This is a genomic window from Chryseobacterium sp. Mn2064 (genome assembly GCF_049319685.1).
In the GTDB taxonomy this organism is placed as follows: domain Bacteria; phylum Bacteroidota; class Bacteroidia; order Flavobacteriales; family Weeksellaceae; genus Chryseobacterium.
On record NZ_JBMOUE010000003.1, the window covers coordinates 115344 to 230686 of the forward strand.

Sequence of the window (115343 nt, forward strand, 5' to 3'; positions counted from 1 at the left end):
AAAGATGATGAGCCGCATGGGAATTGAACCCTCCGAAGATCCAGTTTGCCAATCTGCTGGTTGGATGGTAGTCCAGAGATACCGCAAGCTGATGCTCATAATAGTCGTAAGGTAAATAGCCATTTTCATCTGCTGTTGGAAAATCGGTCTCAAGGCTTAGGTGTGAAATGATCAAAGTCAATACAAAAAATAAAGAAATCGTAAGATGCATGATCAGAAAAGATATCATAATAGTAGTTCCCGGAATATCTGCAAACATACAAGGAAGCACCAACATATAGGCAAAATAAGAAAGCTTCAAAACAACCACTTCCACTACAGATCTCCATGAATGGTTCTGATTTCTCAGATTGGCCAATTCTTTCTTCCTCACATAGATGAAATCTTTAATAAAAATCCAATGCAGCGTGTAGAAACAATACAACAAGGTAGCATATAAGTGCTGATATTGATGTATGTTTCTTCTAGGATGATGAGCAGACAGCCGGATAAAAATATTATCATCGATATCAGCATCACATCCATCTACGTTGGGAAAAACATGATGAGAGGCAATATGTCTTTTTCTCCACAATCTTGCATTCACTCCCTGTAAGTTAAATGTTATATAGTAGATGAGTTGGTTCATTTTTTTATATTTTGAGAATGTATTATGAACGCAATCGTGAGAGCAGTTAAAAGCCAGCAGTATTCCCGTAAGTCCTAATAAAGTATAATTGAGAATGACAGCCCAGGTCTTATCTTTCATATAAGGATTAAAAAGATTACCATACAAAAGCAGAAAAATAACAGCATATGATATAAATTTTATAATAAGCAGTCTGTTAGCTTTTCTCACTATCTTTTCGGTAAGCAACCCTTTCACTTCTTCACGCAGTTCTGCATAAAAAGGTGAGGTTGCTTTTTTAAATTTGATTTTCGGTTTCATGTTTTTTTATTTAATTCTTCTGTACTTTTCTACCGTATTCGCGGTATGCCCCGACCATAGGAACAGGAAAATTCCACCACTGCTGTGATAATAACTTTGGATTAAAAGATTTCCGCCTTTCGTCAACCCGATGCGGGATTGAGACTTCTCGCAACTTCCATATAAATAAGGAATTCCACTGCAACCCGATTTATAATTATCTACCATGAAAAAACCATTTTTAAGACGAACCTGGTGCTTTGCAGAAAATGCAATAGTATCTCCTTTCAAAAATGTAAACTGCAGTTCATAAGCATTTTTGCTATCCAAAGGAATTGACTTTACAGTGAACTTATCATATCCATTACTGCTAAAATTCCGTAAGGTAAAAGAAGTAGTCTTCTCTCCTATTCCGTCATATCCTTTACATTCATAATTTCCATCAATTCTGACAACATTTTCCTTTCCAATCACCGATACATCATGTTTTATCATCCCACCACTAAAGCTGATGCATGAATTGAGCATCAAAACCAGTGTAAAAAGTATCCCAATAAGCTTTTTCATTATATTTTATTTGTTTTTTGTTTCTTGAAATTCCAATTGATCAATGGCAGTTTCCGTTTACCATTCTCATTCCACATACCAATCTGTATTCCCCGGAAATCACCACATTTATTGTACAGCCCAATCTGAATTCCTCTGCACTTCTGCCCTACATTTGCAAAAGGAGCTACAGAAAATCCGTTCATCTCATGATGCAGATTGAAAAAAGGAGAAACAGACATTCCATTGGTTACAGCATACGTGCTGATATTACTTGAAAGACTTACCTCCAAGCCATTCGTTATAGTAGGCTCCATATTGATTAATGATAATTGCAGTCCATTGATTTTATTCATCCTTTGCTTGGGAGCAACAGCATAATTATTACCGAAATCCCAACTTTGTAAGGAAGGCAAACTGAAAAGCATCAGAGGCGGAAGAAAAATCCCCGTCACATTACATCCTATTCCCAAACCATTCACTTTCTTAGGCGTAAAATCTTCTTCCTGATCATAATATTTAAACAGAATACCATTTACGTTTCTGATATTCTTAGAAGGAGAAGCAGCAATCAGCCTAGGTTTTAAAGAATCTACTTTCAAGCTGTCGGATGCATATCCCCAGCTATTCCATAAAAGAACAATTACTAAAAAAATACGTGTTTCCATAGCTCAATGTTTTAAAATTACATTTCAAAATTATCAGCAGAAACCACACTTATGAATGTGAAAAAAAATTAAAAAAAATGCTACATTTGTGAAAATCGCAAAACTATGCACCAGGAAGCTTTATTAAAGGAAATCCGAAGAAAAATTGGTGAAAGGTCTTTAAATGATGAGATTGCCAATATTCTTGATATCAGCTATGATGCCGCCCATCGGAGGACTTCTCTGAAAGCAAAATTCAGTTTTGAAGAAGCGCTGGAACTGGCAAAGTATTATCAGATTTCCCTGGATCAGTTTCTGGGAACAGAAAATCAATTGGTTGTCAAAAGAACACAACCCGTAAAAACGACCGAAGATCTTTTAAACTACTTTGAAAGCTCCTTGAAAATATTAAATGTTTTTCAGAATATCACGCATTCTAAAGTATTCTATTCGGCAAAAGACATCCCATTCTTCTACACTATCTCAGATTCTATGCTGTCGCGTTTCAAGTTTTACGTATGGATGAATCTCCTGAACCAGGATAAATTCTTAAGTCCTTTCCATGAATTCAATTTAGGATATCATTCCATAAAAAATGATATGCTGAAGGATCTGTACGATAAACAGAATGTTACAGAAATATGGAATGACACTACCATTATGAGTGCCTTAAGACAGATTTCTTTTTACCACGAAATGGGTCTTTTGAGAAATAATGACGTTGACCAGATTCTTGAAGATTTAAGAAAACTGCTTGAAGATCTGGAAAATAAAACACTGGAAAAATCCAATTTTCAGATTTATGTGAATGATCTGGTGATTCTCAACAACAGTATTTTGTTTAAAAACGAACTGCAGTGTTCCTTCTTTATTCCTTTCAGTATGTTTGGATATATGATGACCAACGATAAGCTTACCTGTGAAGATTCTTTAAGTTATTTTGAACATCAGATCAAAAACTCAAAATCATTGAACGAATCCGGAAACCGCGAGAGAAAGATTTTCTTTAATAAAATGTATCAACAGATCGACCGCCTAAAACAGGATTTATTATGAAAACGCTACATAACGGTGAATATTTCGGCCAGACCAGTGAAAAGCTTCATTTTGAAGGGTTAACGATCACCGATACGGAGTACACGCATCCTTATGTAGACTGGCATTATCATGAAAATGCCTACTTTACTTTTTTGCTTCAGGGGCATATGACGGAAGGCAATAGAAAAGAAACCTACGAATGTTCTCCCGGAACCTTGCTTTATCATCATTGGGAAGATCCTCATTATAATATTAAGCCTGATATTTTTACCAGAGGTTTTCATATTGAAATCTCACAGGAATGGTTCGATGCTTTTGATTTGCAGAAAAATACAATAGAAGGAAGTTTTACGATTAAAAATCCTTCATTAAAATTATTGTTTTACAAAATATTCAAAGAAACAAAAACCAACGATCTTTCTTTTGAAGCCGCAGTACAAGAACTTCTGCTGCAGTTCTTTTCTCAACTTACCTCTCAGAAAACGTCCTCTGAAAGAAAACCTTTATGGGTTCATCAGGTTGATGAGATTCTTCATGAAAGTTTCACCGAAAAAGTAAGTCTTGTTGACATCTCGAAAGCGGTAAACATTCATCCTGTACATTTAAGCCGGGATTTTCAGAAATATTTTCACTGCAACCTGGGAGAATATATCAGAAAACTGAAAATCAGCAGATCTTTGGAAATCATCAACAAAAATAAAACGTCTTTGGTAGATGTTGCGTTAGAATGTGGTTTTGCCGATCAAAGTCATTTCATCAAATGTTTTAAAGAAAATACAGGAATTACCCCTCTGAAATACAGAAATCTTCTGAAAAACTATTAAAGCCAACTTTCCAAAAACAAATTCACGATTTGGATACGGGATTCCCCGATTCGGCTACTTTTTCCTTTCCATAACTTTCCATCTTTGTACCATCATTTAAACGATAAAATATTTAAAAATGGAAACAAAGAAAGTATGGTTCGTGACAGGAGCTTCAAGAGGATTAGGATTCGAACTGGTAAAAAAATTATTATCTGAAGGATTCCGGGTTGCTGCTACCAGCCGTACCGTTGAATCCCTGATCTCAACTTTGGGAGACACTTCTGAAGACTTCCTTCCCCTTGGAGTTAACATTACAGACAACGATGAGATAAAATCTGCTATTGCTCAAGCGGTTGAGCATTTCGGACAGATCGATGTGGTAGTCAACAATGCAGGATACGGACAAATTGGAACTCTTGAAGAACTTACCGATCAGGAAGCAAGAGAAAATTATGCCGTGAATGTATTTGGAACATTAAATGTGATCAGAAATGTACTGCCTTATCTTCGTGAGCAAAAATCAGGAAACATTTTCAACATTTCTTCTGTTGGCGGATATTCTGCTAATTTTCCGGGATGGGGAATTTACTGCTCAACAAAATTTGCAGTAGCAGGGTTTACGGAAGCATTGGCAGAAGAGGTTAAAGGTTTTGGAATTCATGCTACCGTTGTTTATCCAGGATACTTCCGTACAGATTTTTTAACTAAAGATTCTGTAAAAACACCTGAGAATCCTATTCAGGCCTATGAAGCTGCTAGACATTCTGAACAAGCACATCTTAATGAAATCAATGGAAATCAGCCTAATGATCCTGAAAAAGCAGCAGATGTTCTGATCCAGATCAGTAAAGAAAAAAATCCACCTGTACATTTGTTATTAGGTGTGGGAACAATGGAATACCTGAATAATAAAATTGATGCTTTAAAGAAAGATGCAGCAGAATGGGAAAATCTAACGGTTTCTACTGCAATTTAATCTTACCATAATTTTTTCGGCTCCGTTTGAAATGACTCTCCTACTCGTTTATACTACAATTTGTACTTATAAATTATATACAACCCTTAGAACAGTCATTTTTAACGGAGTTGAAGATTTTACACCACCTAACTTTATCATTTTATAAAAACCACTAACTTCGTGATTATGAAACAGCCCGTTCATTTTAACTCCCTTTCCGATTTTCATGCTTTTTGTGGTCTTCCCAATCCTGAGCATCCATTGATCAGTTTGATAGATTACAGCAAAGTACACTATATCGTGGAAAATAAAGAATTGAGGTGGATTCAAAATTTTTACTCAATTGGACTGAAAAAGAATGTTACTCCCAAGTTTAATTACGGACAACAGCAGTATGATTTTGACTCAGGAGTATTATGTTTCGTTTCTCCTCAACAGTATTTAAGCCTCGAAATGAATCCTGATGTTGAAGTAACACCTACAGGATATCTGTTACTTATACATCCTGATTTTTTATGGAATACATCATTAACCAAAAAAATAAAATCTTACGATTTCTTCAGCTATCGGGTGAAAGAAGCTCTTTTCCTTTCCAATAAAGAAGAGAGAGTTCTTATTGATATTTTTAAAAACATTGAACGTGAATATCAAACCAATACGGACAAATTCACACAAGAACTCATCATCGCCCAAATTGAGTTACTGTTAATTTATTCAGACCGTTTTTACGAGCGACAGTTTTTTACCCGAAAAAAATCGAGTCATGAATTGCTCCATAAATTTGAAGATATTCTTGATGAATATTTTAACAGTGGAAATCTTCTCGAAAACGGAATTCCATCGGTAAAAGCTATTGCCGATCAAATGAACATTTCACCCAATTATCTGGGCACATTGCTTCGCCTTCATACTCAACAGAATACACAGCAACACATTCAGAATAAATTAATTGACTCTGCGAAAGAGCAATTAAGTACGACAAATCTGTCGGTAAGTGAAATTGCCTATGAACTGGGTTTTGAGCATCCACAATCTTTCAGTAAACTTTTTAAGCAGAAAACCAATCAGTCGCCGGGAGCATTCAGGAAGCTGTTCAACTAAGAAATGTAAATGATAAACAACAAATGTTAATTTCGTTCTATTTTTTAAATGAAAAGCGTAGTATTTTTGTTTAAATTCCATTGAAATGAAATCAACACTTATATCTTTCTTTATTTTCAGCTCTCTTTTTCTTTCAGCTCAGAGCAAGGATTTGGTAACTCCAGAGAAAATCGAAAGTTCCATTCAAAAGAAAAATCTGAATACGATCGTTTTCCTCAATCAACAGATTCCGTTGGAAAATTTAAAAGATGTTGATATTCTTAAAAAGATGACATTTCTTGAAGATCAGGATTTTGATATCCGTGTTTTTATGGATAATTCTCTACTCAATTATCTGCATAAACTCGATCCTTCTTTCACAGAAGCAGAACTTCTTCAACGTGGTAATTATCAGTTCTCCTTTTATGTGGATGGAAAACTGATCTACGCAGAAAATCTGAATACAGGAGCAGGAACAGCAGACAGCAAAAAATTCAAAACAACTTTCAGAATTCCCCTGATTAGCACTCGAAATGAAGATTCTTGGGGAAGATATTTATGGATGAGATTTTATCAGTCTCATGACGGAATTGATGCTCTTACGAGTGGTAATCATCTGCTAAAAATTGAAATTCGTCCCTATCTTAGAACTTCAGAAGTAAAAACCGGAAATCTCATCGCTTCTGGAGAAATAAATCTTTTGGTCCCTCAAAAAAACATCAGCCAGGCCCAAATTGCAGTTCAACCTATTCAAAGAAATAGCGGATGGAAAGTTTCCAAGGATAAATTCAATACCGAAAAAATAAAACTTTTAAATAAAAAGATTGCAGAAGAAAGATTCAAAGACCTTACAAGTATCATCGTTGTAAAAAATCAAAAACTTATTCTGGAGGAATATTTTAACCAATCGGGAAGAGATTCTTTACAGGATACCCGATCTGTAGGAAAGTCTTTTGCTTCTGCACTCACGGGAATTGCTATTCAGGAAGGTTATCTTAAAAGCGAAGATCAAAACCTGAAAGCATTTTATAATCTAAAATCTTATCAGCATTACAGTTCCAAAAAAGACAGCGTCACCTTAAAAAGTCTATTGACCATGAGTTCTGGTTTTGAGGGTAACGACCAAGATTCCGACTCTCCGGGAAATGAGGAAAATATGTACCCAACCGACAATTGGGTGAAGTTTACCTTAAATCTTCCTATGACGGAGAATAAAATAGGAAAAACCTGGAATTATTTTACGGCAGGCGTTGTGTTAACAGGAGATATTCTGGATCAATCTGTTCCTAAAGGATTAAAGGATTATGCCGATCGCAAATTGTTTCAACTACTTGGAATCTCAACTTATAAATGGCAGTTTACTCCTCAACAGAAACCTTCTCTGGCTGGTGGATTAAGAATGAAAGCGCTGGATTTTGCCAAATTTGGTCAGCTTTACAAAAACAACGGCGTTTGGAACGGAAAATCGATTATCAATACAGCCTGGATTGATAAATCTTTTAGCAATTATTTTACAGAGAATACAGATTTTGAAGGTTACGGATATCTGTTCTGGAGAAAAGTCTATCAGGTGGGGAATCAGCAGTATGAAACCTACCAGTGCAGTGGAAACGGCGGCAACAAAATTATTGTTTTTAAAGATATACCGGTCGTTATTGTGATTACTGCAAAAGCCTATAATAAGCCTTATGCACATCCACAGGCTGATAAAATAGTACAGGATTATCTATTGCCCGCTATTTTGATGAGCAATCAGAAGTAATAAAGATATTGGAAAATTGATGAAAGACGAAAAAGTGAATTATTCGTCTTTTTTAGATGGAACCAGGAATACGTCCATCAAACCTTCCGGCAGATGCATTTTGATGAATCTTTCTTCTCTGTTCACTTCCAGAATCCAGTCTTTGATTAAAGGAATAACGATTTCTCTTCCTTCAAATCCTAAGATAAAATAATTCTGCGCAGTCTGATCATTTACAGATCGGATCACCCCACAGTCATTATAATGTTCATCAAGGATATTGTATCCGATGATTTCGTGGTAATAGAACTGTTTTCCTGAAAGTTTAGGCAATGTAGCAAGCGGAAGGTAAACACTTTTACCTAAAGCCTGGTCTACCATAGCCTCAGAGGAGTTTTTAAATGCAAGGTTGAGAGCATCTAATTTGCTCCATGATGATTTTTCAATAAAAAATGGAACCAATAATCCGTTGATTTCAACGAATATTGATTCCAGTTTATTGTAAAGCTCGGGTTGGTCGGTATCCAATTTAAGGATAACGTTCCCCGCAAGTCCGTGTCTGCGTGTGATTTTCCCTAAAAAATAGCAATCTTCTTTACGCATAACAGAGTTTGTTCTTAAGCTTCAGTGTTTTCTTCAGTTTCAGCAGCAGGAGCTTCTCCTTCTGTAGCTTCAGCAACAACTTCTTCAGCAGGTGCGTTTGCAGCTTCTTCAGCAGCTTTAGCATCAGCTTCAGCTTGTGCAGCAGCAGCAACTCTAGCTTCGTTTACTTTTACTTCAGCTTCTAAAGCAGCTTTCTTAGCATCAGCTTTAGCAGTAGCTAAACCTTCTACTTTACCTTGTACTTTAGAATCTTTAGCCTCTACCCAAGCGTTGAATCTCTTCTCAGCTTCAGCTTCGTCAAAAGCACCTTTAGCTACACCACCTTGTAAGTGTTTTTTGTAAAGAGCACCTTTGTAAGAAAGGATAGCTCTAGCAGTATCAGTAGGCTGAGCACCGTTGTTTAACCACTGTACAGCAGAATCAACGTTCAATTCGATAGTTGCTGGGTTAGTAATTGGGTTGTAAGTTCCTAGTTTTTCGATGAATCTACCATCTCTTCTAGCTCTAGAATCTGCAACCACGATGTGGAAAAAAGGTTTTCCTTTTTTACCGTGTCTTTGTAATCTGATTTTTACTGACATAATGTTTGAATTTTACGGGAACTCGTCCCAGTTAAATATTTAAGAGTGCAAAGATAAAATAAATTTTTCAATTAGATAATTTGAAAATGATATATTTTTCATTTTTTTATTTTATCAACACAAAAGGCAAGATTGTTGAGAGGATTACGGAAATAAAAACAGCTATAAAAACAATCAGATTATCCCGCGTTTTTCCTGTTATAAATCTGATGATGTAATAGTTAAATATATATACAGGGATTAGTAACAGAAATGAAATTTCCTTGAGTACATCCACCAATCTAAAAAAAAACAAAAAGCCGGTAACTGAAGCAACTAAAATGCCCAAAAGGCTTCTATAAACTGTTTTCGTATCAATCTTAGTATTTTCTTTGTGTAAAGAAAAAGTATAAAATTTCGTTACAATGAAATGCTCCAATTCTTTTGCATCCACGAGGTCTGAGGAAATGGTTTCAAAAATCTCATCTAAATTCTTTCCTTCTTTCACCCTATTATAGATTTCAAACGAGATACGTCCTCTTTCTTTAACCAATGCTCTTTTATGTTCTGCTTTTTTTACAAATTCGTTATAATTAAATTTCTGTCTGATCATTTCCTCCATCTCTTCATTGATCTTTCCTGTATGATCCATGTAGTCAAGATAAGCGATCAGCATCTCTTCTTCGTTATAATCTCTGTAAATATTTTTCATGCTAAACCATTCCCATATAGAACAATCCTAAGCATTTCTGATTTTCTTCAATCGTAAGGGATTCTTTAAGATTATCCACAATTTTAGGAGAACTCCAGTAGCATCCGACATTATTTGCGGTACAGCTTAAATACATATTCTGAACGGCCATTGAAGTCGCAGCAATTTCTTCCCATTCAGGAACCATTCCACTGAAATTAACAACAATGGAAACTACTACATCTGCTTTATTGATCTTAAATCCGATATCGTTATATTTTTTTTCAAGAAAAAGCTGTTCAGGCTGGCTGGCTTTATATATGGCCTGCATTTCTAAGGCCAGTTTTGCTTTTTCTTCTCCTTTGAATATTTTGAAACGCCAAGGTTTTGTACGTTTATGGTTAGGAGCCAGCGTTGCAGAATGTAGAATTTCGTCTACAATTTCCTGAGAAATTGCCTGATCTGTATAATCTTTCGGGAAAATACTTCTTCTCTGCTCTATAATTTCTTTTAAAATGTTTGCTTTATTCATGTCTGCAAATTTACAACAAGAAATTCAATCTATTTCATTTAAAATGTTAAGTATTTACCCTCAGTTTACGATTTTTATACGCCTTATAATTGGTTAATACAAAGGTTAATAAAATAATGACCAGAAACATTTTGGAAAGCCATTTCTCATAAATATTTCCATTCACAGTATCCAACATATATAAAACAATACAACTAAAGGCATATACAACACCCGCAACAATCCAGATGTTGCCTGGATCAGGATATTCTTTCACGCTACTTGGCTTGTTGTAGTTTAAAATCGGACGGAGTTTATGCTGATCCCAAATAATCAGTATAAGTATTGCGATCATCATTAAAGAGGTAATTATCCAGGTTCCCTTGAATGAGAGGCTGATGGTAATGATCCATATATTGCTCAATATCGCAAGAAACATCAGGCTGCCTAATGTGGCAAAGCGCTGGGTCATCAGTAGAATTCCTGCTGTCAGTTGAGCAAGACCTAAAAAATTCCAATACAATCCGGATTGATATAGGGCTTCGAAAAAATAGCCTATAGGATGATCTGTTGAAATCCTGGTAAACCTCTCTCCCATAAGCTTTACCAGCCCCGATGGGAAAAATGCAAATCCAACCAGATAACGAAGATGAATAATCATCCACTGATTCCATCTGTTTGTTCTTAAATTATCGAATTTCATCAGTCGGTTCAAAGTTTATCTTTTAAGTTACTGATTATTAGTTATCCGATTTTCTTTTACGTTACAAGGATTTATATTTTTCTGTCTTATTTTCTCAATTTTTGTTCTATAACACTTCGATGACTTTCTGATGGATTTTGTTTAAAGTAAACTCATCACCGGCTTTCATTCCCATCATCTTTTTAGACATTGGACTTTCCGGAGAAATAGCATAAAAACGGTCTCCCTCAAAAAAGAATTCTCCCAATGAAACGGAAATATAAAAACGGGCCTTGTTGGTAATAACCAATGATCCCAGCTGTACTCTTTCTGTAGACTTATTGAGTACTTTGGCCATATTTCTTTTAAGGTCGTTCAAAGCACCAAGCTGCCTTTGCATCTGATAAATTTCCTCCTGCATTTCTTCCCTCATACTGTCATACTTTGGAGTTTTTTTGATGTCGCGGCTAGCTTCCATGGTAAATTCGATAAAATTTTTAAGCTTTTCAATTTTCTCTGCAATGGTTACTTTTACAAAATCTCTGATAGCACTTTTTTCAAATACAGTCTTCTCCATACAATCGATTCTTTATATAAAGATAATATTTTTAGAATAATAATTTATACTTTCATCGTTTATTACAGTAAACTAATGATCCAATACAACAACTGATGATTTTCAGAATTCATTGATTAACAACATACTGAAAAATTTTCATCATTTCAGGCATTATAAGCATCAATACTACAGTTGTAATCACAAATAGGAAAAATATTTCATTGCTTTTTAAAAATTATTTCTAGATTTGCCATTCTAAAAAACTAAAATCATGTTTAAATCACCATTTTCATTCGATGGGAGAATCAGAAGAACAGAGTATGGATTATCATATCTTATCTATATTGCGTTCTCTCTTCCTTTCAATTTTTATTTCCAAACCAGTGGCGAAGATGTATCAGGAATCGCTTTGATATTTTTCTTCATTTTAATCATTCCATTTCTTTGGTTTATTCTTGCTCAAGGCGCAAAGAGATGTCATGACAGAGGAAATTCCGGTTGGTTTCAAATAATTCCTTTTTATGGATTATGGATGTTATTTGCTGATAGCGATCACGGTCCCAACCAATACGGTCCTAATCCTAAAGGAGAAGGAAACTACAATTCGATTAACGAAATCGGTAAAAAAGAAGCCTAATAAAAAAGCCTTGTGAATTCACAAGGCTTTCGTTTTATTTTTCAGAGAGTTTCTTCAGATCTTCGAGCCCCTGGCCGAACATTTTATCCATATTGCTGTTCATCATAGGCTTCATAATTTTCATCATATTATTCAGTTCATTATCAATAGCCCAGGTTACTTTGGTTCCGTTACCTTCCGGGGTAAGAGTAAATACCACTTTTGCATTTCCTTCAAAAGGCTGAATAAAGCGAAGATTTGTCATCATTTTCTCATTAGGCATCATTCCTGTAATGGTTTGCTCTCCTTCATTATCATCTCCTTTCCAGTGATAGGAATCTCCTATTTTGTCTCCATCTCCGGAGTAAGTAATTGAAATATTTTTTATTTCTTTAGAAAAAGGATCCCACATATTATATCCTTTCAATGAACCTACGTATTGCCATACTTTTTCTTTTGGAGCGTTGATGACAACGGATTTTTCATAATGATACTCTTTGCTGAAGGCCAGAACGGCAACCAAAGCGTATACAACAATCAGCAGAACAATAATACCGATGATTTTTAATAATGTTTTCATAGTCTATATTTTAAAGGTTGTTTATCTCAATAATAATTACTGAATCTGTCCTCAAAATTAAATATTCCGACATTGCTCCCACTTTCCATATGACAAGATTATTAAAGATAATGCATTTTTGTCATACCTGTATATTCAGGCATTATTTTTGACTATTTCAGCAGAGATTCCCCAATGAATCATTACATTTACTTTAATAAAAATCGAAAAATGAATATTTTAACAGAAAAATTCAACACGCCATATCACGCTGCCCCGTTCGGGAATATTAAAAATGAAGAATACCTTCCTGCTTTTAAAGATTTAATTCAAAAATCTGAGGCAGAAATTGATGCTATTGTGAACAATACAGAAGAAGCAACTTTTGAAAATGTTATTGAAGCATTAGCTTATTCCGGAGAACAGCTGGATATTGTATCTAATATATTTTTCAATTTAAATTCTGCTGAAACCAGTGATGAGCTTCAACAGATCGCCCAGGAGGTTTCACCGATCTTAACAGAACACTCTTCAAAAATATCTCAAAACGAGGCCCTTTTCGGAAAAATCAAAAAGGTATACGATGAAAAGGAAAAATATTCCCTTAATGAAGAGCAGGAAATGCTTTTGAATGAAACCTATAAAGGATTTGTAAGAAGCGGCGCTCTTTTGAATGAAGAAGACAAAGAAAAATTAAAGAAAATCAATATGGATCTTTCTTTAAAATCTTTACAGTTCGGGCAAAATGTACTGGCTTCCACCAATGCTTATTTCAAACATATTACTCATAAAGAAGAGCTGGCAGGAATTCCTGAAGCTATTATAGAACAATATGCAGAAGAGGCAAAAGAAAGAAACCTTGAAGGCTGGGTAGTTACGTTACAATATCCAAGCTACATCCCTTTTATGACCTATGCTGAAAACCGTGAACTAAGAAAAGAACTGGCTTTGGCCAATGGCAAAAAATCTTTCGATGGTGGAGAATACGATAATCAAAATCTAATCAAAGAGCTTCTTACGTTAAAACAACAGAAAGCTCAACTTGTAGGCTATAAAGATTATGCAAACTATGTACTGGAAGAAAGAATGGCCAAATCTCCGGTAAAAGTTTTTGATTTTTTACATGAGCTTTTAACGAGGGCTAAACCTTATGCAGACCAAGAAATTGAAGAATTAAAATCTTTAGCAAAAGCAGACGGAATTGAAGATATGCAAAGCTACGACCATACTTTCTATGCTGAAAAACTGCGTAAACAGAAATTTGACCTTAATGATGAAGAACTGAAACCTTATTTCCCACTCAATCAGGTTCAGGATGCTGTTTTTGGATTGGCAGGAAAACTATTCGGTCTTACTTTTGAAGAAAGAAACGACATTCCAAAATATCATGAAGAAGTAAAAGTGTATGAAGTAAAAGAAAACGGAACCTACAAATCTCTTTTATATGTTGATTATTTCCCAAGAAAAGGGAAAAGAGCCGGAGCATGGATGACGAGCTATAAAAACCAGTATAAGCAAAACGGAGAAAACTCACGTCCGCATATTTCCATCGTGTGCAATTTCAGCAAACCGACAAAAGATACTCCAAGTTTACTGACTTTCCAGGAAGTTACTACCCTGTTCCACGAATTTGGACATGCACTTCACGGAATGATGGCTGATACACAATACCCTGGTCTTTCCGGAACTTCTGTGAAATGGGATTTTGTAGAACTTCCATCACAATTCCTTGAAAACTTCTGCTATGAACCCGAATTCCTGAAAACGTTTGCCAAGCATTATAAAACAGGAGAAATTCTTCCTGACGATAAAATTGAAAAAATCGAACAGTCTAAAAACTTTATGGAAGGTTACCAGACTCTAAGACAGTTAGGTTTCGGACTTCTAGATATGAATTACCATACAAAAGTTGGAGAACTGGAAAGTGAAACGGTAAAAGAGTTTGAAGACAAATATACCAAAGCAACTGCGCTTTACCCTGTAAACCAGGAAACAGCAATGAGTCCAAGTTTCTCTCATATTTTTCAAGGTGGATATTCTGCAGGATATTATTCTTACAAATGGGCGGAAGTATTGGATGCAGATGCTTTTCAGTATTTTAAAGAAAACGGTATTTTCAATCCGGAAATTGCAGCAAAATATAAAATTCTTCTTTCTTCCGGAGGCACAAAAAATCCTATGGAACTGTATAAAAACTTTAGAGGTAGTGAACCGAAAGTAGAGAGTTTATTGAAAAGAGCATTTGGATAATCAATAGAAACTGACTCAATAGATCAGGAAAGCACAATAAAAAAGAACAGCAGTAGTTGTTCTTTTTTGTTTTTCAACTTTATATACCCATGAAAATATATCAGAAGATATTTTCTGTCATTTTTCTATTAAATTTGAAGTCTGCTTTATGATCTTATAGTCAAAATAAAAGAATCAATCATTAGTAGTAATCTTGACCAATAGTAAATAATCTAAATTCCACATGACCATCCAAGAACAAATCCAAGACTACATCAACAGCCAACCGGAACCTAAGCGTAATGATATGCAGGAACTTCATCATATCATTCTTGAACTGATGCCGGCATGCCAGCTTTGGTTTCTTGATGGTAAAGACAGTGAAAACAAAACCGTTTCCAATCCTAATATCGGTTATGGATTGTATACGATGCAATATTCGGGTGGAAAAACCAGGGATTTTTATCAGATTGGAATAAGCGCCAATACGACAGGCATCTCTGTTTATATTATGAATATCAATGATAAAACTTACCTAGCCAAAACCTATGGAGAAAAAATTGGTAAAGCTAGTGTTACAGGGTATTGTATTAAGTTTAAAGCTTTGAAAGACATCAATACTGAAATATTGAAATTAGCAATATTGGATGGGCTTAGAGAATAAAAAAAGAATATTTTTTCAACCCCTATTAAAAAACAAACGTATCTGTTCCAAGAAAGCTAAATTTGTACAGAAAACAAAGCAAGCATCCATTCTGTAATTTTAAATAATGAGTAGTATAACATTAAGATTAGAAAACGTAAAAAAACTCCAGGCGAAAAGATGGGAGAATGAAGACCATTGGGATACTTTAAATGATCTTCTAGTTAAAGAATTAGATGAAATTTTGCTTCTCGAACCGGAGAATACGTCTGCATTAATCAATATAGGAGCCATCTATTCTGACATGGGAGAAAATGAGATGGCATTACAATATTTAAAGAAAGCTTTACATTTAGGTTCAGAAGATAAAAATCTCTTTATCAATTTGGCTATTGTTATGATTTACATGGAAAAGCATCAGGCTGAATATTTAGAATATCTCGAAGATGCCGAAGGAAAAGTTGAAAATCCGCTTACTTTTAAAGCATATTTTGATCCACAGTCTCATTAAAACTTTTGGGTCATACTTTTTTTACATCATGACAGGAAAATGAAATAAACAGAAAGCAGCTTTTAATGAATCATTAAAAGCTGTTCTTCACAATATTGATTCTGAAAGGCTGGCAAGCCCAAAAAATTAAAGAATAATTGTAACTTTCAAAATAACAGAAATGAGTACCATTGAGCAACTTTACAAAACCCTGGATCTGCGCCTTCGCCCCGAAGACGTGGCAGAAATGATTGTTGAGTTAATGACATCACAATTAGCAATTCACGAACTTGCCACATTGAGTAAAGCAGCCAACCGTTCTCTGAAAAACAACATCTATGGCTACACTTCGATGCTTGATACTTTTGGAAAGGCAATTGGTGCAGATAAACAAATCAAAAAAGCTATTGAAGTCTTCAAACTTAATGAAAAAGAAAATTCAGGTTTGTATAGTGTAGAAGGAATTGAAACATTTTTAAAAGAAGTTTCCCCATTAATTCATAAAGAAGTTGGAGAGAATGATTTCAAAAGCGACCGTCTCAATAAAGATCTGAGAAAACTGGCCGGACTCGACATTTCAAAGCGAAATTACAACAAGAAATGGAGACTCTTAAAACGAATTGAAATCCGCCTTCAGAAATTCATTCACGAATCCAAAAAAATTGAGCTCCAGAAAATAGCCAAACATGGGCTTTCCCATACCATCAGCTTTGAAGATTTCAGCAAAGATCTTAATTCCGCATGCTTTATTGCATACTTTAACACAAGAAGCAACCTTAGAAGCACATTTACCAATCACAGTCAGGAAAGACCCTTTGATGAGATTTGTGAAATGCTCTTTAACAGATGTATGAAAGATCCAGAAATGACTCGTTGGGAAACCATTTCTTATATTTATACTGATGCTAAAGTTTTAGAACATCTTAATGACGAGCAGAAAGGAAAACTTTTAGGAAAATGGACCGCTATTCTTCAGGAAATTTCCAGTTTTCTCGAAGAACTCTGGAACGAAAACGATATTTACAGAAAAACAATGGCTGTAAAAAAAGGCAATGATTCCACCACCTGGAACAATACCGCCGGAGCCTGGAATAAAGCAAGAGATAACTGGATGAATCTTATCTATGCCTTGGAACTGGATTTTATCCTTGATGATATCTGCTTCGGAAAGGTTATGCGTCTTATGGCTGCAGATGTTATTGCATGGCATTTATCTTCCGGAGGAAAGATTGACCCCAACACAGATGTCTGGAATTTAGTACCTTTGCCATGGGAGGTTTTTCAGGAAAGAATTTTCTGTAACAAGGAAATGATCGTCAATGCCTGTAAAGAAGCAGGTCTCGATCCAGAAAAATCAGGATGGATTGCTCCCCGTACGCACGGAGTAAGTACATTTAAACCTACACCAGAATTGGTACATGGCGTAACTGTTTCCAATCCTTTTCTGGCTAAAGTCCTAAGACAAAACAAGTATTTTTCAGGAAAACTCTGAAAACAAAAATAAAGGATAGGTTAGTTCAGTGGTAGAACTCCTGGCTCTTTAACCGGGTTGACGCAGGTTCGAGCCCTGCACCTATCCTGATTTCTGATATAGCTCAGTGGCAGAGCACCCGGCTCTAGGACCGGGAGGACACAGGTTCGAGCCCTGTTATCAGACCAACAAAAAACATCATTAATCGTGAAGACAATTTATTTCCTCTATACTCTTCCATTCATTGCCTTTGTAAGCTGTAAAGAAGAAAAGAGGACTGCTATTTCTACCCCCGCTCAAGAAACCTTACAGATTAAAAAAACAGATTCCTTGACGACTACAAGAATTGATTCCACTCAGATTCCCAAGCCGTTGGAATATAAAGGAAACTTCAAAGAAGGATTCCGATGGAAGGACAAAACAGGAGAATATATCGTTGTGACTTCTGAAACCGGAATTTACCGGAATGAAAGCTCTTCACGTGAAATTGGTGACAGTTCAGATGCTGAAGTTTTTGCGTCTTGCTATTCCTTAGGAACTCATCAACAAATATGGAAGGTTAATGATTTCGTTAAAGACTGCCCCGTAGATATTGTCGCTGAGTTTACCAAAAATTCTTTAGCAGTAACAGATTTGGATAAAAACGGAACCGCAGAAATATGGATGACCTATAAAACGGTCTGCCATGGTGATGTAAGCCCTTCCAATATGAAAATCATTATGTATGAAGGAACCAACAAATTCGCAATGCGTGGAGAAAGCAGATTGCAATATGGAATAGACGACAACAATAAACCTCTATTTGAAGGCGGAAAATATACTTTTGATAAAGCATTTAAGGAAGGTCCCGATGTTTTCAGAGAATATGCTGAGAAAATGTGGAATAAACATATGAATGAATAATAAGCCAGTTTATACTTCTTTTTTTATCCCTATTTTTATCATTCTAAAGCCAAAATAATAAAAAATTAAAACCATGTTATTAGCTATTTTACTTCCTTTTCTCTCTTTTATAGTCAGAGGAAAAGTACTTACCGGAATTATCTGCCTCATTCTACAAATCACTCTGATCGGATGGCTTCCCGCGGCTATATGGGCCGTTGTTTCTTTAAACAATTCAAGAGCCGAAAAAAGAACAGACCGAATGATCAAAGCAATGCGCGAAAATAGACGCTAATCAATTCATTATATTCTGAAGAACTTTCACAGATCAGATGACGCAGCAAATTAAAGATACCTTAACTTTTGAAGGGAAAACTTATGATCTAAATACAGAAATTGTAGAAAAATTATTCCATCAGTTTCCTGAAAAAAGACCTCAAGAGGAAATCAGCTGTTCTGCTCTTTGGCGCGGCTATATTGCCACTTTTAAAATTAAAAATAACGAGTTAATTGTAAGTGACATTCAATGGCTGAAAAATATAGATTTAGAACTGGAATCTAAGCTCAATACAATTTTTACCACTCCCAAAGCAGATTGGTATTCCGGATTGATTCGAATTGATAACTTTCGGGGAGAGTTTGATCTGGAACCGGAAAACGGTATTTTCGAATATCTGGAAATCGCAAAAGGAAATTTTATCAGAAAATGGACGTTTACTTATCCCGAACTTCAGGCATTTAAAGAAGAACAGTACGAATATTTCATCATTTCCGATGAGGTAGAAAACGTCTATGATTTTTACCGAAGAAATAACGAAAATGGGCTTGTAAATAAAGAATCTGTGAATGAAATTATCAAAAAATATCTCATGGATTATCTTACAGAAGTTTATATTTAAAATAGATATTTACCTCATCGGATTAAGCAACTGTAATTGTCATTCTCCAACAGAAATTGTCAGAAATATGGCAAAAATAACGTTGGATGAATTAAAAACCTCAGCCGATAAGCCTTAAGTATTATCTCTCTAAATTTCTTTTAGGTAAAACATGATCCGGTACCTTATAAATAGCGGCAACCACAACGATTAAACAGAAAATATTAATCAGTACAGCTATTGAAAAGGCATGATGATAATCCTGTACTGATGGTTTCTCCCCAAGACAATAGTAGAAAACACTTCCTATCGCTACAATCCCAATGATTGCCGCAATCTGTTGAAAAGTAGTATACACACCCGATGCATTTCCCACCAATTTTTCAGACATTCCGGAGAGCGCAATATTGGCCAATGAAGGTATAATGGAACCTACTCCTACCCCATGCAGAAAAAGAATCAGGCAAAAAATATAAAAATCAGTCTGCATTCTGAATAAAAACAATTGAAGGAGAAGCACTATAACAATCAAAGTGAGCCCTGAAATCAAGGCATTCTTTCCATATTTTAAAATCAATTTTACAGAGAAAACGGATGAAAAAATAAAACCTGCACCCTGAAATACAATCATTTCACCTGCGTTCAAAGGGTTAATCTTCAACCCATCCTGAAAAAACAGAGATAGAATATAGAAATAAGAATCGAGCATAATAAAAAATAAAGAAACCGCCAGAATTCCCAGGTTAAAATTTTTCGATCTGAAAAGCTCATAATCGATCAAATAAGCTCTGCCTTTCTTTACTTTATCCTTCTGATTTTTAATAAAATACACAATAACACCTACCGAAACTGCGATCATCAATATATTTTGACGATTCATTCCATGCTGTTCCGAAGCTGTAAGAGCATACGTAAAACTGAAAAGTCCCGCCGAAAGCACTATTACGCCCCAAATATCAAATCGCTGAAGGGTCTTTACTTTAGATTCTGCCAACTTTTTAATACTAAGAAAAACGGCAACCAGACAAATAGGAATATTGATCAGGAAAATAAACCGCCATGGTTCGTCCCAACCTTTCAAAGAAGAAAAATATCCTCCCAAATACTGGCCCAAAATTGTTCCCAACCCAATTGTTATCCCGTACCAACCCATCGCTCTCGTTCGTCCTTCATGATCTGGAAATAAAATCTGTATCATCGAAAGTACCTGCGGAGCCATCATCGCAGCACTTATTCCCTGTATAGATCTTGAAACGACAAGCTGTAAAGCTCCCGAAGAAATTCCGCAGGCCGCAGAACTCAACATAAAGAAAAGAAGTCCAATAACAAAGATCTTTTTTCTGCCATACAGATCTCCCAACCGGCCACCTGTGATAAGAAAAGAGGCAAAACCGATAAGATAGGCAGCAATCATAAACTGCATTTCTCCATGACTGGCTCCAAGGTCACGCTGTATAGAAGGAATGGATACATTAATGATGAAAATATCCATAATGATTAATAACTGACCTATCAGTATTACTATTAATTTCAAATTGTTACGTTTCATTTTTATATAGATATATCTATTTTTATTATGGTAAAAAAATTAAGGAATGAGCTCCTCAATCATTTTTTGAATTTGGGCAAAAGAATCATTATTTCTATTAATTGTAGAAGTTACTACAGCACCTTCTATTAGTAGGAAAATAGTATCTGAAATAAATTCGGAAGCCGATTCTTCCCGATTGGGATTGGATTCCTTTACTAAACTGCTGATCAGTTCTTTTTGCTTCTCTTTATGTTTTCTTACAAAATCTGAAATGGCGGCATTCCCCTCTCCTATTTCTGAAACAATTTTAATGAAATGACACCCGGAAAACTTGGAAGAATGCTGCAGTTTTTTTCTGAAATCCACCATAGCCAATAGCTTATCTTTTGGATCTGAGATTTTGGCAATACAATTTTCAAAACCTTGAAACCAAGCAATCTCTTCTTTAATAAGATAAGCCTGAAGAAGATCATTTTTGGAAGGAAAGTGATTGTACAGCGAACCAATTGCAATATCTGCTTCTGCAATAATCTGATTAATGCCCGTTGAATTATAGCCCTGTCTGTAAAACAGATCGGAAGCTACTCTGATAATTCTTTCACGTACTTTCTCTTTTTTCATTTTGAAAAATTTTGACAAAGCTACATAAAAAAATAGATAAGTCTATCTATTTTTAAAATTAATAGAAAATATTTATCTTAGATCAGATCTAATAGCTGTCATTAAAACCTGTGTTGATGAAAATTTTACCTTTCCTTTTATTCTCATATCTCCTAATTACTGTATCTTGTGATACACCCAATAAATCCTCTGTTATCAAAAATATGAATGCATCCAATCCTGTTGTCTACTTTGAAATTCCAGTGAATGATCTCGACCGTGCTGAAAAATTTTATTCTGCTGTATTTAACTTTACATTTGAAAAAGAAATCATAGATCGGTATGAAATGGCATTGTTTCCATTTGAGGAAAAGAATAGTGGAATTACCGGTGCTTTAGCCAAAGGGGACGTTTATAAACCGAGTAAAAATGGGGTTATTATCTATTTTAAGACTAAAAACATCGATGAAACATTGCGTACCGTTCTCCAGAATGGCGGGAAAATTCTTTATCCTAAAAAAATTGATGAAAAGTACGGTTTTGCTGTGGCAGAATTTGAAGATTCTGAAGGAAACAGAATTGCTCTGCATGAAACTGTTTCTGTCTTATAATGGAAGAAAACATGGATATTCCTTATGATATCACAACAAATAGAGGATATTTTTACAATTACAATTCAATACATACTATTTTTTTTAATAAACTTACATCATATTTTGTATCTTTAGTTACCATTATCATCAAAATCATTGGGTAAATCGCTATGGCAGAAGAACTTTTTTTCATCAAAACCAATCCTAATGTTGCCAAAATTAATTTGTACAATAAGCTTTGCCGTGAAGAAGATCATGTTCTCAAATTCTTAGAACCCAATGCCAAAAGTCATCTTGAACTGATAAGAGATAAAGTAAAGGATTCCGTAGAAGAACTTACCGAAGAGGAACTAAAGCATATTTTCTCATGGTTCGCCACGACCTACCCTTCAGATTTCGAAGAAGTAAAAACACAGCTATTCATTAATGGCCTTGATATTTTCTATGAAATCCCGACTGCCAGTCATGCTGAAAACTTTTTACAGATCCTTTCCAATTACGAAAAACTTTCTCAGCAGCATCTTGATTATATTACGGATGCCCAGCGCTTCAATCAGTTTATCATTTACGGACTTTTTCTGACAGAACTTTCCGGCAAAGAACAGGGTAGCCAGAATATACTTTGCGATTACCTGAAATCTGATTACCAGCCCTTATACACATTGGCAGAAAACCAATTCAGCGTAGAAGATTCTGACGGAAAAATTCTTCCTGATCTTCAGCATTATTTTACGGATTTGTATGATTTAACCAAATTTTATAAAGGTTCTATTATCAAACTTGAGCAATAGAAGATTTTCATCATTCTTTTAGAATTTCAGGATTTGTCATAAGATATTGTAAAGCCTCTTTTACCGCCTGTTCAGGATTTTTGGGATTGAAACCCAGCTCGTTTCTTGCTTTGGAAATATCAAAATTTTGCTGTAATCCTGAAAACACAGCAACATCTTTTCTCGTCAATATCGGAGCTTTTCCTTTAAGTTTCGCTGAAAACTCCATGAGAGCTGCAATAGTGAAAAGAATACCTTTGGGAACGGCACGCGGAATTTCCAGTTTCAATTCCGAGAAAAGTGTGTTGGCAAGTTTTGTAGTATCCGTGATCGTCATACATTTTTCATTGGCCAGAATATACCGTTCTCCCGAACGTCCTTTTTCTGCTGCCAGATAACAACCTTCTGCAACATCTTTTACATCAATCCAGTTCAGGGTAATTTTAGTATCTACAGGAATCTTTTTATTCAGAATAAGTTTTAAAACGTTGTAAGAAACATTCAAGGGTAAAAATGCTTCACTGCCAATCATAGCCGATGGCATTACGGAAACCAGCTCTATCCCTAATTTGGAAGCGAGTTCGAAAGCCAGCTTCTCCCCATCATTTTTAGAATTATAATACATATCTCTTCTGTCCGGATTATAACCATTACTTTCTTTGGCAGGAAGTTTTGTATAATCTAAAGCTGCTATTGAACTTACATATACTATTCTTTTTACTCCTGCTTCTGCTGCGGCTTCAATGGTGTTTTGGGTACCATTGATGTTTACATCATAAATTTCTTTCTTAGGATTTTTGGCCCATAATGTAAAGGAAGCTCCTACCGCATAGAATGTTTCTACTCCCTGAAGTGCTTTTACAAAAGATCCCTTGTCTGTAATATCTGCCTGAACAAGCTCACAATTCAGTCCTGCAAAAGGTTTTGTATTATTAGTATTTCTAACGGTCGCCCGTACCGGAATTCCTTTTTTCAATAAAAACCTAACTAAATTATTTCCCAGATGTCCGTTAGCTCCCGAAACGAGGCTCAAATTATTCTTTGTCATTGCATTAATTTTAATGCTACAAAGTTCTTTTACCCGCCATTGGAACCACTTGACATTTGTTAGTTAATTATTTTTTTTCTGATCCTGCTAAGACTTTCCGGTTTCATTCCTAAAAATGAAGCAATATGTTGAATGGGAACATTTTGAATAACCTCAGGATAATCCCTCATCAGTTTTAGGTAGCGCTGTTCTGCGTTCAGGACAGACAATTCTTTGGAACGATTTTCATTATACATGATAGACTGCTGGAAAACGGAAATACTAAAATCTTTCATCGTCTGGCTTTCGCTAATAAGATAATCCAGATTCTGTTTGGAAATTCTCAACAGTTCACAATTGGTAATGCATTCTACATTATTTTCAGAAATAGTTTCATTGATAAACTCAGAATAGGAAGTAAAAAAACCTGGCGGACAGTTGATATGAGTCGTTATTTCATTACCATTCTGATCCGTGTAAAAAAGTCTGAGATATCCCGAAATAATATAATAGAGATATTGAGGTACCTTTCCTTCTTCTTCTATGATGTTATTTTTCGAGAATACTACAGGCTCAAAATATTTCTGAACCAGCTCTAATTCTTTTTGAGAAAAATTGTGACAGGAACATAAAAACTGTAAAAGCTTGTCATACATAGATTTGAGTATTTTACCAGCTACAAAAATATCAAAAGAAAATCTCAGTTTTAACGAAATTCAAAAAGTTTTTTCGCAAACCGATGTAATACGACGCAAGAAATAATTGTCTTGTATAAAAACTAAGTATGAATCGAAAGATTATTTTTCTTTTAAGCCTTATTTCTTCTTCATTCATTTTTGCACAAAGTATAGAAGGAACAGTGACCGATAAAAATAATAAGCCTATATCTGAAACTGAGGTTCTTATTACAAAAAATGATATTAAATTTTCTGCCATTACAGATGAAAACGGATTGTTTAAAATCCCTTTAAAAGAAGATGGAGATTATTTGCTTGAGATTATAAAAGACGGGGTAAAAACCAACAGTGAAAAAATTAAAGTTAGCGGAAATTCTAAAAAAGATATCCAGATCAATGAAGTTCCTGTTCCGGAACAGAAAATAGAAGGAGTAACCGTTACTGCAAAGAAAAAATTATTCGAGAGAAAAGTAGACCGTCTGGTCTTCAATGTAGAGAATTCTGTAGCCTCTCAGGGAATTGACGCTATAGAAGCTCTAGCCAAAACGCCAATGGTAAAAACCAGTGATGATGCGATAACTATTGCCGGAAAAAGTAATGTTGCTGTTATGATCAATGACAGACTTCTGAACCTTAACGGGCAGGAACTTATCAATTATCTGAAGACGCTCCGTTCCGATGATATTCTTAAAATTGAGGTGATCACCACTCCTCCTGCCAAATATGATGCAGAAGGAAAAAGTGGGCTCATCAATATTATTCTTAAGAAAAATGCCAATCTGGGTTGGAACGGATCTCTTCAGACCTCTGGAAATTACTTCTGGGGAAGGCCTACTGTTTCTGCCAGAAGCGGAGCAACGTTTAATTATCAGGGGGAAAAACTATCGTTAAGTACCAATTTATCTGTAGGAGACAATTACTGGTATTATACTACTTACAATTATCTGAAAGGAACCACCAACAATGATTTCTGGAACAGAGATACCCAAAATCTGAACAATTATAAGTACAAAAGCGGCAATATGAAAGCCGAATATAAGATCAATGATAAGAATCTTGCCGGGATCAATTATAATTACTCTCACAGCAATCCTTTAGAGAAAGCGGAAAGCACCTCATCCAGATTCAATGAGAATGGACTGCTGGATATCATGTCCAATTTCAGAAACAGAAACAGCAGAGATGTTCATAACGCTACGGCTTTTTATGAAGCGAAATTAGACAGCACGGGAGGTAAGCTGAATCTTACCGCCAACATGATGATCAATAATTCGAATGCGAGAAACCTTTCCAATACTATCATCCCTTCGGAAACAACAACTACGTTAGCTAATCCTATCAGTAAATACAGAATTTATTCCGGGCAGGCTGATCTGGAAAAAACTTTTAGTAAAGTAAAAACCGAAGGAGGATTAAAGTATACCAAAATTAAAAATGATTCTGAATTCAATTTTTTTGATCTGAAAAACGGACAATATGATCTGAATACCGATAAAACCAATACTTTTTTCTACAATGAAGAAAATTATGCAGCATATGTCTCTACCAATTTTAAAATCAATGAAAAATGGGATGCAAAAGCAGGTCTTCGCTATGAGTACACAACATTGGAGGGAATTTCGATGAATGATAATACTTCAGCAAAAATTAAGTACGGAAAATTTTTCCCAACAGCCTATATCAGCTATAAACCCAACGAAAATAATGCATTCTCCCTGAACTACTCGCGAAGAATTTCACGTCCGTATTTTGGCAATCTGAACCCTTTCAAATATTATACTTCAGATTATGAATACAGTACAGGGAACCCATACCTTCTTCCATCATTCTCAGACAATTTTGAATTTGGATATGTACTGAATAACAATCTTAATATCACCTTCTATTATAACTACAATAAGAATAACTGGGATAGGATTCAGATGGTAGACGGCAATTACAGGTATACGGTTGCTAAAAACTTCTATAACGAAGATCAGGCAGGAATCAATATCAGCTACAACTATAATAAACTGAAGTGGTTGGAATCTACGGTATTTGCTAACGGATACTATACCAAATCCAAATCTTATGATCCGGCTATTCTTACGGCTCCTGCAGGATATAGCGCGAATCTTAATATCGACAACAGCTTCTTTCTGAACAAAGAAAAAACGGTAACACTGATGCTTGGTTTATGGGGCAGTCTTCCGAACCGAAACGGAAATACGTACTATTATACCAATGCATCTCTGTATGCAGGAATGAAGCTGGCTTTCATGGATAAAAAACTTCTCCTTAATCTTTACGTAAATGATATTTTAAATACCAACCGTGAAAAAGGAATCGAATATTACCCATCATATAATATTGATTATCAATTTAAAGGTATCACCAGAAATGTTCACCTTTCGCTTACTTATAAATTCGGAAATAACAATGTGAAAGGTGCTACCAAGCAAGTAAAATTTGAAGAATCCAACAGAGCAGGTGGTGGTAGCTAAAGCTCTTTCTTCAAAACTCTTTTTTTGAATCAGGATAAAAACTATAACGCCGGCCGGCAGCCTCCTTAACGATGTGGAGCTGCCGGCCTTTTTATTTTCTTTATCAGAAATAACTAACGTTCAAGCTTTTTTAGATTTACAATATAATACATCAATCCTCCAGCCAGATAAGCCAATACATCTAAAAAATCTCCTGTAAATCGATCAGAAAGTTGAGGACAAAGTATCTCAAATAAAAAAGAAAGGTAGAGAATAGATGTCAGTACAAATTTCAAATCAGGTTTCCACTGATCATACGATAAAAAATTCATAATATATTCTATCAGATAACAATACATCGGAACTGTAATAAGATCTGTAAAATGATTATTGATAACAGGAATATAAATACCATTCCACCTCAACAGGAGTATCCCTGCCCAGGCGGCTAATCCAAACAAAAAACAATAGGAAATTTTATTTCCCATCACATATGAAGAACTGCCATAATAATTCCGAGTAGTATCTGCAGAACTTTTGATATCACTTCCTGAAAATCTGGTTCCTTTTTTGTCCCGTTTTCTTCCGCAGACTGATAATCAAACTTTTGTTTCCCTTCCATTATGATAAGATTTGATAATACAAATGTAGCGAATTAGAACAATTGTTCTAATTTCGGAAATATGATTTATTCCCATCTTATTATTCCTATCTTTGAATGATGAACACAAAAGAAAAAATCCTTTCCAAAGCCTTGGAGCTGTTTAACGAAAAAGGATACAACAATATCACAACAAGGAGCATTGCTGCTGAACTGAACATCAGTGCGGGGAATCTGCATTATCATTTTAAACATTCGGAAGATATTATCAAGATACTTTTTTCAGAACTTACAATGAAAATGGATGATTTGCTCAATCAAATGAAAAAAAGCGGAAACAAAACGCTGGAAGATCTCTATCAGTTTACTTTTTCAACGTGTGATATATTTTATTCCTATCGTTTTATATTCATCAATTTTGTTGATATCCTGAACAAAATACCAGACATAAAATCACAGTATGAAAGTATTAATTGTAACAGGAAAGAGGAATTTTATCTAATCTTTTCCCATCTTCAGAAAAGTGGTGTTTTTCAGAATAATATACCCGATTTTGTGATCGAATGTCTCACAGAGCAAATTTTCATCATCGCAGATAACTGGCTTAGTCACAATAGATTAATTTTAAAGCTTGATCAAAATACGGCCATACAGCATTATACACTTCTGCAGATGAATCTGTTTTATCCACTTCTCAACAGAGAGCAACAAGTACGTTATGAACAGCAATACATCAAGTAATCAACGCATTACTTTCAGAAAAGGACATGAAAATGACCTGCCGGAAATGCGAAGGTTGTTCACAGAAACAATAGAGACAACCTGTAGAAATGATTATGATGAAAAGCAAAGGATAGCCTGGAAATCAGGCGCTGAAAATGAGGAAAGATGGCTAAAAGTAATTAAAGAACAATATGTTTTGGTAGCAGTATTACACAATAAAATTGTAGGTTTCTGTACTCTTGATCAAAGAAATTATATTGATTTGCTATTTATTCACAAAGACCATCAACAACAAAGAATTGCCTCTACATTATATAAACAGATTGAAGATAAAGCGATCGAGCAAAACTCAATGTCTCTGGCTGCGGATGTAAGCAAAACCGCTAAACCATTTTTTGAAAAAAAGGGATTTCATACTCTAAGAGAACAGTTAGTCTCTGTTAATAATGTTCACCTCACCAATTATAAAATGATAAAAAAACTGATATAACAAACAGCTTCACAATGGAATTATTACCGGAATATAAAGAGTTGAGAATTTCAGTTCCTCAGGAATTTGAAAAAGTATTCACTCACTTCTATTTTGCTGAAAATACTTCCGAAATGTCAGTCACCAAAACATTGCTTCCTACCTATCAAACCATTCTATTATTCTGTTTTGGCGAAAATGCTTCGATGTCTACCCGGAAAAAAACAACCGTTTTTGTTGATAAATGTATTGTTTTCGGACCCGTAAGACAGACTTTTAATTACACATTACCAGCAAAATGTTCAATTCTTGTGGCTAATTTTAAAGATGACTCATTTTTCAGGTTTTTTGGAAAAATCACAACTGAAAATTTGATGAGCCATCCAGATGATCTGCTGATGGAAAACTGCTTCACCCAACTATGGCATCAACTGACAGAAATAACCTCACCAGTAGAAAAGGTCGATTATATTTTAGAATTCTGTAAACCTTATCTTCAGCATCAGGATGCTATCAGTCAGCTTCTCAGTTCTTTTGAAAATAATCTTCTGAATCCTGTTAAAGTGATTGCAGAAAAAACTCATCAGACAGAAAGAAACATTCAGCGTAAGCAAAAAGAGCAGTTCGGTTATTCGTTGAAAGAGCTTACACGATATCACCGTTTTTTGAAAGCTGTAAAAATGATTGAAGAAGAAACCGTAAAGCAGAATAAAATAAAATGGTTTACCATTATTGATGAATGTGGTTACTATGATCAGAGTCAGCTCATTCATGATTTTAAACATTTTCTCAATCTGTCTCCTTCACGTTATCTGAAATTCCAGCAGGAAATATGCAATCCGACATCGAAATAAGCCGTTTCGTTTTCTTACAATTTTTGAAAAGAGGATCCTGCTACTTTTGTCTCATTAATCTTAACAATACAAACAATGAGACATTTAATTATTTATGCCCATCCCAATGAAAACAGTTTAAATCACAGTATTCTAACAACTGTTGCTGATCATCTGAAATCACAGAATAACGAAATTATCATCCGTGATTTATATCAAATCAGATTTGATCCTGTACTCTCTTTAAATGATATGCACGGACAACGTTCCGGGAAAGTTTCTGACGATGTAAAACTGGAACAGGAGCATATTTCCTGGGCAGAGCAGATTACTTTTATTTATCCTATTTGGTGGACAGGTCTTCCGGCCATCATGAAAGGCTATGTAGACCGTGTTTTCAGTTATGGATTCGCTTACCGCTATGATCAAGGAGTACAGAAAGGACTTTTGAAAGGGAAAAAAGCTGTTATCATCAATACCCATGGAAAATCTCATGAAGAATATGAACAAAACGGCATGGACAAAGCCCTTACATTAACTTCAGACAATGGTATTTTCATTTATTCCGGGTTGGAAGTTCTACAACATTTCTTTTTCGACAAAGCAGATAAAGCATCATCAGAAAATCTGGAAATCTGGAAAGAGCAAATCAAAAATATGTATTCGGAGCATATTTTCAACTAGCAGCCTCGCTATATAAAATTCATACTGTAAATCAATATTTTAAATATTTTTCAGCAAAAGCAAACAACTCGATAAAAAAAATAATAAAATACAGTTCTTATTATTTTAGAATTCTCCAATTTATGGCATGAAATTAGCTTCAAAAATGGCAAGTAAAATTGTTTTGAACCTTTATTTTAAACCATTAAGATTCGTAAACGGTTAAGTTTTTTTTAAAACAAATCTTGTTATAACCTTACAACACCTCTTAGTGGTTTAAATATTGGATCTACAGAAAATTCTGCTACATTGGCATTTCAATGAAACATTTAAACAGCATATTACGTCTTCCATTCTTCAGTGAATATTACACTCCGAGCTATCGTTCGGGAAGACCTTCTATATCTGTATTCCATTAAAATAATAATCTAACGTATATATAGAGCCCGGACAGAATTGTCCGGGCTTTTTTATTTCTAAAAATTTATAACATGATACCTACATTAAAAGAAAACGTGGCCATCATTCTTCCTGAAAACGGATTGGAAGAAAAGCTCGCTCAAGCCGACAAAGAAAACAGAAAATTATCCATTAAACTGGGTTTTGATCCTACTGCTCCGGATCTTCACCTTGGCCATGCGGTGGTTCTTAAAAAGCTCAGACAGTTTCAGGAGCTTGGACATCAAATCATCATTGTGGTAGGAAGTTTTACCGCAAGAATTGGTGATCCTACCGGAAAGAATAAGGCCCGAAAGCCATTAAGTACGGAAGAGGTTCAGCATAATGCAGAGACCTATATCAATCAGCTTTCCAAAGTACTTAATATTCAAAAAACGAAAATCGTCTTCAATTCTGAATGGCTTGATTCTCTTGGTTTTTCAGAAGTTATTCAGTTGCTTTCTAAAGTAACAGTCGCCCAGTTGATGCACCGTAATGATTTCAGTAAAAGATTTACAGAAAACATTCCCATTGCCATGCACGAATTGATATACCCTATTCTGCAAGGCTTCGATTCTGTACACATCGAATGTGATATTGAAATGGGTGGCACAGATCAGCTTTTCAACTGTACCATGGGAAGGCAGCTTCAGGAAGTACATCAGAAACCGGGTCAGGTTGTAATCTGTATGCCTTTACTCAAAGGTTTGGATGGAAAAGAAAAGATGAGCAAATCATTGAACAATATTATCGGGCTGACGGACGAACCCAATGAAATGTTTGGAAAAACGATGTCGATTCCGGATAGTCTTATTGAGGAATTCATTGATCTTGCTACAGATTTTCCCAGTAACAAGAAGATGAGTTTAAAAGCAAGAATGGAAAAGGGTGAAAATCCCATGAATATTAAAAAACTTATTGCCAAGAACATCATCAGCCAATACCATCATCAAGATGATGCTGAAAACGCAGAAGAGTTTTTTAATAATCAGTTTCAAAGTAAGAATTTTGAGAGTAAAACTTTTGAACCTGTTGCGATTCAATCATTGAAACTTAATTATAACAGAACAACAGTTCTTGAACTTTGTCATCAGCTTAGAAATGACCTCAGCAAATCGGCTGTGAGAAGACTTATTGAAAGTGGAAGTGTTCAGATCGACACAGTTAAAATAACAGAACCTGATAAGATGATTGAAATTGAAAAGGAAATCAAAATAAAGATGGGGAAACGAAAGTTTTTCAAACTGATATAAAATTCTACAATCAGAAAGTTTCGAGGGAGAACAGAAAGCAAAGTGTTTGAATTGTTTCCATGCACTTTGCTATTTTTATCAAGAGAAAATAATTTTCAATATCTTCGTCTTTATTAAATACGACAATAATGACGCAGGCTGAAATCCTCAATCTGATTGATGAAGAATTGTTCATGAACAATATTAAAACCGAAATGACTGAAGAAGAAATTGTATGGAAAGATAATTTTGAAGCGGAAAACTCGGTATCCGTTGATAAAACTGCCGTCAACTCTCGCGGTATTCTAGCCTGGTGGCAATATAATGAAGTAGGAAAAGAGCAAGTTTACATCAGAATAAATGAAAGAACACTGATTACGTGGAGACCGCCTATCAATAACCCTTACAACAATGCACGCCTGTATTTTTATGAACAGTATCTGATCATCAAATACAAGGATAAGCACAGAGAAAGATTATTTATTTTTAATATCCAAACCCTGAACTGCGAGGAAATCATTCTTAAAAATCTTACCACCCAAATACAGATAACTGGGAATGAGCTTCTTTTAAGAGGATTCTACAGTGATGAAGAATTTATAAAAATCACCATGTATCCTGACCGTATTGAAAAAGAGATTGTTGATGAAAATTATTTCCAGCAGAGAAATATTACCTTTGATTAATAAAAAACACTAGATAAGACCTATTTAAACTCATCTATGGGAAGACATACTTCAATTTATATGTTTAACAAGGCAAAAGCCTCTTCTTTTCTTTATGAGGATCTTCAGCAGAAAACCTTTCATACAAAAACATTCAAAGCATTTTTGGGTGAGAGAAAAAAAGAAATAGGCACCTATAATGTTATCTTTGAAAAAGTGTTAGAAAAGGTCAAAAATGATATTAATACCATAACGGCTGATGAACTGTTTGAGATTGATCTTTTTCTCATTGAGGAAGTGTATTCGCAATGGGAAGGAAGAGATTATTCTATAAGAGAAAAATATCTTGAAGAATTGTATGACCGTTACGGGCTCATCCTTTTGTATGAACTTCCTACCTCAACGGTTTGTACCAGCTATATGTTTCAATATGGAAATTATACTCATTATTTCCCTATTTATGAATTGGAAAATTACGAATCAGGACACAGTGACGGCGGTATTAATATAGATTCAACAGATTTTTTACAATTTAATGATTATATGATTCTACTGATGAAAATGATCTTAGATAAAAAAATGGACGGTTATGATTATGAGTTTACAAAAAGTGAAGAGGATGTCATCCGGCATATCATGGCTGATTATCAAAATAAGCTCATACTGTTTAAAGAAATTGAAAGTGAGTGTGATTTCATAAAAGACTGTTCCGTTGATGAAAAAGGTCCTTATGCACAGACGATCTATTATGCTTATTCGTTTTTTAAACAAGCCATTGAAATGAAGATGAGAATTAATGTTGAAAAAAATCCCAGAATCGTTATCTTAGATTCTTATTAATTTTTTCCAGAATGATTGATCATCTGGCCTGAAATTAGAATTCAAGAAAATATGAATACTTCACTTACCTACAGACAAGCAACCGAAAAAGATCTTGATTTCCTTTTTGATTTGAGAACGAAAACCATGGTTCCTCATTATGAAGTATCAGGGCTTTCTACCGACAAGGAAACAACCCTGAAGAGAGTACTGTATGAGTTTGACAAAGCCCAAATTATTCTCTTAGACAACCAACCCATAGGACTGTTAAAAGTAAACAGAACATTCACCAATATTGATGTGTTGCAGCTTCAGATCGATCCCGCTCAACAGGGCAAAAAGATTTTGACTGATATCCTAGAAGAAGCTTCATTAGCAGGAAAAACAGTGTCATTAAGTGTCTTAAAAACCAATAAAGCGCAACATCTTTATACAAGTCTAGGTTTCAGAATCGTGGATGAAGATCAGAATTCTTATTTTATGGAAACTGAAAAGCAATAGAATTGACGATGATTTAAGTTTTGGCTAAAGCCGTTGAATATGTATCTAATTGAAAACGGGCTAAAGCCCGTTCCTATTGATCTATTTAATAATTATTTACTGATTCGCCATGGTAACATAAATAAGTCTTCCCCCTTCTTCACTGGAGAGTAATATTTTTTTCCCATCCGTTAGCTCTACCATAGACCCCGAAGGAATTTCCTTTTGTTCTGTAATATCTTTCATTCCCTGTAAAGCCTGATTCACCAATACCCATTTCCCTTGATGAAAAGTGAAATATCCTACAGGCATCTTATCCTGCATAGTCAGATTTTCATTTCGGATAACTTTTCTGGAAACGTGCCATTTGAATAAATACTGATTATGATATACCATCAATCTGTGATTTTCCGGTTTCCATACCTCATCATCAAATTTAAAATAAAGATCCAAAACCGGTAATGTACCCTGATGAGGTGCTCCGCAAAACGGACATTTAGGACTGCTCGTATTATCAAAAACATACCATTTTTCTCTACATCCCGTATTATGACAAGGCTGTATAAGATCTACTGTTTTCAGAAGAGCAGCTTCCCACTCATTGGCTGTAGGACGTCTGATAGGATCATGCAGACCTTCAATAAAAGCTTTTCTGAACAGTTCGGAAAGATAAGGCCCCGTTACTGTATAAGAAATCTTCTGAGGATCTCCCCAAAAAGCATCCCATTTCCTAAGATGATCGGCTTTTACATAATTGGAAGGATCTTTAGGATGTTCCACAAACAGGGCTTTTTCACCCATTGAGATGATTTCGTCTTTCTCAGAATCCAGGTCCCATATTTTGCCTCCTCTTAAAGGATGTCTTCTCAGCAGATACATATAAATAAGAACAGCTAGAGCGTGCAAATCTGTTTTTTGGTTGGGAAGATGTCTTTCGGGATCCTGAAGGCTTAAATGCTGAGTTTTTAAAACTTCGGGAGCAATAAAATCTGCGGTTCCAATTACTTCGGGAGGGAATAATTTGGGCACTACCAATCCGTCAATATCAATAATACAGGCAGATTTTGTAACAGGATCCACCAGAATATTATTGTAGGAAAGATCCGAATGGGCAAGTCCCATCTGATGTAATTTCTTTACTCCGCGGCTGATATTAATGGTAATTTGAAAATAGCTCAGCCAGTCACCCAATTCTGATTGATCCAGCCTTAAAGGATATTGTGGATTTCTGAACATAGGAGCCGTAAACCATTTACCCACTTTATCCTGCCCTTGAATATTATCCGAACCGATGTACCCTTTGCTGAAGAAAAACTTCTTATGATACACCGGCACCACAATTCCCGTCAGTTTTCCTTTTTCTACAATATCATGAGGCCATCTGAATATTTCGTTCAGAAAGTATTCTCCGGCGTTTCCATTTTGTATATTTTGCAGATAGGTAGAGACGATTCTCATGATCCTTTCTTTCTGGCCTTCATCCAAAGGATTTCTGTAAAAAGCAACCACATACTCTTTATCCGGAGAGAAATACACATCTTTTACGCCACCTTGAATGGGGCTTTCATCAACGTATTCATAAGATTTGGCCGTATCAAGAACGGAAAATACTTTAATGGTACTTTTCATGGGAATTAATAAATTATTGCTAATGTTCGGTCATCGTGATTCCCTCTGCTCCAGAAATCCGTCCACATCATGAGTTGTTCATCAATTGTAGTATCGTTGGTAAAATCTACTTTGGTACCGTCATCATTATTTCCTGAAAGATCACTGAAAAATGTTTTCCAGCTTTCTCCATTTTCAAGTTTATTTTCTGTAACAAATTTAGGATCATAAATACCGTCTGTCATTAATACGAGATGTGAAAAATCTTCCACTCGGGTAATTTTGAAACGATGAACAGCAGATTCATTATAAATTTCTTTCATGGTAATAAACCTTGTTCCTCCACTGAATTCACCAACATCCATTTGATTCAACAGTTTTACTTCGGAGAAATCTGAATTGATAAGATTAATGGGACAATCTCCTACTCCAAAGGTCAGGATTACATAGCCAAAACTGAACTTTTTAGCCAAAGCAAAAATAAGAGTGGCGTTCAGCTCATTAATCACAAAATTGTTTTCCTCTGCAGTCTTTTCCAACATACTATAAGTGTGCACAACAGCTTTGTACAAATGTTTTATAATATTTTGGCCAGATTCTGTACGAAGATCCTGAGAGAATTCAGATGCATAATAAATACAGACTTCATGTTCGATTTCATCCAGTAATTCTTTTGAACTGAAAAATTTGTTTACAGAAATTGTCGCTAATCTTGAACCTTCTCTGGCGAATTGTGCCGAACCTGCTCCATCCGAAACAGAGATGATATTCCAGCCTGAAGAAAGTTCATTTACAGCAAAATCATCTTCTCTGAATTTACCTTCATGAGCATGAGAACGGCCTCTTTTGGAAGCAACCACGATCTTTTTGTCTAAAAAACTGCCTTTATATGAAGCTTCATCAATTTTATAAAAATCGGTATTGGGATCTGTCGGAATATTTTTCCATAAATCTTTGGGATCTGCATTCACAAAAAGATCCACTTTTTTGATTTCAATATGCTCTGGATCAGCGATGTGATAGAATTCTATATCCAGATGATATATGGTATTAGCAGAAGGTATTCCAGAGATTGTATTATCCTTTAATACAAGTCCGGTTTCTTCAAGATTTCCGATACTTTTAATGATAATGTTCGGAAAGTTTTCCATATCAAAACTGAACTGATACGGTTTGTTGGAAACTGCATTTTTTAATACCCAATGCGCTTCTTTAAATTCTTCTTTTTCTTGAGTAACAACGTTTTTTTCCATGGCTTTTTTAGAACTTCCGAAATAAAATGAAGGTATTTTCATAAAGCAAATCTTACTTTTTAAATTCTTTTTTTATCCTAAAGTTCTGTTGATATCAAATCCTTCGCTGGAAAATTCATAATAATCCGAAGTTCCGCACCAAGGGCATTTGTTGTATCCTTCGCCACTCAGGCAATGAATTCCGCCACAAGAGCAGGTTGCCAATGCAATCGGATTGGCACAATGAGGACATGAAGTTGCTCCCTGAAGTTCTTCTATTGAAATTTTCAAGGAATTCTTTTGAGAAGAAGAAAGTCTGAAATATGCTTTTTCATCTATTTTATAAGCTCCATCCAATCTGTAATATCGGGTAGACATTCCGGGAATGCTTGAGGCTGCAAATGTCTTTTTAAACTTCATCAGATACAGCTTTTGTGTTTCTGAACATTTTCCGTTTAATACTACAAAATTATTATCGGGGAATTTCTGTTCCATTTCCGGATCTACTTTTTCAAGGATCTGAGCATCAATTTTTGAAAGGTTGATTCCTTCTTTTTTGGCTTCAGTAACACTCTGGCTGGTTGTTTTAATAGAATCTGTAACCCATTTGAAGAATTCCTTGTATGAATTTTCATCCGAATTATTAAACAATAAAACATTATCCGCCAAAGAGCCCAGAAGTTTATAATTTGTATTTTCTCCTATGGATACAGCAATGGTATTGGCTTTACCTGTATATTTATTATTCCATCTTTCGATTGCTTTGGTTGCATCATCGGTGGGAACTCCGTCTGTAAAAAGAAAAACTATAGGTTTCCAGTCTCCCTTTCTTTCATAAGTGGTTTTCACAATATCCCGGTCTATACAATCCATCACCTTTATCAATCCCTGAGAAAGTGAAGTTCCGCTTCCTATCGGGATTTTCGGAGGATAAAAACTGATAATATCCTGAAGCGGTGTTATCACTTCAGCTTCTCCCGCAAAACCAATCACAGAAATATAAACGGTTTCTAAAGAATAGGGATCTTTTTTCAATTCCCGGATGATATTGGCAATACCTTCCTGTACCTGTTCTATAGGCTCTCCTACCATAGATTCGGAGACATCTACTAAAAAATAAATCGGCAGTCTTCTCATAGCTGTAAAGACGTTTTAAATGATAATATTAAGCTCTGATGGTGGTGGTGGAAGGGTTATGTTTTCTCCTGTATTCTGAGAATGCCCTCCTTGTGTAATGGAAGAGCTTACCCACCTGAAAAATGAAGAAAGCGTAATCGCATCGGTAGTATCTAACTTCACCACGTGATCTGTAAGTTCTTTCAGGAACTGTTCATCAGCTTTAGGTCCTGCAGCACAGCCTACAATTGCTCCAAATTCAAGACCTCTGATCACCGGGATCATCTGTCTGTATTTTTGGATGTCTGAAGGTTTTCCGTCCGTAAATATAAACAGTAACGGTTGCCAGTCTCCTTTGGAATCAGAAGATTCTTTTACAAGTTCTTTCTGAACCAGATCTGCAACCATTTCCAACGCTGCCCCTGTATGAGTAGGACCGCTGTCCGGACAAGTAATTTCCATAGGGTAAAAACTTGCCAGATCAATCAACGGAATGATATTTCTAACTTCTCTATCGAAAGTGATAACGCTTAAATGCAGACTGTCCATTGCCTGCGGATCTGTACGCAACATACTGATCAAACCGTTAAAACCGTTATTGAGAGCCTGAATAGGTTCCCCGTTCATAGAACCGGAAGTATCTAATAAAAAATAGGCTAATAATCTTCTGGCCATGATAAGACAAATATTAATTCTGAACCCGGCGGAGGAAGTCGAAGACATCCAAGCCGGCTTATATGATGTTCAATAAAAATGTAAAACTTAGTTGGAATAGGAGTACTGCTGTCTCAGAATATCAATAAAGTTATCGGTATGATGTGGCTCTCCTACTGCGCGGAATTTCCAGTCTCCGTTGTGGCGGTATGCTTCTGCAAAAACCATTGCACACATTCCATTCATGCTCGCATCACCAGAAAGGCTGTATTTGGTAATTTCTTTTCCTTTTGCATCTACCGCACGGATAAACGCATTTTCTATCATTCCGAAATGTTGATTATTGGTTCTTCCCTGATAAATCGTAACAACAAATACAATTTTCTGATAGCTCTGATCCAGCTGATCCAGCTTAACAATGATCTGCTCATCATCACCGTCACCTGCACCGGTTCTGTTATCTCCTGTCAACCACACTTTTCCACTTGGATGCTGCATAGAATTGAAAAAAACCACATCTCCCTGGTAAAGTCCCATTTGTCTTCCATCATTTGTCTGTACAGTTTTTCCAAGATTAGCAACTTTTCCGTTTCCGTCTAAAAGAAAGGCAATTGCATCAAGATCATATTCTGCTTCTTTACTGAATAATTTTCCAAAGAAGCCTCCTCCGCCCTGCTTTCTTACGTCCCATCCTAAACCAATAGTTACTTGGGAAAGATCATAAACACTTTCTCCACGGTCATTCTTTCTTAAATCGATCGTTTGCCCTTTCTGTAAATTAATTGCCATAGTTATTGTTTTGTGTATTTGATGTTTTTATTTAATGATTTGCCCTTTATAATATTTTTCAAGGAAGAAACCCAGGTCTGCTCTGTATCCTATTCCCGAAGCTTCAAATTTCCAGCTTCCGTTTCTTTTGTAAAGTCTTCCGAACTCAACTCCCGTTTCAATGGAGAAGTCTTCATCCAGCTCATATTTGGCAATTTCCTGATGGGAATTATTATCTACTACTCTGATATATGAGTTTCTTACCTGGCCAAAGTTCTGTCTTCTTCTTTCAAAATCTTCTATAGTAACCACAAACAGGATTTCTTCAACTCTTGAATCTACTTTTTCAAGATCGATAATAATGGCTTCATCATCATCACCGTCACTGTTTTTACCGTTGGGATCATCTCCCGTATGAGTAAGCGCACCATCCGGCGAATGAAGGTTATTATAAAAAACAAAATATTCTTCGCTTACTAATTTTCTGTCAGAATCAATCATGATTGCAGAAGCATCCAGGTCAAAATCGTAACCGGTTCCTTCATTAGGATCCCAGCCTAGCCCAATCGTCATTTTTGTTAATCCTATCTCGATTTTCTGACCTTTCTGTAGATTAATTGCCATAGTGTTTTATATTATGAATTATTTTTTCCATTAAGATAGAAGTGATTTACGAACTGACCAAATTTATTCATGAAAAAATGATTCAAACTGCTCAAATAAGGACATTTAAGTCACAAAACAACATAAAAAAAGGCTCAATATAAAAATTGAACCTTGTATTGTATAAAAATTGTATAAAAATAGATTATATTAATCTTCAAAACTTTTCTCTGAAACAGCAGCATTTCTTGCTCTTGCCAGCATTGGAATAGAAATCAGTCCCATTACCAACATAATAACAATTTGCAGCGGTAAAGAAATGAAGGAATAGGTAAGTCCCATTTCGCCTCCAAAATCTGCGCTTTTTCCTATTGAAATGAAAAGAGCCATAAAACCATACTTCATCGCAAGGTTATACGCTCCGATTCCTCCGCTGGCCGGAATAATCATTCCCAATGTTCCCACTACAATAATGAAAAACCCGTCTGCAAAAGTAAAATTTGAGGTTTCAGGAAGTGCAAAACACACCAGATATGCGGCAAAATAGTAGCAAATCCAGATTCCCAATGTATAAAGAATGAATTTTCCTTTTTCTTTTAATTTAAAGATGGAGGTTAATCCTTCAAAAATTCCATCAATGAAATTAACAATTTTCCCTAAAAACGGAACATCCACAAGCTTTTTTCTAAAAACAAAAAAGAAAATACTCCCTATCACCACTATCAAAAGTAATATCAGCATTTTAGTAGGAATATTTATTCCTGAATTTTTAAAAAAAGATAGAATTGCTTCATATTTAAACAAGAATGTCAATCCAAGAAATCCAAACATACAAACCAGATCTACAACCCTTTCCAAAATAATGGTTCCAAAAGATTTGTCCACAGGTACTTTTTCTACTCCATATAAAGCTGTCGCTCTTGCTACTTCTCCACTTCTTGGGATAGTAAGGTTCATCAGATATCCAAATGATAGGGACCAAAGTGCATTGGAATTTGAAATCCTGTGCCCCATGGGTTCTAACATCAGATTCCAACGAATCGCCCTGAACCAGTAGGCCAAAAGACCAAATACGGATGCAAACAGCACCCAAAGATAATTTGCTTTTGCCAGAGACTTCTTAATCACTTTAAAATCCAGATCTCTTAAAGCAAGCCATAAAAAAAAGCCTGCAAAAGCAAGCGATATTACTATTGTAAGAATTGATTTTAATGGACTTTTTGACGTTTTCTCCATGTATTAGGTAAGAAGATTTGTTTTTTCATCCGGGAAAACTATTTTCGGCTGGAAGTCTTTTGCTTCTTCTGGTGTCATCTGAGCATAGGCAATAATGATAATGATATCATCCCTTTGCACCTTTCTTGCTGCAGGACCGTTCAGGCATACTTCTCCCGATTTCCTTTTTCCTTTAATAACGTAGGTATCGAAACGTTCTCCGTTATTTACATTCACGATATAGACTCTCTCTCCTACTACCAAACCGGCAGCTTCAATAAGATCTTCATCGATCGTTATACTCCCTATATAATTAAGGTCAGAGGCTGTTACTCTTACCCTATGGATCTTAGACTTGAAAACTTCTATTAACATGATGCAAATTTATTAATAAAAATTAATAAAACAGGCCTTTAGTATCATTTTAAAACTCCCACAAACACAGGGGTTTAATTTTATAAAACACAAGGATTTTGAAATTTGCTTATAAAATCAGTAATCATATGCTCAAAAATATTAATTGTTCATACTCAATTTAGGATTTAATAAATACAGGAAATAATATTAACTTTTTGCTAAAGTCAATAAACATAAGCATTTGGCATGATTTTAGTAACCTGTAACGTAGGTTTTTCGTGAAAACACGAATTATCATATTTTAACTATTTTCAGTGAAAAATAAAAAAATTGTATAAGTTTTAATAAAAAAATTGCACAATTAGAAAATAGTATTATATTTGCTATAATTACGAACTAACTTTAATATTAAAAATTATGAACAAGTCTGAATTAATCGACGCAATCGCAAAAGATGCAGGTATTACTAAAGTTGCAGCAAAGGCTGCTTTAGAGTCTTTCATTGGTAATGTAACTACTACTTTAAAGAAAAAAGACGGAAAAGTTTCTTTAGTAGGTTTCGGTACTTTCTCAGTAGCTGAGAGAGCGGCTAGACAAGGTATCAACCCTGCAACTAAAAAACCAATCAAAATTGCGGCTAAAAAAGTTGCTAAATTTAAGGCTGGAGCTGATTTATCTAATGCAGTTTCTGGTGCTAAGAAAAAATAATCATTCAGATTACAAAAAATTCAAAGGCTGTTTCTAAGAAACAGCCTTTTTTTATGATATTATTTTAATTACAGAGGAAATTTAAGACCCATTAACGATAATATCATTATTCAATTGAGCATTTGGATATATAAAAAAATAAAACGGGCTAAAACCCGCTTATTTTGATTTTTTACATTCACATGAATATGTATTGCTGAAAATGATTTAAAAATTAAGGTGCTAATCTTGAAATCTTCCAGTCGAGTTCATCAAGCTGATAGATGATTCTGTCATGAAGACGATTCGGTCTGCCCTGCCAGAATTCTATTTCATAGGGTTTAGCAAGATATCCTCCCCAATTTTCAGGTCTTGGGATCTCACTATTTTCGTATTCCTTTTCCAGTTCTTTTAATTTTTCTTCCAGAAACTCTCTGTTGGGTATTTCCTGGCTTTGCGGAGAAACAGCAGCTCCAAGCTGACTTCCTTTCGGTCTTGAATGAAAATATCCGTCACTTAAATTTTCTGCCACTTTTTCCAGATCTGCTTTGATGATGATTTGTCTTTCAAGATTGGGCCAGAAAAAGTGCAGACAGGCTTTGTGACTGCGTTCTATCGCTTTTCCCTTCTTGCTGTCATAGTTGGTATAAAAAATAAATCCTTCATGAGTATATGCCTTCAACAATACCATCCTCGTACGCGGGCATCCATCTTCTTCTACCGTAGAAACCGCCATAGCATTAGATTCTGAGATCATCGGGCTCTCACTTGCTTCCAAAAACCAGTCTCTGAATTGTTCGATTGGATTTTGTTTTATCTCACTTTCAATAAGTTGGGATTTCTCGTACACTTTTCTTTTGTCGTGCAGGTTTTCCATAAATATTTTTTATTAAATTTGAGTATGAATCACTCATACAAAGGTAAAATATTAATCTCGACCCCTGACATTTCCGGCGATATTTTTTCCCGATCGGTAGTATTGGTAATTGAACATAATGAAAGTGGTGCATTTGGTTTAATCCTGAATAAAAAGAACAGCCAGATGACCAGTAAGTTCAATGATTTTTTCGATTTTAAAATTGAAGTGTATGATGGAGGACCTGTAGAAAATGACAAGGTATTTTTTATTGTAAAAGGGCCAAAAGTTACGGAAGTATATACAGAAATCACTGATGAATACTACCTTACAGAAGACATTGAGCGAATCATCAGTGCGGTGTTGGGTAATGAACTGGATATTCATAATATTAAGATCTTTTCGGGATATTCGGGATGGTCGCCTAACCAGCTTGACACTGAGGTTCAGAGAAAGCTATGGACGGTGGTAGATGTTTATAATTTAGATTATACGCTTCCCAATGATCAGACGCTATGGAAATCTATCATGCAGAACTTAGGTGGTGAGTTTCTTCTTTGGGCCAATTCTCCTGAGGATATTTCCCTGAATTAGAAAATATCAGTAGACAAAGACACAATTAACAAACTTTAAGATTTCATTAACCAATTTTAAAAAAAGTTTTTACGTTCTTTGGAAAACCAAAAACTACTGATATGAAAGCTATTAGACTTTTTACACTTTCTATTTTTTCCACTGCATTTTTATCATTTACACCCATTAGTAAAAAATATATTATCATAGATGCCGGCCATGGCGGAAATGATAAAGGGATGGTTATTGATAATATTAAAGAAAAAGATATTTCCCTGAGTATTGCTAAAGAGATACAAAAACTTAATAAAAGTCAGGATAAGTATGAAATTGTATTAACAAGGGAAACAGACAGCTATCCAAGTCTTTCTGAAAGAACAGAGCAGATCAATAAATTAAACCCTGAGATGGTTATTTCACTTCACGTTAACGGATCTCCTCAAAAAGAAACCAGCAACAATGGAACTGAAATTTATATTCAAAATTCGGAGGTTTCAAAAAAACTGGCAGAAAAAATTGCACAAAAGTTCAACACCAGTAAAGTTGAAGAACGTAATCTTCATATTTTAAGAGAATCTAAGGCTCCGGCTGTTTTAGTAGAAATGGGATATCTTAATAATACAAAAGACAGAGAATTGCTTACCAGTGAAAAGGGGCAAAAAGAAATTGCACAAAAATTCATTGATGTCATCAATGAGTACTAAATAGAGTAAAGAAACAATTTCTGATTTATTCAGAATAAAACCCGGTAAAGGACTTCTGGAACTTTGTTGTTTACCGGGTTTGTCAAATAAATCTTTATTGATGAAAACTGTTTTTCCAACTTTCCACCAATTCCAGGAAGCGGCTGTTTTCAAAAGTTTTATTTCTTATTTTCCCAATTGAGAAGATTCCCTTCTCTTCAGAAATCATCAAAATTTCTTCTGCTTTCTGAGATTCAAAAGCAATAATTTCATGCTCCTGAATATCGGCAAGATTATTTTTGTGCAAGAAGGTTACAAAATTCTCCATAAAAGGCGAAATATAAGCTCCTTCGGTCTGTTTTGGTACTTTGATCACATTACCTTCCAGAAAAAGAAGATTTCCGCTGGTAGTACGTGCTATTCTTTTATTAGGATTTAAGAGAATCACATCATCAAGATCATTTTCCTGTGCATAAATGGCTCCGTAAATATTTTCCGGGCAGTGTACTCTAATATTGCTCAGCAGATTACTATTAACGTTGATTTCTTTAATAAGATCAAGCTCCTGCGGTCTTTGATGAACCGCCAGCACATCATCCATTTCCGTCACTTCATAAAAGTAAGAGACAGAAGACTTCGATAATGTTATTCCATCGTTATTTCTAAATACCTGGAAATTGATAATCCCATTCTTCACTCCTTTGCCATCGATAATATCCTGCTGGAATAATGACTGGAAAAACTCCAATGTGTAGGTAAGAGGAATGTTCATTCTCATCTTTCTCATGGAAGCCATCAGGAAGAAATAGCATTCTTCATCCATGATCAATCCACCGTTTCTTACAAAGAAAGAAACCTTCACTGAGTCTCCAAAAAGAAAGGCTCTATTCTTTACACTTAAATCGTTTGATGTAAAATATTGATTTTCCAATTTTTGATGTGATTTATTTATAAAAAAATAATGAACGATAAATCGTTCATCAGTTTTATCATTTAATACAGTACGGCATTATGCAGCACCTAATTTTATTCTGAGATTTTCAATAAGATTTTCCCAATACATCGCGTTTTCGTCTTCGTCTCCGTCTTCACAGAAATCTGTAATATTCAGGGCTAAATCTTCAGTAATATCATCAATTGTGATTGTCATCTCAAAGAAATTCTTAGTTCCCTCATCTTCTTCCCATCTAAAACGTACGAAACCTTCAGGCTTATATCTGATCAAAGTGGCCTTTTCAGCAGGACCTCCACCCCAGCTAAAAAAGAAATCATCGCCTTTCTCTGTTACCTCATCCGCAAACCATTCAGACAACCCCTCTGCAGTAGCCAGATATTCGTATAAAATCTCTGATAAACAGTGCATTGGAAATTCGTAATGGACTTTATGTTTCGCCATATAATCTTTGTTTTATCGTCCCGCAATATATAAATTAATTTTTTTATTACGCAAAAAAACAATTACTTTTTTAAGAGATCTGTATGATATTTATCACCGGATCGAAATCTATATTTAAGGGTCTCTGAATGTTTAGAAAAGCCATGCAAAACATAAAAAAACCTCTCCGTTTTGGAGAGATTCTGTATTTAATTTTCGTTAAGAACATCAAGGATTATCTGGCATCCTTCTCTTATTTCGTCTAAGGATAATGTAAGAGGAGGTGAGATTCTCAGGTACTCATTTCTGTACAACTGCCAGAAAACGATAAGTCCTTTTTCCATACATTTTTTAGCAACGTCTAACGTATATTCTGGTGTTCCCAGATTCACGGCAAGCATTAATCCTTTACCGTTTATATTTTTAATTTTAGGATGAACCAACAGTTCTCTGAAGAGTTTTTCTTTTTCTTCAACTTCGTTCATTAAACCGCTTTCCAAAACTTCTTTTAAGGTAGCATGGCTGGCTGCTGCAATAAGCGGATTTCCTCCAAAAGTGGTAATATGACCAAGTTTAGGAGAATGTGAAAGGCTTTCCATAATTTCTACAGAACTCATAAAGGCTCCTACCGGTACTCCACCACCCATTCCTTTTCCCATCACTAAGATGTCTGGAACGATACCAAAATGTTCGAATGAGAACAATTTTCCTGTTCTTCCGAATCCTGGCTGGATTTCGTCTAAAATTAAAAGAGCACCTACTTCTTCGCACCTTTTTTTCAGTTTGATCAGATAGTCATGATCCGGCACAAGGAATCCCGCTGCTCCCTGAATGGTTTCCAGGATGACACAGGCTGTTTTTTCCGTGATCTTATCAAAATCCTTTTCATTGTTGAATTCGATGAAAGAAACCATCGGTAAAAGGGGACGAAATTCTCTTTTATGGCTTTCGTTTCCGGAAACACTTAACGCTCCATGGGTATTTCCGTGATAAGAGTTTTTAAAGGAAACAATTTCTTCTCTTCCTGTATATCTTTTAGCCAATTTTAAGCTTCCGTCAATGGCTTCTGCTCCACTGTTGACAAGATAAGTAACTTCCAAAGGTTCGGGGGTAGCTTCTGCAAGCAGTTTACATAATGCTACAGGTTTTTCCTGTGCATATTCTCCATATACCATTACGTGAAGGTATTTGTCCGTCTGCTCCTTGATCGCATTTACAATCTTTGGATGTGAATGTCCCAAAGTATTGGCAGAAACTCCTGCAACGAAGTCCAGATATTTCTTTCCGTCTTTTCCGTAAATGTAGCTACCTTCTGCTTTTTCAACTTCAAAACCAGCCGCAAATTTGGTGGTTTGAGCCTGATATATAAAAAAATCTTTATGCATTTCCATTGTCTCCAAAAATTTCAGCAAAGCTATAAAAGATTCATTAAACGCTAAAATTAATCCACAAAAAAAGACCAGTCTTCACTGGTCTTTTATATTATTTTCTTGTTCTTTTTGGTTTTTTAGCCTCTTCTTTTGCTCTTTCGTCATCTATTGCTTTTTGAGCTTTATCAAACAGCTCATTATCTGCAGAATATTTAACTTCCTCATAATTCGGAGTATCTACCAGAATATCCTGCCATTTCCTGATACGGTCTTTGGTGTTCCAATTGAAATCCAGGAATTTTCTTCTCACAGGTTCTATCTTGCTCATCGGATAAGTGTCAGAAGTAGCACCAATACTACATGAAATAATCTGTAAAGCTCTTTCTTCGAATAATGCACCTATAATTCCGCAGGCAGAAAGTGTGATTCCTATTCTTTCCGGTTTTTTGGTTTCCTGATCGGTATCATCTACATATACTATGGATTGGGCATTTCCAACTACTCTGGCTTCTTTAATATCATTCTTTTCATAGTACACCGTCATAAATTTCCCTTTTACCTGGTTGAATTCATCTTTCAGGTTTAAAGAATCTACTTTACTTATCGCAAAGGCGTTACCGATTACTTTCAGAGAGTCTATATTTTCACTTTTGGTATTAAAGTAAGCTTCTATTTTATCTCCTGTCACCTGTTTTTCTCCACTCCAAAGGATGGGTTTAGTATACATATGCATTACTCCATCCGTTTCGTTAAACGCAATAGAATCTGCTCTTCCCTGTGCATTGGATTTGTAAATACGGGCTTTTTTATAAGCTCTTAAATAGCTTTTCTTTACTTTGATATCTAATGAATCTGGTCTTTGGTAGGAGATAATTTTTTCTGCTGCAAAATACACAGAATCCTTTTCCATTATTTTGACAGCGTATGGATTTTTGGTCATCATCGAAGAGTCTTTTTTCTCAAAAATCTCTCCATAGCCGCCTTTTATATATCTTCTTTCTTTAGGATCATCAAGGGTTACATTTCCCGTTGCTTTTCCGAAACCTGTCAACTGGTTGTAATACATATCGTCTCCTGTCAGGATCTTATCATTATAGAAAATCTTAGGATTTTTTGTTAGATAAGCCTCCTTGGATTCCATTTTATAGGTTCCTTTTTCGGTGTAAACCCTATTTTTAGGATTAGATCGGTTGGTAATGGTTGAAGGGCCCGAAAAATCTACAATTTTTGTATTCTGATTCTGCTTAATATTGGGGCCTTCTATAATATACTGTGGAGTATCTATCTTTACATTTCCTGTAAGATCTACCACTCTTGTATTAAGAAAGTAAGTTCCTACTTTAGCATATGTTACGTTTTGGCCATCAGAAATGGTTCCTCCTGTATTAAAGTATGCCTGACTTGCAAGTCTGTCGTAGTAAAGGATATCTGTTTTTATGGTTTGTTTTGGATCGGTAAGAACAACGTTCTTCCTCGCCACACCTTTCTGGGTATTGGCATCATATTCCATTTCTCCTGCGGTAATAACAGATCCGTCGGCGTTTTGAAGTCTGGTATTCCCTATTGCTTTTACAAAGTTTTCTTCATTATAAAGAACCACTTCATCGGCCGTAAGAATAGATCCTTGGTGCTCAATCTGCACATTACCTGTAAAATACTGATTACCATCATATTTTGACTGATCTTGGATAATTTTATCCGCATGGACAATTTTTATTTTGTCTTCAGGTTTCAGCTGTTGCTGGGTTTTTACGGGTGAAGCAGGCTTTAAATAAGGATCTCTCTTCACAGGAGGTTTATCCTGCGCAAAACTCAACGCAGAGATAAGGATAAACAGAAAAAGGATTTTTCTCATTAATTAGTCATTCTTAGTGCCATAGAAATATAGCGAATGAGAATCAATTTTTACGCCAAATGCTTCTTCAATGGCTTCTTTGATTCCTTGGATTCTTGGGTCGCAGAATTCAATAATTTCTTCAATTTCTTTGTCAGAGTCTTTTTTGTAGATCACCAGGTGGTCATGTTGTTTGTCAAAATAAGACTTTTCGTAAGATGAAGAGGTCAATGTTTTTTCTCCGAACTGATGCTTACGGATCAAACCTGCATCGAGGAAAATTTCAATAGTGTTGTAAATAGTCGCTTTAGAAACATGATACTTTTTCTGCATCATCAGAAGATACAGATCATCTACATTAAAGTGATGATCCATATTATAAATTTCTTCTAATATTGTATATCTTTCAGGGGTGTTTCTGAAACCTTTTTCTAATAAGTAGTTTCTCAACACGTCCTTGATCAAAGCTATATTTTTTTCTTTTTGTACTGTATCCATTAAAAAAATTATCTACAAATTTATTGATTTTTATTTAAATAGACAGTATGCTTAAGCAGTCTGTAACTTAAGAGTTGTGACGGAAGTACCCTGACTGCTCTATTTTATTATCGTATACAGTAAGTTCGGTGATCGGTGCAGATTCTACTTCAACATTGTGAGAAGATACTCCCCAAGCCTTAAAGTCATCACTTCCGATATACTTCACAAAGTTGTAAATATTAAGGATAATCTTCTGTTTAACAGTTAAAAGGATATCGTTGATATAGGTGTTATCTATGATCACATATTTCAAATCCGGAGGTATCTCGTGAGATCTTAAAGAAGGATGACTGCTTCTTGAAGGAATGGTACCATCAGCCATTAAGTCCTTCAATACCATGTTGAAATAATCATTAATTCTTCGGTCTACCTTGAAACCTAAAAGGAAATTGATTTTATAAACGGTTCCCGGAAGAATTTCGTCTACTGTATATTTGAAAGTATATGGATCTTCCTGGTTTACAATACTTAATATAAAGTAATGATCTGCTCTTTTCGGCTGTTTTTTGATGATGGAATAGATAATTTTGGATTCTACTTCATCATTTCTTTTGGCTCTGCTCAAATAAGCAAGATTGGTTGCGTATTTTGGAATGGTTTCATCCAGCTTCATATCTTTAAGAATAGAAACATATTTTTCAATTTTCACAAACTGGATAAATCGTGTCTTGATCAATCGCCCGTTATACCAAGCATACATAGAAACCCCGATAGAACCTGCCAATACGACAGTAATCCAACCACCTTCCATGAATTTAATAATATTGGCACTGAAGAAACCTAATTCAATAGCCATATATACCATTGCGAAAAACAGGATCAGTACTTTGCTTACTCTGTGTTTTAACAGCCAGAAAACCAATAATACGGTGGTCATCAACATGGTGACTGTAATGGAAAGACCATAAGCTGCTTCCATTTTTCCAGACTCTCTGAAATGTAGCACTACAATAATACAAAGAATTAAAAGCCCCCAGTTGATTCTCGGAATATACATCTGTCCTTTAACTCCGGAAGGATAATCAATTTTTTGATTAGGCCAAAGATTAAGAGACATAGCTTCAGAGAAGATGGTAAAAGAACCCGTAATCAATGCCTGACTCGCAATAATTGCTGCTGCCGTCGCTAAGATTACCCCTGGAATGATCATCCATTCTTCCATAATTCCAAAGAAAGGGTTTACTACGGAGAAACCAGGTTTGCTATAATTAGTCAGAAGCCACGCTCCCTGTCCAAGATAATTTAAGATAAGCATTACCTTAACAAATCCCCAGCTTACTCGTATGTTTTTGGCTCCGCAATGTCCTAAATCGGAATACAAAGCTTCGGCTCCTGTTGTACAAAGAAAAACAGCTCCCAAAATAACAATCGCACTTGGAGAATTTGCAATAAGTTTATATGCATAATAAGGGTTGAAAGATCGTAGGATCTCAAAATTCTCACTCAAATGCATTACTCCCAAACCTCCCAATACAAGGAACCAAACCACCATTACAGGTCCGAAAAACTTACCAATAAAGCTGGTTCCGAACTGCTGCACCACAAAAATGGCTATCAGAATTCCAATGGTAATAGGGACAACAGGGGTATGAGGGTTATAAATTTCAAGACCTTCAATAGCTGACATTACTGTAAGGGATGGAGTAATCACTCCGTCTGCGATCAATGCAGCTGCTCCTATAATGGCGATGAGATACAACCATCCTTTTTTAAGATTTCTAACGAGTGAAAAGAGTGCTAAAATTCCTCCTTCTCCTTTGTTGTCTGCTCTTAAAGCAATGATCACATATTTGATTGTGGTTTGAAGAGTGAGGGTCCAAATAATACAGGAAAGTGCCCCTTCGATGTACTCGTTGAAAGGCATATTACTGCCTTGAGATCTTGCATTCACGATTGCCTTCATTACGTAAAGCGGTGAGGTACCAATGTCCCCAAAAACAATTCCCAAAGACACTAAAACTCCAATAAAAGAAAGTTTCTTTATGTCAAAATGATAACCATCTTCTGTAACTTCTGCCATAACAGATTATTTATTTTAAAGGCGCAAATTTATACTAATTTTATGACCTCATGAATTATTCTTCATGAATATAATAAATGAAAAAACTTCCTTTCGGAAGTTTTTCTCTATAATTATTTTACGTACATCGCTTTTTTGATTTCCTCTTTCACTTTTTCAAGTTTAGGGAACCATTCTGCAAACAATGCTGCAGAGTAAGGTGCAGGTGCATCAGGAGTAGTAATTCTCTTGATTGGAGCATCTAAATAATCAAATGCTTTCTGCTGTACCATATAAGTAATTTCTGAAGATACAGAACCAAATGGCCAAGCTTCTTCTAAAATAACCAATCTGTTTGTTTTCTTTACAGATGCTAAAATGGTATCAAAATCAAGAGGACGAACTGTTCTAAGGTCGATAACTTCTACAGAAATTCCTTCTTTAGCCATATCTTCAGCTGCCTGAATAGCCAATTTCATGATTTTTCCGAAAGAAACCAAAGTAACGTCTGTACCTTCTCTCTTGATATCTGCTTTTCCTATTGGTAAGTAGTATTCTTCTTCAGGAATTTCCATTTTGTCTCCATACATCTGCTCAGATTCCATGAAGATTACCGGATCGTTATCCTGAATTGCTGTTTTTAATAATCCTTTTGCGTCATAAGGGTTTGAAGGTACAACCACTTTAAGCCCAGGACAGTTTGCAAACCATCCTTCAAACGCCTGAGAGTGAGTAGCTCCCAATTGTCCTGCAGAAGCAGTAGGACCACGGAAAACGATAGGACAGTTCCACTGCCCACCACTCATCTGACGGATTTTGGCTGCGTTATTGATAATCTGGTCAATTCCTACTAATGAGAAATTGAATGTCATAAATTCTACGATTGGTCTGTTACCATTCATTGCTGCTCCTACAGAAATCCCTGTAAATCCAAGTTCTGCAATCGGTGTATCGATTATTCTTTTTGGACCAAATTCATCCAGCATTCCTTTTGAAGCTTTATATGCACCATTATATTCTGCAACTTCCTCCCCCATCAGGTAGATGGATTCGTCTTTACGCATTTCCTCGCTCATTGCCTGTGCAATTACCTCACGAAAAGTATATTCTGCCATATTTTCTTGAAAAATTTAGACTACAAAAGTAGTGTTTTTTTATGATACACATCATAAAAAGGCGTTTCATTTGAAGGAGAAGCTTCAATATTAATAATAATTCAAACAGAAAGATTTTGTGAAAGAGAAAGCCTGAAGCCGAAAATAACCACCAGAAACAATTTTTATTAAATAATTAGTTTTTTTCCTGTCTATTCAACTCTTTATAATTTTTCCTGAGATCCTGTAAAATTTTTCCGTAGGTCTTTTTATAGATCAGATACAGAAGGAACATTCCTGTTACGAGAAAAACTCCAAAGGTGATATAATTTCCTATGACAGGATGGAGTTTATCAGGATCGGTAAGTTCTGCATTCATATGATGTTTTGTATTCCATCCATCATTAAATCCAGCCATAAAATCTCTGGTATTATGATCAAAATGGATGATACCGTCTGCCACCACCAAAATTAAAGAAACGACTGCATATCCTAAGATAAGCGTTCTCAGATTAAGAATATTTTTCATAAGATGAATACTCTCCTGCCCGGTTTTTATTCTACGGAATAAGGTGATAATGATTCCTGTAAAAACTAAAAACATTCCCGTTCTGATGTAAGGAAACTCTTTGTTCAGATATCCGTATAAAGTCCATAAAATGACTTCAACAAGTCCGATCAGCAATAAAATTTTTGTGATGGAAACCGATTTATGTTTTATCATGGTATAAATTTCTTTTTCGGAATATTCTTTGAAATCATCAGATTCCTTATTCCAGTCTTTTTTCAATAATTCTAATTCTTCCATATTATTTTGTGCTTATTTTGCCTTTTAAATTATTTTTTGCTCTGTTCATCTTCACTCTTGCATTTCCTTCTGTGATTCCCAGAATCTCCCCTATTTCTCGGTAAGGTTTATCTTCCAGATACATCATAATGAGCGCTTTTTCTATATCAGACAGTTCATAGATGGCTTGGTACATCTTTTTAAGTTTATGTTCATCATCTTCATACGCCTCATATTCTATGGAAAGGGAAGACATATCAACTTCGGCTTCCTGCATCATTTTTCTTCTGGGATTTCTGAATAATGTAATAGCCGTATTCAATGCTACGCGATACATCCAGGTAGAAAATTTGGAATCTCCTTTAAATCCCGGAAAAGATTTCCAAAGCTGAATCGTGATCTCCTGAAAAAGGTCTTCATGATCTTCAGCATTGTTGGTATATATTTTACATATTTTGTGAATAAGCCTTTGATTGGGCTTAAAAAAATTCACAAATGTTTTCTCCTGTTCTGTGCTCATATTATATAAGTGGGGAGATTTTTTTTTCGTTACATCATTTTCAAAAAAAAAACGACATTTCATTTCTGAAATGCCGTCTTAAAATTCTATTTAAACTTAGCTTAAGTTACACTTTTTCCCAAGTTTGGGTTTTTCCGATCAAAGATATACCAATGTATCCTTTCACCGTCAGCTTATCTCCTTTTCTGATGATAAAACACTTGTAGGTTTTACCGTTTTTCGGATTGGTAATAGTACCTCCGTTGAACTCATCTCCGTCTTTTGAAAGACCTCTGATAACTTCCATTCCTAAAATAGGTTTGTTTTTTCTGTCATCTTTACAGTCAACGCAGTTAGGGTTTTCCGGAGTGATCAGCAACTGAACAACTTTCCCGTAATACTTTCCGTCAGCTTTTTTGAAAATTTCTACAATAGATTTCGGTTTTCCCGTTTCATCATCTATCGTTCTCCACTTTCCTTCGATCTGTGCAAACGTCAGTACGCTGAACAGAGAAAGCGCGAATGTTAACAATAATTTTTTCATATTTCTTATAGTTTTAATTTTAATACAATATTCTTATCTCCGTATTGATAAAAATATAAATTAATTTTCAACAAACAAAAACTTTTATTATACAAAGCATAAAGAGAATAAAAGTAGTGATTGCTGGGGAACAAATGTCAATTGATTCGCTTACCCTTTTCGCCTTTAATTCAGTTTTCGGTTGATTACTCTATCCATATAATCCTGATACCAAGCTTTTGCTGTCTTTTTCCCCTGTTCTACTTCAGGATTTTTCAATTCGTTGATCAGATTTTTTTCAAGACTAAGATCTGATTGATTATATACACCAATGATTTCTTTTCCATCAAAACGGTAAATGTAATTTCCAATCATAAACTGTTCTGTACTTCCGTCTGAATTCACAACAATGAAAGGATATTTTTTATCGCTTACCAAACTTCTTCCCCAGCTTCTGATAGGTTTATTATATCCGATCAAATCTGCCAGTGTAGGATAAATATCTGCCTGCTGAGCGATTTCAGGATTTCCCCCTTTAAGCTGATAGGCAGGGTTGGGAGAGTAAAAGACCAGTGGAACGGCATATCTGTTCATTGCTCTTTCATATTCAGGATAATATACCTGATTGGTATGATCCCCTGTGAATACAAAGATTGTATTGTTGTACCAAGGTTGTTTCTTAGCGGTTTCGAAATACTTTTTGATTGCGTAATCTGTATATTGAATAGGCTCATGCATTTCTATTTTTCCTTTTTTAAATTTCCCGTTATATTTTTCAGGAATTTTAAAAGGGTGATGAGATGAAGCTGTAAATACTGTAGTCATAAAAGGTTGTTTCTTTCCTACATTTTTAGCAAAATACTGAAGAAAAGGCTCATCCCAGATCGCCCACATTCCATCAAAATCTTCATCATGGTTGTATTCGGTCTTACCGAAATAATGTTTAAACCCTAAGATATTTCCAAATCCCAGAAATCCCATAGAGCCATTTGGTGCTCCGTGGTAAAAAGAAGTATCATATCCAAGATCATTACATATAGAAACAAGAGACTGAATTTTCTGGTTGGAATACGGAGATCCCGTAAAAGCATCGGTAAGACTTGGAATTCCAGCCAATACACTACTCATTCCATGAATAGACTGTCTTCCGTTCGCAAAAGTATTAGGGAAAATTAAACTCTGTGTTGCAAGACTGTCCATAAACGGAGTATAGGAAACATAGTCTTTAATGTTTTTATCTTTATTGAAAGCTCCGGAATATTCTCTTCCAAAAGATTCTACAATAAAAATAACAATATTGGGACGGTTTTCTACTTTTCGATCGTATACTTTATAAGGATGTACATTTTCTTCAATATATTTTTCATCTACAAAATGAACTTCCTTAAAGTTATTGGTATTTAAGGTACGGAAAAAGGAGAATGTGCTGTTGAGAACAATATTTCCCTGAAGAGGATTGGTAACAAAACGAGTCGCATCTACCATATTGATAGGCCTTGTGCTGTGCTTAAAGTCTCCACGAATTCCTCCAACTACCAATACCGTCGTTATACATAATGTAAGAATGGAATAAATAAAATAAGGAATCAGTTTTACCGGCTTTGCTTCTTCTATTCTGACTTTTTTGTAGAGGAAAACCCATGCTGCCATTAAAACTATAAACCAAATCAACACAAAAGGATGCTGCCCCACCGAAATCATCAGCGTTTGAGAGACATTAGACTCATGCTCTGCTACCTGGAATACGGCAGAGGTAAGTCTTGCCTGTGCAAATTTATAGTAAATAAAATCACCAAAGTTCATGGCATACGCTAATCCGTTGGTAACAAAATAGATCCAGAAAAGATTTTTTTGATAGATATTCTTTGTATTCACCACCAAAGGCAAAAGACTGAGAAGAATAAACAGCGAATTGACGTATAAAATTGCGGTGGTATCGAAAGCCGTCCCGTGATAAGCAAGCTTCAGATAGTCTGTAACCGAATCAACTTTGATCAATTCTTTATTAAAATACCAGAATAAAAGCCTAGCAATCTGATAAAAAACATAGGCTAAGAAAATTCTGTACAGCATTACCAGAACTTCCTGTTTTCTAAATCCTTTTAAAAACTTCATGAGACAAATTTACATCAAAATCGTTTCAATCCATTTTTTAGTACAGATTATTTCCACTTAGAATTTTTAAAAACTGTAATTTTGTGGTTATGGATTTTATAAAAAATAATCTGGCCAATGCCTTGACCCTTGCTAATTTATTTGCAGGATGTGTGGGTGCAATACACCTTATTTTAGGAGATTATCAAACAACGGCAATCTGCCTTATTCTCTCTTCAATCTTCGACTTTTTTGACGGCTTTGTAGCCAGAGCTATAAAATCCAACTCCAATCTGGGGCTTCAGCTGGACTCTCTTGCTGATATGGTAAGCTTTGGACTGATTCCAGGATTGACCCTATATAAAGCTCTTGAACCTTTTGGTACTGAACTTCTAGGGCTTCATCTTCCGTTTGAAATCAAATATTTCGGACTGCTGGTCACCGTATTTTCCTGCTTAAGACTTGCTATTTTCAATCTTGATGAAGAGCAGCGTTATTATTTTAAAGGATTGAATACCCCTACCAATACTGTTCTTCTGTTCGGATTATATTATGCCTTTAAAGAAACCGGATCTTTCGGTTTTTTATTCAACAATGAACTATTGCTTGTTGTATTGACCATTATCACATCCTGGCTTCTGATCAGCCCAATCAAAATGATGGCCATGAAATTCAAATCCAAACAGTTGAAAGACAATTATCCTAAAGTAGTACTGCTGGTTGGCGGTATTGCTATTCTCGCTATATTTCAGATCGTAGGAATCCCAATGCTGGTGATCTACTATATATTGGTATCCCTGATTTTTCAAGCGCAGCTGAAATAAAAGTCGGAACAAATTTAAATTTAACACATTTTCAATTTATTAATTATCAACATGAACTTAAAGCTCCATAAACCTCTTTGTATTTTTGACCTGGAAACAACAGGAACAAACATCGGAAAAGACAAAATTGTAGAGATCTGTATCTTAAAAGTAAATCCTGATGCTTCCAGAGAAAGCAAAACATGGCGTGTCAACCCGGAAATGCCTATTCCCAGAGAAAGCAGTGAAATCCACGGAATCTATGATGAAGATGTAAAAGATGCCCCTACTTTCAGAGACATTGCTCCTAAAGTAATGGAAATGATCTCAGGAACTGACCTTGGAGGTTTTAACTCTAACAGGTTTGATGTTCCTCTTTTAGCTGAGGAATTACTAAGAGTCGGAATGGATTTTGATTTGAATAAATTCAGATTGGTGGATGCACAGACAATTTTCCATAAGAAAGAACCTAGGAATTTAGGAGCTGCGTATCAGTTCTACTGTGGAAAAACATTGGAAAATGCCCATTCTGCCGAAGCTGATGTAATGGCTACTTTTGAAGTATTGGATGCACAGGTTGGAAAATATGATGATATTCCTAACGAAATTGCGCCATTAAGTGAGTTCACTTTCCATAATAAAAATGCTGACCTTGCCGGATTTATCGGATATAATGATAAAATGGAAGAGGTTTTCAACTTTGGAAAGTATAAAGGCCAGGGAGTAAAAGCAGTATTCCAAAAAGATTTGGGCTATTATGGATGGCTTCAAAATGCTGATTTCCCTTTGTATACGAAGAAAGTATTTACAAAAATTCAATTGACAGGTAAATTTTAAGATATGTCTGAACTGGTTCGTTTTAAGTTTTATGAAACTGCCCTGGAAGCCAACAGGGATAAACAAATCTTGGCCGAAAGCGGCATCAACAGTTTTATTGCGAATGAGCAGCTCATCCAATCAGACTGGTTGCTTTCACAGGCAGTAGGAGGCATTCAGCTTCAGGTTTTTGATAACGATCTGGAAAAAGCCCATCAGGTGCTGCAGGATTATAAAGAAAATGAACAGTATTCTCTCGAGGTAGAACATACTATTGAAGATCCTGAATTTGATTTTGTTTGTCCAAAATGTGGCTCCAATCATATTTACAGAGATGATAAGGCAACCAGTTTTTTTGGAATTTCATTTCTTACCAGTCACAAATTTATATGCTATTATTGTGGAAATGAATTTATCCACGAAAAATAAGAATTTAAATCTCTAATAAAAAATCTGCACCATTACGCATAATGTTGTATGACAAATAAAATATAGGAATTATGAAGATCATCTGCATCGGAAGAAATTACAGCGAACACGCAAAAGAATTGGGAAATGAAGTTCCTGAAAATCCTGTTATTTTCATGAAACCGGATACGGCCGTTTTAAAAGGAAATGATTTTTATATTCCTGAGTTTTCAAACGATGTTCATTATGAGCTTGAAGTCGTTTTGAAGATTTCAAAAGGAGGAAAATACATTCAAAAGGAGACCGCACACAAACATTATGAGGAGCTCAGTCTTGGAATAGACTTCACGGCAAGAGATCTTCAGAGTGAACTAAAATCGAAAGGATTACCTTGGGAACTTGCCAAAGGTTTTGATGGTTCTGCAGTGGTTGGAAACTTCTTTAAAAAAGAAAACTACAGTCTAGATAACCTTTCATTCTCATTATTAAAGAACAAAGTAAAGGTGCAGGATGGCAATACGAAAGATATGCTCTTCCATTTTGATGATATTATAGCCTTTGCTTCTCAGTACTTTACTCTAAGAGTAGGCGACCTTATCTTCACAGGAACTCCAAAAGGGGTTGGAAAGGTGGATGAAAATGATATTCTTGAAGCGTATCTTGAGGAGGAAAAAATCCTTGATATCCGAATATTATAAGTAATTAACATCTAAGTCTGGCAAATTTTTCCTATCTTTAGGTAACAAAATTAAAGGTTATGATCAATATTGTATTGCCCGTAGATTTTGGGGATAAGACAGACCAATTGGTGGAAGGCGCTATAAAATTTGCCAAACAGCTCAATGGAAGAATTTATCTGATCCATGTAGCACCATCAGACATCGGTTTTGCGATCGGTGATATGGGATTTCAATATTTTCCGGAAGTGGAGGCCAACGAAATCAGAGAGGAGCTGGTTCAGCTGAATAAAATTGAACAAAGAATTATCGCTCATGATATAGACTGTGAGCATCTGCTGAAACAAGGTATTGCGAAAGATATTATTCTGGAGCATGCTGCAGACAAAAACGCAGACTACATCGTTATGGGATCCCATGGCAGAAGCGGAATCTATGATGTATTTGTAGGAAGCCTTACAAAAGGAATTACAAAAAGCTCTAAAGTTCCCGTGCTGGTACTTCCCATCCACGAATAAACAAAGAAAATTTTAATCGTTAGTAATAAAAAAACCGATCAAATAAATTATTTGATCGGTTTTTTACTATATAACCAATTAATTAACCTTCTTTTTTGTAGATATTCGGGTCGTAGTAAGGGTTCTTACCTTCCGTTGGAGAATAATAGTCTTTATCTTTATCGCCACCTAGTGTAACCACCAGTACATAGCACCAATAAGTGAACATTACACAGCAAACGATAAATAGTATCCAGTTTAACACATTTCCGAAAGCATCAAAGAAACCGAAAGTCCATTTGAAAACTTTACTTAAGAATAGAAAGAAAGACGTCATTATTTTCCTTTTTTAAATTAACTTTGTACAAATTTATAAAAAATGTTTAAATTACTTTCAAAAGAAAGCAATATTTTTTCAATTCCTGTTTATATTGGTTTTCTTCTTTTAGTAGTCATAATATTTAACATACTGAATTTCAATACATATGAAGCTATTGTTGCCGGAATTACTTTCCTGGGAATTGCTTTGGGATATTTTTGTTTTCACAGTATTGCTCTTAATTATCAGACCCACTTACCTTTATTTTTATATACTTTTTTTATTTTCGGTTTATACCCCGGAAATCTAGACATAGGAATCGCTGTTTCACTGCTTACCAATTCCTTTCTTATTCTTCTTCTGACGAGTGCCGATGAAGATATCCGAAAGAAATCTTATGTCCTCGTAGGGGCAATTGTGGCGCTGAACTTTATCTTCCTTCCTACTACATGGCCCATGGCTGTTTTTGTGATCATCCACGTGATTGCCACTTCTGCCAAAATAGGACTGAATCTTTTCAGATTTCTGTTAGGAATGATTCTGATTACATTCAGTTATTTTTCTGTCATGTACTTCGTTCAGTTCACTTCGTGGAATATAGATTACTTCCCGTTTGGAAAGATAAAGCCGGTAAAGGATTATGTGGAATTGCTTCCTCTGATCCCGGTAGTTCTGATGCTGATCTATGCCGTATACGATCATTTTAACAATTATAATAAGAAAAGCCCTATAAGCAGATATAAATATACTTTTCTGCTGGTTTTTTCTTTAGCACAGCTTGTTACCATTATTCTGTATATGAATGAAACTTATGAATATTTGCTGCTTCTGGCATTTCCTTCAAGTATTATTCTGAGCAGAATGATGAGATTTTTACCCAAATATTGGATGCAGGAGGCCAGCTTATGGCTTATTATTATTAGTTTACTGGCCTTTAAAGCAGGTACAGTTTTTGATTTATTTTAAAAAATTATGATTCAGATAGACGATAAATTGATTTCCGAGGATATTTTTTCCGAAGAATTTGTTTGCAACCTTACCAAGTGTAAGGGTGCTTGTTGTGTGGAAGGAGATGTAGGAGCTCCATTGGATAAAAGCGAGCTTGAAATATTAGACAGTATTTTTGATAAAGTAAAACCTTATCTTACTCAGGAAGGCATCAAGGCCCTTGAAGAGCAAGGGACATGGACTACTGATCCACAAGACGGAATGTACGTTACCCCAATGGTAGAAGACCGTGAATGTGCTTATGTAACATTCGATGAAAGAGGAATTACCAAATGTGGTATTGAAAAAGCCTATGAAGATGGTGCTGTAGACTGGCAGAAACCTATTTCTTGTCACCTCTACCCCATCCGTGTAACAGAATATTCGGCATTCACCGCTCTGAATTATCATGAATGGAATGTATGCAGCGATGCCTGCGCTTTAGGAAAAGAGCTTCAGGTTCCTGTTTATAAATTCCTAAAAACTCCGCTGACAAGAAAGTATGGAGAAGAATTCTATAATGTTCTGAGTGAAGTCGCTGATGAATGGAAAAAAGAATATGGTTCTTAATCCATCTCCAATGTTAACTTAAATAACAAAAACCGCAGAAATATATCTGCGGTTTTTATTTTGTATTAATAAAAAAGTGAGTTAATTTCCTTTCCCAACTTTTACAGTAGTTACTTCTTCTTTTTGCCCTCTTCTTTTTTAGCCTTTTGCCAGCCGTCCTCAGGCATTAAAATCGCTATTTTCCTTTCTTTTGTAAGGTATTTTTTAGCAACATCCTGAAGATCCTTTACGGTAAGTGCTTTTACTTTATCCGGGTAATTCAAAATGTCATATTTATCACTTCCGTCTAACTGATTTTTAGAAATCCACTGTAACCAGAATCCATTATCTTTAAGGCCTGTATTATATTCGTTGTACTCTCCTTCTTTGTATTTATCAAGGTCTTTTTGCTCTGGCCCTTTATCTATAAATTTTTGTAATTCTGCGATTGCACTTTTCGTAAGCTTATCCACATTTTCAGGGCCACAAGGGAAATTAACAGTAAAATCGTACGCACCATATGGAATTTTACTCAACACTCCACTGGCGTCACCGCCATAAATGCCACTTTCTTCTTCTCTCAATTTTTCAAGAACTTTAATCGTTGCCACTTCTCCCAGCGCTGAAAGTGCCATCGCTTCTTTCTCGTTGTAGGGAGCTTCTCCGTTATAAGAAATGGTTACAAGACTCTTCGGCTCTTTTCCTTTTTTATACATCTTTGTATATTCACCGGTCATAGCTCTGTACCCTGTGTCTTTAAAAGTTACTGACTTACCTGTTGTAGGAAGTGCTGCAATATACTGTAGTACTTCAGTTTTAAGCTGTTCTTCATCTATGTTTCCTACAAAATAGAAGTGGAAATTGCCTGCATTTGCAAATTTCTGCTTGTAGAGATCATATGCTTTTTTATAATCCGTATTTCCCCAGTCTTTTTCGGTAGGTTCAAGATTCGTAAATCTCGGATTTTTCTGATTGATAAATTTTGAATACTCGTTCGAAAAATAATACTGTGGATCTGAATCAACATTTGCTAACACGGCAGATTTCTTGGTTCTATATGCATTGAATGAGTCTGGATCGTAATTTAAGGCTGTAAAACAAGCATAGATAAGTTCCATAGCTGTTTTTAAATCCTTTTTGGAACTTGTCCCGGAAATGCCTTCTGTAAGATCTCCGACATAAGACCCAACGCTGGTTTGTTTTATGGCAAGGTAACGGGCAAGATCTGTCTTGGAAAGCCCGGCTAATCCAGCTTCCAGCAAAGCATCCAAAGCAAATTTAGTCTGGTTATAATCAGTATCTGAAATGAGTGAAACTCCTCCCAGACTTATTGCTGAAAAAATAATTTCATCATCTTTAAAATCTGTTTTTTTGAAGGTTACTTTTGCACCATTACTCAAAGTCCATGTAGTTGTTCCTAATTTGGAATCAGCTTCTGTTGTAATAATTTTGCCTTCGGATTTGAAAGGTTGTATTAAATTTTCTGCTTTAGCTTTTTCTTCATAAGGTTTAAGATCAGCTAATTTCACAGCATCAAATGTAGTCAGAACCGTTGCTTCTGTTGGCATTTTAATCGTATCTTTCTGAGGGCCTGTAATCACAATTACTCTGCTGTCATCTTTTACAAACTTTGTAATAACTTCATTGGTTTGCTTTAAAGTGAAGGTTGGAAGAACTTTTTTAATGTGCTCATATCCCCAGGTAATTCCAGGAATTGGATCTTTTTTCAGAAAATTACTGATATATTCATTGCTCAGATCACCACTTTGAGTCTTATCTCTGTTATTGTAGGCCCATTCATAAGATGAAAGCATTTGATCTTTAGCTCTGTCCAATTCGGATTGGGTAAAACCAAATCTTTTTGCTCTTTCTACTTCTTCCAAAAGGATCTTCAGGGCATTGAGCTGATCTCCGTCTTTGGTAACCGCTGCCCCCTGAAAAGCTTCCTTACTTCTTGCATAAGTTCCTCCATGATATACCGAACCATAAGTAAAGGGAGGATTGGTAGAATTAACAAGCTCTTCCAATCTATTATTCAGCATCATATTCACAAGACCTTCCGTAAGACTTTGATCATACTGCTGAACGGTTACATCCGGTTGGTAAGCCTCAGAATCTTTAATGATAAACTGTACGGTAGAATTTGTAGCATCTGCATCTGTTTCAATAGCTACAAGCGTTTCTTTATGATTGGGAAGATCAAAGGATTTTCTTTCTTTAGGATTTGAAGGGTTCTTATACTTACTGAAGTTATCTCTGATCTTTTTCTCAATTTCATTCACATTGATATCTCCTACCACAACAACTGCCATCAGATCCGGTCTGTACCAATCATGGTGAAATTTTCGGAGAAGATCCGGTTTAAAGTTCTCCAGAATGTCTTTTTTTCCAATCGGAAGCCTTTCTGCATATTGAGATTTATACAAAAGCTTCGGCAAATATTTATCTTGCATTCTCTTATCCGGTCCAAGCCCTAATCTAAGTTCTTCCAAAACTACTCCTCTTTCTTTATTGATCTGCTCATCAGAAAGTGTGGCATTAAATGCCCAGTCTTCTATGACCTTCAGCCCAGCATCCAGGTTTCCGGGTTTATCTAATGGTACAGGCAGCATATAAATGGTTTCATCAAAGCTGGTTGCCGCGTTAAGATGCTGTCCAAATTTCACTCCGATAGATTGTAAAAAATCTACCAATTTATTATTTGGGAAATTTTTGGTTCCGTTGAAGTTCATGTGTTCCATAAAATGGGCTAAACCTCTTTGATTGTCATCTTCAAGAATAGATCCGACATTGATTACCAAACGTAAATCTACTTTTTTTTCAGGGAGTGTGTTTTTTTTAATGTAATATTTCATTCCGTTGGAAAGGGTTCCGATTCTTACGGAGGGATCCAAAGGAATATTCTGCCCAAAGGCATTCATAGATATCAAAAAGATCATCGAAAATGAGGATAATATTTTTTTCATGTATTGATTTTAACCATGCAAAAGTATAGATTATCAAAAACAGTGAATATCTATCATTTGGTTAAATCCTTGTTAAAAAGAGACATGCATTACAAAAAGAATATAAAGAGTTAATTTTATTTCAACAATCTATATCACCCAGTTAAAAACATTCATAAATCACTCCACAGAAATGAATACCAGATTATTTTTTTTCTTGATTCCTCTAAAAAATAGAGGCTATTTCTCTCTTTTTATACTTTTTTAACATTTGTTTACTAAAAAAACCGCAGATTACTCTGCGGTTTTTGATATCAGTAAAAAAGTGAATTAATTTCCTGCTCCTACTTTTACAGCTGCTGTTTCTACTTTTTTAGTTTCATCTTTTTTGGCATTTTCCCAACCGTCTTCCGGCATCAGGGTAGCTACAATTCTTCCTTTTGTCAGGTATTTTTTAGCAACATCCTGAAGATCTTTTACAGTAAGTGCTTTTACTTTATCCTGATAATTCAGAATCTCGTATTTATCGCTTCCGTCCAATTGATTTTTGGCAAGAGCATTCATCCAGAACATATTATCTTTCAGTTCGGTTTTATTATCATTATATTCTCCTTCTTTGTATTTGTCAAGGTCTTTTTGCTCTGGACCTTTCTCTACAAGTTTCTGAAGTTCGTTAATTGCGCTTTTTGTAAGCTTATCCACATTTTCCGGTCCGCATGGGAAGCTGATACTGAAGTTATACGTACTGTAAGGTATTTTATTCATTCCTCCTCTTGCTCCTCCTCCATAGATACCGCTTTCATCCTCTCTCAGCTTTTCAATGACTTTGATGGTTGCTACTTCTCCCAGAGCAGACAATGCCAATGCTTCTTTTTCATTGTAAGGAGCTTCACCACTGTAAGTAATAGAAACCATACTCTTAGGATCTTTTCCTTTCTTGTATACTTTCGCATAATCTCCGGTCATAGATCTGTATCCTGTATCTTTGAACATTGCTGCTTTTCCTGATGATGGTAAACTTGCGATGTATTGAAGTACTTCATCTTTAAATTTAGCTTCATCAATATTTCCTACGAAATAGAACTGAAAGTTCCCTGCATTAGCAAATTTCTCTTTATAAATATCGTACGCCTTTTTGTAGTCTGTATTCGCCCAGTCTTTTTCCATTGGGAACAATCCGATAAATCTAGGATTTTTCTGATTCATGAATTTTGCATGTTCATTAGAGAAGTATGCCTGTGGATTTGACAAGAGGTTATTCAGCATCGCTGATTGTTTTTCTTTGAAAGCGTTGAATGATGCCGGGTTATAATTTAAACTTGTAAAATAGGAATACATAAGTTCCAAAGCTGTTCCTAAATCTTTCTGAGTGGTTTTCCCTGAAACGCCTTCAAAAAGAGAAGTAATCATAGGGTTTACACTAGCCTGTTTTCCTGCAAGATAATTGGTAAGATCGGCTTTAGAAAATCCTCCTACTCCAGCTTCCGTTAAAGCATTGAAGGCAAACTGAGTTTTATTATAGTCAGCATCTGGAATAATAGAATTTCCCCCTAAGCTTCTTGCAGTAAACACGATTTCATCATCTTTAAAATCTGTTTTTTTGAAAGTCACTTTTGCGCCGTTGCTCAACGTCCAGGTGGTTGTTCCTAATTTTGCATCAGTCTCTGTTTTAGCAATTTTACCTTCAGATTTGAAAGGCTTTACCAAGTTTTTAATCGTGGCTTTTTCTTCATAAGGTTTAAGATCTGCCATCTTTACAGCGTCAAAAGTATTCAGAACCATTGCTTCTGTTGGCATTGTTACCCCTTCTTTCTTAGGACCTGTAATTACGATAACACGACTGTCATCCTTCACCATTTTCTTGATCACCTCGTTGGTTTGTGCAAGAGTAACACTTGGAAGGAATGATTTTGTATCTTCATATTCCCAGGCAATTCCAGGCATAGGTTCCTGCTCCAGGAAGTTTCTTACATATTCATCCACCAGCATATTGCTTTCTGTCTTATCTCTGTTGTTGTAAGATTTTTCAAGGTTGGAAAGCACCTGAGATTTTGCTCTGTCCAGTTCAGATTGAGTAAACCCAAATCTCTTTGCTCTTTCTACTTCTTCAAGCATCACCTTTAAACCATTCAGCTGATTTCCTTCTTTCACCATGGCAAATCCCTGAAATGCTTCTTTGCTTCTCGCATATGTTCCACCATGATACACCGATCCAAAAGTGAAAGGAGGGTTAGTAGAATTGATCAATTCACGAAGTCTGTTATTAAGCATCGTTGTAGAAATATTCTCTACAAGGCTCTGATTGTATTGTTCAATAGTAACATCCGGCTTATAGGCATCAGCATCTTTCATGATAAACTGTACCATGGAGCTGGTAGCATCCGGATCTGTTTCGATGGCTACTAAAGTTTCTTTATGATTAGGTAGGTCAAATGATTTTCTTTCTCTAGGTTTTGCCGGGTTTTTATATTTACTGAAGTTTTCTTTAATCTTCTTTTCAACATCATCTACATTGATGTCTCCTACAACTACAATAGCCATAAGATCCGGTCTGTACCAATCCTGATGGAATTTTCTGATCACATCCGGTTTAAAGTTTTCAAGGACATCTTTTTTCCCGATCGGAAGTCTTTCTGCATATTGAGATTTGTATAAAAGCTTCGGTAAATATTTATCCGCCATCCTTTTATCTGCTCCCAAACCAAGTCTCAACTCTTCAAGAACTACTCCTCTTTCTTTGTTGATCTGCTCATCGGAAAGGGTAGCGTTGAACGCCCAGTCTTCCATTACTTTCAATCCTGCATCAAGATTTCCGGGTTTGTCTAAAGGTACAGGAAGCATATACACCGTTTCATCAAAGCTTGTGTAGGCATTAAGGTGCTGACCGAATTTTACACCGATGGATTGTAAAAAGTCTACGAGTTTATTGTCAGGGAAATTTTTAGTTCCATTGAAGTTCATGTGTTCCATGAAATGGGCTAATCCTCTTTGATTTTCATCTTCAAGAATAGATCCGGCATTGATAGCCAGACGGAAATCGACTTTTTTTTCAGGTAATGTGTTTTTTTTAATGTAATATTTCATCCCGTTGGACAGTGTTCCGATTCTAACGGATTGATCTACAGGAATATTTTGCCCAAAGGCGTTTGAGGACATCAAAAAGATGACCGCAAATGAAGATAATACTTTTCTCATGGTATTTGATTTTATTTACGCATTAAAAGTATCAATTATTCACTATGTACAGAAATGTTAAGACGATGATTTTGAGTTAAATTTGAGTTAAAATTGTTTATATATCAAAAAACCGGGAAAATCCCGGTTTTTTTATCATAAAAGAATGATTCTTATTTAAAATCTGCATCAGTAACGCCAGAATTGATAACAATTTTTGTCGTTTTAATATTCATTTTCTGCCCTGCACCTTCTGCATCTACTTCTGCCGGGAACTGAATTCCGTCAACAGTCATATAACTTTTAATAGTAGCACTTCCTTCTGCCGCTGCAGTTTTATATAAAAGTCCTGTTGACTTATCAAAATAGAACTTTCCTTTGTCGGAAGTCAAAACGTTATAATCTTTACCGTCAATTTTTTCTACTGTAACCGTTTGAAAGTTGGAAGGATCGAAAGCTAAAGCGTCAAGAGGTTTTCCTTTTTTAAGCTCAGCAATTTTATCTGCAGGAATATCTGTTTTATTTCCCATTTGGTCAAAATATCCTTTTTCACCATCAAAAAGCTGGATCATTTCTTTGCCCATAAGAGACTGTACAGATTTGAACTTATTCCCCAGTTTTTTGGTAGTCATTTTAATCTCCATTCCCTGTACAACTACTGTATTATCGGTAATGATAGACTTTACGCTCTCCAATTTCTCTTTTCCACCGGATGCTTTGAAATAATTATCAAGAATATCTTTTGGCGTTTCTTTTGATGCTACAGCTTCTTTTTTTGCAGATACAGCTTCTTTTTTCTGAGCTACCGCAGGAACTGAGAATAAAACAGCACAGAAAAACGGAATGATGATCTTTTTCATATGTAATAAATTTTAAGTGGTAAATATAGGAATATTGACGGAAATATATCGTTATTCATCGATAGATAATAATTGATGAATGTCTGGTTTATAAAAAATAAAAAAACCGTCAAAAACTGACGGTTTTCAAATATTTATATCGGTATATAATTATTTCTTAAGTTCTTCTAAAAATTCGTCGTGAGAAATTTTAGTTTCTTTTTTGCTAGCTTTTTCAAGAATTACATCTTTTAGTTTAGCCATAGCAACTTCAGAAGAGATCTGTCTTACTTGCTCCTGATCTTTTAACATTTCAACAGCATATTTTTGGATCTCCTCATCTCCTAAGTGGTGGATACCGTAGATCGCCAATTGGTTTTTCACCAACTGCTCAGCCTGTGCCAATACATCAGCATAGTCAAGGTTGATTTCGTTATCAGTCATCAATTTACCTTCGATGATCTGGTATCTCAACTGGCTTTTCTCAGCTTCAAGGATTTCTTTAGCCTGCTCTTCAGACTGGATGTTCTGGTTAGAGAATAATAACCATTTTACAAGGAATGATTCAGGAAGTTTTACCTCTTCTTTCTCCGTTACTTGCTCTAATACTTTGTTTACAAAGTGAACATCAGCATTTTGTTGGAAGTACTCGTCTAATTCAGCTTTTACTTTTTCTTTAAGTTCTTCTTCAGACTTAATGTTTCCTTCTCCGTATACTTTGTCGAATAACTCCTGGTTAAGTTCAGCTAAGTTTAATGAATAGAAGTCTTTTACTTTTACTTCCACTTCATTGTGGTGTAGGTGCTCTACTTCAGCAGCACTGAATCCTAATTCTTTTGCCAATTCTTCGTCACCTGCAAGAGTTTCTTTCGTTACTTTTACAGACCCATCCATTTTTAACCCTTTTACCAATTTGAAAGCTTCTTTGTTTTCAGCTGTCACGGTAACATTTTTCGAGTGGTGGTGGTGCTCTCCTTCAGCATCTTCTTCTACCACTTGAGAAACTTCTAAAGCGATGTAAGAATCTTTAGTGATTTTATCTTGAGGAACCTGCTCAGCGAAACGCTTCTGCATGTTTTCAATGCTCTTTCCGATTTCTTTATCAGAAGCTTCTACTTTGTAGTGAGGCGCTTCATATGTAGTTAAATCTATAGTGAATGCAGGCTCATATCCTACTTCAAAAGCAACTTCTAACTGATCAGCATTGTAATCTAATTCATTTACTGGCTGAGGAACAGGCTGACCAACTAATCTTAGTTTGTTTTCGTTAACGTAGTTGTTCAAAGCATCAGAAACCTGTCTGTTGATTTCTTCAAAAGCAATACCTGCTTCATATTGTTTTTTAACCATACTCAAAGGCACTTTCCCTTTTCTGAATCCAGGAACTTGCGCATTTTTAGCATAATTAATCAATTGCTTCTCTACTTTTTCTTTATAGTCAGATTTTTCCAATGTTACTGTAAGCAATGCACTTACATCATCATGGTTTTGTGCGGTAACCTTCATTATTGATTAAAATTTTAGGTTGCAAAAATATGAATTTTTTATGAAAATCACCCATTTAAAATCAACTTATAAAGCCAAATATTGTTAAAAAGACTAGGATATAATTTAAACTCATGGATATAAGGATAAGAATCGTGCTTGAAAAACATCATTTCATGATCAATACACTATCTACAATTTCAAAATATATGTTCATCAGCTATAAAAATAGCGTTACCTTAATAAAGGTTTTTAAAAAGATTTTCTAATTCTATCCTTTTATATAGTAGGTCTACAAAAAAACCACCGGAAAATTCCGGTGGCCCCAAACAAGATTAAAGAATATATTAGTTTATAATATTATAGTTTGCCTGTGCATCTGTTTCTCCTCCGGTGTGTGTTCCATACACAACTCCGTTTCCACTTACTGCAGATGCTTCAGATACCGTTACCGGCTGGTGGAAAAGTGTAAGAACTAACTGACTTGTTGCTGCAGTATTTTTTACCGCAGTATTAACAACCCATCTCGTCTTCAATCCTACATGAGCCCCATCTTTTCTTGTAGAAGATGGATCATCAGTACGTGTTAATGTGATATCAGAATTGGGAAAGTTATATACCAAAAAGTGCTCATCTTTTGCATCTCTGATTTCCTGGGTAGCATTTTCATTTCCATTTTTGAAAATAACTTCTACATCATAGGTATGCCCATTCACCAGTTTAACATTTGGATTAGTCGTACTATTCACCTGATAATCATATACAACAGGAGTTCCGGTTGCCTGATCTGTTACTTTCAACAAAACATCTGAAAGTTCCTCTTGAGGAAGGTCATCTGATTCATCATCACTTCTGTGACAAGAAGTTAAGCTTAAAGAAGTTGCTAAAAAAAGTCCTAAAATAAGAGTTGTATTTTTAAAAATATTTTTCATTTTTTTGATTTTAAATAATTAAAATTGATACTTAAGAGTTAAAATAAAGTTTCTTCCCATTTCGTTGGAAAAGAAACGCAGTCTGTTCAGATAATCTCTGTAAGACGTGTTAAATACATTTCGAACTGAAAAATCAATTCCGAAGTTTTTAGACAGATTCACCCCTGTCTGAAGGTTCCAAAGCGAATATCCGTTTGGAGGGGTAGAAATATCTACGTCTTTATTGTAAGCATTCCCTTCTGAATCGAATAATCTGATCGGAACATTATAGATTGGAAATCTCGTTTGCTTCAAATAAGTATTATTACTTACTGAAAAATAAAAATTCTTCCATTCTTTTTTATTGAATTCCAAAGAATTATTAAAATTAGGAGGCATCATTAAAATAAGAGGTACATTATTGGTAAGATCCTGCCCATAAACATAGGATCCGCTTCCTTTATATGACAGATTATCAGTAATCTTAAGCTGAACATCCAGATCCAATCCATACATTTTTGCATTAATCTGTTGATAGCTATAGATTATGAAAGCTCCACCCCATTGTGTATTCTGATATCCTGTAGGAATCTGATTGATAAAATTCTGGGTATAGAAAAAATACGGGTTTACGGAAACATTCAATCCTTTCAAAACATTTGCTTTTACATCAGCCACTAGATTAAACTGATTTCCAGTTTCACTCTTTATTCTCATATCTCCTCTTTCAATAATAGCTGCTGAGTGATGAAGTCCATCTGCAAAAAGCTCTGCTATATTCGGAGATCTTGAAACTCTGGCATAGTTGAATTTCAGATCAAAATAAGCTGATGGATGATAAACAATACCTGCGTTTGCCGAAATATTATTATAACTTAGAGAAGGTCTTGTAAGAATTCTGTTTTGGTTTATCCTTACTGCAAAATTTGAATAATCTGCTGCATAGGTTTTATTCCAGTCGCTCAAATCATACCATTTTGTCACATCATAATGATCAAAGTCGTATCTTCCTCCTACTTCAAGTTCCAATTTAGGGTCTATTTTATATTTTAATACGGAATAAATTCCCCCGTAATATCTGTCATAGTTAGGAACAAGGCGTCTTGCCTCCGTCTGAGTATTGGAATAGTTATTCTGATACCCTGCGTTGATACCGGTTTCGAGATTCCATTTTCCTCTCTCTATCAGGTGATTCACATTCAGGTCGTTCGTTATCAGCTCGAGATCCAATGCTGGCTTCTTACTGAGTTCATCCGTACGTCTGATATCATATTCTTTTCTGTGATTATACTGAAAACTATATGTAGCCGTGATCTTTCCAAAGTTTTCAAACCTTTTATAGGCAGAAAATTTAGCAATATGATGTTCAATTTCCTGTTTAGGATTATCGATATCATAACTGAAACTTCTTTGATAAATTGGTTCCGGTGCTGTAAGAGCAGCAAGCAGATCTTCAGAATTTCCCACATGAGAACTTCTAAGAATCCCTACTGAACTTTTCGTCAGATAATAATCAAAGGAAAAGCCTTTTTCAAAAGTCATCTTCTGAACCCCAAAGTTAAAGCCAGAGCTTTCAACTCCTGTGTTCATTAATCCATAAGTTGGAGATTCGAGATCACCAAGCTTTTTATAGCTTCCGTTTGTTTTAACTGCCCAGCCATTTTCCCATGTTTTTGCAGCCTTCACATTAAGGCTAGCTCCTCTTCCATTAGATATTCCGGAAAGGGAAATGCTTCCCATAATGGTATCTTTTTTAGGCAAAACCTGAGGTTCTAAAACAACAACTCCTCCAACGGCTCCAGCACCATATTTTAAGGCTGATGCGCCTTTAACGACATCAATATGTTCAAAATTATTGACATCAACGTTGGGTGCGTGTTCTACTCCCCATTCCTGTTCTGCTAATTTTACCCCATCATTCAAAATGGAAACTCTACTTCCGTAAAGGCCATGAATGATTGGTTTTGTGATATTGTTTCCTGTCTTAAGAGCGTTAACTCCCGATATATTTGTTAACAGGTTTCCTAAGTTTTCGGTAGTATTTCTTGAAATCATCGATTTATCAATGACTTTTACAACCATACTTCCATTATTCTTATGGCTTCCGTGAACAGTAACAGTTTCAATATCCTTGATATGATGCTCTAGGGTAATTACCACATGAACATCCTGGTCAACTCCTATATTTTCAGTATAATCATTGCAATCAGGATGTTGGGCAATGAGTGTATACTTTCCTGCAGGAATTTTATCAAAAGAAAATTTACCTTTCTTATCTGTTTTGGTTGTAAAGGTTCCAATTTTAATCACCGCATTTTCCAACGCTGTCTTATCATGAAAATCCTGAACGGTTCCCTGTACAGTATAATTTTTTTGTGCACTTGTAAACACTGATCCACAAAAGATCAGCATCAGGCAATATATCAATTTCATTGTATATAGATTGATTGCGTACCCTTTCAAAAGGTACATTTTTCGTTAAAAATTGTAGAATGGGTCCGTTTTATTGTACACAGTAAAATGCACAAATGATAAAAGGTCAAAGTTTAGGGTTGAGAAGCAATGGATATCTATTTTATGGGCAGAATAGCCGATTACAGATACATCTACATCTTATCTTCCAACAACTTTAAACGTTAAACATCCAATATTGAGCTTTAAAGCACAATATGGTAAACCCAATAAGAATCTATTGATTATGCAATGGTCGGGGGGCCCCGAAGTTGAAACGTGAATTTGGTCTGAGACCAGATTTTCTCCTGGATCGTAATGATCTGCTTTACTTCCTGAGTGTAGTGTTCAAAAGTAAAGCTGAAATCCTCAGGAGCTAAGGTGTGTCCGGTTACCAAAAAGTGGCAGGCCAGACAGTCGCCAGCTTTCTCTTTAGTAGCAGCTTTCGTCATCGTATTTTCTGTTTTCTTAAGGTTAAAGCCTTTAAAAAGGTCTACAGAATCATGATGGTGAAAGCTTTGAGAAAGCAGCGCAAGAAAGTATATCCCAAACAACAGCTTGGAGATAAAACTTTTTAAATTTCTGCTTTCTTTAAAAATCATGGGTCAAAATTATGAAAATAATTTAATTGTTTCCTTAAAGTTTTATTAAATTACTTTTATTATTATAAACAATAAGTTGAAATGAATTATTTTTTGTTACAAAAAAGCTTCATAATTTCTGGATTATGAAGCTTTTATATTATTTGTTTAGTCAAGTTGAGTTCCTAGATATTCCCACTCCTGCAGAGCCGAATCCAGGTCTTCTTTTGTCTTATTATACTTTTCAAGTGTTTCATCAGAAGGGTTTTCTTTAGCAAAAGAGGTTTCCATTTCCTCTACTTTCGCTTCAAGTTCAGAAATTCTTTCTTCTACTTTTTTAATTTTATTCTGAATATTCTTCTGTTCTTTACTTACAATATTGGAAGCCTGACTTGTAGTTACAACCGGTTTTTCTTCTGCCTTTTTAGGTTCCGGTTTTACTTCTTCACTGTGAAGTTTAGCTTTCTCAGCAGAAATCTCTCTAATCGTTTCCTTTTGTCTGTACTCAAGATATTCGTTGATATCACCAAGGAATTCTTTCATTTTTCCATCACGGAATTCATAGATCTTATCACAAAGCCCCTGTAGGAATTCTCTGTCGTGAGAAATTACAATTAAAGTTCCTTCAAAGTTCTGCAATGCCAGCTTGATGATCTCTTTAGACTGGATATCCAAGTGGTTGGTAGGTTCGTCCATGATCAGGGTGTTGAAAGGACGAAGTAACAGTTTACAAAGCGCCAGACGGTTTCTTTCTCCTCCGGAAAGCACTTTTGTCTTTTTGGAAACGGCTTCTCCCTGGAAAAGGAAAGATCCTAACAAATCTCTTACTCTTGGTCTTGTCTCTTCTGTTGCAGCATCTTCAGCTTCTTCAAGAACGGTTTTATTCGGTGTTAAAACTTCTTCCTGATTTTGGGCAAAATATCCGATATTAACATTATGACCAAGATTCCAAGATCCTGAATAGTCTTTAATATCTCCGGCAAGAATTTTGGCAAGTGTCGTTTTCCCTTGTCCGTTCTGACCTAATAGAGCAATTCTGTCTCCTCTCTGAACGATAAAGTCTACATCATCAAAAATCTGTTTCTGACCATATGCTTTACCTAGGTTCTCAGCTTCGAAAATCACTTTTCCTGGAACCATAGACTGAACGAAACGGATATTGAATTTTGAAACGTCTTCGTTATCGACTTCAATACGCTCTATTTTGTCTAATTTTTTGATCAACGACTGTGCGAAAGATGCTTTGGTAGCACTAGCACGGAATTTGTTGATATTATCTTCCATCTGTTTGATCTCCGCATCCTGATTTTTCTTAGCCTGAATCAGTTTTTCACGGCGATCTTCACGCATGATCAAATATTTGGTATAATTGGCCTTATAATCGTCAACTTTTCTATTATTGATATCAAAAGTACGGTTACAAACGGCTGTCATAAACTGCTTATCGTGACTTACCAGGACGATTGCTCCCGGATAGTCTTTCAAGAAGTTTTCCAGCCAGATGATAGATTCCATATCAAGGTGGTTGGTAGGCTCATCGAGAAGCATAATGTCATTCTTCTGAAGAAGCAGTTTGGCCAACTCGATTCTCATTCTCCATCCTCCTGAAAATTCATCGGTAATTTTTTGGAAATCATCGGCTTTAAATCCTAAACCAAATAATACTTTCTCCATATCACCTTCAAGATTGTAGGCGTCATGGTTCATCAAAAGGTCATTCAGTTCAGTCATTTTATTGATCAGATCAATATAAGAATCGCTTTCGTAGTCGGTTCTTGTAGCCATCTGATGATTAACTTCCTCCAATTCATTTTTCCATGCATTGATCTGCTCAAAGGCCTGCATTGTTTCGTTCCAAACAGTTCTTCCTTTTACAAAATCAAGATCCTGCTTCAGGAAACCGATTGTAACACTTCCTTCTGTCACAACGTCTCCTTCGTAGAAATTAATTTCCCCGGAAAGCATTTTTAATAAAGTGGATTTCCCCGCTCCATTTTTTCCTACGAGACCTACTTTATCATCCTTTTTAATGGTGAAATTGACGTTTTGAAATAAATAATTTCCCGAATGGTGTAATCCTAAACCTTGAACCGAAAGCATTTTTTAAATTGATTGTTTAATAATGAGTAATGAATTTTCGGGTGCAAAAATACGGAAAAAGAAATGAATACTGTAGAAATTAAAAAACTACCAAAAGAAAGCTGTTTTAAGCGCCAGTAAAACCGTTACTGAAAATGATTATCTCAAGAGCCCAATAAAAAGGCCATCTCACCTTTGAGACAGCCTCTAACCTAAATTTAAAACTGAGAAGTACTAACACTAATCGTTAATTTCATTGACCCGCGCTGGTGCCGGGCTCTTCAAAATGGTACGAATCCAGATATCATTATTCGGAACACTGGTTCCGTAAAGGAAATCTGCAACAAAGCTATCTTCAGGAAGATGAAGTTCCACAGATAATCTTGCCTGCCCATCCTGTTTTACAGTCGTACTGCTGGAAACATTCAATCCATTGTTAATCAGTTCTGCATTAATCTCATGTTCGGATCTGCTGTCAAAATCTCCGCTATATAATCCAAAACTGGCTGAAATATGGATATAATCATTTAGCCTGCCGAAATTATAGAGCGGTTTCATAGGAGCTGATATGTCTTTTGCGTATTCATTCAGCTCTTTACTAAAACCTTCCAGAAAGAAATGTTTGTTATAATTTATTTTAAAATAAGCATCATCCGATGAATCAAAAACACAGGATATTCTGTTCGTTTCTGCCATCATCAGCTTGCCATATACTTTTGAAAGATCGTTGTAAACAATATCCCGGCTTACATAAGCCTGCGAAAGATTTTCTCCTTTTTCTATCTGATATCCGGCAAGTAATGCATTCCATATTTCAGTTCCTTCGGTATTGGTTTTTGCATTTCTGATGTCGGACACGTAATCTCTTAAATCATCAATATTCACAAAATCTGTCGATATATATACCGACTGTGGACCTTCCAGATAGCCTCCTCCTATGTCTGCATGGGCCCCGGGTACGAAAATCTCTTTCCAGGAATATGAATAGTCTCCAACTTTCTGATCTCTCATCATTTTCGAATCTTCAAAGAAACCTGTAAGCGGAAAGAAAAACCTCGATTCGTTCACCGCACAGATATGAAATGCATTTTCTATCTGATGATGAAGGTTTAAATTATATTTATTAAAAGGTTTGGATTCCACCGTATCAAAGGCTCCCAAAAACTTTATTTTGCAGTTTTTCAGGGCGTAATACGAAAGGAGTTGGTTGCAAAATGTCCTGGCTAACATTCCGCCTCTTCCAAATCCATAGATATAGAAGTGATATTCTTTATTTTCTTCACTCATCATTTCCTCCACAAAACAATCTGCTTTCTGAAGCTTGTCATCAGAAGAATATCCTGTTCCATAAGGTGGATTGGCACAGGTCGCCATCGCAAAATTACTGTCTTCACATCCTATTGCCGTTCCTATTCCTTCTATGTATATTTTTTTATTTCCATTGAATAAGCTGTATAATTTATAAATGTTGGTTAATGTTCCAAAATAACTTTCATTATTATTCAACGGTTTTTCCGCGGAAAGGGCATTTACGCCATTATTTCCTGTACCATCAAAGAAAATTCCGACGGAAATCACTCTGTTGTCATTCATGCTTTTATTTGTTTTATGGCAGACGTTATCTGCATTCTATTTTTTCCATCTCACATCTCGGTAAGAGACATTTCAAAATAACAGAAGAAAAACAATTTAAGCTAGAGTGAAAAATACCAAATAAAAAATTCCGTATTTCTACGGAATGATATCAAATTTTTTCTAATGAATGTATGTTATGAATAATAGCATAAATGACTATTCCTACCGTATTTTTAGCGCCTATTTTTTCAAGAATACGCTGTCTGTGGCTTTCTACCGTTCTTGGGCTGATGAAGAGTTTTTCACCAATTTCATTGTTGGTAAATTCCTGACAGATCAGCTTCACTACATCTTTTTCTCTTTCGGACAGCTCATCTTCCGTTTCAAAAAGTGAATTTTTCTTAGCAGTACTATTCATATAGCTAAAGAGCATCTGATGGTCTTCTGCTGTAAAGAACACTCCGTTTTTATCCACCATCGTTATGGCATCAATAAATGTTTTTTTGTTTGAGTTCTTTGGAAGAAACGCGGAAACTCCCAATTTCACCATATATCCGAGAATAGAGGTTTTGTAATGGGAAGAGAGGATGATAATTTTAAGATCTGGATATTTTTCTTTAAGAATTTCTACCAGCTCAAAGCCATTCATAGGTTTCATCTGTACATCTACAAGAGCCAGATCAGGAAATTCATTTTCTGGAAGTGTTCCCAGGCTTTCTATAAAATCGGGTCCATTGTCAGAGGTAAGACATACCGAGATATTCTTTTCATTGGACAGCAGCATTTTTACCCCTTCCAGGATCAGCTGTTCATCATCAATCAGGGCTATTTTGATTTGGGAGCTCATTATTTTTTGGAATTTTAATAATTAAACGACTTCCTTTATTTAAAAAAGTTTTTTTCCATTTGTGGGAGGCATTCATTGATTTGATACGGGATTCAATATTTTTGATTCCCATTCCTTTTTTTACCTGTTCATAATCAAATCCTTCTCCATTGTCTGAAATGATCACAGCCATATTTTCAGGATAATCTTTGATATAGATCCAAAGATCTGTTGCTGTAGAATGCTTGATAACATTGGTGGTAAATTCCTGAATAATTCTGTAGAGCTGTACTTCTACAAAAAGATCTTTCTGTATATATCCGGGCATTACCTGTAAGGAAATATTAATTTTATGAGAAAGATTGGTAATCAATTCTTCCACATACAACACCAACCCTACAGATTCCAGATTAACAGGATATAATGAATGCGAAATACTTCTGGCAGCGTCTATCAGGGAAGACATCTGACTATAAATATTTGTTTTAATCAGCTCATCTCCTTTGGTATCGAGATTATTGAGCCACAGAGAAAGGATATTAAGCCTGTTTCCGATATCATCATGAATCATTACGGCAATTCTTTTTCTTTCTTCTTCCTGAGCTTTAATATTTTCCAGCACCAGTTTTTTCTGATGCAGTACTTCCGCCTCATGCTGTACGCTTTTTTCTTTGATAATTCTGGTTATAAAAGCTCTGTAAGCAAGAAGAATAAAAGATACTATAATTGCTAGGGTAACAATTATGAGAATCAACAGGTTAATATTTAATGTTACTTCTTTAATCTGATAAATGTGTATAAAAATGAACAGTATAAAATACTTGAAAGTATATTATTGGCACTGAAAATCGTATAATAATCGTTCTCCGACAGATTGGCGATCTGATGCTGAAGGATAAAAATGAATACTGAAACGGAGTAATAAAAAAAGATACTGGCATCCACCCACAGAAAACGTTCCTGAGTAGAAGCATTTTTGATCTCTCTGATAAGGGTATATCCTGAAAGGCAAATAATTATAATATTCGAAATTCCTTTTGCAAGATCAGCATTTTCCGGCCAGTTAAAACCATACTTCATGATCATGAATCCTGCAGCGAGTACTGCTGAAATCACCTGAATATAAGATGGCCAGTTTAATTTTCTTATGAATAAACTTGTTAGCAGAAAAAATTCTCCTGCGATATAGAAAGGATATAGAAAAGAAGTATCATTTAGCCTTAAAACATAAGGTAAAACGAAGTTAATCAGTTCTATAAAAAAAAGAAAAGCAATACAATGAAAATATCGCTTTTCTTTAGAGTTAAGTATGCGGTACTTAGCTGCTCCCAACAATATAACTGATAGAAGCAGTCCGTAGTTTAGGAATAAAATTGCTTTATAAAGATCAGCCATTCCTTTGTATGTCGTTTAAAATTCACAACCTACTCCATCATCTGGAAGACGACAGATAGGAGGACATGGTTTTGCCCAGTCGTATGTATTTGAAATAGTCTCTGCACGGCCAGAATTCTGAAGGTTCTCGCGGAAAGAGATAAAGATCAGTGTAACAAGAAGTTTTTCGTAAATGTCGTTATATTTTAACCCGAAAGAACACGTAATACCTTCTAAGCTGTCATCAGAAAGACAAAGATCTTCCGTAGAAACATAGAATTTTCTGAAAATTCCTGCTCCTTTATCGATGTTGCATTCTCTGTAGAACCAGTCCATCCCTTCAAGTCTCCATTTTTCGATGGCATCCAATGCAGTATCCTGCTCAAGAATAGGCTTGTCTGAAATAGGGAAAGCCATATCTGAATTTCTTTCTACCGGCAAAAGACCTTTAGAAAGAACGGCATTTTTAACAACGGTGTATTCCTGAATTTCCTGAAGTTTTATATCCATGGTAAGCTCAGAAAGAGACGTACACGGATATTCTTTAGATTCTATTCTTTTCCCGGAGTCATCCAAAGGATATAGGATAAGAGTTACTTTATCTTCAAACAGACCAACACCTGCACAGAATACCTGTGATTTTCCCCCTACATTTCTCATCCAGTCAAGCTGCTCTCTGGATAAATTAAAAATATAGTTGGTAGGAAGTTTTTTCTGAATGTCGAAAAAAGAAGAACGGCAGTCTGCCCATTTCCCCATTGCGATTTTGCAATCCTCATAAGAAAGCATTGATGTTTGCATGTTTAATGTTGTCATATATACATGGTTTTTAGAGCCATAAAATTAGACAAACTAATCATCCTATGCAAGTGGAATTTTATTAATAATTTTTCACTGTAATATGATAACAGCTCTGTTGTTTTTCTTTTATATAATATATTCTTCCGGCATCTGCATAGTGCTTTAACACTTTTTCCAATGCGATTTCCATTTTAGGATTATACTTGAGGACGTTATTGAATCTTATATACGAAATATCGAAAGAGTTACCATAGTTGTGAGAACTTATCCCTAATGAAGCATTAGAATTCACTCTTCTCAATCTGCATTGATCCTCAAGTGTTCTTGTGATGGATGAAACGGTGAACGTACCTCCTTTGGTATCCTTACTGAATTTAGAGCCTATCTTTTCCAATGTAGCTTTTGCTTTTGAAACCATGTATGCTCTGCTGTAATCCAATCTTTGCACCTGATATCCTTTTCCTGACTTTTTTATTTTATGAAATTTTCCGTTGTTGATGTACTTCTGTACCATTTTGGAATCTTTCAGCAACTGTACGCCAAAACTTTTGGAAGCATCAAGATGAGGCTTATAAAGTACCGTAGGCTCTACCTTCAAAACAGTCGTAAGATCATAGCACGGAAAAGTCTTTTTTGCCGTTTGCGAATAATGTAAACTATAAAAAAAAGGTACGAAGACCACACAAAGAAACTTTTTCATTAACCATCCTTTTAAATTTCCAACGAAAGATAAATCGTTTATATTATTTTCAGTACTGTCCATAATATCATCTGATTAAATGCCAAACAAACATTAAACCAAATTGTTGAATTTATGATTTTTTGTTCCCATATTCTTGAAATATTTTTTAAAAATTATCTTTTTACTTTAAGATATAAATTTTACATTTGAGATACATTTTTAAAATAAACAACATGATAAAAAAACTTTTTGCTGAATTTTTCGGCACATTTTGGCTTGTTTTCGGTGGGTGCGGAAGTGCTGTTTTCGCAGCCGGAGTACCTAACATTGGTATCGGACTTTTAGGGGTTGCTTTAGCCTTTGGTCTTACTGTTCTCACGATGGCGTATGCTGTGGGGCACATCTCAGGAGGACACTTCAATCCGGCGGTTTCTTTCGGGCTTCTGGCTGGAGGAAGATTTCCTGCAAAGGATCTTATCCCCTATGTTGTAGCACAATGCCTGGGAGCTATTGTTGCAGCAGGATGCCTGTATACCATTCTTAATGGTGCGGGCGCTGTGGATTTCTCAAAACCGGGGGATTTTGCAACCAACTTTTATGGAGAAGCCGTTTACAACGGAAAAGCATTCAGTATGGGTGCCGCATTTCTTGCTGAGTTCCTGTTAACTGCTTTTTTCCTGATTGTGATTATGGGAGCAACAGATAAATGGGCGAACGGTAAGTTTGCAGGTATTGCAATTGGTCTTGCCCTTACTTTGATCCATTTAATCTCTATTCCTATCACCAATACTTCCGTGAATCCTGCGAGATCTCTTTCTCAGGCAGTATTTGCTGGCGGACTTGCCATGTCTCAGCTTTGGCTGTTCTGGGTAGCTCCTATCTTGGGTGGAATAGTTGGTGGACTAATCTACAAATTCTTACTCCAGAGAGATACAGCAGAAATAACAGATTAATTTTCCCTCTTCAATACACAAAAACCTGTCGGCTGACAGGTTTTTTTATGCTCTATTTTTTATTTTATCTTTTTAATATCGAAAGGATTCTTGAAAATAAGTTCTTCCTGTTTGCCCTTGATTTCCATTTTACGCTGAAGCAAGTTCACAGCCATTTTTCTGATAAAAAGATCTTTATCATTCAGTTTCCAATAAAGATCTTCGTGAAGTTTTCTGGGTTTTCGGATGAGATAGAACTCGGTTTCCCAGGTGTCTGCATTATGGTAAAATTCAATAATACCACAATGTTCCGGAATAATTGCCGCTTCTACCATTCCCATAGGCAGCAGAAAACTAAAAGCATTACACACATAATCTCCACAGGAGATTTTATCATGTTTCAGAAACTTTTCACCGGTATCTTTATTGATATATGATTTTTTGAAATCGTTTTTAAAATCACTTTTTGAAAGTTTAATTTCAATTTCATGACTGAAACCTTCAGCATCAATGGTCAGAATATCAGCTTCCCAGTCAGCCTGAAAATAATTCGTCAGTACAATCTCTTTTTCGAAATCGCAATGAGAATGGATGTATGCATGAACGAGTTCTTCTATTTTGAGCATTGTTCTTTAATCATAAAAAATTGATGAGGATTGAATTTTCAGTATCTTACGATTTACTTTTAACTTACCAAAAGGCTACATCCTCTAATATCAGAATGATCAATTCTTCCCAGAACCTGAAATCTTTTTCCTGTTATTTTTCCTAAATCCTGAGTGGCAATAAAAGAACAGGAATGAGTATTGGCAAGATCGATAATATTGATTGCCCCCGTTCTCCCCTCTTTTTCATACGTCAGCGGATCTTCCACATTTCTTACCTTAATTCTCATCCAGTTCGGGCATTCATACTCATTGTTGCCAAGAGAATAAGCCTGAGACAACAATTCGGTCATAGAATATTCTGAATAAATCTTGTCTGTTTTAAAACCATTCTGCAGAATAGCAAGAAGCTCATCTTTCGTCATTTCTTCTTTTCTGCCTTTCATTCCACCTGTCTCAATGACTATTAAATTGTCCAGAATGCCTAAAGACTCTTCGCTTCGTACGGAATGACAGTAATCTAAAAAGTCCAAAAGAGCGAAGGAAACCCCAAAAAGAATTACTTTTTTATCCTTTAATTGGTTCAAAAGATCAAAAAGCTCGGAATGATTATACAAGAAATATCCATTCTCCGATTTATTGGATTTTTTCATCAGATAATCTACCATATAAATCAGGGATGAATTCTGCTTTTCAAGATAACTTGGCAGCAATCCCAGAAAGACAAAATCTTCAGGCTTTCCTATAAACTGTTCAAAACTTTTATAAATACTTTCTTCGTATAAATCAGAATCCGCAATGAAGTGCTTGGAAAGATTCATTTGAGTCGTTCCTGAACTCTGAAAGAAAAGATCCGTGGTGACATTTTTGTCAAGAATCTGATGATTTTTGAACATTTCTATGGGCAAAAAAGGAATTCTGTCCAACTGATCCACCTCTTCAGGATTGACTTTCAAAAAATCGACAAACTTCCTGTATATTTCAACATTTTCATATTGATAACGAAATGTTTTCAATGAGGCATTCAGGAAATCTTCTTCGGTCTGTATGTTGAATATATTCTTCAGTTCCATATTTTTCAATCTTATATTGCCTCATTATAAAGCAATTATATAGATAAGGTCAACTTATTTAATATTTTTTTAATATAAAGGCGATACTTTGGTAAACTTCTTGCAATCTTTTACCCGGAATATGGATTAAAAACAAGAATGGATTTTCCGTCCATTCGAAGGTTACCTCTTTTTAGGGGTAATTTTTTTGTTTTATTTCTCAAAAGTTTTGAGTTCAAAATCTTTTTCAAAAACCCCGTAGGTGTAATAAGAAATCCAGTCTCCCAGATTGATATATTTTGCATTTTTTTCCAGATCCAATACCATAGGAAGATGCCTGTGACCGTAAATAAAATAGTCGATCTGCTGCGTTTTCAGCTTTTCTTTGGAATAAATAATAAGGAATTCTTTATCTTCTCCAAGAAATGCTTTGTCTTCTTCACCTGAGATCATTTTATTCTTTTGGGAAAGATATAATGCGATCTTCATAGCGATATCAGGGTGAAGCCATTTAAAAAACCATTGTGCTATTGGATTGGTAAAAAGCTTTTTCATTCTTTTATAGCCTTTATCACCAGGGCCCAATCCGTCACCATGGGCTAACAAAAATTGTTTGCCTCCCATTTCAAAATATTGTTTCTTATAAAAAACGGTACATCCAATTTCTTCTTCAAGATAATCTTTCATCCAGAGATCGTGATTACCCACAAAGAAATAGATTTGAATTCCCCTGTCTTTCAGTTCTGCAATTTTACCAAGAACACGCACATATCCTTTGGGAACAACGTGCTTCCATTCATGCCAGAAATCAAAAAGATCTCCCATTAAAAACACAACCTGAGCATCTTCTTTGATCTCATCCATCCAACGTATAAATTTTTCTTCACGCACCTTGCTTTCGCCTGGTGTAGGCGCACCAAAATGCTGATCTGAAGCAAAATATACTTTTTTCCCAGGTTCTAAATTGATTGTTGTTTTTAACACCTTCTGAGTTTTGTTGGATAATTATTGATTGTCTTCTGCAAACCATTCTCCATAAGAGTTTTCTGTCTCGTGGAGTTTCAGATATGCTAAAGAAATACCTTCGGGAAGTCTTGATTTTATTTTGGAAGCAATGGCATAGAGCATATTTTCGCAGGTTGGCTGGAAGCTGCAGTAGATCACTTTATGGCCTTTCTGCTCCAGATCATCCCCAAGCTCTTTGTGTGGAGACAAAGCGTTAACGAGAACCGCATGGTCCCAAACGTCTACGATTTCAGATTTTACGATACTTTTGATATCTCCGAAATCAACTACCATCCCATTTTTAGGGTTTTCAATATCATTAATCGGTTTTCCTTTCACTGTTACAAACAGTTTATAGGAATGTCCATGCATATTTTTACACTTCCCGTCGTAGTTATACAACACGTGAGCAGTTTCGAATGTAAAAATTTTTGTAATACGTATCATACTCAATGAATAAGCTTTAAGGTATTGATATACATTATTCTGTTAATAAAATCTAGGATTAAGATTTAAAACAAATATGCAATCAATGAAAAACCGTAAAATTAAAGTTCAAAGTTAAGATAAAAAGCGCAAGAAAGAAAATGCTCTTAAAAGTTAGCTGAATTTTTGGGAGTAATTGGGTATTTTCAGATCATCGGTTTCAAAGCCCAACTCTTCCAGATAGGTAAGCCCGTTTTGTATTTCAAAGGTTTTAATTCCTGTCCAGGCACTTTTTTGTCCGTGTACAATAAGTCGTTTTATGTATCCGGGTTCATTAAGATTCACAACTTCTTCAGAATTTGTCATTTTATTCTTTAGAATTATCCCAAATTTCAGAGGCTGTCCTACATAATAATTATTAAGAGTAAGAAAATCAATGATCAAAGGTGTTTTTTTATACCCGTTTAGAAAAACTTTCAATCTCAAAGTACTGGTATCTGTTCCAGAGTGGTACTGAATTTTGATGCAGTATACATATTCCTGTTCATCAATAATGATCTTCCTTAATTTCTTTTTCATTTTTTTGTAGTTTGCCAATCTATAATAGTTTTCGGCATTCGTTTTAGAAAGAAAACTTCTTCTCTACTCAAAACTTATCAAGCCAATCTTTCTCCAATCTTTTAATTTTTTTGGTGAACGGATCAAACAACACCCATAATGTACTTGAATCTACTAATAGCTGATCATTACAGTAAAACTCAACTTTTCTGGGCTGTTTTGCTCCTTCAGGTGATTGAGGATACGTTTTCACCGTAATGATATCCCCCAAATACGCCTGTTTTTTATACTGTATATGATGATCAAGAAGCATCCAGGCATCATTTACATATTCCGTTTTCTGTTTCAAAAGATCCCAGTGTTCCGCAGCCACTTCTTCAACCCAATGAACATACTGAACATTATTGACATGATTATTTTGGTCAATATGCTCTTCTGTTACCTTGATCTGCTTTTCATACATTAAATTCATTCTTCTGAAAGTTTACTCAAATGTAATAAAACTTTCTCTGCTTCATTGCCCAATCGCCTATTTATAAACAAAAACGGAACCTGATTTGATCAGATTCCGCTGTTATCTATTTAATATTGAATAGATTATTTTTTTGCAGCTGGCTTAGATGCCGTTGCTGAAGCTCCTAATTTTGTTTTTACCTGAGCTGTAATATCTTCACTACCATCTGTGTAGATCAGATTGTTGCTATCCGGAGAAGAAACATCAAAAACGAAGTTTAAGTTTCTTTCTTTAGCTACTGCAGAGATAGCCGCTTTTACTTTTTGCTGTAGAGGGCTGAATAATTCATTTTGCTTTGCTGAAATATCTTTAGCAGCCTGAGTTCTTGTATCTTCAATTTTCTTACCAAGAGCCTGCAGTTCTGTTTGCGCTGCGATAAGTTCTTTCGTTACCGCTTCTTTATTAGCTTCACTCAGTGTTTTTTCTTTATCCTGTGCTGCTTTCAGTTTAGTCTGATAATCGCTGATCAGTTTTTCAATCTCAGTCTGTCTTGTTTTAGTCAGATTATCAATGGTAGCGCCTACTGTTTTTACTTCAGATAAATTGGCAAAAATATCATCAGAGTTTACACTTCCGATTTTCTGTTGCGCATTTGCAGCGTGCGCCGTTAATGTTAATCCTGCTGCAATAAAAAGTCCTTTAATTAGCTTCATTTTTAATATAGTTTTTTCAAAAACCGTTGTTTTTTTTCGTTGCCAAATATAAAACAAATTTTCGTTAGTTATGATCGATCTTGTTTAAGCTCTGTTAAAATAGAGATTCCATTCAAAAACGACTTGAATTCTCTAAAAAAATCAGCTCATTTTTTTATGAAATAAAACCTTCCTCAAAAAGCAGAGAAAGGCTTTACATCAAAAAAATATGGAAAAATGACTAATGGAACTGTGCTGTTTCTGTAGAATCTTTCATCGCAACGGTAGCTGAGGAACCATTTGTAACAATATTCTGAACTTCATCAAAATATCCGGTTCCAACAAAAGACTGGTGTTTCACGGCTCTGAAACCTTTTTCCTGCAAAGCAAACTCACGCTCCTGCAGTTCAGAATACCCAGCCATTCCTCTTTCTTTATAAGCCAGAGCCAACTCAAACATTGCTGTATTTAAAGCATGGAACCCTGCCAATGTAATAAACTGGAACTTGTATCCCATTTTGGCCAATTCTTCGCGGAAGATAGACATTTCTTCAACGCTCAGTCTTGCAGCCCAGTTAAATGACGGCGAGCAGTTGTAGGCAAGCATTTTTCCTGGGAATTTAGCATGAATACCTTCTGCAAAACGTTTTGCCTGTTTAAGATCCGGGTTTGAAGTTTCCATCCAGATGAGATCTGCGTAAGGAGCATAAGATAATCCTCTATCGATTCCCTGCTCTACCCCATTTTTTACTACATAAAAACCTTCCGAAGTTCTTTCTCCTGTTATAAATTTTTTATCTCTGTCGTCGATATCTGATGTAAGTAAGTCAGCCGCATCGGCATCTGTTCTTGCTATAATCAGACTTGGAACGTTCAATACGTCAGCAGCCAAACGGGCAGCAATGAGTTTATTAATAGCTTCCTGCGTGGGAACCAAAACTTTTCCACCTAAATGCCCACATTTTTTAGCTGAAGAAAGCTGATCTTCAAAATGTACAGCTGCTGCTCCCGCCTCAATCATTTGCTTCATCAGTTCGAAAGCGTTTAAATTACCTCCAAAACCTGCTTCAGCATCCGCAATAATAGGAACAAGATACTCCCGATCTCCGGTTCCGCTTACTGATTGCACCTGATCTGCTCTTAATAAAGCATTATTGATTTTCTTCACCACAGAAGGCACTGAATTCGCAGGATACAATGACTGATCGGGATACATTTCACCTGATAGGTTAGCATCTGCAGCCACCTGCCAGCCTGAAAGATAAATCGCTTCCAGACCTGCGTCTACTTCCTGAACGGCCTGATTACCGGTAAGAGCACCAAGTCCTGCCACATAATCCTGAGCATTGAGCTTATTCCAGAATTTTTTGGACATCTCTGTAGCGATAGTATATTCTATTGTATATGAACCGCGAAGTTTTAAAACGTCTTCCGCAGTATAAGGTCTTTTTATGCCGTTCCAACGTGGATTGGTCAGCCAATCTTTCTCCAGATCCTGGATTTGTTCTTGTCTTGTTTTCATAATATTTGGATTTTGTTTGATTATAGAATACTGAATTGTATTTAGTAAAGGTTATTTCCTTTTAAATAAAGGGATAAGCTTTAAGGGTTAGAAATTCTTCAAAGTTTTCGCAGAAGATCAATTCATTGAAAAGTTCTTTTGCCAAATTGAACTTTCCATTTCTGAATCTCGTTTCTCCCACATACTTTTCAATATAATCCATCTCTTCAGCTTCCCATTGAAGAATCATATTTCTGGTAAGTGTTCTGTCATCACTTAAAATAGCTTCATTTCTCAACCATTGCCAGATCTGAGTTCTTGAAATCTCGGCTGTAGCAGCGTCTTCCATGAGATTATAAATAGCAGCAGCACCTGTTCCCATCAGCCAGCTTTCAAGGTAGAGTATTCCTACATTAATGTTTTTTCGGACTCCTTTTTCTGTAATATTTCCTTTTGGAATTTCCAGCAGATCACTTTCTTTTATATGGTATTCAAATTTTTTATCGATCTGATTTTTTGAGGGCATATATTGATCAAAAATATTTTTTGCTACCGAAACCAATGCCGGATGTGCTACCCAGGTTCCGTCATGACCATTTTTCACTTCCCTTTCTTTGTCATTTTTTACTTTTTCAAAAGCTATATTATTGGCTTCTTCATCATCTTTTACCGGAATTTGTGCTGCCATTCCGCCAATAGCATGAACATTTCGTTGGTGACATATCTCGATAACCCTTTTTGAATAAGCACTCATAAACGGAGAAGTCATACTCACCTGATCTCTGTCCGGCACAATAAATTCGGGAAGGTTTCTGAATTTTTTAATAAACGAAAAAATATAATCCCATCTTCCACAATTCAATCCTGCGCTGTGATCTTTTAATTCAAATAAAATTTCATCAATCTGAAATGAAGCAGTGATGGTTTCTATTAAAACAGTCGCTTTTATAGTTCCTTTTTCTATATCAAGGTAATTTTGAGCAAAAACGAAAACATCATTCCACCATCGGGCTTCTTCATAATGTTCTAATTTGGGAAGATAAAAGTAAGGACCACTTCCATTTTCCAACAGTTGTTTTACATTTCTGAAAAAATACATCCCAAAGTCTATCAGAGATCCTGAGGTTTCTTCACCATTAATCTCAATATGTTTTTCGGGAAGGTGCAATCCTCTTGGGCGAACTAACAAAACTGCTGTTTTTTCGTTGAGAGTATAAGCTTTACCTTTTTCATTCACAAAATCAATCGTTCTGTTGACTGCATCGGAGAGGTTAATCTGACCTTCCATACAGTTTTCCCATGTAGGCGAGCTACTGTCTTCCAAATCTGCCATAAAAGTAGATGCGCCGGAATTCAAAGCATTGATAATCATTTTTCGGTCAACAGGGCCAGTAATTTCCACTCTTCGGTCTAATAAGTCTTCCGGAAGCTTTGCACAAACCCAATTTCGATTTCTAATCTCTTCCTTTTCTTTTAAAAACCTCGGAAGTATTCCCTGATCAAACTCCTCCTGCTTTTTTCTTCTTTCTTTTAAAAGGTCAAGTCTTTTATGATTAAAATTCTCATGAAGTGCAATGAGAAATTCTATCAAATCAGGAGTAAATATTTCTTCAAAATGCTTTTGAGCCTTTATCCTTAGCTGAATTTTGGTTTCCATAACTTGTTGATTTTGTGAATTTACATTACAAACATAAATAAAAATTTTCACAAATAGCGAACGTTCGCTAAATTTATTTAAAAATTATTATGCGAATAATCGCATCTAAATTTTTATATTTGAGCAATGAATTCAGAAAGCGACTTTATCAAAACGGTTTTCGGACTGAAGCTGAAACAACAGAGGCAAAAGAAAAACTGGTCTTTGCAGGATCTTGCTGTAAAAACCGGATTATCAAAATCTTACCTCAATGAAATTGAAAACGGAAAAAAATACCCGAAACATGATAAAATCATCCAACTTTCAGAAGCTCTGAATTGTACTTTTGACGATTTGGTTTCTACAAAACTTGATAAAAGTCTGGCTCCTTTTAATGAAATTTTACAATCAGATTTTTTCAAGGAAATCCCTTTAGAACTGTTTGGAATTAACAAAAATAATCTCATCAGTATTATCAGTGATGCCCCGAAAAAGGTAACTGCTTTTATCAATGCACTGATTGAAATTTCCCAGAATTATAATCTTGGAAAAGAAAGATTTTACTTTGCGGTACTGCGGTCATTTCAAGAGTTATATGACAATTACTTTCCTGAAATTGAAGAAAAAGTAACCCTGTTTATTCAAGAAAATGAATTGCAGGTTGACAAAAATTTAAAATCTGATATTCTTGAAAAAATTTTAACAGAGAAGTTCAGCTACACCATTCAATCGGAAGATTTTGAAAAGTATGGAACACTGGACCATCTACGATCTCTTTTTATTCCAGAAAAAAATCTATTGCTTCTGAATAAAAAACTGGAAAAAGATCAGAAAACTTTTATTTTAGCCAAGGAAATAGGGTTTAATGTTTTAGAGTTAAAAAACCGGCCCAATACCTATTCATGGCTTGATTTTGAAAGTTTTGAAGAAATTCTGAATAATTTTTACGCCTCTTATTTTGCCGGAGCATTACTCATTTCTAAGGAACCCGTTATTGAAAACACTTCAGAATTTTTCCGCCAAAATCAATGGGAGCCTAAAAATTTTGAAAGCTTAATCAATAGTTTCACTCATTCGCCTGAAACGTTTTATTACCGCCTCACTAATATTCTTTCTGCCGAAATGGGTATTAAGGATCTGTTTTATTTATGTTTAGTAAAAAAGAAAGACTCGGATAAAATACAGATTTTAAAAGAATTACACCTCAATCATCAGCAAGCTCCTCATGCCAATGCGATGAACGAACATTATTGCAGAAGATGGATTGCTGTAAGGAACCTTCATCATTTAAAGGAAAATGAAACGCTGACGGATGCTCAGATTTCCCATTACAAGGATCAGGGAGTGAGTTATCTGGTGATTTCTACCTCTCAAAAAAATCCTTTTTCTGATGGAAGTAACAGAAGCTACTGTCTTGGGATTTTACTGAATACGCAGACGATAAAAAAGATCAGTTTCATCAAATCTCCATCTTTAAAAACCATTAATGTAGGAGTAACTTGTGAATCCTGCAGTATTGCTGACTGTGAAGTAAGACAAGCATCACCTGTACGTCTGGAAAAAGAACATTTCAACCTGAGCATGAAGAGTTCGATTGAAAAAATCAGAAAAGAGATTGGAAATTGAGTATAATCAATACAATTGTTGATTATTAAGTTGAGATCCAGTGAAATCAGACATCAAAAATGCTCAGTTTTCAATTTTTATCTTTTGATTAAAGAAAGGATTTCATAACTTAGTAAAAAACACATCAATGATATTAGATTTATTGTTTCCCAACCGGTGCATTCATTGCAACAGGATTATAGATTCTGAACTTCTTGTCTGTGATATTTGTTTTAGCCAGATTCGTTTTACCCATTATCATTATTCTGAAAATAACCCAGTAAAAGAAAAATGCAATCTGCTTTTTCCCGTTGAAAATGCTTTTTCTTTATTTCAGTTTGAAAAAGAAAGTCTGACCAGAAAAATCATCCACGAACTGAAATACAAAAGCCGTGAAAAAACCGGGAAAATTTTAGCTAACTGGACAACAGAACGATTGGACTTTAAAGATGAAAAGCCAGATCTTATGGTAAGCGTCCCTCTACATCCTAAGAAACTTAAAGAGAGAGGATACAATCAGCTTCATTTATTCACAGAAACTTTAGCTTCTTTTTATAAAATTCCCTTTAATCATAACCTCATCAAAAGAAATCATTATTCGAAAGCCCAGGCATTGAAAGATAAAAAACATCGTGCTGAGACTGAGAATCCATTTTCGGTCACAGAAAGTATTTCGGGTAAAAATATTTTACTTATTGATGATGTTTTCACAACAGGAAACACCGTTTCTTCTATTGCATGGGAACTTTTGAATGCAGGAGATAATAGAGTCAGCATACTTGTAATGGCTGTAGATGCTTAAAAATAGTGACTTTCTTGACATTTTACTCTTTCACCATTCAATTCTTTTTGCTAATTTTCCAAAAACGAAATACCATATGCCAAATCTGATCTTATTACATGGAGCTTTAGGTCACAGTGACATTTTCAATCCCTATTTAGGAACACTATCACAGTACTTTACAGTACACACTCCCTTATTTTCAGGACATGGTGAGACGGAGATTCCGGCAGAAGGTATTAATACAGAAAAATATACTGAAGAGCTTACTTTATACTGCAAGGAGAATAATTTAACGGATGTTTTTCTTTTCGGTCACAGCATGGGTGGCTACGTAGCTCTTTGCTATGCTATGAAAAATCCGGAAAATATAAATTCCATCATCACTCTGGGAACAAAATTTGACTGGACTGAGGAGCAAGCCTTGAAGGAAAGCAAAATGCTGAACCCTGATGCCATTCTTGAAAAAGTTCCAAAGTATGCTCAGCTTTTAGAATCTCAGCATGGACAAAAATGGAAACAACTTCTTCCCGCTATTGCCGATCTTATGGTTGACTTAGGTAAAAACCCACCTTTAAAAAATAATTTAACGGAGATTCAGATCCCGGTTCAGATCATGGTGGGAGATCAGGATAATATGGTGACCATTGAAGAAAGTATGGATGTTTATAGAAACCTTCCTAATGCAAAATTGGCCGTACTCCCAAATACAAAGCATCCGATGGATAAAGTACGACCAAGTTTATTATTAGATGTAATGAAAGATTTCTGGAATCTCTCTTAAAATTATCGTTGAAGTTTTTCTCCGTAGCTTAAATCTCCGGCATCTCCCAATCCTGGAGTAATATATCCTTTCGAGGTAAGATCTTCATCTATAGCTCCTACCCAGATATAAGCATCAGGATAAGCATTCTGAACAGTCTCTACCCCTTGTCTTGAAGCAATAGCTGCTACAATATGAAGCTGAGTTGGATTTCCGTTCGTCAACAAGTCTTTAATTGCTTCAATTAAAGAAGCTCCTGTCGCCAACATTGGATCTGCTACGATCAAAGGTCTTCCTTCAATACTTGGACAAGTAAGATAGTCCTGCTTAATAGAGAAGTAATCATTGGCATCGTGTTTTCTATAGGCAGCAACAAAACCACAGTCGGCTCTGTCCAGATAATTCAGAATCCCTTCAAATAAAGGAACTCCAGCTCTCAAAATAGTGGTAATAACCGGCTGTACTGCAATTTCTCTGCTTTGGATGGTATCTAATGGAGTTTGAATTTCCACCTCTCTATACTCCAGTCCTTTACTGATTTCAAAAGCAGCAATCTCTCCGATTCTTTCCATATTTCTTCTGAATCTCATTCGGTCATGCTGGACATTAACGTTTCGAAGTTCGTTGATCCATTCATTAACAAGAGAGAAGTTTTGCGATAAAATAGTAAGCATGAAAATTTTATTTTTTTTTAATTTCAGTTAATTGATATTAATTCCTGCAAAATTACAACTAAAAAACGAAATGAAAGATTGGCCATGAAGAGAAATAAAGTATATTTATAAAGTTTTCCCTAACCTACATTTTAACTATTTAACGTGATGAAAAGCCTGATTTTAGGAAAAGTCAGTCCAGAGCTGATAAAAAATGAAACTCTGCCTGAATTATTAGTTCCCATTTTTGAAAAATATAAAGATAAAACAGCTTTTATATTTAAAGATAAAAAGATTTCCTATGCTGAACTCGACAGCTGGAGCAATGCCATTGCCTTAGAACTCCAAAACCAGGGTGTACAGCCTGGAGACCGTGTAGGAGTATGGTATCCCAGAAGCCTCGAGCTTCCTGTTGCCATACTTGGAATTTTAAAAGCTGGGGCAGCCTACATTCCTCTGGATCGTGAAATGCCCGAAGACAGAATAAAAAAAGTTTTTACAGACATCCAAGTAAAAACCTATTTTTCTGACACGGATGCGCACATCCATTGTCAACCCATAGAAATACCTTCTCAGCCACAAGATAGCGTTTCTCTTCCTGCATTCCCTTCCAACCCTGATGATTGGGCGTACGTATTATTTACTTCAGGAAGTACGGGAAATCCTAAGGGCATCCCTATTTCCCACAGAAATATCTGCCATTTGATTCGTTCTGAACAGGATTTTATAGGAATACGAGATACGGACACTGTCTATCAGGGGTTTTCGGTATCATTTGATATGTGGTGTGAGGAAGTTTGGATCAGCTTGTTTGCCGGAGCCACTATTTGGATTGCAGATGCTACTACGGTAAAAGCAATAGATGAGTTGAGTGAAGTTTTAACACACAACAAAATTACCGTTCTTCATGCTGTACCAAGTATTTTAGCTATTATTGACGAAGTTCCTGCAATCAGGTTCATCAATACAGGAGGGGAAGCCTGCACCAAACAAGTTCAGGAAAAATGGGCAAAATCCTACAGAACATTTATTAACAGCTACGGACCTACAGAAACTACAGTATCTTCCAATATGGCAATTTTAACCAGCCAGGATGAGCTGACTATTGGGCCGCCACTTCCTAATTATCATATTGCGATTGTTGATGAAAACATGAGTATTGTTCCACGGGGAGAAAGAGGTGAAATGATCATCTCCGGCCCTGGTGTAAGCCATGGGTATTTTAATCTTCCCCAGCTTACAGAACAGAAGTTCCTTCCCAATCCTTTTGAAGAAATGCCGGGCGATACGATTTATAAAACCGGTGATGCCGTTATTATACGGGAGGATGGATTTATTGAATTTCAGGGAAGAATAGACGACCAAATTAAACTCCGTGGATACAGAATAGAGCTTGGCGAAATAGAAACCCGGCTGAACCAGCTTCAGGATGTTTCTTCTGCTGCGGTTGCAGTAAAGGAAGATTCTAACGAACAGGGACAGTTGGTAGGATATGTTGTAATGAGCAATGATTCCTCATTCAATGAAAATGAAATGCGAAAAGAGCTCGCTAAATTTCTGGCGCCTTACATGGTTCCCATTTCGATTGTTCAAATGAAGGAAATGCCGAGAATGCCAAGTGGTAAGATCGACAGAAAGAGACTTCCATTACCGGAAAGCTTCACCATTCATGAGAAAAATGAAGAAATACATATAGATCCCAATGCGCCAACCGAGGAAAAACTCATTCAAACTTTAAAATGGGTATTTCCCGGAAAAGAAATCAATCTTACCCAGGACTTCTTTACAGATCTGGGAGGGCATTCATTATTAGCCGCTACATTGGTTTCACATCTTCGTCAAAAAGCAGGAATTCCGACAGCTTCATTGAAAGAAATCTATGAAAACCGCCCTTTATCGGCTTATTCTGAATGTTTAAAAAATAAAAACACTCAGCAAACATCACATCAGGAACCTTTTCAACGGGTTTCTACGTTGCAGTACATCGCATGTAATATTGCCCAAACGATAAGTCTTCTTGTTGTTTTTGGCTTATTGAGTATTCAGATATTTTTTCCTTATCTGAGCTATTATTATTTTCAGCTTAATGGATATGGGCTGCATTATGCACTATTAAGTGCCTTCTTATTGTATACATTGATTCCTCCAGTATATTCTACGATTATTCTGTTGACCAAATGGCTGGTTATCGGAAAAATAAAAGAGGGAGATTACCCACTTTGGGGATGGTATTATTTCAGATGGTGGCTATGGAAAACGATTAAAAGATTAATGCCTTCTGAGTTTATTGTAGAAACCCCTTTATATCCAAAATATCTAAAACTTCTGGGAGTAAAAGTACATCCAAGCGCCCAATTAAGTTTACTTCCTATTGCTGCTGAAGATCTGGTAACAATTGATGAAAATGTGAATACCAGTTCCGGTTGCAGTATCGATAATGCCTCTGTGGAAAATGGTGTTTTAAGAATCAGAAAGGTACATATTAAGGCTCACGCTTATTTAGGGTCTTCTGTTATCGTATGCGGAGATACGGTTATTGAAAAATTTGGAGAACTTCAGGATCTAAGCTGCCTTAATGAAGGAAAAAGAATAGGTTTTGGAGAAGTATGGAATGGCAGCCCCGCTGAAAAAGTAAGAGTGAAATCCGGAGAAGAACTTAAGGTTCCTCAATTGGCTTCTGCGGCTAAAAGAAACAGGTTTGCCTTTTTGTACGCATGTTCGTTATTTTTCTTTCCTCTTCTTATTGTTTTACCTTTAGCGCCAACCCTTTATACGCTTTACTATCTGGATGACCGTTCAGCAGATTATAATTTTTATTATTTGTGGCAAGCTCCCATACTTTCTACGGTTTACATCTTATTGTTTATAGGAGTTGTGAGTGTATTGACCAGAATTTTACAATACAATATGAAGCCGGGAATCTACCCTGTCTACAGTTTTACGTATTATAAAAAATGGATAAAGGATCAGATTTTCAATCTGTCACTTATTATTGTACATCCGCTTTTTGCCTCTATCTACATCAGTAAATTCTACAGAATGATGGGTGCCAAAGTAGGTAAAAACTCAGAGATCTCTACTGCCAGCGACGTTTCTCACCATCTTTTAGAGATCGGGGAAGGATCTTTCATTGCAGACGCGGTGATTCTTGGTGAACACGATGTAAGAAATGAAAAGTTGATTTTATCCAAAACTACCATAGGAAGCAACAGCTTTGTAGGAAACAGCGGCCTTATTCCGCAAGGTTATGAATTGGGAGATAATATGCTGATCGGAGTATTAAGTAAAGCTCCATCTGAAGAACAACTCAGCCATTCATCGGAAAAGGACTGGTTTGGCTCCCCTCCTATTGGACTGCCATCCAGACAAAAATCTGATTCATTCAAAGATAGTCTTACCTACAATCCGTCTTTCCGTCTCAAACTGGCCAGAGCCATTGTGGAGGGAATCAGAATTATTCTACCTCAAACGGTAGTTATTATCTGTAGCGTTTTGTTCATTGCTTATACAAGTCCTTATCTTGAGGGCAGACTTCATTATCTTGTACTTTTAGCTCCGCTTTATTATTTAGGAATAGTTGCGCTTCCTTCTTTCTTTTTCACAGTTATTTTAAAATGGGTATTTGTCGGAAAATATAAAAAAACAGAAATGCCTATGTACAGTATGAAAGTATGGCTAAGTGAAGGGATTACCACGATCTACGAAGCTCTTCCCGTACAATTTTTCCTTGATTTTCTTCGGGGAACATTCTGGCTGCCGTTCTTTATGAGGTTCCTTGGAGTAAAAATCGGGAAAAGAGTATGGTTAAACACGACCGATATTACTGAATTCGATATGGTATCTATTGGAGATGAGACTATGCTGAATGAAGACTGTGGCCCTCAGACTCACCTTTTTGAAGACAGAATCATGAAAGTAGGAAGTGTCACCATTGGAAGTCAAACTACGATCAATTCAAGAACCATTATTCTCTACGACAGTGAGATTGGAAATAACGTTAATATCAATGCTCTTTCCCTTGTCATGAAAGGAGAAGTTTTATCCGATAACACGTCCTGGTACGGAAGCCCGTTGAGAGGGAAATAATGAAAAACAGAAAACTACAATTCTCAATCCTTTAAATAAAAATATGATGAGTTATTCCATCAAAAAAATAAAAATTTCAGACCATCTTCCTATTGTGGATAAATTGGTAGGTGAACTTCACGTCTCTGAAAAGGAAATGAATGATAGAACTGCTGACTGGAGCCAAATCCGGGAAAACTATTTAAACTTTATGGCAGAATGTGAAGAAGAAAATGAAGGTTCATTTTTAATTGCCGAAATTGACGGAAAAGCCATTGGTTTTCTCTTCGGATATATCGATGAAAGGGATGACAGCAATTTTGAACTTGGAGAGGGGAATGATCTATATGTATCGGAAGGATATGTAAAGAAGGAGTTCAGAAAGCAGGGAATTTACTCCGCGCTCAACAAAGCTTTTGAAGAAATGTATTCTCATCAGAATATCAGAAAAATTTATCGCTTTACCCTTTGCAATAATGATACAATGCAACGCTGGCTCGCATCACAAGGATACAGACCGGTAAGAATGGTTTATGAAAAATGGCTGTAGCGATTAAAAGAAGTATCTAAAAATAGCCCCACAAAAGTTTCATCAAGATCATAAACAAAAAAGCTGTTTCATTTTAGAAACAGCTTTTTTTCGAATAGTCAATATTCAATTATTTTTGTCTGAAGTAAACCTCGATAGGAACTCCGGTAAATCCGAATTCTTTTCTCAACTGGTTTTCAGTAAATCTCTTATAAGGTTCTTTCACATACTGTGGCAGATTACAGAAGAATACAAATTGTGGTGATGGCGTAGGAAGCTGAACACAATACTTAATTTTGATATATTTTCCTTTCAATGCCGGCGGTGGTGTATTTTCAAAGATCGGAAGCATTACCTCATTCAGTTTTGAGGTTTTAATCTTTTTCTTACGGTCTTCATAAACCTCCATAGCCACTTCTACAGCTTTCAGGATTCTCTGTTTTGTTAACGCTGAAACGAATAAGATTGGAATATCCTGGAACTGACCGATTTTATCTTTAATAGATTTTTCGAAATCACGTATCGTGTTTGTCTGCTTATCTTCGATCAAATCCCACTTATTAACAAGGATTACAATTCCTTTTCTGTTTTTCTGTGCCAGTCCGAAAATGTTCATATCCTGAGACTCCCATCCCTGTGTAGCATCCACCATGATGATTACCACATCAGAATATTCAATAGAACGGATCGATCTCATTACGGAATAGAATTCCAAGTCTTCATTTACTTTAGACTTTCTTCTCATTCCCGCAGTATCTACCAATACAAACTCGTGTCCGAACTTGTTATACAAAGTCTGAATACTGTCTCTTGTTGTTCCAGCAATATCTGTTACGATATTTCTTTCTACATCCAATAAAGCATTTGTCATTGTAGATTTTCCTACATTAGGACGACCTGCAATGGTAATTTTAGGCAATCCTTCAAAAGGATCTTTATACTCTGTAGTAGGGAAATCTTTAACGATATCATCCAACAAATCTCCAGTTCCTGAACCTGTTGCAGAAGAAAGAGTGTAATATTTATCAATACCTAACTGGTAGAATTCTGTTGCAGGAAGTTCTTCTTTTGCAGAATCTACTTTATTGATAACGATATAAATAGGCTTGTTGGATCTTCTTAAAAGTCTGTAAATTTCATAATCTGTATCGGTAAGTCCCTCTTCTACGTTCATCATGAAGATAATAGAAGTTGCTTCATCCACTGCTAACTGTACCTGCTTACGAATTTCTTCTTCGAAGATATCATCTGTACCTACGTCGTACCCTCCGGTATCAATTACGGTAAAGTCTACTCCGTTCCAGTCAGATTTTCCATAGTGACGGTCTCTGGTAACACCGGCTGTAGAATCTACAATAGCTTCTCTTCTTTCTAACAAACGGTTAAAAAGCGTGGATTTTCCTACGTTGGGACGTCCAACGATTGCGACAATATTTGACATAAAAAATGTTTAATAATCCTTTTGCTGTGCTCAGGATATGTTATTAATGGGTTACTCCAACTTTTGGAGCCCAATTTTTTGCAAAGATAAGGTTTTATTATTTAACTATAGGGGCAATCAAAAGTACCGATAAAAGAAGGCTAAAAGTTACTATTCATCGGATTTTATGCAGTCGTTCTGTCTCTCAAAATAAAAGAAAAAATCCTTTCAACCCTCCGATTTTGGGGAACAAATAGTTTTTTTTGAAAAAAAAATTAAAAAATAATTATTTGGATATCAATCAGTAAAGCGATTATCTCAACAATTATGTTAATTAATCTTTAATTTTGATTTTCATATTTAAAATAATTTATATAATTTCGCAGCATCAAAACAGACCCATGGTGTAGCGGTAACACTACTGATTTTGGTTCAGTCATCTGGGGTTCGAATCCCTGTGGGTCTACAACCAAACAAAAGCAACTCGCTAATTTACAGCAAGTTGCTTTTTTATTTTGGTCACTTTCGGTCACTTGGTCACGATTTTGGTCACTGTTTTTCTAAAAAACACTTGGAGTGAACCCGATTGAATCTATTTGAATCTGATTGTATTTTAGCTACGGAAATAATGCCCGTTTGACTCAAAATAATCATACATAATGTTTCTTGCAGTGGCTTCCCAATCAATAACGACAAAGCTAGGCAGATTAAACGGTATATCATTTTCATATAGATATTCCACGAACTCAATATCATTTGCAAACTCACCGCAGTAAAAATTATTTGCATACTCATAAGCACTTTGAAAATCAATTTTACCCAGATTATCCAAAACCGCTTCGTAAACGTCTAGGTCATGACCTGAATCGTTGATTTGTTCTATTATTTCGTAAATATCTTTAGATATGTGACATTCACTTAACAATCCCATTTTTTCAAGAAAAGGACATTCGTAATCCTGAAACATAAATTCAGGGTCGGATTCGTCACTGTGTAAATCATACATTGCAGTGAGCAGTGAATCATAGTCGGAATAATCCGAAAGGTTTAGCCATTTCCCAAATAATGAGCCGTTGTTGTACTTTGCGTACGTTCCTACATAGATACTTGCCGTATCAAGACAATTTGTTAACTTTGTCATAGTCGATAATTTTAAGTTCGGTTTAAAATTTATTGATGTCGCCTAGTTGTGTTCCCGCACTTCTAGGCATTTTTTATGTATATATTGAGATATATTTTAGTAGTAAGTCGCTCACAAAAGCAGTATAAATATACAACAAAACTCCCATAAACACAAGCACTTACGACACTTTTTAACCAAAATATCAACCGTTGTTAAAATCTTTTTAACCACTCCGTGCGCAGGAAAAATAAAAAAAGTTTGAGAAAAACAAAATCCAAGCATAGGGGACACCACGAAAAAACTACTACAACCCACACCCAAACCGTTATAGTAGGTACACACCCGATACATATTCAAAATTTTGAGATTTGGTATAGGGGGTGCATTTTTACATGAAAATTTGATACGGTGGGGTAAATAGGTCGGTATATATAATGTTGCCTGACAATAGCTCCACAGCTAAGAAAAATAAAAGTACTCATAACATTCATTGACTATACCATTGTGGAACGTAGCAATTAATCATTTTGGGGTAAATAGTAGTACAATGTATTGACAAAATCGTACTTGTTTCAAGCCAATGATTTTTTGCCCCCGACAAAACATAGAGATTGCTTACCACACCTAAAACCAAGATAAAATCTTTAATACTGAAAAAAATTTCACAGGTTTTTGAAGCGAAGACGAAAGATTAGTAAAATTTCATATTTTTGTAGTTAGAATTTTAACGAAAAATATAAAGCGTTAGCTATTATTTGAGTGTCTCAAAATCGCCAAAATTAAGATACACACCTCAAATGAATAATAGGTTAATGCCTACGCTATGGCGTGGGCTAAACTTATTTTGGGGTGGGGCGTTTGGCGATGCCTGAGACCAATAAGGCTTAGTCCCACGCTTTCTGCATTAATAACCTTTCACTTTGGGACTGAGTGATGCAATAAATCACTATGAAAAAAGTCTTTATTTCTCTCCTGCTGTTCACAAGCATAACAGTATTCTCACAGGAAAAATTTGATTGCAACAATCTTTCTAAAACAGATTATCTCAACAAGTACCGTGAACTCAAAGGTTACGGACTAGACAAAATCACACTCAAAGATGGCAGAGAGGTATTGCCATTGGTTATATCTCAAGTATATGACGAAAACAGCCTGAGACAAGTTTGTATAAACGCAGCTTATGCCGACCATAAATATGGTACAGAAAGCCATTATGAGATGTATCGTAAGAATATTTACAACGGTATGTCCCGAGAAACTTTTATGAAAAATTCGGATTACTTTGAAATGTTTTTAGAAATGATTGCAAACCTAAAAAACCAATAGTCTGATGGAAAAGAAAACTATTCAGGTTGACAGCAATATACCTAAATCGTTGCTGATAGGTTTTGCACTAGCATTTATAACTGTCTTTGCAGTCCAACATTTTAGCACATTTTCATACATCCCGAATCTTAGCAATCCTACAATAGATTACGGACACAAGATTGTTATTAGCGGAACATACGACACCCGCACAACGCCTGTTGGTGCATTGTATCAGACTACGCCATTCGGAACAAAGATAGACTTACCTACAAACGGAATGATGTGCAGTGAGCTACTGTATGATTCTGAGTTTAAGAGCTACTCCAACAAAGGCATATTGTATGCAAAATCTGTATTTAGTGATTACAAATATCTCCTGTTGTTTTGGCTAGCATACACACTCATCGCACTGTTTTTTAAAAGATACCGTCTAAAGGTTTGGATTCTTATACTCCCAATTCTAGGAATGAGTTGTGACAAGACTAAACAAGAGCCAATTACAGCCTCTAAAACAGCCATAGACACCGCAAAAACGACCTTAAACAACCTCAATACACCAATCCTTCAAAATACGCCCGAAACAACCGTAAAGCATTCGTTTGTAGTCTTCAAGGTAAAAGATAAATACTTCGGGAAAGAATCTGTAATTGTAACAGGAATCTTTAACACACCTTATACCATTAGCACGGATGAAGAGTACATGATTTTAGATGATACACAGGCTAAATGCAACGCCTATCTGTTTAACAAAAACATTCTTGAAAGATACATGATGAGATTTGACAGCTATGCGGAAGCAAGTCAGGAAAAGGAACGAATCTCTAAAATCCGTAACACCACAGTATCTAATAATCAAACATCTACTCCAAAAACCTTGACCAAACAAGAACAGGAACAGATTATCAGAGAATGGAAAAGCATTACCCCCGAAGAACACGAACAAGCCCGACAGCTACAAATGGAGCATGAAATGTGGGTTGAGGAACAGAAAAAAAACAATCAAAACTATAATTAACATCAAAATTTCAATTATGAAAAAACAATTATTTCTAGCATTATCGCTAACAGCTACGCTATTAATTACAAATTGCTCGGGCAAAAATGACGATGAAAACACCCCAACCAATCAACAACCTGCAACAACACAGTATTTTCATCCGCCAACATGGATTCAGGGTGCTTGGGGAGTAACTAATGGAACAACCTCAAATAAGCTATACAAGTTTACAGCAGATGATTTTATACTACTTGTAACAGGTGTAAGCGAACAGAGCATGACAGGAACAATAAAATCAAGTCCAAATGGTGGAAGTGTTGACGAGACAGCTAACAACGGTACGCAATATAATTTCACCGTAAAATACAACATCACAACCACAACACAGAGTTTTGAGTTCAGGAAAGTATCAGCAACTCAGATTCAGTGGAAAAGTAACGGGACTTGGGTTGACTTGGTAAAAATGTAATAAAAAAACAGAGCCTTGACCTTATAGGTTGGGGCTTACTTTTTATTCTACAAACACCTATGAAAAGAGGGGCAGCAAAGAATCTGCAAGATAGTACCAATACATACTCTTAATTTATCTCATAATTTAATCATTATCAAACCAATTCAACACTCTTAATCGAGAAAAAATTTGAAGAAAAAAAATACGTCAAGTTTTGTCGCCCCACCGATATAGATTTGTAAAAAGAAAGATATTAATTCAAAATATAGGGAAAATACCTATAAGATTTTAAACAATTTTAATTATAATTGCAACCATAAAACACCTATGCAATGCGAAAAATTTATTTTACCGCAATTTCATTATGTATTTCCCTATTAGGATTTACACAAATTCCTAACTTACCGACTGTTTCCGTCCCGCAGGCAAGCGGTTTAGGTAATTATTCAGGTAATAATTTTGGAAGTTCAGGCAGAAGTTCAAGGAACTATACCCCGACTGTCAACACCTATCAGAACCGTTCAACTCCCACACAACAAAATGATTATGCACAGTCAAGGTCACAGAACAACACTGTCATGCAGGATATAGAGCGAGATATGGCAGAAGTTCGGGAAATACAATTCCGTGAGTGGGTAGAAAACGGCAGAAATATGCCGTATGACCTACCGTCATTATCAGGGAAAGCAGGAACACAATCTTATTATGATGCTTTTAGTACACTTTCTGCAATGAATTCCGAAAACTATTCATTAGCAGATGCCAATTTCACCGTAGAAAATGCTTTTTACGACAACAAAAGAGATTTAAAAGGCTTCAAATCTGGAATCCAGAAAACCGCTAAACAACTTTTGCAGAAAATGAAAGAACGCAAACAGGACACAGAAAGCAATGTTTCTAAAAACCTGATGCTGTTTGAATATTTCTCTAAAGACATGAATCTCAGAGGAACAACCCATAAAGCATTTGAATATGACTTCAAAGATTATATGGGTGAAAAAGATTACTCGAAGATGTTCGTTTCCAAATTGTTAAAAACAGGTTCAGGACAATGCCACTCTATGCCGTTACTATACTTGATTATCGCAGAAGCAATGGGAACGGAAGCGCATTTATCATTAGCTCCCAATCATTCTTATGTTCGGTTTATGGATGATGAAGGACAGTACAGAAATGTTGAGCTTACCAACGGTATGTTTTCAACCGACACCTCATTGCTTGAATCAGGTTACATCAAATCAGAAGCTTTACAGAATAAAATCTATATGGAAAATCTATCCAAAAAGGAACTTTTAGGAATGGCATATTTTGATTTAGCGAGAGGGTATGTCAAAAAATTCGGATATGATGAGTTCGTAGGAAAAGTTATTGAAAAAGCATTAGAGCTTTATCCAAATGGACTTGCTCCGAACATGGAAAAAGCAAATGTGAGCCAAGCACGATTTGCCCACGTGATGAAAAACTTAGGAATCAACCCCGAAAACAGACAGGATTTACAGAGAATCGGATATTTCCCAAAGGCTGTTGAACAACTAAATGACGTTAATCAGCAGTTTAACAAGATTGATGAACTCGGTTACACAGAAATGCCTGCATCTGCTTACGAATCATGGTTGGCAAGTCTGAAAACAGAGAAGAATAAACAGGAAAGCGAAGCACTCGCACAAAAAATATATCTGTACCAACTTCAAAAACAAAAGGATAAGCAACAGCAGGAAGCCGTGAAAAAAGTACAGGAACAGAAGAAAAAAGACGAAAAACCTAAATACTTCCCAATTGACCCGAATAAATTATGATGAAAAGATTTTTACTAAACAGAACTTTGTTCCTTTCAGCTTTATTAATAGCATTGTTGAGTTCAGGAACAGTTAAAGCACAAAACAATCAGTTTTACAATGATTCCTACCAAGCTATTGATAATATGCTGAACGACAAACAGTCATACAGCTTCAAAGAAGCTGTTTTTAGCGTGGAAAACGCATATTATCAGGGTAAATTAGACATTGATAAATTAAACGGAGAAATCGACTTTTTAAAGCATTTCGCAAACTCCATTTTGAAAAGCAGAGATTTGACCTACAAAGAATCTGACAAAGACAAGGTTAGCAAATACGCTACCGTATATTCCATAATGTGCCAAACCTTACCTGTCGCTTATAAAGATACCGTGATACAGTACAAACCATTTACCTATGATTTTACAGATGTATTCGGACATAGTGATATTAGCAACCTGTTTGTATCAAAATTATTGGCGACTAAAAAAGGGAATTGCAACTCAATGCCGTATTTGTACAAAATTTTGGCAGAGGAAATTGGAGCGGATGCAAACCTAGCATTAGCACCGAATCACGTCTACATCAAGCATAACATCAAAGCAGGTGGTTGGTTTAATACAGAACTTACAAGCGGGATTTTTCCAATTGATGCATGGTTGACAGCTTCGGGGTACATTCATTTGGATGCCATTAAAAATGGAGTGTTTATGAAAGCATTGAATAACAAGGAAAGTTTAGCATTATGCTTATTTGATTTAGCACAGGCTTATAACAGAAGTTTCCCGAATAATGACGGAGAATTTGTTTTGAAAACGGTCAACAGAGCATTAGAAATTTACCCGAATTTTGCTAAAGCACTGATATTAAGAGCCGAGACTCACAAAGAACAGTTTACAAGATTGATGGATAGACACAACTTGAAAACAGATAATGCTGAAAACATGAAACTTGTACAACAGCAAGACCCAAAAGCCAAAGAATTGTTTGAATTGATGAATAAGGAGTACGGACACATTTATGAGATTGGCTACCGACAAATGCCCGAAGAAATGTATTTGGATTGGTTGGTGTCACTGAAAACCGAAAGAGAAAAATTTGAGAACAAAAAATTATTAGATAACTTCACAAAATAACCAAATGAAAAAAATTTTATTAATCGTCTTTGCCATATTAGCAGGATTTTTTCAGGCACAGACAAAGAAGCAGACCACCACAAAGCAGAAAACGGAAAAGAAATGGGTAAATCCTGTTAAACTTACCAAAGAAGAGCGTAACCGTCCGTATATGGATGAAGTTTTGAAAACCCGAGATTCATTAACACCGCAAGAAGCAGAAAGGCGTAGAAAGAACATTGCTGTCGGAAATCCTTTTGCGAAGTATGGAGTTTATCCCAAAATTGCAACATTAAGCAAAGGAAAGTATTTGGAATTTCACGACATGGATAGTGTTGTAAGTATTGGTTCTGTACGATTCAACAGGAAAACTAAATCTATTACAGAATTTAGAGAGATTGATTTGAGCGACCCCGATGCACAACCGTATTTAGATACAGCAGGACGTTGGATTAGTCCCGACCCATTGAGTGAAGAGTTCACGAGTTGGTCGCCGTACAATATTAGTTATAACAATCCTATAAGCAATATTGACCCTGATGGTAGAGCAGCTTTTGATTGGGTACACAACAGAGAAACAAATAGTATTTATTGGAATAATAATGCCACTAGTCAGGCAACAGCAGGAACTAATGAAACTTATCTAGGTAAATCGGGAACATACACAACTGTAAATGGGTCTACAACAGCCTTAAATGCAAATGGGTCTTATACCAATAATTCTTTAATAGGAGGTTTGGGAATAACCCCTAATTTAGACCCTTTGATTCATGCGGGTGATTCTGCACCAGCAATGAGTGTAGCAACTTTTGGAACTCCTAGTGATGGTTCTTATATAAGAGAAACACCCTCACTAAATACTCAAGAAGGTGCTTTTGCTAATCCTTCATCACAATTGGCATCAACCATGCTAACAGCAATGCAAGAAGCACCTTTAGCAGTTGTATCGGAGATTGCTGTTTTAAAAATTGGAAATTATCTTAATACCACTAAAACCATAGAACAGGTTGCAGTACATGGAAATTCTTTAAATAGTACAAAGCCAACTTGGGGTTATAAATTGTTTTCAGAAGATGGAAATTTCTTAAAAAATGGAATAACTTCGCAAGCGAAAGCAGAATCTCGATATACAAAAAAGTTTATGGCAGATAAATATATGGAAAAGCAACTATTCCCAAATAGAAGAACTGCCTATGAGTGGGAGGCTCAACAAAATAAAATATTGAAAGGACCTTTAAATAAAAATAATCACTAGCTATGAATGATAATAATATTTTTGGATGTTTTGTATCTGTTACACTTCCATATCCAAATGAAAAACAAGAAACTCAAGATTTAGGAAAAAGACAAGGCGACTTATTTCGTTCATATATTTTCGGTGAAAAAGGAATTAGTAAAATTATAAAGACTCTTGAAAATAATAATTATGGAAATGATTTTAAAATTATTTTATTCCAATTTTATGTTAATCCACTTCCAATTGAACAACAAAATTTGAAAGAAATAGAATCATATCGGAAAAATGAAAAATCAATTGGAATACCAATAATAATAAATGATGATAACTTCTTCAGTAAATCAGAACGAGAACGATATACTTTTCTGAGTGAAACTCTCGTTGGTAAAATGGATTTATTGTTGGAAGTAATTAAAAAGAAAAAATTAGACACTAATTTAGAAAAACTGAAATTAGATTTACAGAAAATTTTAAATCAAAATGACAAATAAAATTTTATGAAAAAATTATTATTTCTAGTAATACTAACCTTATGCATTGGATTTAGTCTGAGCCTTACTCTAGGAGGAGACAAACCACAACTCGATGATTTTAAACTCGTTACTTATGATATTAATAATAATGGTATTGAGATATCTTCATATTCGACAGTAGATAAAAATGGAATGCTAAAAGTATGCTTAAAAAGATATACGGATACAGCTTTTTATAATTATCAGCTTAGTAAGGACGAAATTGAAAAGATAAATAAACTAACTTCCAATAAATTACAAAATTTTGTCATAAAAAAACAGTTAGATAAAAATTACGGTTATGCAGGGAGCAGAAATTATTTAAACTTCAAAGTTAAAAATAGGGATGAAAGACTTTGTTTTATTCAGCCTTTCATGAATCCTGAATTTAACGAAGTTATAAATTTACTTACTGACAAAATCTACAAACAAGATGAAACAGCGTTAACCTCTAACTTTAAAATAGATTTTAGAAAAATTAAAGGTGAAATACTAAAGCAAAATGAAATTGATAATTATTTACCTCAAAAGCAATTACCTCCTCCTCCAATGAGAAAAATCAAGTAATCTCAAAAGGAAAATTTAAGATGATTCAAATAAAGGAAGTGCAAAGGATAAAATAGCAAAATGTAATAAATTTTGTTAGGACAATCCAAAAATGGAGATTGGAAAATCCTAAACCTTGTTGAATAATTAATATTTTCAAACATAAAAATTGTTAACCTTGACCAAACAGTCAGGGTTATTTTTTTACAGTACAAATTACTCTTAATATATAGTCCGATTTTGTCCTTTTTCACCTCCCCCTAAACTTCCAAACCCAAACCTACCTACTCCCTACTACCCCCAATCAAACTTTGAAACTTAGCTACAAGCAAATCCCGTAACTCTAATTTTATGGTATCTAGGTTATACTTTCTTAGTAGGTTATTATACTTTGCTCTTAGGTCATAATAGTAGCTAGATGATTTACTGCTTTTTATTTCCCGCCAATAATGGGGACTTTTGCCTAATTCTAAAACTGTTTTTTCTTCCCCGCGGATTTCCTGAGTGGCGAGACTATCTATAATATTTACCTCGTCAAAACACTCTAACAAGAAGTTAAACATCAATTCCAGTTTATTTTTATCGTAAATATCACGAACCGTATGGATTCCAAAACGTTTTTTCAGTAATTTACTGTCTGTAACCTTAATTTCCACACGCAACAGGTTATAATCTAGCTTATATTGTAGACCTTTATCATAAATTTTGACGTAATACTCACTGCGATTATACTGTTTATACATTCCTTTGCCCTTAAAAGTATCTTTTTGGTTAAATTCATCAAAGTTGTACATCAGGATATTATTATCCAACATATATTTAGGCTTTAATGAGGTCTGTATATTCAATCCGAACTCCAGATTGGTAACATTGTAATCCGAAATATCTTCGTCCAGGTCGGCTTGAAGCTGCTCAAACGAGGTAATAATATCGGGGTAATAAAAATCTGTGTAATTATTATCACCAAAGCCATTTTTAAGGTTAAAGTATTTGTGCATTGAGTTTCGGACAAATCCTGAAACATTTGTAATCCGTACTTCAATATTTTCAAAATATCTCCTACATGGATATACTATTTCACCTGTACCAAAGTCAAGGTTACATATTGTCTCGCTATCTTCATAGCTTTTTATCTTACTTTCTAAAGATTCTTTTGTTTTTGTATATGTTTTAATAAAATCTATCATAATATTTACTGTTTGTTAATTTAAGACATACCAATAGCTCCCCTATGTAATTGTACTAAGGTTAGTCTCGTTAAAAATTGATTTAAGGGGTATTTAAGAGGTTTTTACAACCCAGACACGGAAACCTATCACCTAAACTGTAAAACAGAGAATTTAAGCCGTTTGCAGAGTTTTGTGTGGCATAATAATAAAAAGATGTTTTTTACCCGCTCGCAATGTCTGTGCGGAGTAATAGAAAGTAGATTAATTGATTTTTAGCCTTGCTTTGACTTCATCTTTAGAGTAATATACTTTTGCTCCCATCTTAATAGGTATCAAAATTCCTTTTTTCTTCCAGTTATGGAGTGTTGAGTGGCTTACATTTAAATACTCAGCTGCTTCATCACGTGTATAAGTTTCTTTTTCATCTTTTGAGATTTGCTGAACCTGCATTTGGCTAACGATTTTACGAACTATCTGCTCAAAATCCTGCATTAGCTCATCTTTTGTCATTTGGACTAGTAATGTGTTGTTATTACTCATAATGTATATTTTTTATATTGTTATTAAATTCAATTACCTGACATACAGGCATAAAAAAAGGAAACCCCTTTCGAGATTTCCTGTTAATGTTTAGACATAAAAAAAGACCCAACTTATAAAGTTGAGTCTGTATATTTTTTTGTTAATAGTTGTTAAAATTTTGTTGCTTGGACATAATTATTTACCGATAATGTGCGGAGTACGTTTTTTATAAGGTGTAGCCCCTTGTTACGGCTGTGTGACCGTCTCTGACTTATTTTAAGGACATAATTATTCCTAGACATAGCGCAGAACACGTTTTTTATAAGGTGCGACCCCTTTTGCAGTCTGTGCGAACTGCTTCCGACTTATTATTAGGATATAACTATCCTTTAGATATGCGCAGGACACGTTTTTTATAAGGTGCGACCCCTTTTCATGATTTTTTACGACCATTCCCGACTTCTTGCTAAATTATTTAGCTTCGTTTAAAATTGTTGATTATTTCATGACTAGGTATAATTTCTCCATTGAAAAATACAACTTCGCCTCTTATTTTAGTTCGGAGTGATTCCCGCAACCTTCAAAAACTGTATTATATAATTTTTGGCGTAATTATTATAGCTTTCTATGTAAGGTTCGGACATAATTATCCCCCTGAATAAATCCTGCTCCCCCAAAATTTAGCATTATGCTCGGCATGGTCGCTCCAATGAAGACTTTTTGTTAGTATTATTTGTTAAAAAAACACACTTATCTACATGAAACAAACGTTTCTGCCTTCCTCCCCACTGTTTAGTTACAAACTTGGCGTGGTCGTTCCGTGAGTTGGACTTGTTTTGATAATTATATTTCTAAATATCACATAAAAAATAATTACTTGAAATAATCTTAAAGAACTTTTTCGCTCGTTTCGCATCTTACTTACACATTAATCACTACCATGTGATATATCTTATTTTCAGAATAAAAACTTTCAAACCAAATTCAAATATTGTGCCAAAATTTTAATTCTCGGACATTAAGAAACATTTTTGTTAATATTGATGACTTCGGCTAACTGTTCAGTGCTTCCACTCTCAATAATTTCTTGCATTTTCTGTATTTGGGCTTTCAATTCTTCAATCTCTTTAGTCTGTAAATCAGCCTTTTGAAGTTTTTCGTTTCTTGCTTTGATGCTCTCCTGTCTTACTTGTTCATGTTCAAAGGTCGGTTTGAAATAGGTTTTGAAAACAGATTCGTCAGTATGACCTGTGTACTGCCATATCTCCAATAAGTCCCACCCCTCAATATATCGGTTAGTACAGAAACTCCTGCGGGAATCGTGAAACGCTACTTTATCCGCAAAATTGATTGTTTCAAATACAACTCCCTCGTTGGTTGGTCGCTCACGGGTGATTACCTTTTCTTTGAAGTACGGAATTTCTCTAAACAACTCTTTCAGATACTCATTCGTGTTTTGGTTAGATATAGCAATACTTTTAATATTGTTGTCATATTTGCTCAAAACCTCTCCCGCATATCCAAAAATTGGAAAATTCACCGTTTTATATTTATCAATCCGAGAACCTTTATTTAACAATATACTGATAGTTCCTGAGCTAATGTCAATATGTCCGTTTTCAATTCGTGTAATATCTCCAAACCTGAGTGAGCAATGACAGCCGAGAACAAACAAATCTCGAACTCTTTCTAATCTCGGAGAATTAGAAAAATCATGCTCATACAATATTTTAATTTCGGGTTCAGTCAGCACCGTATGGAAACTCGGAGGAACTTTAACGCTAAATTCGTCCTGTAAATAACTTCTGTTTTGTGTGTAGCCCTTTTCAAATGCACGTTTTAGAACTTGCGACAATCTTTTGATTCGTGTTCTTAGTGTACTGAGTTCTTTCACTCTCTCCGTAGCAATAAGCCAATTTTGGAACTCCAAACACTGCGTTTCATCAAATTTATCAATATCTAAAAAGATACTGTTATCAGTAGCAAAATCTTTTAAATCTTTATACATCACGTTAAACGATGATATGTAGGTTTTGTGCATTGGCTTTTGTCCAGACGCAATAGCACGGGTATTTTTTAGCTCAATCAATTTTGTAAAATCTTGGAAAACATCATCAAAAGATTTCTTGTTCTTTTGCACGGTGTTAAGTTCTTTTCCCTCTACTGCATTATCAACAATCGTTTTTAGTTCCTCTTTTGTCGGCACACGGTTGTAATGTTCGTTGAAATTTTTGTGAGCGTCTACTATGGACGTTTTGAACTTGCTAAGTTTTTGGTTAATTTCTCTTTTATCCGTTCCCGAAGTAACCGTTTTCGTTTCACTATCCCAACTGCTCGGAGCAACTTTTAAACCCGTCGAAAAATCCGCCTGTAAACCTTTGAAAGAATATCTTCCCATTATTCGGGAGATTTCCGCTTTTGGTTCTTTCAGCCTGAAATTTACGCTTCCTGTTTCGTTGTTGTACTGTGCCATAAATAAAAAATATTCGCATAACAAATATACGAATATTTTAATTTTGGTCACTATTTTGGTCACTGTAAATTTTGAATGTATTTGAATTTATTTACATTCAATAAAATACAAACACCTATTAATCAATATCACAAGCAATCAAATTCATTCAGTAAGAAATAAACAAATACAAGACGTTATATCCTGTGGGTCTACAAGCCATCCTTTTTTAAGGATGGCTTTTGTTTTTGGCTTACACTATTTTTCTGCTTTATTCAAATAAGACTAAAAATTAAGATTCTACTTAAACACCTTACGATTACAAAGCTTTTGTAAAAGACACTAAAAAGTGACAAAATTCATATTAATCCCCTACCATAAAAGATTACAAAGCTTTTAAAAATATTAAATTTGTAGAATAATATCAACTAATAATACTAAACTCAAATTAAGCGGAATGAGAAAACTTTATCTCAGTGCATGTACTTTATGTACAATATTCGGTGTGTCTGCCCAAGAGGTGATATGGCAGAAAGATATCAAATCCTCTACCCAGGATTTCCTAAGCCACATTATCACAACCATTGATCAACAATATCTTATCACCGGAAGCTCTATTCAGACTAATAGTAAGCAACAAGCAGCAAATAACCAAAAACAGAACAACGGATATGACTTTCACCTGGTGAAATTAAACCAATCAGGAGAAGGAGTTTGGGAAAAATATTTCTCCGGATCAAACCATGATTATTTATCAGCAACCGTCACCACTCAGGATGGTGGATTTCTTTTAGCCGGGACTTCTTATTCCGGAAAAGGACTGGATAAAAAAGAAGACTCGAAAGGTGGGTCAGATATCTGGTTGATCAGAATCAATGAATTCGGAGATGAATTATGGCAGAAAACACTCGGAAGCCCTTCAGATGAAGAAGCCAGAGCGGTTATCCAGACTACAGATTTGGGATTCTTTGTAGCCGGAAGCATTCAATCTTCCTCAAAAGGCTATGGTTCCAAAGATGTATGGGTTACCAGATTGGATAAAAACGGAAAAGAACTCTCTCAAATCATTTTAGGAGGAAAAGGTCTTGATGAAGTCGAAAAAATGATCCCAACAAAAGACGGAGGTGCCTTATTGGGGATTTATTCAAGAAGTGGAGCTTTTGAAATGAGTAATAAGCAATCGGTAAAGGGTAATCCAAATTCAGGAGAGAAATCTACAACTTCAATACCTATTAATCAAATCCCAAAAGCCAGCAACAACTTCGGTGAAGGCGATTATTGGATCGTAAAAATTGACAAGAACGGAAAAGTAGAATGGGAAAAAAACTTTGGTGGAAAAGGAGATGATCATATAAGAACATTGTCACTAACGTCCAATGGTTACATTATTGGTGGGGAATCCATATCAGAAAGATCGGGAAACAAAACAACGGGAATTGAAGAAGGTACAGATCTTTGGCTGATTGCTTTGAACGAAAGAGGAGATGAACAGTGGCAAAAATCTTATAATTTCAAAAACAGAGATATTTTGATGAGTATGAGTGTTCTTCATTCAGCAGATGATAAGTCTTCAAAAGGGATCCTTTTAGGAGGTTATACCCAAGCTGAAGGAAGAGCTGAGAAAGATGATGAAACGTTCTGGATGTTATATCTGGATCAGAGTGGCAATGAACAGTGGAGAAAATATGTAACTGGAGAATCCCGACAAAAAGAAGAAAGGCTGTCAGATTTAAAACTGAACAGAGATGGCTCTATTATTCTTGCCGGAACCAGTGCTACAGAACTAGGAAAAGAGAACTGGAAAATTGTGAAACTTGGTGATAAACAAGTGAATCAGCTGATTGAGAAATACGATATCAAAATCTACCCGAATCCTGTATCAGATTATGCATATGTAGAAATCGGCTTTGATTTTAAAGAGGCTGATATTCTGCTGTACGATATGAGCGGAAGACAAATCCAAAGTCTAAAAACAAGAAACAAAGTGACCAAAATTAATACTCAAGCTTTGATACAAGGAGCTTATCTAGTCACTATAAAAACGGATACGAATAAAATGGCTAACGCCAAACTGATCAAAAAATAATAACTAATAATGACTAAATTTAGATTTTATTTGACAGGTATCTTTTTGATATTATGTCAAATAATACATGCACAGGGCAAAACCTTAGAAGATTACAGCCTGGGTAAAAAGGTAAATGTTTCAAACAATTATAACGTAGGAAAACTTAATCTTTCTATTCCCTTATACAATATTGATCTGGGTAATATATCCCTTAAAGGAAGTGTAGATTACCTTCAAGAAATTCCTAAAACAGAACCAGGAATGGTGGGTTTTAATTGGAATTACAATATGTTTGGTAAGATCACCATAGCTTATAAAAAGCCAGGCGTTCTTCATGAACCAAGATTTTTAGGAGCCAATATGAGTTCCGGATTTTATCCAACATCTAGAAATAACTGTCTTGTTACAGGCCCCGGAACTGTAACAAAAAAGCAACTTCTTACCAATCCAAACACCAATACATCA

General features: G+C 35.5%; 116 protein-coding genes and 2 tRNA genes (2 of these 118 cut by a window edge). 52 read left to right on the top strand and 66 right to left on the bottom strand.

The window, feature by feature from the left end:
- The 3 genes in view from ACL9RH_RS13015 to ACL9RH_RS13025 are tightly spaced (at most 6 nt apart) and all read right to left on the bottom strand, a layout consistent with a single transcriptional unit that may run on beyond the window.
- Window positions 1–928, bottom strand: the 5' portion of a protein-coding gene (locus ACL9RH_RS13015; protein ID WP_422693802.1) for a fatty acid desaturase family protein. It extends 146 nt beyond the left edge of the window; the window shows 928 of its 1074 coding nt (coding positions 1–928); it begins with the start codon at window positions 926–928; its stop codon lies beyond the left edge, outside the window.
- 6 nt (window positions 929–934) lie between these two features.
- A complete protein-coding gene (locus ACL9RH_RS13020) occupies window positions 935–1474 on the bottom strand; it encodes a hypothetical protein (RefSeq protein ID WP_422693803.1) in 540 nt (179 codons plus the stop codon).
- Complete coding sequence (locus tag ACL9RH_RS13025; protein ID WP_422693804.1) at window positions 1474–2121, bottom strand: LA_2272 family surface repeat-containing protein; 648 nt, start codon at window positions 2119–2121, stop codon at window positions 1474–1476. Before ACL9RH_RS13025 ends, ACL9RH_RS13020 begins: the two co-directional genes overlap by 1 nt.
- A 105-nt stretch (window positions 2122–2226) precedes the next feature.
- Between ACL9RH_RS13025 and ACL9RH_RS13030 the strand changes: the two genes are divergently transcribed.
- From ACL9RH_RS13030 to ACL9RH_RS13050, 5 genes are all read left to right on the top strand, one after another.
- Window positions 2227–3156, top strand: a complete 930-nt coding sequence (locus tag ACL9RH_RS13030) for a helix-turn-helix domain-containing protein (protein WP_422693805.1) — start codon at window positions 2227–2229, stop codon at window positions 3154–3156.
- On the top strand, window positions 3153–3962 hold the full coding sequence (locus ACL9RH_RS13035; protein WP_422693806.1) for a helix-turn-helix domain-containing protein: 810 nt from the start codon (window positions 3153–3155) through the stop codon (window positions 3960–3962). The genes ACL9RH_RS13030 and ACL9RH_RS13035 overlap by 4 nt, the downstream gene beginning before the upstream one ends.
- 118 nt (window positions 3963–4080) lie before the next feature.
- A complete protein-coding gene (locus ACL9RH_RS13040; RefSeq protein WP_422693807.1) occupies window positions 4081–4920 on the top strand; it encodes an SDR family NAD(P)-dependent oxidoreductase in 840 nt (279 codons plus the stop codon).
- 168 nt (window positions 4921–5088) lie between these two features.
- Window positions 5089–6003 carry a helix-turn-helix domain-containing protein gene (locus ACL9RH_RS13045; protein ID WP_422693808.1) on the top strand — a complete coding sequence of 305 codons (915 nt, stop codon included), beginning with the start codon at window positions 5089–5091 and terminating at the stop codon, window positions 6001–6003.
- A gap of 85 nt (window positions 6004–6088) precedes the next feature.
- A complete protein-coding gene (locus tag ACL9RH_RS13050; RefSeq protein ID WP_422693809.1) occupies window positions 6089–7744 on the top strand; it encodes a serine hydrolase domain-containing protein in 1656 nt (551 codons plus the stop codon).
- A 39-nt stretch (window positions 7745–7783) separates the two neighbouring features.
- On the opposite strand, the gene rimM is transcribed toward ACL9RH_RS13050, so the two are convergent.
- From rimM to ACL9RH_RS13080, 6 genes are all read right to left on the bottom strand, one after another.
- A complete protein-coding gene (gene rimM / locus ACL9RH_RS13055) occupies window positions 7784–8326 on the bottom strand; it encodes a ribosome maturation factor RimM (protein WP_422693810.1) in 543 nt (180 codons plus the stop codon).
- A 14-nt stretch (window positions 8327–8340) separates the two neighbouring features.
- A complete protein-coding gene (locus tag ACL9RH_RS13060; RefSeq protein WP_034698991.1) occupies window positions 8341–8907 on the bottom strand; it encodes a 30S ribosomal protein S16 in 567 nt (188 codons plus the stop codon).
- A 106-nt stretch (window positions 8908–9013) separates the two neighbouring features.
- Window positions 9014–9598 (bottom strand): hypothetical protein, encoded by a 585-nt coding sequence (locus tag ACL9RH_RS13065; protein ID WP_422693811.1) that lies wholly within the window; start codon window positions 9596–9598, stop codon window positions 9014–9016.
- A 1-nt stretch (window position 9599) separates the two neighbouring features.
- Window positions 9600–10109: a nitroreductase family protein gene (locus tag ACL9RH_RS13070; protein WP_422693812.1), complete on the bottom strand. Its 510-nt coding sequence runs from the start codon at window positions 10107–10109 to the stop codon at window positions 9600–9602.
- Between the two features lie 46 nt (window positions 10110–10155).
- The gene (locus tag ACL9RH_RS13075) at window positions 10156–10791 is read right to left on the bottom strand and encodes a DoxX family protein (RefSeq protein ID WP_422693813.1); all 636 of its coding nucleotides are present in this window, start codon (window positions 10789–10791) and stop codon (window positions 10156–10158) included.
- A gap of 106 nt (window positions 10792–10897) precedes the next feature.
- A complete protein-coding gene (locus ACL9RH_RS13080) occupies window positions 10898–11347 on the bottom strand; it encodes a hypothetical protein (RefSeq protein WP_422693814.1) in 450 nt (149 codons plus the stop codon).
- Window positions 11348–11600: 253 nt separating this feature from the next.
- On the opposite strand from ACL9RH_RS13080, the gene ACL9RH_RS13085 reads away from it, so the two are divergent.
- The gene (locus tag ACL9RH_RS13085; protein WP_422693815.1) at window positions 11601–11966 is read left to right on the top strand and encodes a DUF805 domain-containing protein; all 366 of its coding nucleotides are present in this window, start codon (window positions 11601–11603) and stop codon (window positions 11964–11966) included.
- 34 nt (window positions 11967–12000) lie between these two features.
- Here the strand turns inward: ACL9RH_RS13085 and ACL9RH_RS13090 are convergent, their stop codons facing one another.
- On the bottom strand, window positions 12001–12525 hold the full coding sequence (locus ACL9RH_RS13090; protein WP_422693816.1) for an SRPBCC family protein: 525 nt from the start codon (window positions 12523–12525) through the stop codon (window positions 12001–12003).
- A gap of 210 nt (window positions 12526–12735) precedes the next feature.
- On the opposite strand from ACL9RH_RS13090, the gene ACL9RH_RS13095 reads away from it, so the two are divergent.
- From ACL9RH_RS13095 to ACL9RH_RS13130, 8 genes are all read left to right on the top strand, one after another.
- Window positions 12736–14754: a M3 family metallopeptidase gene (locus tag ACL9RH_RS13095; RefSeq protein WP_422693817.1), complete on the top strand. Its 2019-nt coding sequence runs from the start codon at window positions 12736–12738 to the stop codon at window positions 14752–14754.
- Window positions 14755–14977: 223 nt separating this feature from the next.
- The gene (locus ACL9RH_RS13100) at window positions 14978–15397 is read left to right on the top strand and encodes a DUF1801 domain-containing protein (RefSeq protein ID WP_422693818.1); all 420 of its coding nucleotides are present in this window, start codon (window positions 14978–14980) and stop codon (window positions 15395–15397) included.
- Window positions 15398–15503: 106 nt separating this feature from the next.
- Complete coding sequence (locus ACL9RH_RS13105; protein WP_422693819.1) at window positions 15504–15887, top strand: hypothetical protein; 384 nt, start codon at window positions 15504–15506, stop codon at window positions 15885–15887.
- 160 nt (window positions 15888–16047) lie between these two features.
- Window positions 16048–17358, top strand: coding sequence for a hypothetical protein (locus ACL9RH_RS13110; RefSeq protein ID WP_422693820.1), 1311 nt, complete (start codon window positions 16048–16050; stop codon window positions 17356–17358).
- Between the two features lie 13 nt (window positions 17359–17371).
- Window positions 17372–17446: transfer RNA gene (locus tag ACL9RH_RS13115), tRNA-Lys, on the top strand.
- A gap of 98 nt (window positions 17447–17544) precedes the next feature.
- Window positions 17545–18240, top strand: a complete 696-nt coding sequence (locus ACL9RH_RS13120; RefSeq protein WP_422693821.1) for a M949_RS01915 family surface polysaccharide biosynthesis protein — start codon at window positions 17545–17547, stop codon at window positions 18238–18240.
- 73 nt (window positions 18241–18313) lie between these two features.
- Window positions 18314–18514: a YqaE/Pmp3 family membrane protein gene (locus ACL9RH_RS13125; protein ID WP_422693822.1), complete on the top strand. Its 201-nt coding sequence runs from the start codon at window positions 18314–18316 to the stop codon at window positions 18512–18514.
- 37 nt (window positions 18515–18551) lie between these two features.
- Window positions 18552–19118, top strand: a complete 567-nt coding sequence (locus ACL9RH_RS13130; protein WP_422693823.1) for a hypothetical protein — start codon at window positions 18552–18554, stop codon at window positions 19116–19118.
- Between the two features lie 121 nt (window positions 19119–19239).
- Here the strand turns inward: ACL9RH_RS13130 and ACL9RH_RS13135 are convergent, their stop codons facing one another.
- Window positions 19240–20646, bottom strand: coding sequence for an MFS transporter (locus tag ACL9RH_RS13135; protein ID WP_422693824.1), 1407 nt, complete (start codon window positions 20644–20646; stop codon window positions 19240–19242).
- Window positions 20647–20685: 39 nt separating this feature from the next.
- Complete coding sequence (locus ACL9RH_RS13140; RefSeq protein WP_422693825.1) at window positions 20686–21249, bottom strand: TetR/AcrR family transcriptional regulator; 564 nt, start codon at window positions 21247–21249, stop codon at window positions 20686–20688.
- Window positions 21250–21365: 116 nt separating this feature from the next.
- On the opposite strand from ACL9RH_RS13140, the gene ACL9RH_RS13145 reads away from it, so the two are divergent.
- Entirely contained in the window at window positions 21366–21839 is a 474-nt protein-coding gene (locus ACL9RH_RS13145; RefSeq protein ID WP_422693826.1) for a VOC family protein, read from the top strand.
- Window positions 21840–21991: 152 nt separating this feature from the next.
- Window positions 21992–22612: a hypothetical protein gene (locus ACL9RH_RS13150; protein WP_422693827.1), complete on the top strand. Its 621-nt coding sequence runs from the start codon at window positions 21992–21994 to the stop codon at window positions 22610–22612.
- Between the two features lie 10 nt (window positions 22613–22622).
- Here the strand turns inward: ACL9RH_RS13150 and ACL9RH_RS13155 are convergent, their stop codons facing one another.
- Window positions 22623–23639 (bottom strand): NAD-dependent epimerase/dehydratase family protein, encoded by a 1017-nt coding sequence (locus tag ACL9RH_RS13155; RefSeq protein ID WP_422693828.1) that lies wholly within the window; start codon window positions 23637–23639, stop codon window positions 22623–22625.
- A gap of 59 nt (window positions 23640–23698) precedes the next feature.
- A complete protein-coding gene (locus ACL9RH_RS13160) occupies window positions 23699–24274 on the bottom strand; it encodes a Crp/Fnr family transcriptional regulator (protein WP_422693829.1) in 576 nt (191 codons plus the stop codon).
- A 128-nt stretch (window positions 24275–24402) separates the two neighbouring features.
- Here ACL9RH_RS13160 and ACL9RH_RS13165 point away from each other — a divergent pair, with 128 nt between their 5' ends.
- Window positions 24403–26778 (top strand): TonB-dependent receptor domain-containing protein, encoded by a 2376-nt coding sequence (locus ACL9RH_RS13165; RefSeq protein ID WP_422693830.1) that lies wholly within the window; start codon window positions 24403–24405, stop codon window positions 26776–26778.
- A gap of 113 nt (window positions 26779–26891) precedes the next feature.
- Here ACL9RH_RS13165 and ACL9RH_RS13170 read toward each other — a convergent pair whose 3' ends face one another.
- Together ACL9RH_RS13170 and ACL9RH_RS13175 are read right to left on the bottom strand one after the other, a co-directional pair.
- Complete coding sequence (locus tag ACL9RH_RS13170) at window positions 26892–27245, bottom strand: hypothetical protein (RefSeq protein WP_422693831.1); 354 nt, start codon at window positions 27243–27245, stop codon at window positions 26892–26894.
- Entirely contained in the window at window positions 27245–27379 is a 135-nt protein-coding gene (locus ACL9RH_RS13175; protein WP_422693832.1) for a hypothetical protein, read from the bottom strand. Before ACL9RH_RS13175 ends, ACL9RH_RS13170 begins: the two co-directional genes overlap by 1 nt.
- A gap of 99 nt (window positions 27380–27478) precedes the next feature.
- On the opposite strand from ACL9RH_RS13175, the gene ACL9RH_RS13180 reads away from it, so the two are divergent.
- The 8 genes from ACL9RH_RS13180 (at window position 27479) to ACL9RH_RS13215 (ending at window position 33701) form a co-directional block, all read left to right on the top strand.
- Window positions 27479–28099 (top strand): TetR/AcrR family transcriptional regulator, encoded by a 621-nt coding sequence (locus tag ACL9RH_RS13180; protein WP_422693833.1) that lies wholly within the window; start codon window positions 27479–27481, stop codon window positions 28097–28099.
- The gene (locus ACL9RH_RS13185; protein WP_422693834.1) at window positions 28077–28571 is read left to right on the top strand and encodes a GNAT family N-acetyltransferase; all 495 of its coding nucleotides are present in this window, start codon (window positions 28077–28079) and stop codon (window positions 28569–28571) included. The genes ACL9RH_RS13180 and ACL9RH_RS13185 overlap by 23 nt, the downstream gene beginning before the upstream one ends.
- Before the next feature lie 14 nt (window positions 28572–28585).
- Entirely contained in the window at window positions 28586–29404 is an 819-nt protein-coding gene (locus tag ACL9RH_RS13190) for a helix-turn-helix domain-containing protein (protein WP_422693835.1), read from the top strand.
- Between the two features lie 75 nt (window positions 29405–29479).
- Complete coding sequence (locus ACL9RH_RS13195; RefSeq protein ID WP_422693836.1) at window positions 29480–30067, top strand: NAD(P)H-dependent oxidoreductase; 588 nt, start codon at window positions 29480–29482, stop codon at window positions 30065–30067.
- Between the two features lie 470 nt (window positions 30068–30537).
- Window positions 30538–31737 (top strand): tyrosine--tRNA ligase, encoded by a 1200-nt coding sequence (gene tyrS, locus ACL9RH_RS13200; protein ID WP_422693837.1) that lies wholly within the window; start codon window positions 30538–30540, stop codon window positions 31735–31737.
- A 128-nt stretch (window positions 31738–31865) separates the two neighbouring features.
- Window positions 31866–32402, top strand: a complete 537-nt coding sequence (locus ACL9RH_RS13205; RefSeq protein ID WP_422693838.1) for a hypothetical protein — start codon at window positions 31866–31868, stop codon at window positions 32400–32402.
- A 36-nt stretch (window positions 32403–32438) separates the two neighbouring features.
- Complete coding sequence (locus ACL9RH_RS13210) at window positions 32439–33221, top strand: hypothetical protein (RefSeq protein WP_422693839.1); 783 nt, start codon at window positions 32439–32441, stop codon at window positions 33219–33221.
- A 51-nt stretch (window positions 33222–33272) separates the two neighbouring features.
- A complete protein-coding gene (locus ACL9RH_RS13215) occupies window positions 33273–33701 on the top strand; it encodes a GNAT family N-acetyltransferase (protein ID WP_422693840.1) in 429 nt (142 codons plus the stop codon).
- 96 nt (window positions 33702–33797) lie between these two features.
- Here ACL9RH_RS13215 and ACL9RH_RS13220 read toward each other — a convergent pair whose 3' ends face one another.
- The 8 genes from ACL9RH_RS13220 to panD form a co-directional block, all read right to left on the bottom strand.
- Window positions 33798–35309 carry a helix-hairpin-helix domain-containing protein gene (locus ACL9RH_RS13220; protein WP_422693841.1) on the bottom strand — a complete coding sequence of 504 codons (1512 nt, stop codon included), beginning with the start codon at window positions 35307–35309 and terminating at the stop codon, window positions 33798–33800.
- Between the two features lie 5 nt (window positions 35310–35314).
- Window positions 35315–36583 carry a PP2C family serine/threonine-protein phosphatase gene (locus tag ACL9RH_RS13225; RefSeq protein ID WP_422693842.1) on the bottom strand — a complete coding sequence of 423 codons (1269 nt, stop codon included), beginning with the start codon at window positions 36581–36583 and terminating at the stop codon, window positions 35315–35317.
- A gap of 30 nt (window positions 36584–36613) precedes the next feature.
- On the bottom strand, window positions 36614–37657 hold the full coding sequence (locus ACL9RH_RS13230; protein ID WP_422693843.1) for a TerY-C metal binding domain-containing protein: 1044 nt from the start codon (window positions 37655–37657) through the stop codon (window positions 36614–36616).
- Between the two features lie 15 nt (window positions 37658–37672).
- Window positions 37673–38311 carry a vWA domain-containing protein gene (locus ACL9RH_RS13235; RefSeq protein WP_422693844.1) on the bottom strand — a complete coding sequence of 213 codons (639 nt, stop codon included), beginning with the start codon at window positions 38309–38311 and terminating at the stop codon, window positions 37673–37675.
- Between the two features lie 87 nt (window positions 38312–38398).
- Window positions 38399–39079, bottom strand: a complete 681-nt coding sequence (locus ACL9RH_RS13240) for a TerD family protein (protein ID WP_422693845.1) — start codon at window positions 39077–39079, stop codon at window positions 38399–38401.
- 27 nt (window positions 39080–39106) lie between these two features.
- Window positions 39107–39682 (bottom strand): TerD family protein, encoded by a 576-nt coding sequence (locus ACL9RH_RS13245; protein WP_422693846.1) that lies wholly within the window; start codon window positions 39680–39682, stop codon window positions 39107–39109.
- A 189-nt stretch (window positions 39683–39871) separates the two neighbouring features.
- Entirely contained in the window at window positions 39872–40897 is a 1026-nt protein-coding gene (locus tag ACL9RH_RS13250; RefSeq protein ID WP_422693847.1) for a lysylphosphatidylglycerol synthase transmembrane domain-containing protein, read from the bottom strand.
- Between the two features lie 3 nt (window positions 40898–40900).
- Window positions 40901–41251, bottom strand: coding sequence for an aspartate 1-decarboxylase (panD, locus tag ACL9RH_RS13255; RefSeq protein WP_029294648.1), 351 nt, complete (start codon window positions 41249–41251; stop codon window positions 40901–40903).
- 399 nt (window positions 41252–41650) lie between these two features.
- On the opposite strand from panD, the gene ACL9RH_RS13260 reads away from it, so the two are divergent.
- Window positions 41651–41941 (top strand): HU family DNA-binding protein, encoded by a 291-nt coding sequence (locus tag ACL9RH_RS13260; RefSeq protein WP_002976900.1) that lies wholly within the window; start codon window positions 41651–41653, stop codon window positions 41939–41941.
- A 214-nt stretch (window positions 41942–42155) separates the two neighbouring features.
- Here the strand turns inward: ACL9RH_RS13260 and pdxH are convergent, their stop codons facing one another.
- Complete coding sequence (gene pdxH, locus ACL9RH_RS13265; protein ID WP_422693848.1) at window positions 42156–42797, bottom strand: pyridoxamine 5'-phosphate oxidase; 642 nt, start codon at window positions 42795–42797, stop codon at window positions 42156–42158.
- A gap of 24 nt (window positions 42798–42821) precedes the next feature.
- Here pdxH and ACL9RH_RS13270 point away from each other — a divergent pair, with 24 nt between their 5' ends.
- Entirely contained in the window at window positions 42822–43370 is a 549-nt protein-coding gene (locus ACL9RH_RS13270) for a YqgE/AlgH family protein (protein WP_422693849.1), read from the top strand.
- Window positions 43371–43471: 101 nt separating this feature from the next.
- Window positions 43472–44053 carry an N-acetylmuramoyl-L-alanine amidase family protein gene (locus ACL9RH_RS13275; RefSeq protein WP_422693850.1) on the top strand — a complete coding sequence of 194 codons (582 nt, stop codon included), beginning with the start codon at window positions 43472–43474 and terminating at the stop codon, window positions 44051–44053.
- 94 nt (window positions 44054–44147) lie between these two features.
- Here ACL9RH_RS13275 and ACL9RH_RS13280 read toward each other — a convergent pair whose 3' ends face one another.
- The 11 genes from ACL9RH_RS13280 to ACL9RH_RS13330 all read right to left on the bottom strand — a co-directional run bounded on the left by ACL9RH_RS13280 (window position 44148) and on the right by ACL9RH_RS13330 (window position 56168).
- Window positions 44148–44963, bottom strand: coding sequence for an aminotransferase class IV (locus ACL9RH_RS13280; RefSeq protein WP_422693851.1), 816 nt, complete (start codon window positions 44961–44963; stop codon window positions 44148–44150).
- A 78-nt stretch (window positions 44964–45041) separates the two neighbouring features.
- Entirely contained in the window at window positions 45042–45428 is a 387-nt protein-coding gene (locus ACL9RH_RS13285; protein WP_422693852.1) for an START-like domain-containing protein, read from the bottom strand.
- Between the two features lie 188 nt (window positions 45429–45616).
- Window positions 45617–46792: an aspartate aminotransferase family protein gene (locus ACL9RH_RS13290; RefSeq protein WP_422693853.1), complete on the bottom strand. Its 1176-nt coding sequence runs from the start codon at window positions 46790–46792 to the stop codon at window positions 45617–45619.
- A 97-nt stretch (window positions 46793–46889) separates the two neighbouring features.
- Window positions 46890–48632, bottom strand: a complete 1743-nt coding sequence (locus tag ACL9RH_RS13295) for an OstA-like protein (RefSeq protein WP_422693854.1) — start codon at window positions 48630–48632, stop codon at window positions 46890–46892.
- A gap of 3 nt (window positions 48633–48635) precedes the next feature.
- Window positions 48636–49109 (bottom strand): Fur family transcriptional regulator, encoded by a 474-nt coding sequence (locus tag ACL9RH_RS13300; RefSeq protein WP_027374694.1) that lies wholly within the window; start codon window positions 49107–49109, stop codon window positions 48636–48638.
- A gap of 67 nt (window positions 49110–49176) precedes the next feature.
- Window positions 49177–51171 (bottom strand): KUP/HAK/KT family potassium transporter, encoded by a 1995-nt coding sequence (locus ACL9RH_RS13305; RefSeq protein ID WP_422693855.1) that lies wholly within the window; start codon window positions 51169–51171, stop codon window positions 49177–49179.
- 113 nt (window positions 51172–51284) lie between these two features.
- A complete protein-coding gene (locus tag ACL9RH_RS13310) occupies window positions 51285–52265 on the bottom strand; it encodes a pyruvate dehydrogenase complex E1 component subunit beta (RefSeq protein ID WP_422693856.1) in 981 nt (326 codons plus the stop codon).
- 175 nt (window positions 52266–52440) lie between these two features.
- Window positions 52441–53052 (bottom strand): hypothetical protein, encoded by a 612-nt coding sequence (locus ACL9RH_RS13315; protein ID WP_422693857.1) that lies wholly within the window; start codon window positions 53050–53052, stop codon window positions 52441–52443.
- A 1-nt stretch (window position 53053) separates the two neighbouring features.
- Entirely contained in the window at window positions 53054–53551 is a 498-nt protein-coding gene (locus ACL9RH_RS13320) for an RNA polymerase sigma factor (protein WP_422693858.1), read from the bottom strand.
- Window positions 53552–53657: 106 nt separating this feature from the next.
- On the bottom strand, window positions 53658–54074 hold the full coding sequence (locus ACL9RH_RS13325) for a DUF2147 domain-containing protein (RefSeq protein ID WP_422693859.1): 417 nt from the start codon (window positions 54072–54074) through the stop codon (window positions 53658–53660).
- Window positions 54075–54239: 165 nt separating this feature from the next.
- A complete protein-coding gene (locus ACL9RH_RS13330) occupies window positions 54240–56168 on the bottom strand; it encodes an LTA synthase family protein (RefSeq protein WP_422693860.1) in 1929 nt (642 codons plus the stop codon).
- Between the two features lie 89 nt (window positions 56169–56257).
- On the opposite strand from ACL9RH_RS13330, the gene ACL9RH_RS13335 reads away from it, so the two are divergent.
- The 5 genes from ACL9RH_RS13335 (at window position 56258) to ACL9RH_RS13355 (ending at window position 59369) form a co-directional block, all read left to right on the top strand.
- Window positions 56258–56971 carry a CDP-alcohol phosphatidyltransferase family protein gene (locus tag ACL9RH_RS13335; RefSeq protein ID WP_422693861.1) on the top strand — a complete coding sequence of 238 codons (714 nt, stop codon included), beginning with the start codon at window positions 56258–56260 and terminating at the stop codon, window positions 56969–56971.
- Between the two features lie 51 nt (window positions 56972–57022).
- The gene (locus ACL9RH_RS13340) at window positions 57023–57787 is read left to right on the top strand and encodes an exonuclease domain-containing protein (protein ID WP_422693862.1); all 765 of its coding nucleotides are present in this window, start codon (window positions 57023–57025) and stop codon (window positions 57785–57787) included.
- Window positions 57788–57790: 3 nt separating this feature from the next.
- A complete protein-coding gene (locus ACL9RH_RS13345) occupies window positions 57791–58195 on the top strand; it encodes a hypothetical protein (protein WP_422693863.1) in 405 nt (134 codons plus the stop codon).
- A 71-nt stretch (window positions 58196–58266) separates the two neighbouring features.
- On the top strand, window positions 58267–58872 hold the full coding sequence (locus ACL9RH_RS13350; protein ID WP_422693864.1) for a fumarylacetoacetate hydrolase family protein: 606 nt from the start codon (window positions 58267–58269) through the stop codon (window positions 58870–58872).
- 59 nt (window positions 58873–58931) lie between these two features.
- On the top strand, window positions 58932–59369 hold the full coding sequence (locus ACL9RH_RS13355; protein ID WP_422693865.1) for a universal stress protein: 438 nt from the start codon (window positions 58932–58934) through the stop codon (window positions 59367–59369).
- Window positions 59370–59451: 82 nt separating this feature from the next.
- Here ACL9RH_RS13355 and ACL9RH_RS13360 read toward each other — a convergent pair whose 3' ends face one another.
- A complete protein-coding gene (locus tag ACL9RH_RS13360; RefSeq protein ID WP_422693866.1) occupies window positions 59452–59685 on the bottom strand; it encodes a DUF6341 family protein in 234 nt (77 codons plus the stop codon).
- Between the two features lie 42 nt (window positions 59686–59727).
- Here ACL9RH_RS13360 and ACL9RH_RS13365 point away from each other — a divergent pair, with 42 nt between their 5' ends.
- Together ACL9RH_RS13365 and ACL9RH_RS13370 are read left to right on the top strand one after the other, a co-directional pair.
- Window positions 59728–60633: a DUF6427 family protein gene (locus ACL9RH_RS13365; protein WP_422693867.1), complete on the top strand. Its 906-nt coding sequence runs from the start codon at window positions 59728–59730 to the stop codon at window positions 60631–60633.
- 6 nt (window positions 60634–60639) lie between these two features.
- Window positions 60640–61224 (top strand): DUF3109 family protein, encoded by a 585-nt coding sequence (locus tag ACL9RH_RS13370; RefSeq protein WP_422693868.1) that lies wholly within the window; start codon window positions 60640–60642, stop codon window positions 61222–61224.
- Between the two features lie 110 nt (window positions 61225–61334).
- Here the strand turns inward: ACL9RH_RS13370 and ACL9RH_RS13375 are convergent, their stop codons facing one another.
- From ACL9RH_RS13375 to ACL9RH_RS13440, 14 genes are all read right to left on the bottom strand, one after another.
- Entirely contained in the window at window positions 61335–64169 is a 2835-nt protein-coding gene (locus ACL9RH_RS13375) for a M16 family metallopeptidase (RefSeq protein ID WP_422693869.1), read from the bottom strand.
- 309 nt (window positions 64170–64478) lie between these two features.
- Complete coding sequence (locus ACL9RH_RS13380) at window positions 64479–67343, bottom strand: M16 family metallopeptidase (protein WP_422693870.1); 2865 nt, start codon at window positions 67341–67343, stop codon at window positions 64479–64481.
- A gap of 152 nt (window positions 67344–67495) precedes the next feature.
- Window positions 67496–68182, bottom strand: coding sequence for a hypothetical protein (locus ACL9RH_RS13385; protein WP_422693871.1), 687 nt, complete (start codon window positions 68180–68182; stop codon window positions 67496–67498).
- 150 nt (window positions 68183–68332) lie between these two features.
- Window positions 68333–69667 carry a trigger factor gene (locus ACL9RH_RS13390; RefSeq protein ID WP_422693872.1) on the bottom strand — a complete coding sequence of 445 codons (1335 nt, stop codon included), beginning with the start codon at window positions 69665–69667 and terminating at the stop codon, window positions 68333–68335.
- Between the two features lie 326 nt (window positions 69668–69993).
- Window positions 69994–70578, bottom strand: coding sequence for a hypothetical protein (locus ACL9RH_RS13395; RefSeq protein ID WP_422693873.1), 585 nt, complete (start codon window positions 70576–70578; stop codon window positions 69994–69996).
- Between the two features lie 18 nt (window positions 70579–70596).
- Window positions 70597–72990 carry a TonB-dependent receptor gene (locus tag ACL9RH_RS13400; protein ID WP_422693874.1) on the bottom strand — a complete coding sequence of 798 codons (2394 nt, stop codon included), beginning with the start codon at window positions 72988–72990 and terminating at the stop codon, window positions 70597–70599.
- Window positions 72991–73253: 263 nt separating this feature from the next.
- Window positions 73254–73610, bottom strand: coding sequence for a hypothetical protein (locus ACL9RH_RS13405; protein WP_422693875.1), 357 nt, complete (start codon window positions 73608–73610; stop codon window positions 73254–73256).
- Between the two features lie 147 nt (window positions 73611–73757).
- Window positions 73758–75689, bottom strand: coding sequence for an ABC-F family ATP-binding cassette domain-containing protein (locus ACL9RH_RS13410; protein WP_422693876.1), 1932 nt, complete (start codon window positions 75687–75689; stop codon window positions 73758–73760).
- A 219-nt stretch (window positions 75690–75908) separates the two neighbouring features.
- Entirely contained in the window at window positions 75909–77261 is a 1353-nt protein-coding gene (locus ACL9RH_RS13415) for a phospholipase effector Tle1 domain-containing protein (RefSeq protein WP_422693877.1), read from the bottom strand.
- A 151-nt stretch (window positions 77262–77412) separates the two neighbouring features.
- The gene (locus tag ACL9RH_RS13420) at window positions 77413–78090 is read right to left on the bottom strand and encodes a response regulator (RefSeq protein WP_422693878.1); all 678 of its coding nucleotides are present in this window, start codon (window positions 78088–78090) and stop codon (window positions 77413–77415) included.
- Window positions 78059–78823: a sensor histidine kinase gene (locus ACL9RH_RS13425; protein WP_422693879.1), complete on the bottom strand. Its 765-nt coding sequence runs from the start codon at window positions 78821–78823 to the stop codon at window positions 78059–78061. The genes ACL9RH_RS13420 and ACL9RH_RS13425 overlap by 32 nt, the downstream gene beginning before the upstream one ends.
- A gap of 17 nt (window positions 78824–78840) precedes the next feature.
- Window positions 78841–79464, bottom strand: coding sequence for a hypothetical protein (locus ACL9RH_RS13430; RefSeq protein ID WP_422693880.1), 624 nt, complete (start codon window positions 79462–79464; stop codon window positions 78841–78843).
- Between the two features lie 15 nt (window positions 79465–79479).
- The gene (locus tag ACL9RH_RS13435; RefSeq protein WP_422693881.1) at window positions 79480–80259 is read right to left on the bottom strand and encodes a hypothetical protein; all 780 of its coding nucleotides are present in this window, start codon (window positions 80257–80259) and stop codon (window positions 79480–79482) included.
- Window positions 80260–80323: 64 nt separating this feature from the next.
- Window positions 80324–80944, bottom strand: a complete 621-nt coding sequence (locus ACL9RH_RS13440) for a DUF5715 family protein (protein ID WP_422693882.1) — start codon at window positions 80942–80944, stop codon at window positions 80324–80326.
- Window positions 80945–81162: 218 nt separating this feature from the next.
- Between ACL9RH_RS13440 and aqpZ the strand changes: the two genes are divergently transcribed.
- A complete protein-coding gene (aqpZ, locus tag ACL9RH_RS13445) occupies window positions 81163–81879 on the top strand; it encodes an aquaporin Z (protein WP_422694198.1) in 717 nt (238 codons plus the stop codon).
- A gap of 59 nt (window positions 81880–81938) precedes the next feature.
- Here aqpZ and ACL9RH_RS13450 read toward each other — a convergent pair whose 3' ends face one another.
- The 9 genes from ACL9RH_RS13450 to aceB form a co-directional block, all read right to left on the bottom strand.
- Window positions 81939–82484: a hypothetical protein gene (locus ACL9RH_RS13450; protein ID WP_422693883.1), complete on the bottom strand. Its 546-nt coding sequence runs from the start codon at window positions 82482–82484 to the stop codon at window positions 81939–81941.
- Between the two features lie 59 nt (window positions 82485–82543).
- Window positions 82544–83536: an acyl transferase gene (locus tag ACL9RH_RS13455; RefSeq protein ID WP_422693884.1), complete on the bottom strand. Its 993-nt coding sequence runs from the start codon at window positions 83534–83536 to the stop codon at window positions 82544–82546.
- 192 nt (window positions 83537–83728) lie between these two features.
- Window positions 83729–84499 (bottom strand): UDP-2,3-diacylglucosamine diphosphatase, encoded by a 771-nt coding sequence (locus tag ACL9RH_RS13460; RefSeq protein WP_422693885.1) that lies wholly within the window; start codon window positions 84497–84499, stop codon window positions 83729–83731.
- A gap of 21 nt (window positions 84500–84520) precedes the next feature.
- Entirely contained in the window at window positions 84521–84967 is a 447-nt protein-coding gene (locus ACL9RH_RS13465; RefSeq protein WP_422693886.1) for a 6-pyruvoyl trahydropterin synthase family protein, read from the bottom strand.
- 153 nt (window positions 84968–85120) lie between these two features.
- Window positions 85121–85525, bottom strand: a complete 405-nt coding sequence (locus ACL9RH_RS13470) for a hypothetical protein (protein ID WP_422693887.1) — start codon at window positions 85523–85525, stop codon at window positions 85121–85123.
- A 67-nt stretch (window positions 85526–85592) separates the two neighbouring features.
- A complete protein-coding gene (locus ACL9RH_RS13475) occupies window positions 85593–85976 on the bottom strand; it encodes an acyl-CoA thioesterase (RefSeq protein WP_422693888.1) in 384 nt (127 codons plus the stop codon).
- 125 nt (window positions 85977–86101) lie between these two features.
- Entirely contained in the window at window positions 86102–86671 is a 570-nt protein-coding gene (locus tag ACL9RH_RS13480) for an OmpH family outer membrane protein (RefSeq protein ID WP_422693889.1), read from the bottom strand.
- Between the two features lie 220 nt (window positions 86672–86891).
- Window positions 86892–88172 carry an isocitrate lyase gene (gene aceA, locus ACL9RH_RS13485; RefSeq protein ID WP_422693890.1) on the bottom strand — a complete coding sequence of 427 codons (1281 nt, stop codon included), beginning with the start codon at window positions 88170–88172 and terminating at the stop codon, window positions 86892–86894.
- A 61-nt stretch (window positions 88173–88233) separates the two neighbouring features.
- Window positions 88234–89808 (bottom strand): malate synthase A, encoded by a 1575-nt coding sequence (aceB, locus tag ACL9RH_RS13490; protein WP_422693891.1) that lies wholly within the window; start codon window positions 89806–89808, stop codon window positions 88234–88236.
- A 126-nt stretch (window positions 89809–89934) separates the two neighbouring features.
- On the opposite strand from aceB, the gene ACL9RH_RS13495 reads away from it, so the two are divergent.
- From ACL9RH_RS13495 to ACL9RH_RS13505, 3 genes are all read left to right on the top strand, one after another.
- On the top strand, window positions 89935–91413 hold the full coding sequence (locus ACL9RH_RS13495) for a helix-turn-helix domain-containing protein (protein ID WP_422693892.1): 1479 nt from the start codon (window positions 89935–89937) through the stop codon (window positions 91411–91413).
- 127 nt (window positions 91414–91540) lie between these two features.
- Window positions 91541–92194, top strand: coding sequence for a ComF family protein (locus ACL9RH_RS13500; protein ID WP_422693893.1), 654 nt, complete (start codon window positions 91541–91543; stop codon window positions 92192–92194).
- Window positions 92195–92270: 76 nt separating this feature from the next.
- Entirely contained in the window at window positions 92271–92957 is a 687-nt protein-coding gene (locus ACL9RH_RS13505) for an alpha/beta fold hydrolase (RefSeq protein WP_422693894.1), read from the top strand.
- A 2-nt stretch (window positions 92958–92959) separates the two neighbouring features.
- Here the strand turns inward: ACL9RH_RS13505 and upp are convergent, their stop codons facing one another.
- The gene (upp, locus tag ACL9RH_RS13510; RefSeq protein WP_422693895.1) at window positions 92960–93610 is read right to left on the bottom strand and encodes a uracil phosphoribosyltransferase; all 651 of its coding nucleotides are present in this window, start codon (window positions 93608–93610) and stop codon (window positions 92960–92962) included.
- Window positions 93611–93757: 147 nt separating this feature from the next.
- Here upp and ACL9RH_RS13515 point away from each other — a divergent pair, with 147 nt between their 5' ends.
- The gene (locus ACL9RH_RS13515) at window positions 93758–97675 is read left to right on the top strand and encodes a Pls/PosA family non-ribosomal peptide synthetase (protein ID WP_422693896.1); all 3918 of its coding nucleotides are present in this window, start codon (window positions 93758–93760) and stop codon (window positions 97673–97675) included.
- Between the two features lie 46 nt (window positions 97676–97721).
- Window positions 97722–98204 (top strand): GNAT family N-acetyltransferase, encoded by a 483-nt coding sequence (locus tag ACL9RH_RS13520; protein WP_422693897.1) that lies wholly within the window; start codon window positions 97722–97724, stop codon window positions 98202–98204.
- Window positions 98205–98313: 109 nt separating this feature from the next.
- Here ACL9RH_RS13520 and der read toward each other — a convergent pair whose 3' ends face one another.
- Entirely contained in the window at window positions 98314–99624 is a 1311-nt protein-coding gene (der, locus tag ACL9RH_RS13525) for a ribosome biogenesis GTPase Der (protein ID WP_422693898.1), read from the bottom strand.
- Between the two features lie 374 nt (window positions 99625–99998).
- On the opposite strand from der, the gene ACL9RH_RS13530 reads away from it, so the two are divergent.
- Window positions 99999–100069 (top strand) — tRNA-Gln (locus ACL9RH_RS13530).
- A 147-nt stretch (window positions 100070–100216) separates the two neighbouring features.
- Here ACL9RH_RS13530 and ACL9RH_RS13535 read toward each other — a convergent pair.
- Window positions 100217–100744: an antirestriction protein ArdA gene (locus ACL9RH_RS13535; protein WP_422693899.1), complete on the bottom strand. Its 528-nt coding sequence runs from the start codon at window positions 100742–100744 to the stop codon at window positions 100217–100219.
- A 930-nt stretch (window positions 100745–101674) separates the two neighbouring features.
- Between ACL9RH_RS13535 and ACL9RH_RS13540 the strand changes: the two genes are divergently transcribed.
- The 8 genes from ACL9RH_RS13540 (at window position 101675) to ACL9RH_RS13575 (ending at window position 108688) form a co-directional block, all read left to right on the top strand.
- Window positions 101675–102052, top strand: coding sequence for a hypothetical protein (locus ACL9RH_RS13540; RefSeq protein WP_422693900.1), 378 nt, complete (start codon window positions 101675–101677; stop codon window positions 102050–102052).
- 49 nt (window positions 102053–102101) lie between these two features.
- Complete coding sequence (locus ACL9RH_RS13545) at window positions 102102–103049, top strand: hypothetical protein (RefSeq protein ID WP_422693901.1); 948 nt, start codon at window positions 102102–102104, stop codon at window positions 103047–103049.
- Between the two features lie 16 nt (window positions 103050–103065).
- Window positions 103066–103500: a hypothetical protein gene (locus ACL9RH_RS13550; protein ID WP_422693902.1), complete on the top strand. Its 435-nt coding sequence runs from the start codon at window positions 103066–103068 to the stop codon at window positions 103498–103500.
- Between the two features lie 314 nt (window positions 103501–103814).
- Window positions 103815–105278 (top strand): hypothetical protein, encoded by a 1464-nt coding sequence (locus tag ACL9RH_RS13555; RefSeq protein ID WP_422693903.1) that lies wholly within the window; start codon window positions 103815–103817, stop codon window positions 105276–105278.
- Window positions 105275–106393, top strand: a complete 1119-nt coding sequence (locus ACL9RH_RS13560) for a hypothetical protein (RefSeq protein WP_422693904.1) — start codon at window positions 105275–105277, stop codon at window positions 106391–106393. Before ACL9RH_RS13555 ends, ACL9RH_RS13560 begins: the two co-directional genes overlap by 4 nt.
- A gap of 4 nt (window positions 106394–106397) precedes the next feature.
- Window positions 106398–107627, top strand: coding sequence for a hypothetical protein (locus ACL9RH_RS13565; RefSeq protein ID WP_422693905.1), 1230 nt, complete (start codon window positions 106398–106400; stop codon window positions 107625–107627).
- A 2-nt stretch (window positions 107628–107629) separates the two neighbouring features.
- Window positions 107630–108100: a hypothetical protein gene (locus tag ACL9RH_RS13570; protein WP_422693906.1), complete on the top strand. Its 471-nt coding sequence runs from the start codon at window positions 107630–107632 to the stop codon at window positions 108098–108100.
- A gap of 6 nt (window positions 108101–108106) precedes the next feature.
- Window positions 108107–108688 carry a hypothetical protein gene (locus tag ACL9RH_RS13575; RefSeq protein ID WP_422693907.1) on the top strand — a complete coding sequence of 194 codons (582 nt, stop codon included), beginning with the start codon at window positions 108107–108109 and terminating at the stop codon, window positions 108686–108688.
- A 263-nt stretch (window positions 108689–108951) separates the two neighbouring features.
- Here the strand turns inward: ACL9RH_RS13575 and ACL9RH_RS13580 are convergent, their stop codons facing one another.
- The 3 genes from ACL9RH_RS13580 to ACL9RH_RS13590 all read right to left on the bottom strand — a co-directional run bounded on the left by ACL9RH_RS13580 (window position 108952) and on the right by ACL9RH_RS13590 (window position 112831).
- A complete protein-coding gene (locus tag ACL9RH_RS13580; RefSeq protein ID WP_422693908.1) occupies window positions 108952–109854 on the bottom strand; it encodes a hypothetical protein in 903 nt (300 codons plus the stop codon).
- A 243-nt stretch (window positions 109855–110097) separates the two neighbouring features.
- Complete coding sequence (locus ACL9RH_RS13585) at window positions 110098–110376, bottom strand: helix-turn-helix domain-containing protein (RefSeq protein ID WP_422693909.1); 279 nt, start codon at window positions 110374–110376, stop codon at window positions 110098–110100.
- A gap of 1000 nt (window positions 110377–111376) precedes the next feature.
- Entirely contained in the window at window positions 111377–112831 is a 1455-nt protein-coding gene (locus ACL9RH_RS13590; RefSeq protein WP_422693910.1) for a tyrosine-type recombinase/integrase, read from the bottom strand.
- A gap of 436 nt (window positions 112832–113267) precedes the next feature.
- Between ACL9RH_RS13590 and ACL9RH_RS13595 the strand changes: the two genes are divergently transcribed.
- Together ACL9RH_RS13595 and ACL9RH_RS13600 are read left to right on the top strand one after the other, a co-directional pair.
- Window positions 113268–114896, top strand: coding sequence for a T9SS type A sorting domain-containing protein (locus ACL9RH_RS13595; protein WP_422693911.1), 1629 nt, complete (start codon window positions 113268–113270; stop codon window positions 114894–114896).
- Window positions 114897–114905: 9 nt separating this feature from the next.
- Window positions 114906–115343, top strand: the start of a protein-coding gene (locus tag ACL9RH_RS13600; protein ID WP_422693912.1) for a DUF5977 domain-containing protein. Its footprint extends 3207 nt past the window's final position; only the first 438 of its 3645 coding nucleotides appear in the window; the start codon lies at window positions 114906–114908; its stop codon lies beyond the right edge, outside the window.

What these genes read in the sequence shown, in the direction of transcription:
- ACL9RH_RS13300 (WP_027374694.1), bottom strand. Translation starts at nt 49,109, where the DNA reads ATGGATACAGTACAAAAAGAAAAAAATATAGCTTTGATCAAGGACGTG.
- ACL9RH_RS13190 (WP_422693835.1), top strand. Translation starts at nt 28,586, where the DNA reads ATGGAATTATTACCGGAATATAAAGAGTTGAGAATTTCAGTTCCTCAG.
- ACL9RH_RS13360 (WP_422693866.1), bottom strand. Translation starts at nt 59,685, where the DNA reads ATGACGTCTTTCTTTCTATTCTTAAGTAAAGTTTTCAAATGGACTTTC.
- ACL9RH_RS13290 (WP_422693853.1), bottom strand. Translation starts at nt 46,792, where the DNA reads ATGCATAAAGATTTTTTTATATATCAGGCTCAAACCACCAAATTTGCG.
- ACL9RH_RS13580 (WP_422693908.1), bottom strand. Translation starts at nt 109,854, where the DNA reads ATGATAGATTTTATTAAAACATATACAAAAACAAAAGAATCTTTAGAA.
- pdxH (WP_422693848.1), bottom strand. Translation starts at nt 42,797, where the DNA reads ATGGAAAACCTGCACGACAAAAGAAAAGTGTACGAGAAATCCCAACTT.
- ACL9RH_RS13440 (WP_422693882.1), bottom strand. Translation starts at nt 80,944, where the DNA reads ATGAAAAAGTTTCTTTGTGTGGTCTTCGTACCTTTTTTTTATAGTTTA.
- ACL9RH_RS13220 (WP_422693841.1), bottom strand. Translation starts at nt 35,309, where the DNA reads ATGAAAAGTACCATTAAAGTATTTTCCGTTCTTGATACGGCCAAATCT.
- ACL9RH_RS13305 (WP_422693855.1), bottom strand. Translation starts at nt 51,171, where the DNA reads ATGGCAGAAGTTACAGAAGATGGTTATCATTTTGACATAAAGAAACTT.
- ACL9RH_RS13480 (WP_422693889.1), bottom strand. Translation starts at nt 86,671, where the DNA reads ATGAAGCTAATTAAAGGACTTTTTATTGCAGCAGGATTAACATTAACG.
- ACL9RH_RS13145 (WP_422693826.1), top strand. Translation starts at nt 21,366, where the DNA reads ATGAAAATTTTACCTTTCCTTTTATTCTCATATCTCCTAATTACTGTA.
- ACL9RH_RS13070 (WP_422693812.1), bottom strand. Translation starts at nt 10,109, where the DNA reads ATGAATAAAGCAAACATTTTAAAAGAAATTATAGAGCAGAGAAGAAGT.
- ACL9RH_RS13315 (WP_422693857.1), bottom strand. Translation starts at nt 53,052, where the DNA reads ATGGAAGAATTAGAATTATTGAAAAAAGACTGGAATAAGGAATCTGAT.
- ACL9RH_RS13020 (WP_422693803.1), bottom strand. Translation starts at nt 1,474, where the DNA reads ATGAAAAAGCTTATTGGGATACTTTTTACACTGGTTTTGATGCTCAAT.
- ACL9RH_RS13080 (WP_422693814.1), bottom strand. Translation starts at nt 11,347, where the DNA reads ATGGAGAAGACTGTATTTGAAAAAAGTGCTATCAGAGATTTTGTAAAA.
- ACL9RH_RS13550 (WP_422693902.1), top strand. Translation starts at nt 103,066, where the DNA reads ATGAAAAAACAATTATTTCTAGCATTATCGCTAACAGCTACGCTATTA.
- ACL9RH_RS13045 (WP_422693808.1), top strand. Translation starts at nt 5,089, where the DNA reads ATGAAACAGCCCGTTCATTTTAACTCCCTTTCCGATTTTCATGCTTTT.
- ACL9RH_RS13090 (WP_422693816.1), bottom strand. Translation starts at nt 12,525, where the DNA reads ATGAAAACATTATTAAAAATCATCGGTATTATTGTTCTGCTGATTGTT.
- ACL9RH_RS13175 (WP_422693832.1), bottom strand. Translation starts at nt 27,379, where the DNA reads ATGGAAGGGAAACAAAAGTTTGATTATCAGTCTGCGGAAGAAAACGGG.
- ACL9RH_RS13085 (WP_422693815.1), top strand. Translation starts at nt 11,601, where the DNA reads ATGTTTAAATCACCATTTTCATTCGATGGGAGAATCAGAAGAACAGAG.
- ACL9RH_RS13235 (WP_422693844.1), bottom strand. Translation starts at nt 38,311, where the DNA reads ATGGCCAGAAGATTATTAGCCTATTTTTTATTAGATACTTCCGGTTCT.
- ACL9RH_RS13095 (WP_422693817.1), top strand. Translation starts at nt 12,736, where the DNA reads ATGAATATTTTAACAGAAAAATTCAACACGCCATATCACGCTGCCCCG.
- ACL9RH_RS13105 (WP_422693819.1), top strand. Translation starts at nt 15,504, where the DNA reads ATGAGTAGTATAACATTAAGATTAGAAAACGTAAAAAAACTCCAGGCG.
- ACL9RH_RS13350 (WP_422693864.1), top strand. Translation starts at nt 58,267, where the DNA reads ATGAAGATCATCTGCATCGGAAGAAATTACAGCGAACACGCAAAAGAA.
- ACL9RH_RS13185 (WP_422693834.1), top strand. Translation starts at nt 28,077, where the DNA reads ATGAACAGCAATACATCAAGTAATCAACGCATTACTTTCAGAAAAGGA.
- ACL9RH_RS13340 (WP_422693862.1), top strand. Translation starts at nt 57,023, where the DNA reads ATGAACTTAAAGCTCCATAAACCTCTTTGTATTTTTGACCTGGAAACA.
- ACL9RH_RS13335 (WP_422693861.1), top strand. Translation starts at nt 56,258, where the DNA reads ATGGATTTTATAAAAAATAATCTGGCCAATGCCTTGACCCTTGCTAAT.
- aceB (WP_422693891.1), bottom strand. Translation starts at nt 89,808, where the DNA reads ATGGAAACCAAAATTCAGCTAAGGATAAAGGCTCAAAAGCATTTTGAA.
- ACL9RH_RS13205 (WP_422693838.1), top strand. Translation starts at nt 31,866, where the DNA reads ATGACGCAGGCTGAAATCCTCAATCTGATTGATGAAGAATTGTTCATG.
- ACL9RH_RS13210 (WP_422693839.1), top strand. Translation starts at nt 32,439, where the DNA reads ATGGGAAGACATACTTCAATTTATATGTTTAACAAGGCAAAAGCCTCT.
- ACL9RH_RS13565 (WP_422693905.1), top strand. Translation starts at nt 106,398, where the DNA reads ATGAAAAAAATTTTATTAATCGTCTTTGCCATATTAGCAGGATTTTTT.
- ACL9RH_RS13310 (WP_422693856.1), bottom strand. Translation starts at nt 52,265, where the DNA reads ATGGCAGAATATACTTTTCGTGAGGTAATTGCACAGGCAATGAGCGAG.
- ACL9RH_RS13470 (WP_422693887.1), bottom strand. Translation starts at nt 85,525, where the DNA reads ATGAAAAAGAAATTAAGGAAGATCATTATTGATGAACAGGAATATGTA.
- ACL9RH_RS13590 (WP_422693910.1), bottom strand. Translation starts at nt 112,831, where the DNA reads ATGGCACAGTACAACAACGAAACAGGAAGCGTAAATTTCAGGCTGAAA.
- ACL9RH_RS13025 (WP_422693804.1), bottom strand. Translation starts at nt 2,121, where the DNA reads ATGGAAACACGTATTTTTTTAGTAATTGTTCTTTTATGGAATAGCTGG.
- ACL9RH_RS13075 (WP_422693813.1), bottom strand. Translation starts at nt 10,791, where the DNA reads ATGAAATTCGATAATTTAAGAACAAACAGATGGAATCAGTGGATGATT.
- ACL9RH_RS13150 (WP_422693827.1), top strand. Translation starts at nt 21,992, where the DNA reads ATGGCAGAAGAACTTTTTTTCATCAAAACCAATCCTAATGTTGCCAAA.
- ACL9RH_RS13390 (WP_422693872.1), bottom strand. Translation starts at nt 69,667, where the DNA reads ATGAAGGTTACCGCACAAAACCATGATGATGTAAGTGCATTGCTTACA.
- ACL9RH_RS13140 (WP_422693825.1), bottom strand. Translation starts at nt 21,249, where the DNA reads ATGAAAAAAGAGAAAGTACGTGAAAGAATTATCAGAGTAGCTTCCGAT.
- ACL9RH_RS13570 (WP_422693906.1), top strand. Translation starts at nt 107,630, where the DNA reads ATGAATGATAATAATATTTTTGGATGTTTTGTATCTGTTACACTTCCA.
- ACL9RH_RS13180 (WP_422693833.1), top strand. Translation starts at nt 27,479, where the DNA reads ATGAACACAAAAGAAAAAATCCTTTCCAAAGCCTTGGAGCTGTTTAAC.
- tyrS (WP_422693837.1), top strand. Translation starts at nt 30,538, where the DNA reads ATGATACCTACATTAAAAGAAAACGTGGCCATCATTCTTCCTGAAAAC.
- ACL9RH_RS13540 (WP_422693900.1), top strand. Translation starts at nt 101,675, where the DNA reads ATGAAAAAAGTCTTTATTTCTCTCCTGCTGTTCACAAGCATAACAGTA.
- ACL9RH_RS13065 (WP_422693811.1), bottom strand. Translation starts at nt 9,598, where the DNA reads ATGAAAAATATTTACAGAGATTATAACGAAGAAGAGATGCTGATCGCT.
- ACL9RH_RS13320 (WP_422693858.1), bottom strand. Translation starts at nt 53,551, where the DNA reads ATGAGCACAGAACAGGAGAAAACATTTGTGAATTTTTTTAAGCCCAAT.
- ACL9RH_RS13135 (WP_422693824.1), bottom strand. Translation starts at nt 20,646, where the DNA reads ATGAAACGTAACAATTTGAAATTAATAGTAATACTGATAGGTCAGTTA.
- ACL9RH_RS13555 (WP_422693903.1), top strand. Translation starts at nt 103,815, where the DNA reads ATGCGAAAAATTTATTTTACCGCAATTTCATTATGTATTTCCCTATTA.
- ACL9RH_RS13030 (WP_422693805.1), top strand. Translation starts at nt 2,227, where the DNA reads ATGCACCAGGAAGCTTTATTAAAGGAAATCCGAAGAAAAATTGGTGAA.
- ACL9RH_RS13275 (WP_422693850.1), top strand. Translation starts at nt 43,472, where the DNA reads ATGAAAGCTATTAGACTTTTTACACTTTCTATTTTTTCCACTGCATTT.
- ACL9RH_RS13225 (WP_422693842.1), bottom strand. Translation starts at nt 36,583, where the DNA reads ATGAAAATACCTTCATTTTATTTCGGAAGTTCTAAAAAAGCCATGGAA.
- ACL9RH_RS13505 (WP_422693894.1), top strand. Translation starts at nt 92,271, where the DNA reads ATGCCAAATCTGATCTTATTACATGGAGCTTTAGGTCACAGTGACATT.
- ACL9RH_RS13430 (WP_422693880.1), bottom strand. Translation starts at nt 79,464, where the DNA reads ATGGCTGATCTTTATAAAGCAATTTTATTCCTAAACTACGGACTGCTT.
- upp (WP_422693895.1), bottom strand. Translation starts at nt 93,610, where the DNA reads ATGCTTACTATTTTATCGCAAAACTTCTCTCTTGTTAATGAATGGATC.
- ACL9RH_RS13455 (WP_422693884.1), bottom strand. Translation starts at nt 83,536, where the DNA reads ATGGAACTGAAGAATATATTCAACATACAGACCGAAGAAGATTTCCTG.
- ACL9RH_RS13395 (WP_422693873.1), bottom strand. Translation starts at nt 70,578, where the DNA reads ATGAAAAATATTTTTAAAAATACAACTCTTATTTTAGGACTTTTTTTA.
- ACL9RH_RS13370 (WP_422693868.1), top strand. Translation starts at nt 60,640, where the DNA reads ATGATTCAGATAGACGATAAATTGATTTCCGAGGATATTTTTTCCGAA.
- ACL9RH_RS13060 (WP_034698991.1), bottom strand. Translation starts at nt 8,907, where the DNA reads ATGTCAGTAAAAATCAGATTACAAAGACACGGTAAAAAAGGAAAACCT.
- panD (WP_029294648.1), bottom strand. Translation starts at nt 41,251, where the DNA reads ATGTTAATAGAAGTTTTCAAGTCTAAGATCCATAGGGTAAGAGTAACA.
- ACL9RH_RS13240 (WP_422693845.1), bottom strand. Translation starts at nt 39,079, where the DNA reads ATGGCAATTAATTTACAGAAAGGGCAAACGATCGATTTAAGAAAGAAT.
- ACL9RH_RS13450 (WP_422693883.1), bottom strand. Translation starts at nt 82,484, where the DNA reads ATGCTCAAAATAGAAGAACTCGTTCATGCATACATCCATTCTCATTGC.
- ACL9RH_RS13515 (WP_422693896.1), top strand. Translation starts at nt 93,758, where the DNA reads ATGAAAAGCCTGATTTTAGGAAAAGTCAGTCCAGAGCTGATAAAAAAT.
- ACL9RH_RS13465 (WP_422693886.1), bottom strand. Translation starts at nt 84,967, where the DNA reads ATGATACGTATTACAAAAATTTTTACATTCGAAACTGCTCACGTGTTG.
- ACL9RH_RS13345 (WP_422693863.1), top strand. Translation starts at nt 57,791, where the DNA reads ATGTCTGAACTGGTTCGTTTTAAGTTTTATGAAACTGCCCTGGAAGCC.
- ACL9RH_RS13400 (WP_422693874.1), bottom strand. Translation starts at nt 72,990, where the DNA reads ATGAAATTGATATATTGCCTGATGCTGATCTTTTGTGGATCAGTGTTT.
- ACL9RH_RS13125 (WP_422693822.1), top strand. Translation starts at nt 18,314, where the DNA reads ATGTTATTAGCTATTTTACTTCCTTTTCTCTCTTTTATAGTCAGAGGA.
- ACL9RH_RS13160 (WP_422693829.1), bottom strand. Translation starts at nt 24,274, where the DNA reads ATGTATGACAAGCTTTTACAGTTTTTATGTTCCTGTCACAATTTTTCT.
- ACL9RH_RS13285 (WP_422693852.1), bottom strand. Translation starts at nt 45,428, where the DNA reads ATGGCGAAACATAAAGTCCATTACGAATTTCCAATGCACTGTTTATCA.
- ACL9RH_RS13165 (WP_422693830.1), top strand. Translation starts at nt 24,403, where the DNA reads ATGAATCGAAAGATTATTTTTCTTTTAAGCCTTATTTCTTCTTCATTC.
- ACL9RH_RS13215 (WP_422693840.1), top strand. Translation starts at nt 33,273, where the DNA reads ATGAATACTTCACTTACCTACAGACAAGCAACCGAAAAAGATCTTGAT.
- ACL9RH_RS13520 (WP_422693897.1), top strand. Translation starts at nt 97,722, where the DNA reads ATGAGTTATTCCATCAAAAAAATAAAAATTTCAGACCATCTTCCTATT.
- ACL9RH_RS13040 (WP_422693807.1), top strand. Translation starts at nt 4,081, where the DNA reads ATGGAAACAAAGAAAGTATGGTTCGTGACAGGAGCTTCAAGAGGATTA.
- ACL9RH_RS13230 (WP_422693843.1), bottom strand. Translation starts at nt 37,657, where the DNA reads ATGAGAAGACTGCCGATTTATTTTTTAGTAGATGTCTCCGAATCTATG.
- ACL9RH_RS13325 (WP_422693859.1), bottom strand. Translation starts at nt 54,074, where the DNA reads ATGAAAAAATTATTGTTAACATTCGCGCTTTCTCTGTTCAGCGTACTG.
- ACL9RH_RS13330 (WP_422693860.1), bottom strand. Translation starts at nt 56,168, where the DNA reads ATGAAGTTTTTAAAAGGATTTAGAAAACAGGAAGTTCTGGTAATGCTG.
- der (WP_422693898.1), bottom strand. Translation starts at nt 99,624, where the DNA reads ATGTCAAATATTGTCGCAATCGTTGGACGTCCCAACGTAGGAAAATCC.
- ACL9RH_RS13050 (WP_422693809.1), top strand. Translation starts at nt 6,089, where the DNA reads ATGAAATCAACACTTATATCTTTCTTTATTTTCAGCTCTCTTTTTCTT.
- ACL9RH_RS13260 (WP_002976900.1), top strand. Translation starts at nt 41,651, where the DNA reads ATGAACAAGTCTGAATTAATCGACGCAATCGCAAAAGATGCAGGTATT.
- ACL9RH_RS13575 (WP_422693907.1), top strand. Translation starts at nt 108,107, where the DNA reads ATGAAAAAATTATTATTTCTAGTAATACTAACCTTATGCATTGGATTT.
- ACL9RH_RS13415 (WP_422693877.1), bottom strand. Translation starts at nt 77,261, where the DNA reads ATGAATGACAACAGAGTGATTTCCGTCGGAATTTTCTTTGATGGTACA.
- ACL9RH_RS13195 (WP_422693836.1), top strand. Translation starts at nt 29,480, where the DNA reads ATGAGACATTTAATTATTTATGCCCATCCCAATGAAAACAGTTTAAAT.
- ACL9RH_RS13380 (WP_422693870.1), bottom strand. Translation starts at nt 67,343, where the DNA reads ATGAGAAAAGTATTATCTTCATTTGCGGTCATCTTTTTGATGTCCTCA.
- ACL9RH_RS13035 (WP_422693806.1), top strand. Translation starts at nt 3,153, where the DNA reads ATGAAAACGCTACATAACGGTGAATATTTCGGCCAGACCAGTGAAAAG.
- ACL9RH_RS13535 (WP_422693899.1), bottom strand. Translation starts at nt 100,744, where the DNA reads ATGACAAAGTTAACAAATTGTCTTGATACGGCAAGTATCTATGTAGGA.
- ACL9RH_RS13385 (WP_422693871.1), bottom strand. Translation starts at nt 68,182, where the DNA reads ATGAAAAAGATCATCATTCCGTTTTTCTGTGCTGTTTTATTCTCAGTT.
- ACL9RH_RS13295 (WP_422693854.1), bottom strand. Translation starts at nt 48,632, where the DNA reads ATGAGAAAAATCCTTTTTCTGTTTATCCTTATCTCTGCGTTGAGTTTT.
- ACL9RH_RS13500 (WP_422693893.1), top strand. Translation starts at nt 91,541, where the DNA reads ATGATATTAGATTTATTGTTTCCCAACCGGTGCATTCATTGCAACAGG.
- ACL9RH_RS13155 (WP_422693828.1), bottom strand. Translation starts at nt 23,639, where the DNA reads ATGACAAAGAATAATTTGAGCCTCGTTTCGGGAGCTAACGGACATCTG.
- ACL9RH_RS13475 (WP_422693888.1), bottom strand. Translation starts at nt 85,976, where the DNA reads ATGAATTTAATGTATGAAAAGCAGATCAAGGTAACAGAAGAGCATATT.
- ACL9RH_RS13110 (WP_422693820.1), top strand. Translation starts at nt 16,048, where the DNA reads ATGAGTACCATTGAGCAACTTTACAAAACCCTGGATCTGCGCCTTCGC.
- ACL9RH_RS13405 (WP_422693875.1), bottom strand. Translation starts at nt 73,610, where the DNA reads ATGATTTTTAAAGAAAGCAGAAATTTAAAAAGTTTTATCTCCAAGCTG.
- ACL9RH_RS13410 (WP_422693876.1), bottom strand. Translation starts at nt 75,689, where the DNA reads ATGCTTTCGGTTCAAGGTTTAGGATTACACCATTCGGGAAATTATTTA.
- ACL9RH_RS13495 (WP_422693892.1), top strand. Translation starts at nt 89,935, where the DNA reads ATGAATTCAGAAAGCGACTTTATCAAAACGGTTTTCGGACTGAAGCTG.
- ACL9RH_RS13270 (WP_422693849.1), top strand. Translation starts at nt 42,822, where the DNA reads ATGAATCACTCATACAAAGGTAAAATATTAATCTCGACCCCTGACATT.
- ACL9RH_RS13375 (WP_422693869.1), bottom strand. Translation starts at nt 64,169, where the DNA reads ATGAAAAAAATATTATCCTCATTTTCGATGATCTTTTTGATATCTATG.
- ACL9RH_RS13170 (WP_422693831.1), bottom strand. Translation starts at nt 27,245, where the DNA reads ATGGGAAATAAAATTTCCTATTGTTTTTTGTTTGGATTAGCCGCCTGG.
- aceA (WP_422693890.1), bottom strand. Translation starts at nt 88,172, where the DNA reads ATGAAAACAAGACAAGAACAAATCCAGGATCTGGAGAAAGATTGGCTG.
- ACL9RH_RS13245 (WP_422693846.1), bottom strand. Translation starts at nt 39,682, where the DNA reads ATGGCAATTAATCTACAGAAAGGTCAGAAAATCGAGATAGGATTAACA.
- ACL9RH_RS13560 (WP_422693904.1), top strand. Translation starts at nt 105,275, where the DNA reads ATGATGAAAAGATTTTTACTAAACAGAACTTTGTTCCTTTCAGCTTTA.
- rimM (WP_422693810.1), bottom strand. Translation starts at nt 8,326, where the DNA reads ATGCGTAAAGAAGATTGCTATTTTTTAGGGAAAATCACACGCAGACAC.
- ACL9RH_RS13100 (WP_422693818.1), top strand. Translation starts at nt 14,978, where the DNA reads ATGACCATCCAAGAACAAATCCAAGACTACATCAACAGCCAACCGGAA.
- ACL9RH_RS13595 (WP_422693911.1), top strand. Translation starts at nt 113,268, where the DNA reads ATGAGAAAACTTTATCTCAGTGCATGTACTTTATGTACAATATTCGGT.
- ACL9RH_RS13420 (WP_422693878.1), bottom strand. Translation starts at nt 78,090, where the DNA reads ATGAGCTCCCAAATCAAAATAGCCCTGATTGATGATGAACAGCTGATC.
- ACL9RH_RS13365 (WP_422693867.1), top strand. Translation starts at nt 59,728, where the DNA reads ATGTTTAAATTACTTTCAAAAGAAAGCAATATTTTTTCAATTCCTGTT.
- ACL9RH_RS13130 (WP_422693823.1), top strand. Translation starts at nt 18,552, where the DNA reads ATGACGCAGCAAATTAAAGATACCTTAACTTTTGAAGGGAAAACTTAT.
- ACL9RH_RS13250 (WP_422693847.1), bottom strand. Translation starts at nt 40,897, where the DNA reads ATGGAGAAAACGTCAAAAAGTCCATTAAAATCAATTCTTACAATAGTA.
- ACL9RH_RS13585 (WP_422693909.1), bottom strand. Translation starts at nt 110,376, where the DNA reads ATGAGTAATAACAACACATTACTAGTCCAAATGACAAAAGATGAGCTA.
- ACL9RH_RS13355 (WP_422693865.1), top strand. Translation starts at nt 58,932, where the DNA reads ATGATCAATATTGTATTGCCCGTAGATTTTGGGGATAAGACAGACCAA.
- ACL9RH_RS13435 (WP_422693881.1), bottom strand. Translation starts at nt 80,259, where the DNA reads ATGACAACATTAAACATGCAAACATCAATGCTTTCTTATGAGGATTGC.